This window comes from Pelagerythrobacter sp. Soil_C_18 (genome assembly GCF_057657235.1).
The window spans coordinates 338100-451637 of sequence record NZ_JBDGIU010000003.1; the positions used below are offsets into that span (position 1 = coordinate 338100).

The 113538-nt window shown below is 67.5% G+C and carries 103 protein-coding genes, 1 tRNA gene, 1 pseudogene and 1 riboswitch (1 of these 106 cut by a window edge); of the genes and pseudogenes, 64 read left to right on the plus strand and 41 right to left on the minus strand.

Annotated elements, in window-relative coordinates; all coding sequences use genetic code 11:
* The 4 genes from AC3A5N_RS09665 to AC3A5N_RS09680 form a co-directional block, all read left to right on the plus strand.
* Positions 1 to 963 carry the 3' portion of an acetyl-CoA C-acetyltransferase gene (locus AC3A5N_RS09665; RefSeq protein WP_487737102.1) on the plus strand. Its footprint begins 210 nt before the window's first position, so 963 of the gene's 1173 nt are visible here — the last part of the coding sequence; its start codon lies beyond the left edge, outside the window; its stop codon occupies positions 961 to 963.
* A gap of 93 nt (positions 964 to 1056) precedes the next feature.
* The gene (locus AC3A5N_RS09670) at positions 1057 to 1842 is read left to right on the plus strand and encodes an SDR family NAD(P)-dependent oxidoreductase (protein ID WP_487737103.1); all 786 of its coding nucleotides are present in this window, start codon (positions 1057 to 1059) and stop codon (positions 1840 to 1842) included.
* A gap of 103 nt (positions 1843 to 1945) precedes the next feature.
* Positions 1946 to 2815, plus strand: a complete 870-nt coding sequence (locus tag AC3A5N_RS09675; RefSeq protein ID WP_487737104.1) for a crotonase/enoyl-CoA hydratase family protein — start codon at positions 1946 to 1948, stop codon at positions 2813 to 2815.
* A gap of 63 nt (positions 2816 to 2878) precedes the next feature.
* Entirely contained in the window at positions 2879 to 3358 is a 480-nt protein-coding gene (locus AC3A5N_RS09680) for a MarR family winged helix-turn-helix transcriptional regulator (protein ID WP_487737105.1), read from the plus strand.
* 34 nt (positions 3359 to 3392) lie between these two features.
* Here the strand turns inward: AC3A5N_RS09680 and AC3A5N_RS09685 are convergent, their stop codons facing one another.
* The 7 genes from AC3A5N_RS09685 to AC3A5N_RS09715 all read right to left on the minus strand — a co-directional run bounded on the left by AC3A5N_RS09685 (position 3393) and on the right by AC3A5N_RS09715 (position 10607).
* Positions 3393 to 4400 (minus strand): type II secretion system F family protein, encoded by a 1008-nt coding sequence (locus AC3A5N_RS09685; RefSeq protein WP_487737106.1) that lies wholly within the window; start codon positions 4398 to 4400, stop codon positions 3393 to 3395.
* A 13-nt stretch (positions 4401 to 4413) separates the two neighbouring features.
* On the minus strand, positions 4414 to 5385 hold the full coding sequence (locus tag AC3A5N_RS09690) for a type II secretion system F family protein (protein WP_487737107.1): 972 nt from the start codon (positions 5383 to 5385) through the stop codon (positions 4414 to 4416).
* A 63-nt stretch (positions 5386 to 5448) separates the two neighbouring features.
* Positions 5449 to 6723: a CpaE/TadZ family protein gene (locus AC3A5N_RS09695; RefSeq protein ID WP_487737108.1), complete on the minus strand. Its 1275-nt coding sequence runs from the start codon at positions 6721 to 6723 to the stop codon at positions 5449 to 5451.
* Positions 6724 to 6725: 2 nt separating this feature from the next.
* Entirely contained in the window at positions 6726 to 7376 is a 651-nt protein-coding gene (locus AC3A5N_RS09700; protein WP_487737109.1) for a CpaD family pilus assembly protein, read from the minus strand.
* 14 nt (positions 7377 to 7390) lie between these two features.
* Entirely contained in the window at positions 7391 to 9013 is a 1623-nt protein-coding gene (locus tag AC3A5N_RS09705; protein ID WP_487737110.1) for a type II and III secretion system protein family protein, read from the minus strand.
* 1 nt (position 9014) lies between these two features.
* Positions 9015 to 10031: a Flp pilus assembly protein CpaB gene (gene cpaB / locus AC3A5N_RS09710; RefSeq protein ID WP_487737111.1), complete on the minus strand. Its 1017-nt coding sequence runs from the start codon at positions 10029 to 10031 to the stop codon at positions 9015 to 9017.
* Between the two features lie 84 nt (positions 10032 to 10115).
* Entirely contained in the window at positions 10116 to 10607 is a 492-nt protein-coding gene (locus AC3A5N_RS09715; RefSeq protein ID WP_487737112.1) for an A24 family peptidase, read from the minus strand.
* A 167-nt stretch (positions 10608 to 10774) separates the two neighbouring features.
* Here AC3A5N_RS09715 and AC3A5N_RS09720 point away from each other — a divergent pair, with 167 nt between their 5' ends.
* The 3 genes from AC3A5N_RS09720 to AC3A5N_RS09730 all read left to right on the plus strand — a co-directional run bounded on the left by AC3A5N_RS09720 (position 10775) and on the right by AC3A5N_RS09730 (position 13022).
* Positions 10775 to 11671 (plus strand): alpha/beta fold hydrolase, encoded by an 897-nt coding sequence (locus tag AC3A5N_RS09720; protein WP_487737209.1) that lies wholly within the window; start codon positions 10775 to 10777, stop codon positions 11669 to 11671.
* A gap of 7 nt (positions 11672 to 11678) precedes the next feature.
* Positions 11679 to 12776, plus strand: coding sequence for an NAD(P)/FAD-dependent oxidoreductase (locus AC3A5N_RS09725; protein WP_487737113.1), 1098 nt, complete (start codon positions 11679 to 11681; stop codon positions 12774 to 12776).
* 69 nt (positions 12777 to 12845) lie between these two features.
* On the plus strand, positions 12846 to 13022 hold the full coding sequence (locus tag AC3A5N_RS09730; protein WP_487737114.1) for a YegP family protein: 177 nt from the start codon (positions 12846 to 12848) through the stop codon (positions 13020 to 13022).
* A 15-nt stretch (positions 13023 to 13037) separates the two neighbouring features.
* Here the strand turns inward: AC3A5N_RS09730 and rnhA are convergent, their stop codons facing one another.
* From rnhA to ispH, 3 genes are read right to left on the minus strand one after another with little or no spacing between them, the layout of a single operon-like run.
* Complete coding sequence (gene rnhA / locus AC3A5N_RS09735; protein ID WP_487737115.1) at positions 13038 to 13487, minus strand: ribonuclease HI; 450 nt, start codon at positions 13485 to 13487, stop codon at positions 13038 to 13040.
* A 19-nt stretch (positions 13488 to 13506) separates the two neighbouring features.
* On the minus strand, positions 13507 to 14472 hold the full coding sequence (gene thrB, locus AC3A5N_RS09740) for a homoserine kinase (RefSeq protein WP_487737116.1): 966 nt from the start codon (positions 14470 to 14472) through the stop codon (positions 13507 to 13509).
* Positions 14473 to 14477: 5 nt separating this feature from the next.
* Positions 14478 to 15452 carry a 4-hydroxy-3-methylbut-2-enyl diphosphate reductase gene (gene ispH / locus AC3A5N_RS09745; protein ID WP_487737117.1) on the minus strand — a complete coding sequence of 325 codons (975 nt, stop codon included), beginning with the start codon at positions 15450 to 15452 and terminating at the stop codon, positions 14478 to 14480.
* Between the two features lie 70 nt (positions 15453 to 15522).
* On the opposite strand from ispH, the gene AC3A5N_RS09750 reads away from it, so the two are divergent.
* From AC3A5N_RS09750 to tatC, 9 genes are all read left to right on the plus strand, one after another.
* The gene (locus AC3A5N_RS09750) at positions 15523 to 16173 is read left to right on the plus strand and encodes a hypothetical protein (RefSeq protein WP_487737118.1); all 651 of its coding nucleotides are present in this window, start codon (positions 15523 to 15525) and stop codon (positions 16171 to 16173) included.
* Between the two features lie 69 nt (positions 16174 to 16242).
* Positions 16243 to 17988, plus strand: coding sequence for an arginine--tRNA ligase (argS, locus tag AC3A5N_RS09755; protein ID WP_487737119.1), 1746 nt, complete (start codon positions 16243 to 16245; stop codon positions 17986 to 17988).
* Positions 17989 to 17990: 2 nt separating this feature from the next.
* On the plus strand, positions 17991 to 18698 hold the full coding sequence (locus AC3A5N_RS09760; RefSeq protein ID WP_487737120.1) for an SPOR domain-containing protein: 708 nt from the start codon (positions 17991 to 17993) through the stop codon (positions 18696 to 18698).
* A 76-nt stretch (positions 18699 to 18774) separates the two neighbouring features.
* Positions 18775 to 19794: a beta-N-acetylhexosaminidase gene (gene nagZ, locus AC3A5N_RS09765; protein WP_487737121.1), complete on the plus strand. Its 1020-nt coding sequence runs from the start codon at positions 18775 to 18777 to the stop codon at positions 19792 to 19794.
* Positions 19791 to 20606 carry a segregation and condensation protein A gene (locus tag AC3A5N_RS09770; protein ID WP_487737122.1) on the plus strand — a complete coding sequence of 272 codons (816 nt, stop codon included), beginning with the start codon at positions 19791 to 19793 and terminating at the stop codon, positions 20604 to 20606. Before nagZ ends, AC3A5N_RS09770 begins: the two co-directional genes overlap by 4 nt.
* Positions 20603 to 21223 carry an SMC-Scp complex subunit ScpB gene (scpB, locus tag AC3A5N_RS09775; protein WP_487737123.1) on the plus strand — a complete coding sequence of 207 codons (621 nt, stop codon included), beginning with the start codon at positions 20603 to 20605 and terminating at the stop codon, positions 21221 to 21223. The genes AC3A5N_RS09770 and scpB overlap by 4 nt, the downstream gene beginning before the upstream one ends.
* A gap of 79 nt (positions 21224 to 21302) precedes the next feature.
* Positions 21303 to 21554 (plus strand): twin-arginine translocase TatA/TatE family subunit, encoded by a 252-nt coding sequence (gene tatA / locus AC3A5N_RS09780; RefSeq protein WP_487737124.1) that lies wholly within the window; start codon positions 21303 to 21305, stop codon positions 21552 to 21554.
* Between the two features lie 26 nt (positions 21555 to 21580).
* Complete coding sequence (gene tatB, locus AC3A5N_RS09785) at positions 21581 to 21943, plus strand: Sec-independent protein translocase protein TatB (protein ID WP_487737125.1); 363 nt, start codon at positions 21581 to 21583, stop codon at positions 21941 to 21943.
* 6 nt (positions 21944 to 21949) lie between these two features.
* Positions 21950 to 22750 carry a twin-arginine translocase subunit TatC gene (tatC, locus tag AC3A5N_RS09790; RefSeq protein WP_487737126.1) on the plus strand — a complete coding sequence of 267 codons (801 nt, stop codon included), beginning with the start codon at positions 21950 to 21952 and terminating at the stop codon, positions 22748 to 22750.
* Positions 22751 to 23009: 259 nt separating this feature from the next.
* Here the strand turns inward: tatC and AC3A5N_RS09795 are convergent, their stop codons facing one another.
* Both AC3A5N_RS09795 and AC3A5N_RS09800 read right to left on the minus strand, forming a co-directional pair.
* Positions 23010 to 23240, minus strand: coding sequence for a hypothetical protein (locus AC3A5N_RS09795; RefSeq protein WP_203109539.1), 231 nt, complete (start codon positions 23238 to 23240; stop codon positions 23010 to 23012).
* A 340-nt stretch (positions 23241 to 23580) separates the two neighbouring features.
* Positions 23581 to 25278, minus strand: a complete 1698-nt coding sequence (locus AC3A5N_RS09800; RefSeq protein ID WP_487737127.1) for an amidohydrolase — start codon at positions 25276 to 25278, stop codon at positions 23581 to 23583.
* 141 nt (positions 25279 to 25419) lie between these two features.
* On the opposite strand from AC3A5N_RS09800, the gene AC3A5N_RS09805 reads away from it, so the two are divergent.
* The 4 genes from AC3A5N_RS09805 (at position 25420) to AC3A5N_RS09820 (ending at position 33995) form a co-directional block, all read left to right on the plus strand.
* Positions 25420 to 26673: a threonine ammonia-lyase gene (locus tag AC3A5N_RS09805; protein WP_487737128.1), complete on the plus strand. Its 1254-nt coding sequence runs from the start codon at positions 25420 to 25422 to the stop codon at positions 26671 to 26673.
* Positions 26674 to 26825: 152 nt separating this feature from the next.
* Positions 26826 to 27668 carry an arginyltransferase gene (locus AC3A5N_RS09810; protein WP_487737129.1) on the plus strand — a complete coding sequence of 281 codons (843 nt, stop codon included), beginning with the start codon at positions 26826 to 26828 and terminating at the stop codon, positions 27666 to 27668.
* Positions 27669 to 27714: 46 nt separating this feature from the next.
* The gene (locus AC3A5N_RS09815) at positions 27715 to 29799 is read left to right on the plus strand and encodes an autotransporter assembly complex protein TamA (RefSeq protein WP_487737130.1); all 2085 of its coding nucleotides are present in this window, start codon (positions 27715 to 27717) and stop codon (positions 29797 to 29799) included.
* Positions 29799 to 33995, plus strand: a complete 4197-nt coding sequence (locus AC3A5N_RS09820) for a translocation/assembly module TamB domain-containing protein (protein ID WP_487737131.1) — start codon at positions 29799 to 29801, stop codon at positions 33993 to 33995. Before AC3A5N_RS09815 ends, AC3A5N_RS09820 begins: the two co-directional genes overlap by 1 nt.
* Here AC3A5N_RS09820 and AC3A5N_RS09825 read toward each other — a convergent pair.
* A complete protein-coding gene (locus tag AC3A5N_RS09825) occupies positions 33989 to 34597 on the minus strand; it encodes a lysozyme (protein WP_487737132.1) in 609 nt (202 codons plus the stop codon). The genes AC3A5N_RS09820 and AC3A5N_RS09825 overlap by 7 nt on opposite strands.
* Before the next feature lie 377 nt (positions 34598 to 34974).
* Between AC3A5N_RS09825 and AC3A5N_RS09830 the strand changes: the two genes are divergently transcribed.
* From AC3A5N_RS09830 to AC3A5N_RS09845, 4 genes are all read left to right on the plus strand, one after another.
* On the plus strand, positions 34975 to 35787 hold the full coding sequence (locus tag AC3A5N_RS09830; protein WP_487737133.1) for an AraC family transcriptional regulator: 813 nt from the start codon (positions 34975 to 34977) through the stop codon (positions 35785 to 35787).
* A gap of 69 nt (positions 35788 to 35856) precedes the next feature.
* Entirely contained in the window at positions 35857 to 37140 is a 1284-nt protein-coding gene (locus AC3A5N_RS09835) for an alpha/beta hydrolase family protein (protein WP_487737134.1), read from the plus strand.
* A gap of 84 nt (positions 37141 to 37224) precedes the next feature.
* A complete protein-coding gene (locus tag AC3A5N_RS09840; RefSeq protein ID WP_487737135.1) occupies positions 37225 to 38181 on the plus strand; it encodes an IS1595 family transposase in 957 nt (318 codons plus the stop codon).
* 189 nt (positions 38182 to 38370) lie between these two features.
* Complete coding sequence (locus tag AC3A5N_RS09845) at positions 38371 to 38592, plus strand: YegP family protein (protein ID WP_487737136.1); 222 nt, start codon at positions 38371 to 38373, stop codon at positions 38590 to 38592.
* Here AC3A5N_RS09845 and AC3A5N_RS09850 read toward each other — a convergent pair.
* On the minus strand, positions 38589 to 38726 hold the full coding sequence (locus AC3A5N_RS09850; protein WP_487737137.1) for a hypothetical protein: 138 nt from the start codon (positions 38724 to 38726) through the stop codon (positions 38589 to 38591). The two genes, AC3A5N_RS09845 and AC3A5N_RS09850, sit on opposite strands and share 4 nt — an antisense overlap.
* An 82-nt stretch (positions 38727 to 38808) precedes the next feature.
* Between AC3A5N_RS09850 and AC3A5N_RS09855 the strand changes: the two genes are divergently transcribed.
* The 3 genes from AC3A5N_RS09855 (at position 38809) to AC3A5N_RS09865 (ending at position 40335) form a co-directional block, all read left to right on the plus strand.
* Positions 38809 to 39252, plus strand: coding sequence for a hypothetical protein (locus AC3A5N_RS09855; protein WP_487737138.1), 444 nt, complete (start codon positions 38809 to 38811; stop codon positions 39250 to 39252).
* 206 nt (positions 39253 to 39458) lie between these two features.
* Complete coding sequence (locus tag AC3A5N_RS09860; protein WP_487737139.1) at positions 39459 to 39671, plus strand: helix-turn-helix transcriptional regulator; 213 nt, start codon at positions 39459 to 39461, stop codon at positions 39669 to 39671.
* Between the two features lie 4 nt (positions 39672 to 39675).
* Positions 39676 to 40335, plus strand: a complete 660-nt coding sequence (locus AC3A5N_RS09865; RefSeq protein ID WP_487737140.1) for a hypothetical protein — start codon at positions 39676 to 39678, stop codon at positions 40333 to 40335.
* 65 nt (positions 40336 to 40400) lie between these two features.
* Here the strand turns inward: AC3A5N_RS09865 and glnA are convergent, their stop codons facing one another.
* The 5 genes from glnA to AC3A5N_RS09890 form a co-directional block, all read right to left on the minus strand.
* Positions 40401 to 41810, minus strand: coding sequence for a type I glutamate--ammonia ligase (gene glnA / locus AC3A5N_RS09870; protein WP_487737141.1), 1410 nt, complete (start codon positions 41808 to 41810; stop codon positions 40401 to 40403).
* 152 nt (positions 41811 to 41962) lie between these two features.
* Positions 41963 to 42301 (minus strand): P-II family nitrogen regulator, encoded by a 339-nt coding sequence (locus AC3A5N_RS09875; protein ID WP_487737142.1) that lies wholly within the window; start codon positions 42299 to 42301, stop codon positions 41963 to 41965.
* A 181-nt stretch (positions 42302 to 42482) separates the two neighbouring features.
* Complete coding sequence (gene argC / locus AC3A5N_RS09880; RefSeq protein WP_487737143.1) at positions 42483 to 43418, minus strand: N-acetyl-gamma-glutamyl-phosphate reductase; 936 nt, start codon at positions 43416 to 43418, stop codon at positions 42483 to 42485.
* Entirely contained in the window at positions 43415 to 43756 is a 342-nt protein-coding gene (locus AC3A5N_RS09885) for a hypothetical protein (protein ID WP_487737144.1), read from the minus strand. Before AC3A5N_RS09885 ends, argC begins: the two co-directional genes overlap by 4 nt.
* 82 nt (positions 43757 to 43838) lie before the next feature.
* Complete coding sequence (locus AC3A5N_RS09890; protein ID WP_487737145.1) at positions 43839 to 45242, minus strand: leucyl aminopeptidase family protein; 1404 nt, start codon at positions 45240 to 45242, stop codon at positions 43839 to 43841.
* 37 nt (positions 45243 to 45279) lie between these two features.
* Between AC3A5N_RS09890 and AC3A5N_RS09895 the strand changes: the two genes are divergently transcribed.
* A complete protein-coding gene (locus AC3A5N_RS09895; protein WP_487737146.1) occupies positions 45280 to 46101 on the plus strand; it encodes a DUF4163 domain-containing protein in 822 nt (273 codons plus the stop codon).
* A 70-nt stretch (positions 46102 to 46171) separates the two neighbouring features.
* Complete coding sequence (gene map / locus AC3A5N_RS09900; RefSeq protein WP_487737147.1) at positions 46172 to 46999, plus strand: type I methionyl aminopeptidase; 828 nt, start codon at positions 46172 to 46174, stop codon at positions 46997 to 46999.
* A gap of 23 nt (positions 47000 to 47022) precedes the next feature.
* Here map and AC3A5N_RS09905 read toward each other — a convergent pair whose 3' ends face one another.
* Both AC3A5N_RS09905 and ccmA read right to left on the minus strand, forming a co-directional pair.
* Positions 47023 to 47676 (minus strand): heme exporter protein CcmB, encoded by a 654-nt coding sequence (locus tag AC3A5N_RS09905; protein ID WP_487737148.1) that lies wholly within the window; start codon positions 47674 to 47676, stop codon positions 47023 to 47025.
* The gene (gene ccmA, locus AC3A5N_RS09910; RefSeq protein ID WP_487737149.1) at positions 47673 to 48260 is read right to left on the minus strand and encodes a heme ABC exporter ATP-binding protein CcmA; all 588 of its coding nucleotides are present in this window, start codon (positions 48258 to 48260) and stop codon (positions 47673 to 47675) included. The genes AC3A5N_RS09905 and ccmA overlap by 4 nt, the downstream gene beginning before the upstream one ends.
* A gap of 23 nt (positions 48261 to 48283) precedes the next feature.
* On the opposite strand from ccmA, the gene AC3A5N_RS09915 reads away from it, so the two are divergent.
* Complete coding sequence (locus tag AC3A5N_RS09915; protein WP_487737210.1) at positions 48284 to 48610, plus strand: 4a-hydroxytetrahydrobiopterin dehydratase; 327 nt, start codon at positions 48284 to 48286, stop codon at positions 48608 to 48610.
* Positions 48611 to 48619: 9 nt separating this feature from the next.
* Here AC3A5N_RS09915 and AC3A5N_RS09920 read toward each other — a convergent pair whose 3' ends face one another.
* Together AC3A5N_RS09920 and AC3A5N_RS09925 are read right to left on the minus strand one after the other, a co-directional pair.
* Positions 48620 to 49426 (minus strand): SDR family oxidoreductase, encoded by an 807-nt coding sequence (locus AC3A5N_RS09920; protein WP_487737150.1) that lies wholly within the window; start codon positions 49424 to 49426, stop codon positions 48620 to 48622.
* Positions 49427 to 49497: 71 nt separating this feature from the next.
* Complete coding sequence (locus AC3A5N_RS09925; protein WP_487737151.1) at positions 49498 to 50115, minus strand: DNA-3-methyladenine glycosylase family protein; 618 nt, start codon at positions 50113 to 50115, stop codon at positions 49498 to 49500.
* 88 nt (positions 50116 to 50203) lie between these two features.
* On the opposite strand from AC3A5N_RS09925, the gene AC3A5N_RS09930 reads away from it, so the two are divergent.
* The 28 genes from AC3A5N_RS09930 to AC3A5N_RS10065 all read left to right on the plus strand — a co-directional run bounded on the left by AC3A5N_RS09930 (position 50204) and on the right by AC3A5N_RS10065 (position 80227).
* Positions 50204 to 50521, plus strand: coding sequence for a 2Fe-2S iron-sulfur cluster-binding protein (locus AC3A5N_RS09930; RefSeq protein ID WP_487737152.1), 318 nt, complete (start codon positions 50204 to 50206; stop codon positions 50519 to 50521).
* A gap of 62 nt (positions 50522 to 50583) precedes the next feature.
* The gene (locus tag AC3A5N_RS09935; RefSeq protein ID WP_487737153.1) at positions 50584 to 51585 is read left to right on the plus strand and encodes a cysteine synthase A; all 1002 of its coding nucleotides are present in this window, start codon (positions 50584 to 50586) and stop codon (positions 51583 to 51585) included.
* Positions 51586 to 51615: 30 nt separating this feature from the next.
* Positions 51616 to 51984: a hypothetical protein gene (locus tag AC3A5N_RS09940; protein ID WP_487737154.1), complete on the plus strand. Its 369-nt coding sequence runs from the start codon at positions 51616 to 51618 to the stop codon at positions 51982 to 51984.
* A complete protein-coding gene (locus AC3A5N_RS09945) occupies positions 51965 to 52744 on the plus strand; it encodes a Gldg family protein (RefSeq protein ID WP_487737155.1) in 780 nt (259 codons plus the stop codon). Before AC3A5N_RS09940 ends, AC3A5N_RS09945 begins: the two co-directional genes overlap by 20 nt.
* A gap of 334 nt (positions 52745 to 53078) precedes the next feature.
* Positions 53079 to 53582, plus strand: coding sequence for a division/cell wall cluster transcriptional repressor MraZ (locus AC3A5N_RS09950; RefSeq protein WP_487737156.1), 504 nt, complete (start codon positions 53079 to 53081; stop codon positions 53580 to 53582).
* Positions 53579 to 54523: a 16S rRNA (cytosine(1402)-N(4))-methyltransferase RsmH gene (rsmH, locus tag AC3A5N_RS09955; protein WP_487737157.1), complete on the plus strand. Its 945-nt coding sequence runs from the start codon at positions 53579 to 53581 to the stop codon at positions 54521 to 54523. Before AC3A5N_RS09950 ends, rsmH begins: the two co-directional genes overlap by 4 nt.
* Positions 54520 to 55032 carry a hypothetical protein gene (locus AC3A5N_RS09960; RefSeq protein WP_487737158.1) on the plus strand — a complete coding sequence of 171 codons (513 nt, stop codon included), beginning with the start codon at positions 54520 to 54522 and terminating at the stop codon, positions 55030 to 55032. Before rsmH ends, AC3A5N_RS09960 begins: the two co-directional genes overlap by 4 nt.
* Entirely contained in the window at positions 55029 to 56750 is a 1722-nt protein-coding gene (locus tag AC3A5N_RS09965) for a peptidoglycan D,D-transpeptidase FtsI family protein (protein ID WP_487737159.1), read from the plus strand. Before AC3A5N_RS09960 ends, AC3A5N_RS09965 begins: the two co-directional genes overlap by 4 nt.
* Positions 56747 to 58216 (plus strand): UDP-N-acetylmuramoyl-L-alanyl-D-glutamate--2,6-diaminopimelate ligase, encoded by a 1470-nt coding sequence (locus AC3A5N_RS09970; protein WP_487737160.1) that lies wholly within the window; start codon positions 56747 to 56749, stop codon positions 58214 to 58216. The genes AC3A5N_RS09965 and AC3A5N_RS09970 overlap by 4 nt, the downstream gene beginning before the upstream one ends.
* Positions 58213 to 59685, plus strand: coding sequence for a UDP-N-acetylmuramoyl-tripeptide--D-alanyl-D-alanine ligase (locus tag AC3A5N_RS09975; RefSeq protein ID WP_487737161.1), 1473 nt, complete (start codon positions 58213 to 58215; stop codon positions 59683 to 59685). The genes AC3A5N_RS09970 and AC3A5N_RS09975 overlap by 4 nt, the downstream gene beginning before the upstream one ends.
* A complete protein-coding gene (mraY, locus tag AC3A5N_RS09980) occupies positions 59686 to 60756 on the plus strand; it encodes a phospho-N-acetylmuramoyl-pentapeptide-transferase (RefSeq protein WP_487737162.1) in 1071 nt (356 codons plus the stop codon). It abuts the gene before it with no gap.
* Positions 60753 to 62111, plus strand: coding sequence for a UDP-N-acetylmuramoyl-L-alanine--D-glutamate ligase (gene murD, locus AC3A5N_RS09985; protein WP_487737163.1), 1359 nt, complete (start codon positions 60753 to 60755; stop codon positions 62109 to 62111). The genes mraY and murD overlap by 4 nt, the downstream gene beginning before the upstream one ends.
* Positions 62108 to 63334 (plus strand): FtsW/RodA/SpoVE family cell cycle protein, encoded by a 1227-nt coding sequence (locus AC3A5N_RS09990; protein ID WP_487737164.1) that lies wholly within the window; start codon positions 62108 to 62110, stop codon positions 63332 to 63334. Before murD ends, AC3A5N_RS09990 begins: the two co-directional genes overlap by 4 nt.
* Positions 63331 to 64512 carry an undecaprenyldiphospho-muramoylpentapeptide beta-N-acetylglucosaminyltransferase gene (gene murG, locus AC3A5N_RS09995; protein ID WP_487737165.1) on the plus strand — a complete coding sequence of 394 codons (1182 nt, stop codon included), beginning with the start codon at positions 63331 to 63333 and terminating at the stop codon, positions 64510 to 64512. Before AC3A5N_RS09990 ends, murG begins: the two co-directional genes overlap by 4 nt.
* Positions 64509 to 65930: a UDP-N-acetylmuramate--L-alanine ligase gene (murC, locus tag AC3A5N_RS10000; RefSeq protein WP_487737166.1), complete on the plus strand. Its 1422-nt coding sequence runs from the start codon at positions 64509 to 64511 to the stop codon at positions 65928 to 65930. Before murG ends, murC begins: the two co-directional genes overlap by 4 nt.
* Before the next feature lie 38 nt (positions 65931 to 65968).
* Positions 65969 to 66895, plus strand: coding sequence for a UDP-N-acetylmuramate dehydrogenase (gene murB, locus AC3A5N_RS10005; RefSeq protein WP_487737211.1), 927 nt, complete (start codon positions 65969 to 65971; stop codon positions 66893 to 66895).
* A 5-nt stretch (positions 66896 to 66900) separates the two neighbouring features.
* Positions 66901 to 67875 (plus strand): D-alanine--D-alanine ligase, encoded by a 975-nt coding sequence (locus tag AC3A5N_RS10010; protein WP_487737212.1) that lies wholly within the window; start codon positions 66901 to 66903, stop codon positions 67873 to 67875.
* Positions 67862 to 68770, plus strand: coding sequence for a cell division protein FtsQ/DivIB (locus tag AC3A5N_RS10015; RefSeq protein WP_487737167.1), 909 nt, complete (start codon positions 67862 to 67864; stop codon positions 68768 to 68770). The genes AC3A5N_RS10010 and AC3A5N_RS10015 overlap by 14 nt, the downstream gene beginning before the upstream one ends.
* A complete protein-coding gene (ftsA, locus tag AC3A5N_RS10020; protein WP_487737168.1) occupies positions 68770 to 70050 on the plus strand; it encodes a cell division protein FtsA in 1281 nt (426 codons plus the stop codon). Before AC3A5N_RS10015 ends, ftsA begins: the two co-directional genes overlap by 1 nt.
* Before the next feature lie 123 nt (positions 70051 to 70173).
* Positions 70174 to 71835 carry a cell division protein FtsZ gene (gene ftsZ, locus AC3A5N_RS10025; protein WP_487737169.1) on the plus strand — a complete coding sequence of 554 codons (1662 nt, stop codon included), beginning with the start codon at positions 70174 to 70176 and terminating at the stop codon, positions 71833 to 71835.
* A gap of 99 nt (positions 71836 to 71934) precedes the next feature.
* Positions 71935 to 73647, plus strand: coding sequence for a tetratricopeptide repeat protein (locus AC3A5N_RS10030; protein WP_487737170.1), 1713 nt, complete (start codon positions 71935 to 71937; stop codon positions 73645 to 73647).
* A gap of 158 nt (positions 73648 to 73805) precedes the next feature.
* On the plus strand, positions 73806 to 74288 hold the full coding sequence (locus AC3A5N_RS10035; RefSeq protein ID WP_487737171.1) for a type III secretion system chaperone family protein: 483 nt from the start codon (positions 73806 to 73808) through the stop codon (positions 74286 to 74288).
* Between the two features lie 136 nt (positions 74289 to 74424).
* Positions 74425 to 75168, plus strand: coding sequence for a Bax inhibitor-1/YccA family protein (locus tag AC3A5N_RS10040; protein WP_487737172.1), 744 nt, complete (start codon positions 74425 to 74427; stop codon positions 75166 to 75168).
* A gap of 142 nt (positions 75169 to 75310) precedes the next feature.
* Complete coding sequence (locus tag AC3A5N_RS10045; protein WP_487737173.1) at positions 75311 to 76630, plus strand: hypothetical protein; 1320 nt, start codon at positions 75311 to 75313, stop codon at positions 76628 to 76630.
* Positions 76631 to 76722: 92 nt separating this feature from the next.
* A tRNA-Ala gene (locus AC3A5N_RS10050) sits at positions 76723 to 76798 on the plus strand.
* Positions 76799 to 77038: 240 nt separating this feature from the next.
* A complete protein-coding gene (gene cgtA / locus AC3A5N_RS10055; protein WP_487737174.1) occupies positions 77039 to 78100 on the plus strand; it encodes an Obg family GTPase CgtA in 1062 nt (353 codons plus the stop codon).
* 85 nt (positions 78101 to 78185) lie between these two features.
* Positions 78186 to 79319 carry a glutamate 5-kinase gene (proB, locus tag AC3A5N_RS10060; protein ID WP_487737175.1) on the plus strand — a complete coding sequence of 378 codons (1134 nt, stop codon included), beginning with the start codon at positions 78186 to 78188 and terminating at the stop codon, positions 79317 to 79319.
* Positions 79316 to 80227: an NAD-dependent epimerase/dehydratase family protein gene (locus AC3A5N_RS10065; RefSeq protein ID WP_487737176.1), complete on the plus strand. Its 912-nt coding sequence runs from the start codon at positions 79316 to 79318 to the stop codon at positions 80225 to 80227. The genes proB and AC3A5N_RS10065 overlap by 4 nt, the downstream gene beginning before the upstream one ends.
* 6 nt (positions 80228 to 80233) lie before the next feature.
* Here AC3A5N_RS10065 and AC3A5N_RS10070 read toward each other — a convergent pair whose 3' ends face one another.
* The 9 genes from AC3A5N_RS10070 to AC3A5N_RS10110 all read right to left on the minus strand — a co-directional run bounded on the left by AC3A5N_RS10070 (position 80234) and on the right by AC3A5N_RS10110 (position 88617).
* Entirely contained in the window at positions 80234 to 81028 is a 795-nt protein-coding gene (locus AC3A5N_RS10070; RefSeq protein WP_487737177.1) for a phosphoadenylyl-sulfate reductase, read from the minus strand.
* The gene (locus tag AC3A5N_RS10075) at positions 81021 to 81515 is read right to left on the minus strand and encodes a DUF934 domain-containing protein (protein ID WP_487737178.1); all 495 of its coding nucleotides are present in this window, start codon (positions 81513 to 81515) and stop codon (positions 81021 to 81023) included. The genes AC3A5N_RS10070 and AC3A5N_RS10075 overlap by 8 nt, the downstream gene beginning before the upstream one ends.
* The gene (locus AC3A5N_RS10080; RefSeq protein ID WP_487737179.1) at positions 81508 to 83142 is read right to left on the minus strand and encodes a nitrite/sulfite reductase; all 1635 of its coding nucleotides are present in this window, start codon (positions 83140 to 83142) and stop codon (positions 81508 to 81510) included. Before AC3A5N_RS10080 ends, AC3A5N_RS10075 begins: the two co-directional genes overlap by 8 nt.
* Positions 83142 to 83438, minus strand: coding sequence for a DUF2849 domain-containing protein (locus AC3A5N_RS10085; RefSeq protein ID WP_487737180.1), 297 nt, complete (start codon positions 83436 to 83438; stop codon positions 83142 to 83144). The genes AC3A5N_RS10080 and AC3A5N_RS10085 overlap by 1 nt, the downstream gene beginning before the upstream one ends.
* Positions 83435 to 84193, minus strand: a complete 759-nt coding sequence (gene cobA, locus AC3A5N_RS10090; protein WP_487737181.1) for a uroporphyrinogen-III C-methyltransferase — start codon at positions 84191 to 84193, stop codon at positions 83435 to 83437. Before cobA ends, AC3A5N_RS10085 begins: the two co-directional genes overlap by 4 nt.
* A gap of 98 nt (positions 84194 to 84291) precedes the next feature.
* A complete protein-coding gene (locus tag AC3A5N_RS10095) occupies positions 84292 to 85341 on the minus strand; it encodes a mechanosensitive ion channel family protein (protein ID WP_487737182.1) in 1050 nt (349 codons plus the stop codon).
* Entirely contained in the window at positions 85338 to 86591 is a 1254-nt protein-coding gene (gene metC / locus AC3A5N_RS10100; protein WP_487737183.1) for a cystathionine beta-lyase, read from the minus strand. Before metC ends, AC3A5N_RS10095 begins: the two co-directional genes overlap by 4 nt.
* Positions 86543 to 87388: a sulfurtransferase gene (locus AC3A5N_RS10105; RefSeq protein ID WP_487737184.1), complete on the minus strand. Its 846-nt coding sequence runs from the start codon at positions 87386 to 87388 to the stop codon at positions 86543 to 86545. The genes metC and AC3A5N_RS10105 overlap by 49 nt, the downstream gene beginning before the upstream one ends.
* 41 nt (positions 87389 to 87429) lie before the next feature.
* The gene (locus AC3A5N_RS10110) at positions 87430 to 88617 is read right to left on the minus strand and encodes a hypothetical protein (protein WP_487737185.1); all 1188 of its coding nucleotides are present in this window, start codon (positions 88615 to 88617) and stop codon (positions 87430 to 87432) included.
* A 106-nt stretch (positions 88618 to 88723) separates the two neighbouring features.
* Here AC3A5N_RS10110 and queF point away from each other — a divergent pair, with 106 nt between their 5' ends.
* Positions 88724 to 89182 (plus strand): preQ(1) synthase, encoded by a 459-nt coding sequence (gene queF, locus AC3A5N_RS10115; protein ID WP_487737186.1) that lies wholly within the window; start codon positions 88724 to 88726, stop codon positions 89180 to 89182.
* Positions 89179 to 90561, plus strand: a complete 1383-nt coding sequence (gene fumC / locus AC3A5N_RS10120; RefSeq protein WP_487737187.1) for a class II fumarate hydratase — start codon at positions 89179 to 89181, stop codon at positions 90559 to 90561. Before queF ends, fumC begins: the two co-directional genes overlap by 4 nt.
* Positions 90562 to 90604: 43 nt before the next feature.
* Here the strand turns inward: fumC and nirD are convergent, their stop codons facing one another.
* The 7 genes from nirD to AC3A5N_RS10155 form a co-directional block, all read right to left on the minus strand.
* Positions 90605 to 90946: a nitrite reductase small subunit NirD gene (gene nirD, locus AC3A5N_RS10125; protein WP_487737188.1), complete on the minus strand. Its 342-nt coding sequence runs from the start codon at positions 90944 to 90946 to the stop codon at positions 90605 to 90607.
* Positions 90946 to 93453, minus strand: a complete 2508-nt coding sequence (gene nirB / locus AC3A5N_RS10130; protein WP_487737189.1) for a nitrite reductase large subunit NirB — start codon at positions 93451 to 93453, stop codon at positions 90946 to 90948. The genes nirD and nirB overlap by 1 nt, the downstream gene beginning before the upstream one ends.
* 28 nt (positions 93454 to 93481) lie before the next feature.
* Positions 93482 to 94318 (minus strand): formate/nitrite transporter family protein, encoded by an 837-nt coding sequence (locus AC3A5N_RS10135; RefSeq protein ID WP_487737190.1) that lies wholly within the window; start codon positions 94316 to 94318, stop codon positions 93482 to 93484.
* 17 nt (positions 94319 to 94335) lie between these two features.
* Positions 94336 to 95601: an alginate export family protein gene (locus tag AC3A5N_RS10140; RefSeq protein WP_487737191.1), complete on the minus strand. Its 1266-nt coding sequence runs from the start codon at positions 95599 to 95601 to the stop codon at positions 94336 to 94338.
* A 192-nt stretch (positions 95602 to 95793) separates the two neighbouring features.
* Positions 95794 to 97002, minus strand: coding sequence for an ABC transporter substrate-binding protein (locus tag AC3A5N_RS10145; protein WP_487737192.1), 1209 nt, complete (start codon positions 97000 to 97002; stop codon positions 95794 to 95796).
* On the minus strand, positions 96999 to 97580 hold the full coding sequence (locus tag AC3A5N_RS10150) for an ANTAR domain-containing response regulator (protein WP_487737193.1): 582 nt from the start codon (positions 97578 to 97580) through the stop codon (positions 96999 to 97001). The genes AC3A5N_RS10145 and AC3A5N_RS10150 overlap by 4 nt, the downstream gene beginning before the upstream one ends.
* Before the next feature lie 60 nt (positions 97581 to 97640).
* Positions 97641 to 100181, minus strand: coding sequence for a glycoside hydrolase family 3 protein (locus AC3A5N_RS10155; protein ID WP_487737194.1), 2541 nt, complete (start codon positions 100179 to 100181; stop codon positions 97641 to 97643).
* 266 nt (positions 100182 to 100447) lie between these two features.
* Between AC3A5N_RS10155 and AC3A5N_RS10160 the strand changes: the two genes are divergently transcribed.
* Entirely contained in the window at positions 100448 to 103453 is a 3006-nt protein-coding gene (locus AC3A5N_RS10160; protein WP_487737195.1) for a TonB-dependent receptor, read from the plus strand.
* A gap of 77 nt (positions 103454 to 103530) precedes the next feature.
* Here the strand turns inward: AC3A5N_RS10160 and AC3A5N_RS10165 are convergent, their stop codons facing one another.
* A complete protein-coding gene (locus AC3A5N_RS10165) occupies positions 103531 to 104553 on the minus strand; it encodes a LacI family DNA-binding transcriptional regulator (protein ID WP_487737196.1) in 1023 nt (340 codons plus the stop codon).
* 104 nt (positions 104554 to 104657) lie between these two features.
* Positions 104658 to 105332 carry a TetR/AcrR family transcriptional regulator gene (locus tag AC3A5N_RS10170; RefSeq protein WP_487737197.1) on the minus strand — a complete coding sequence of 225 codons (675 nt, stop codon included), beginning with the start codon at positions 105330 to 105332 and terminating at the stop codon, positions 104658 to 104660.
* A gap of 342 nt (positions 105333 to 105674) precedes the next feature.
* Positions 105675 to 105750: riboswitch (cyclic di-GMP riboswitch) on the plus strand.
* 694 nt (positions 105751 to 106444) lie between these two features.
* Between AC3A5N_RS10170 and AC3A5N_RS10175 the strand changes: the two genes are divergently transcribed.
* From AC3A5N_RS10175 to AC3A5N_RS10185, 3 genes and pseudogenes are all read left to right on the plus strand, one after another.
* Positions 106445 to 106978: a hypothetical protein gene (locus AC3A5N_RS10175; protein WP_487737198.1), complete on the plus strand. Its 534-nt coding sequence runs from the start codon at positions 106445 to 106447 to the stop codon at positions 106976 to 106978.
* A 148-nt stretch (positions 106979 to 107126) separates the two neighbouring features.
* Positions 107127 to 113312: a hypothetical protein gene (locus AC3A5N_RS10180; RefSeq protein ID WP_487737199.1), complete on the plus strand. Its 6186-nt coding sequence runs from the start codon at positions 107127 to 107129 to the stop codon at positions 113310 to 113312.
* Positions 113285 to 113538: pseudogene (locus tag AC3A5N_RS10185) on the plus strand (hypothetical protein); the annotation flags it as partial. The gene AC3A5N_RS10180 and the pseudogene AC3A5N_RS10185, both read left to right, overlap by 28 nt.

Consider the following 113538-nt stretch of genomic DNA (forward strand, 5'->3'; position numbering starts at 1 on the left):
GTGCTGGCATCGAAGATGCTGCCGCAATCCACGCCGGCGGTCACGATCGACCGGCAGTGTGGATCAAGCCAACAGGCGGTCCAGTTCGCCGCGCAGGCGGTGATGAGCGGCACGCAGGACGTGGTCATCGCGAGCGGTGTGGAAAGCATGAGCCGCGTGCCCATGGGCTCGAACCTGACGTTCCACATGAAGGAAGGGCTGGGCACCTACAAGTCGCCGGGGCTGGAGGAGAAGTACCCCGGCGTCCTGTGGTCGCAGTTCATGGGCGCGGAGATGATCGTCGAGAAGCACGGCTTCACGAAGGATGATCTCGACCGCTTCGCTCTCGCAAGCCACGAGAAGGCGATCGCTGCAACCCGGGCGGGCGCTTTCGAGGCCGAGGTCGTGCCGGTCGAGATCGAGACCCCAGACGGGCCGCAGATGCACACCGTTGACGAAGGGATCCGCTTCGACGCGACGCTGGAGAGCATCGCCGGCGTCAAGCTGCTCAGCGAGGGCGGCACGATCACGGCGGCCACGGCCAGCCAGATCTGCGACGGTTCCAGCGCGGTGCTGATCGTGTCAGAGAAAGTCCTGAAGGAACAGGGCCTGACCCCGCTCGCACGGATCGTGAACCTCACCGTCACGGCGGGTGACCCGGTCATCATGCTGGAAGAACCGCTGTTCGCAACTGACCGCGCGTTGCGGCGGGCGGGCATGAAAATCGACGCCATCGATCTTTATGAAGTGAACGAAGCCTTCGCTTCAGTGCCGCTCGCGTGGCTCAAGCATACGGGTGCGGATCCGGAGCGGCTCAACGCCAACGGCGGCGCGATCGCGCTCGGCCATCCGCTGGGCGCCTCGGGCACCAAGCTGATGGCGACTCTCGTCCACGCGCTGAGGGCGCGCGGCAAGAAGTATGGTCTGCAGACGATGTGCGAGGGCGGCGGCGTCGCCAACGTGACGATCGTGGAAGCGCTCTGAGAGCTGCGCGAGCCTCAGCGCAGACTAGGCCTCCCGCCAGATGAAACGAGGTCCCAGCTTAGGCTGGGCCTCACGCTAGAGAGGAAGACAAGAATGGAAATCGGCAGCAACACTCCCGCGGTCGTCACCGGCGGCGCCTCGGGCCTCGGCGAAGCGACGGCGCGAGCGCTCGCGGCGAAGGGCGCCAAGGTCGCGATCTTCGATCTGCAGGAGGAGAAGGGGAAGAAAGTCGCCGCGGAGATCGGCGGCGTGTTCTGCGAATGCAACGTGACCGACGAGGCTTCGGTCGACGCGGCCTTCGCCAAGGCCCGCGAAGCGCACGGGCAGGAGCGGATCCTGGTCAACTGCGCCGGCGTCGGCAACGCGATCAAGACTGCCAAGCGCGACAGGCAGACGGGCGAGATCAGTCACTTCCCGCTCGACGCGTTCAACTGGGTGATCCAGATCAACCTCGTCGGCACCTTCCGCTGCATCGCCAAGTCGGCGGCGGGCATGATGACGCTTGATCCGCTGTCGGAGGACGGCGACCGCGGTGCGATCGTTAACACGGCCAGCGTCGCAGGTGAGGACGGGCAGATCGGCCAGGCCGCGTATTCCGCGTCGAAGGGCGGCGTGATCGGCATGACGCTGCCGATCGCACGCGACCTCATGGGTGAGGGTATCCGGGTGAACACGATCCTGCCGGGCATCTTCAATACTCCGCTGATGAACGCCGCACCGCCGCAGGTGAAGGAGGCGCTGGCCGCCTCGGTTCCGTTCCCCAAGCGGCTCGGCAACCCCGAGGAATACGCCAAACTGGCGCTGTGCATGATCGAGACCGGTTACTTCAACGGCGAGGACGTGCGGCTCGACGGCGGGATCCGGATGGCGCCGCGGTGACGATGGTATGAGCCCCTGCGCAGGCAGGGGCCTCCCTCAGCTCGCGTGAGATCGGGGGAGGCCCAGCCTGCGCCTGGTTCGCGCAAGGTGCAGGGAGGAAGCAATGCCCGAGTTCACGCAGATCAAACTGGACATCGACGACGGCATTGCGACGGTCACGCTCCATCGGCCGGAGAAGATGAATGCCTTCACCCGCACGATGATGGCGGAAATCATCGCGGCGATGGATGCGATCGACGCCGATGACGCGGTACGCGCGGTGATCTTCACTGGGCACGGCGACCGCGCGTTCTGCGCCGGCGCCGATCTCACGCCGGAGGACGGTGCGAAGCCGTTCGCTAGCAACGAAGCGGTTGAGGACCTGTCGGACCCGCTCGTGCGCGACGGTGGCGGGCAAGTGACCCTGCGCCTGTTCAATTCGACCAAGCCACTGATCGCTGCGTGCAACGGCGCCGCCGTGGGCATCGGCGCGACTATGCAACTCGCGATGGACATTCGCCTGGCGGCGGAGACGGCACGGTACGGGTTCGTCTTCGCACGGCGCGGGATCGTGCCGGAGGCGTGCTCGAGCTGGTTCCTGCCGCGGCTCGTTGGCATCCAGCAGGCGCTCGAGTGGACCTACACCGGCCGGATCTTCGATGCGCAGGAAGCGCTCGCAGCGGGGCTGGTGCGCTCGGTCCATCCGGAGGACAAGCTGATGGGCGAGGCGAGGGCGCTAGCGCGCGAGATTGCGGAGCACACCTCGGCGGTGTCGATTGCGCTGACGCGGGCGATGATGTGGCGGCTGTCCGCCGCGGAGCACCCGATGATGGCGCACCGGATCGACAGCCGCGCGATCTACCGCATGGCGAGGACACCCGACGCCGCCGAAGGCGTGGCCAGCTTCCTCGACAAGCGGATGCCGGAGTTTCCGATGAAGCCTTCGCGCGACATGCCGGACTTCTACCCGTGGTGGGACGAGCCCGATTACTAATAACCGCAGGCAAGCACCCGGGCCCGGTTGTCAACGCAGGCGGTTGCACTAGAAACGAGTTCCATGACCGAACCCGACGATCGCCCCGGCCGGCTCCAGCTCGACCGTTTCCTGCCCTATCAGCTCTCCATCGCGTCGAACGCGGTCAGCAACCGCATTGCGGAGATCTACCGCGACCGGTTCGATCTTAAGATCCCCGAATGGCGGATCATGGCTGTGCTCGGGGACACGGGGCCGGCGACGCAGCGCGAGCTGACGGAGCGCACGCTCATGGACAAGGTCGCCGTCAACCGCGCGTGCCGCACGCTGGCTGAGCGCGGGTTCGTGGAACGCGAACCCAACGCCACCGACGGCCGCTCGCACCATCTCGAACTCACCGCACAGGGTCGCTCGATCTACGACCGGATCATGCCCCTGGCCCTGCAGATGGAGCAGCAGCTTTTCGCTTCGTTCTCAGCGGTCGAGTGCGAGACGTTCGTCCGGCTCCTCACTCGCGTGCGCGAACAGGCGGGCGCCCTCGATCCGGCGAGCGAAAACCTCTAACGCCCCTCTGCCGACCGGGTGTCGGGCGATCCGTTTACCGTCCGGGGTTGGTTGCGAAGGCATCGCTGATCGAGCAAGCCGCAGGGCCCAGGATCACGATGAACAGCACCGGCAGGATGAACAGGATCAGCGGCACGGTCATGATCGCGGGCAGGCGCGCGGCTTTCTCCTCCGCGCGCATCATGCGCTCGTTGCGGAATTCGGCCGAGAGCACGCGCAGCGCAGATGCGAGCGGAGTGCCGTATCGTTCGGTCTGCACCATCGTCGTCACCACGCCGCGCACCGATTCCAGGTCCACGCGATAGGCGAGATTGTCGAACGCCATCTTGCGTTCGGTGAGGAACGAAAGCTCGATCGCAGTCAGCGCGAACTCGTCGCCGAGCTCAGGGTAGGCGCGGCCCAGTTCCTTGGCGACCCGGTTGAAGGCGGCATCGACCGTCAGGCCCGCCTCCGCGCAGATCACCAGCAGATCGAGCGCGTCGGGGAGGCCTTTACGGATCGCGTCCGTCCGCTTGGTCGCCTTGTTCTTGAGGAAAATCTCCGGTGCCTTGTAGCCCGCGAACAGGAGCACGCCCATGGCGCCGGTGCGCTTCATCACGCCCCAGTCGGGGAAGTAGTCGATCACGTAGATCAGGGTGATGCCGAGCCCGCCGAGCAGCAGCGGCAGCAGGATGCGGCCCGCGATGACGTAGACCGCCAGTTCCTTGTTGCGGTAGCCGGCGTGGGCGAGCTGCTGCTGGATGACCTCGATCTGGCTTTGCTGGAGGACCTTCATCCCGGCCAGCGTATCCTTGAGTTTCTCGGTCCCCTCGGTCTTGTGGAGGAGGCTCTGGCGCTTGCGGGCATTGGCCTTGACGATGCCGGCCTTCAGCTCGTCGCGTCGGGCGTTAAGCGCCTTTACGCGGCGCGCCATCGGATCCTTGACCGTGAGAGCGGCGTAGATGGCTAACAGCACGGCGAGCGCGGCGATCCCGGCGAGGATCGAGCCGACGAGAATGACGTCGAAACCGAGGAGAGTTGGGCCGGCGGGCGTGTCGGGCATGTCCTGTCCTCGCTCAGATCTCGAAGCTGACCATCTTGGCCATGATGAAGCCGCCGATCGACATCCATACCAGTCCGCCGAGGCCGGTGACGATCAGCCGGTCGTCCTCGAAAAAGCCGCCGATGTAGCCGGGGTTGATCCACCAGATCATGGCGAAGACGATGAACGGCAGCGCGCCGACGATGTAGGCCGAGGCCTTGGATTCCGAGCTCATCGCGCGGATCTTCAGCTTCATCTGCGCGCGCTTGCGCAGCACGTCGGCAAGGTTGCCCAGCGTTTCGGCGAGGTTGCCGCCGGTTTCCCGCTGGATTGCCAGTGCGATGCAGAAGAAGTTGAACTCCGGAATGCCGAGCCGGTCGGCGGTGTCCTGCAGGGCCTCTTCCATCGAGCGTCCGATCTTGATCCGCTCGACCACGCCCTTGAATTCGATCCCGACGGGGCCGGGAACTTCCTGCGCCACCACCTGCAGCGTTTCCGTGACCGGCAGACCCGATCGCAGGCCGCGCACCAGCAGTTCGATCGCGTCGGGAAACCTCGCGTTGAAGGCGTTGGTCCGCTTCTTGATGAAGTGGCCCACGGCGATATGGGGAATCCCCGCGCCGAGAAGCAGGCCGATGCCGAGCGAAAGAACCGCCGCGCCCGAACGCAGGTACACGATCACCGCGATGGCGAGCGCGATGCCGAGCGACGCGTAGACGTACTGCGTGACGGTCCAGTTCTTGCCGGTCCGGTCGAGCCTGAGCGCGAGCGCTTCCGTTCGCGATTCCGACCCTGCAACCTTGTGCATCCTGGGCTTGCGCGCCGCGATGGCTTTCTTGAGCTGCGATTCAACCTTGGTGTCGGTGCTCTCGGAATGGCGGTAGCGTAGCGCCTCCATGCGCCGCTGCGCCTCCTTGGCGGCCGAAGGCCCGGCCAGCAGCATGTAGCCGATGACCATAAGGCTCATCAGCCCACAACCGACCAGCAGGAGCTGGATGATGTTCATGCTCGTGTCCTGCCCTTCCTGGCTCGCGTCGCGGCTGTGGCGCCGCGGCGAGGTCACGCACGGTCAATCTACCGCGGCCGCGACCTTCCTGTCCTTCTTCACCAGCAGCGATTTGAAATCGAAGCTGCCGAGCAGCGACTTCTTCTCCGACGCGCCGTCCTCCAGCCCTTCGTCGCTTGCGCCGAGCACGCGCTCGGCCACCTGCCGTATGGCTACGGCCGCCTTGCTGGCCGGGCTCGCGTCGACGAACGTCTGCCCCAGCTTGGCGGCATTGGCCGCCGTCTTGGCATCGTAAGGTACCGTGAAATCGATCTGGCGCTCGATCGACGCTTCGAAGTCGGCCTTGCTGATCTCGGCAATCGCCGTCTGTACCTTGTTCGCCACGACGATCGGCTGCGCATGCGCGGCGTTGGCTTTCAGCCACGAGAGAATGCGGATCGTGTCGCGCGCCGACGCGAGGGTCATCTCGGTGGCGAGCACCACGACGTTCACTTCCGCCAGCAGGTGCGGGAAGTTGATCAGCATGTTACGCGGCAGGTCGATCACCGTCATCTCGAACGCTTGGCGGAACTCCTCCTCCAGTTGCACGAAGGCGGATCCGTCGGTCATCAGCGGGGCACTGATCGGCGCTTCGGCCGAGAGGATCGCGAGATTGTCGTTCGCGCGGATCATCGCGCGCTCGATGAACAGGCCGTCGATGCGGCTCGGGTTGTCGATCGCGTCGGTCAGACCTCGGCCGGGCTCGAGGTCGAGCGCCAGCGCGCCAGTGCCGAAATGCACGTCGAGATCGAGCAGCGCGGTCGGCAGCTTGTGATCGGTGCTGAACAGCCAGGCGAGCGATGTCGCCAGCGTCGAAGCGCCCACCCCGCCGCGCGTGCCGACGACGGCGGTCGAGATGTGCCGCTTGGCCGCCTCGGGATCGCTCGCGCGGGGAGCAGCGAACACTGCCTGCGCATGATTGAACGCATCGCGCAGCTGTCCGGCAGACAGGGGCTTGAGCAGGTAGTCATGAATGCCGCTCGCCAGAAGATCGCGATAGAGCCGCACGTCGTTGACCTGGCCGATCGCGATGACGACCGTACCCGGTTCGCAGACCTCGGCCAGCGCGTTGATGTCGTTCAGCGGGTCGCCGCTTTCGGACAGATCGACCAGCAGGATGTTCGGGCTCGCGGTGACCGAGAGCGACTGCACGGCGTTGCGAAGGCCGCCCTTGGCGCATTTCTCCGGCTGCCAACCCATTTCGACGACCACCGGCCGGAGCACGTCCAGCGCAGCCTCGTCGCAGATGAAGGCAGCGAACGGGTCGCGGTTTCCGCCAGCTTTCCAAGGGGCGTTCATGCTCAGTTTCCTCCGGTACCGGTGCTCGACGCCGTCAGGCCGCCTTCGCCTGTCGGTGCCTGTTCGCGGTAGCTGTTGATGGCCTTGCTCGAGCTCATGACGACAGTCTCGCCGGTGCCCTTCTGACCGCTGATCAGGTCTTCGGGGTTGGCGATCATCGCGGCCATGTTGCTGTTCACGGCGCACCCGTAGTTGGGCGAGGTCGCGTTGGTGTAGTTCATGTCCGACTTGGCGGACCAGTCGGGGCAACCCGCGACATGGGCACTCGATCGGGTGATGACGATGCGGGCACGCCCTGGTTCGACATAGCCGGCGGTCACCGGTGCACCTTCGCTAAGCAGGATGCCGCGGCGTGCGGCCAGCTTGGCGACCGCTTCGCGGGTCGCGCCGCTGCCGACAGGATCGTCGATCGCGACACGATCGCCGTAGCGAAGGTCCATCACGTCGAACCATTCGGCAAGGCGCTGCTGTTCGGAAATCGGCAAGCCGCCAGCGTTCGCCTGAACGTCGAGCACGTAGTTGGTCCTTTCGACCACCGGCTGCTTCGTCGAATAGAGACTGCGGTTCTCGGGCATTCCGCCGCACGCCGCGAGTGACAGGCCGAGCGAGAGGGCGACCGCGCCCGCCAATTTGCGATTGATAGCCTTGGGCATCGTGATCACCTTTCTCACTTCAGGCTGAAGCCGGGGGCGGCGCTGTCTGCGCGGCGCTCCGGGCGACTGCCGGATTCCGGCAGCCGCTCCGGGCGACTGCCGGATTCCGGCAGCACGGCCTGCGGATCGATCCGCGAGATATCCGGCTCCGGCGCCTCGCGCTCGACCGCGCTTGGGGCCGGACGGGCCTCACCGCTTACGCCGGCGTTCTCCTGGTAGCCCAGCAACTGCTCGATTTCGTTCGAGGCGTGGAAGCCGTCGGTCGGCAGCTTGATGTCGTTCGCGTCGACCGGGTTCACCAGATAGGGCGTGACAACGATGACCAACTCGGTTTCGCCCTTGCGGAACTGGCGCGAGCGGAACAGGTTGCCGAGGATCGGCACGTCGCCGAGGCCGGGGGCCTTGTCGATCGAATTCTGCGCGCTGTTGCTCATCAGGCCGGCGATCATGAAGCTCTGGCCCGAGCCCAACTCAACGGTGGTCTCGGCACGCCGAATGGTGAGCGCGGGAATCTGGAAATTGTCCATCATCACTGCGCCCTGGCTCGACAGCTCGGAGACTTCGGGTCGCACACGGATCGAGATGCGCCCGTTCGCCAGCACGACCGGTGTATAGGCGAGGCTGACGCCGAACTTGCGGTATTCGATCGCCGTGGTGCCGAGACCTTGGCTGATCGGAATGGGAAACTCTCCGCCGGCGAGGAACTCTGCCGTCTCCCCCGAAAGCGCGGTGAGATTTGGCTGCGACAGCGTGGTTAGCAGGCCGTTCCGTTCGGCGAGATCGAGAGCGCCAGCAAGATCGAGGCCGAGGAAGCGGCCGAAGCCCGCGAGCGTCGTGCCGCCTTCCATGCCGGTCACGACGGACGAGCCCTCCGTGGCCTCCGTCACTCCCGTGAATACACCGCCCCCGGGCGCATACTGAGGGAAGGGTGAGCGGCCGGTCGTCACACCGAACTTGAAGCCGTTGGTGCCATCGAAGCTGGCCAGGTTGGCACCGATTGCGCGGACCAGCGAACGGCTTACCTCGGCAAAGCGAACCTGCAGGTTGACCTGCAGCGGCGTCGCCATCTTGAGGCGGCTGATCACGTTGGTTTCTTCGCCGACGAAAGCCTGGACGAGGCGCTCGGCCTCGGCAGCGTCTTCCGGCGCGGCGACAGTGCCCGTCAGCAGCACGGTGTTGGTGCCCATCGTCGCGACGGAAATCTCCGCCTCGGGCATGGCGAGCGCGAGCATCTGGGGAATGCTGTCGATGTTCGATCCGACGCGAACGTTGGCCGACCAGATGATGTCGCCCGCGGCGTTGCTGGCGTAGATCGTGGTCTCGCCGCCCGACTTGCCGAACACGAAGAGCTGGCGCTGCGACTTCACCTGAACGTCGGCGATCGCCTCGTTGGCGATGAAGACGTCGGCCATGGAGCCCGGCACGTTGATCAGTTCGCCGCGGCCGATCGAGAGCACGATGCTCTGTGCGGGCGTGGAAATGGTCTGCGCAGTGGCGACGTTCGCGGGCAGGCTCCCGATCGGGGCCAGCGCGACACCGGCAAACAGCGCGGTTGCGATAAGGCGGCGTTTCATCATCTTGCCCCTCGATTGCACGCCGCGGCTGCGGCAGGCGGAAAATGCGTGGATGCGGCGCATGTCAGTTCTTCCCGACCGGAACTTCGACCGTCGTCTTGCCGCGGGTGACGCGCACGCTCGGGCCACTGCGGACCGGGGCGGCTTCGCCCTCGGGGCCCGACCGGGGCATGTCCATCGAAGCGGGGCCGGACATCGTCGGGCGCGCCGCGGGCATCGAGGAACGCTGGAAGCGCGAGACGTCGCCGCCTGTCACGTAAGACGAGCTCTGGTCGATGGGGCGAGCCATCGCCTGGCGCAGCAGCTTTTCCTCTTCCTCGGGCGTCGCATCGTCGGGAATTTTGATCTCGCCGGCCGCGACCGCGCGCTCAAGCTCGGACTGGTTGTCGGCAATGGAGCGCAGCGAAAGGCTCAGCGTGCCGATGGTCTGCGCCACGGCGACCTTCTCGGCGATCTTGGGCGTAACCTCGATCGTCACCGTTCGGAATGCGCGAACCACCGTCTGGCCGTCAACGATCTCCTGCGTGGTCGACTGGTCGGTTGCGAGCACGCGCAGGTTGCGCAGGATCGTTTCCGATGCCTTGAGAGACTGGCCCTCGTCGCCCTTGACGGTCTGCGTCAACATGAGGTCGATGCGATCGCCCGGGAAGACAAAACCGGCCACACCGGTCTGCGCGGACACCGGCACGGTGACGGCGCGCATGCCGGGGCCAAGCGCGGCGGCGAGGAAGCCGCTGTCGCCCGGCTTCACCAGCGAGCCCTGGGTGACCGGTTCGCCAGCAGTGATCGGCAAGCGCACGACGGTGCCGAGCAGCTTGGAAATGTCGGCTTCGCCGTCCAGGAAGTAGGCATCCTGGACGAGATCCTCGGGCCACGTCTGGAAGGCGAGCGCGTCGGCGGTAATGATCGTGCCGGCCGGCAGGCCTCGCTGGGCGACCAGCACGCGCGGTCCCTGGGGCACCGGCGGTGCGGCTTCGGCCTGGGGCGCGGCGGCCCCGGCAAACATGCTGCGGGCCGCCAGCGCCGTGCCGATCGCAATGACCAGCGCGCCGAGCAGCAGAACCAGCTTCTTCCTGTCCATGGCTTTTGAAGCCCCCTCGTCATGCCCGGCAGATTGCGGGCGAGTCCAGATTTCGTCCTAGAATCGAACTGGTTAAAATGGAGTTCACCCCAAATTGGCAGCGGTTGCGGCTGCCGGGAGGTAGTGAATGCCCAAGACCCAGAGGCCGCCGGCGGAGATCGCCACGCCATAGGGGATTGCGAGCCGGTCACGCTGGCGCCGCAGGACATGCCAGGCGCCGAGCACGATGGTCAGGACCCCGCCTGCCAGCGCCATGACAATCAGCAGTTGCAGGAACAGGCCGGGCTCTATCCACAGGGCCAGAGCGGTCAGCAGCTTCACGTCGCCGCCGCCCATCATGCGCAGCGCGAAGAGGCCGGCGAGCACCGCGAAGGCGGCGAGCGCCACGCCGAGCTGGATCGCCACCCCCGGCCACAGTGAAATCCCGCTGGCCCACCAGAACAGCGGTGCGCCGAGCGCGATCGCACCGGTGAGCCAGTTGTCGATCTGTCGCCTGCGAAGATCGGTAAACGCTGCAATAACCAGGGCGATTGCCAAGGCTACGAGCAGCCCGTAGTGGAAATAGCCGTCCGGCATCGAAATCCCCCCATGGTCCCCCGTCAGGCGCCGGTGCTACAGAAGATGGCTTACCAAAGAGTAACCATCCGCAGGAGGGCGGCGTTAGCCAGGTGCAGGAAGCCGATGTGAACCGTGACGCGATCGACCGCCGCGCGATCCCACCGCACGCGGTCGAGAGCCGCTGGATGGCGCCCGACCAGTATGCGATCCGGCGCATCGATTGGCCAGACCACGCTGCCCGGCCGCGGGGCTCGATCTTGTTCCTTCCGGGGCGGGGCGACTGTTACGAGAAATATCTCGAGACTCTGGAGGAATGGCATCGCGCCGGCTGGTGTGTAACCGCATCGGACTGGCGCGGGCAGGCGGGCTCGGGCCGGCTGGGCACCGACGCCGTCACTGGCCATGTCGACGACTTCTCGCGCTGGGTGGACGATCTCGCCCATCTGTGGACACGGTGGAAGGCGGAGACGCCTGGCCCTCACGTGCTCATGGGTCATTCGATGGGTGGCCATCTGGTGCTGCGCACGGTGGCGGAACAGCGCGCCTATCCCGATGCGGTGGTCCTGTCGGCACCGATGCTGGGCTTCTTCGGCAGCGTTCTTCCGGTAAGCTGGATGCACCGGGTGGCTAAGGCGATGTTGCGCTTCGGCGATCCCGCGCGTCCGGCGTGGAAATGGAGTGAGAAGCCGGGCGAGGTTCCCGCGACCCGCGTGGCCCTGCTCACCCACGATGCGGAGCGTTATCAGGACGAGCTGTGGTGGCGGGAAGTGCGTCCCGAGCTGGTCATGGGGCCGGGAAGCTGGGGCTGGGTCGAGCGTGCCTACGAGTCGATGCGTCTGCTCTATGCGCCGGGCACGCTCGAGGCGATCCGCACGCCCGTGTTCCTGATCGGGACCACCAGCGACCGGCTAGTCGACATGATCGCGATCGAAGCAGCGGCGCGCCGCTTGCCGAATGGCGAACTGCTCGCGTTCGGCAAGGAGGCGCGGCACGAGATTCTACGCGAGGTCGACGCCGTACGCGACCGCGCGATGGAGGCGATTGCCGAATTCCTCGACCGCACCGCTCCGCCGAAAGCGTAGGTCCGGCTTGGCGGAACGGTTCGATATTGCGATCGTCGGTGCGGGCATGGCTGGGGCCAGTCTCGGCGCCGAACTCGCGCCGTATGCGCGCGTGCTCGTGCTCGAGGCGGAGGACCGGCCGGGATACCATGCGACCGGCCGCTCGGCCGCGTTCTGGGAGGAATGCTACGGCGGCCCGGAGGTGGTGCCGCTCACGCTCGCATCCGGCCTCTACCTGCGCGGCCACGGATTCCTGAGGCGTCGCGGCGCCGTCTACGTGGGGCGCGACAGCGATACGGCGGCGCTTGATGCCTTCGTTGCGCGCTTCAGCGCCCGTGGTGCGAACATCGAGCGGATCGGCCGTAAAGCGCTCGAGGAGCATATCCCCGGCCTCCGTCCGGGGTGGACCGGCGGTGTGTGGGAACCGGCCTGCTCCGATATCGATGTGGCGGGGCTGCACGCACATTATCTCGCTGCCTTTGCCCGGGCGGGTGGCACGCTCCGGACGAACGCCCGGGTCGAGCGCCTCGAACGTGCCGGCGGCGGATGGTCGATCGCCTCAGCGGGTGCGGAGTTCGAAGCTGCCGTTCTGGTGAACGCCGCGGGCGCCTGGGCAGACGGCGTTGCCCGAATGGCCGGAGTGCCGGCGGCCGGAATCTCCCCGATGCGGCGCACGGTGGTGCAACTTCGCGTGGATCCTCCACCACCTGACGATATGCCGCTGGTCCTCGACATCGAGGGCGGCTTCTACTTCCGGCCCGAGAATGGGCGGCTCTGGCTCAGTCCGCAGGACGAGACGCCGTCCGCACCCTGCGATGCGGCACCCGAAGAACTGGCTGTCGCCGAAGCGGTTGACCGCCTTCAGCAAGTCGTCGACTGGCGGGTCCAGGCCGTCGAGCGCAAGTGGGCGGGCTTGCGCAGCTTCGCGCCCGACCGGCGCCCGGTCTACGGACTCGATCCGGTGGACCCGGCGTTCTTCTGGTTCGCCGGGCAGGGCGGCTTCGGCATTCAGACCGCTCCCGCCGCTGCCCGCTTCGGCGCACAGCTGCTGCTCGGCGCGGCCCGGGACGAGATGACGGCGGGGTTGGACCCGGCGCTCTACTCTCCGGCTCGATTGGGCCGATAAAGCACTGGCCATCTGGCTATCATTTGTTAATCTGCCCGCGCTTCGCAATCGACAGGAGACGACGCACAGATGGCTCACCACTTCAAGATCAAGAAGAACAAGGCCGGCGAGTTCGTGGCTTACTTCATGTACAACTCGGAGGCGATCTTCTGGACGGAAGGTTACGCCAGCAAGGCGAGCGCGAAGAACGCGATCGAATCGATCCAGAAGAACGGGCCGGGCGCCGGCACCACCGACGAAAGCTGACGCAGAAGCTCGGGGTCAGCGGATCGCCTCGCGCGCGATCCGCTCGGCCTCGTCGCTTGCGAGTTGGTCGACGCGATCGTTCTCGGGGTGACCCGAGTGCCCCTTGACCCACTGCCACACGATCTCGTGGCGCGCAGCGGCATCGATCAGCTCGTGCCACAGGTCGGCGTTGCGGACGGGCTTCCTGCTGGCGTTCGTCCAGCCCCGTCGCTTCCAGCCTTCGACCCACTTGGTGATGCCGTCGAGCACGTACTTGCTGTCCGAATGGAGCGTTACCCGGCACGGTTCGGTCAGCGCTTGAAGTCCGCGGATCGCGGCGGTCAGTTCCATGCGGTTGTTGGTCGTGTCGCTCTCGGCGCCGGCCAGTTCCTTCTCGTGTCGTCCCATGCGCAGCAGCGCGGCCCAGCCGCCCGGGCCGGGATTGCCCTTGCACGCGCCGTCGGTAAAGATCTCGACCTGCTTCATTGCTGTCGTCCGTACCTCCTCAGCCGCGCGAGGCGAACGGGGCGTCGCCCGCTTCGGCGTAGAACTTCCAGCGCCGTGCGAAATCCATCGGGTCCTTGCGCGTCACCAGCGCGTCGGACGGCGTGTCGAGCCAGTCCTCGGCGCGGCTCGCCGTGAAGCGCAGGCAGGCGCCTTGGGCAAGCAGAGACATCTCCTGACGCTCGCGCGAGGCTAGCGGCCGAACGGCCTCGTAACCCTCGATCAGCGCCTTGCCGACCTCCGGCCGGTAGCTGGCTCCGCGCGCGTCGAAGCTCCAGGCGGCATGGGTCACCGCCAGATCGTAAGCCATCGCGCCGCTGCATGCGAAGTAGAAGTCGATCATTCCCGAGACCCGGTTGCCGAGCATCAGCACGTTGTCGGGAAAGAGATCCGCATGGATGATCGCGCGGTCGAGATCCACCGGCCAGTTCTCGGCTATCCGCCCGGCCATATCTATCGTCCCCGGCAACATCGGGTCGATCGATGCCAGCGCCTGTTCCCCGCAACGCTCGAGCGTGTGCCAGTTGAAGCTGGGGTCAAGCGGATCGGTCCGCTCGAGCGGGAAATCGCACGAGGCGAGATGGACCTGCGCGAGCGCCGAGCCGACCGCCCGCGCCTGAGAAGGTGTCGGCCGATCGACCGAGACGCCCGGGAGAAATTCGATCAGCGCCACCGCCTTGCCACCCAGCATCCGCCACGCCGCGCCGTCGCGGTCGTGTATCGTACGTGGCACAGGGCAGTCGGCGGCGGACAGATGATCGAGCAGGCCGAGGAAGAAGGGCAAGTCGTCCGGATCGATCCGCCGTTCGTACATCGTCAGGATGAACCGGCCACGATCGGTTTCGATCAGCCAATTGCTGTTCGACACGCCTTCGGCAATTCCCTTGGCCGAAACGAGCGTTCCAACGTCATAATGCGCGATCAGATCGGCGAGATCTTCGGCCCCGAGGTAGGTATAGACGGCCATTGTCGCTAGTCGACGAGCTGGCGCGGCAGCTTGAACACCATCTTCTCTTCGGTGGTAACGAGCGTGTGTTCCTCGACCGTGCGCCATTGCGAAAGCTGCTCAACCACCTCGCGCACCAGTTCCTCCGGGGCGGAGGCGCCGGCGGTAAGGCCGACCGTTTGAACGCCGTCGAGCCATTCAGGCCGGATGTCGCTCGCGCGCTGGATCAGCTTGGCATCTGTGCCGCAGCGCTCGGCGACTTCGACCAGCCGCAGCGAGTTCGAACTGTTCGGCGCGCCGATCACGAGGACGAGATCACTGTCGGGCGCGATCGCCTTGACCGCCGCCTGGCGGTTGGATGTCGCATAGCAGATGTCTTCCGCCTTCGGGCCCACGACGTGCGGATACTTGTCCCGAAGCGCTGCGACGATCGCCCGTGTGTCGTCGACGGAGAGCGTCGTCTGCGTCAGGAACGCGAGCGGCTGGTCTGTTGGAAATTCGAGCGCCTCGACATCGGCGACGGTCTCGACCAGCGTCATCGTGCCTTCGGGCACCTGGCCCATCGTGCCGATGACTTCCGGATGCCCCTTGTGGCCGATGAACACGATATGGCGACCGGCCTCGATCTGCCGTTCGGCCTGGCGGTGGACCTTGCTCACCAGCGGGCAGGTGGCATCGAGGTAGTCGAGCCCGCGCCGCCCCGCCTCGGCGGGGACCGACTTCGGCACGCCGTGCGCGCTGAACACCACCGGCGCGCCGTCGGGCACCGAATCGAGTTCCTCCACGAACACCGCGCCCTTGGCTTTGAGAGAATCGACCACGTAGCGGTTGTGGACGATCTCGTGACGCACATAGACGGGCGGCCCGTAACGTTCGAGCGCGCGCTCGACGATCTCGATCGCCCGGTCGACCCCGGCGCAGAACCCGCGCGGCGCGGCGATCAGCAGGGTCAATGCGGCGCGCTCCTCGGCGCGGTCGCGGGATTGCAATGGGGCATTCATATCCGCGCCTCTAGCGCTTTGCCGCGCGCCTCGCTAGGGCGGCGAGATTGGAATTCGAAGGAAGCCTTGCATGACACCGAGCCGCCGCCTCTTCGCCCCGATCGCCCTCGCAGCAGCGCTGGCGGGTTGTGCGGGCGAAGGCGATCTCGTCATCAATCAGGGCGTCGGCATCACCGCGGTGCGGACTGCGTGCCCTGCCGTGGGTGTGCCCGACTACACCGGCGACATCACGCTGTTCCGCACGCCCGGTCAGCCCACCGCCGACAATATCGACGTGACCGCGGCGATTACCAACGTGCGCAGCACCTGCAACGAAACCGGCGAGCGGATCTATTCCGAAGCGACGTTCGACGTGCTCGCGCGCCGCACCGACGCCAGCGAAGCGCGCCGGGTCGAGCTTCCCTACTTCTCCACCGTCCTGCGCGGCGGTTCGGCGGTGCAGTCGAAGCGCGTCGGCACCGTCGTGATCGATTTCGCCGCCGGGCAGGAGCGCGCGCAGGGTAGCGGCGTGGCGGGCGCGTTCATCGACCGGGGCGCCGCGACGCTGCCGGAGGACATTCGCGAACAGATCACGCGCCGCCGCGAACCGGGCGATCCGGACGCGGCACTCGATCCGCTGGCCAATCCCGAAGTCCGTGCGGCGCTCGACCGGGCGAATTTCGAGCTGCTGGTCGGTTTCCAGCTCACGCAGGAACAACTGACCTACAACGCCACCCGCTAAGGGGGGCAGCATGCGCTCGCCGGGGGCGGGCGCTTGCGCTTTGCGGCATTTCGTCTAACCGCGCGGACCATGTCCGAACGCAAGACCCTGCACGCCGCCTTTGCGGCGAAAGTCGATGCCGTGCTCGCCGCACTCGAAGCCGAAGGCGCGTTGCCCGCAGGCAGCTCGCGCGCCAACGTTGCGGTCGAGCCGCCGCGCGATCCGAGCCATGGCGACCTCGCCACCAATGCCGCGATGGTGCTGGCGAAGCATGCCGCCACCAACCCGCGCGCGCTGGCCGAGAAGGTGGTCGCCCATCTCGAGCGCGATCCGGACATCGAAAGCGCCGAAATCGCCGGCCCGGGTTTCATCAACCTGCGCCTGTCGGACGCGGCGTGGCGCGACGAGCTGGCCGCGATCGCTGAACTCGGCGCGGACTACGGCCGCTCGGCGCTCGGCACCGGCACGCGCGTCAACATCGAATACGTCTCGGCCAACCCGACTGGCCCGATGCACATGGGGCACTGCCGCGGGGCGGTCGTGGGCGACGCGCTGGCCGCGCTGCTCGAATTCGCCGGGCACGAGGTGGTCCGCGAATACTACGTCAACGACGCCGGCGGCCAGGTCGACGTGCTCGCCCGCTCGGCGCATCTGCGCTACCGCGAGGCGCTGGGCGAGGACATCGGCGCGATCCCGGAAGGGCTCTATCCCGGCGAATATTTGAAGCCGGTAGGCCAGGCGCTCGCGGCGGAACTCCGCGACAAATATCGTGATGCCCCTGAAAGCGAGTGGCTGCCCGAGTTCCGCGCCCGCGCGGTCGCTGCCATGATGGAACTGATCAAGGCCGACCTTGCGCTGCTCGGCATCCACCACGACGTGTTCGCCTCGGAAGCCGAGCTCCAGCGCGCCGGCAAGCCCGCGCAGGCGGAAGCATGGCTGCGCCAATATGATCTGGTCTACGACGGCATCCTCGAAGCGCCCAAGGGCAAGACGCCCGAGGATTGGGAGCCGGTCGAGCTGCCGCTGTTCCGCTCGACCCGCTTCGGCGACGATCAGGACCGCCCGATCCGCAAGAGCGACGGGAACTGGACCTACTTCGGCGCCGACCTCGCCTACCACATGCAGAAGGCCGAAGGCGCCGATGCGCTGATCGACATCTGGGGTGCGGATCACGCGGGCACGGTGAAGCGGATCAAGGCCGCCGTTGCCGCGCTCAGCGAGGGCGAGGGCAAGCCGATACCCTTCGACGTGAAGCTGGTGCAGATGGTCCAGCTCCTGCGCGGCGGCGAACCGGTGAAGATGTCGAAGCGCAGCGGCACGTTCGTCACGCTGGCGGACGTGGTGCAGGAAGTGGGCAGGGACGTGGTTCGCTTCACCATGCTTACCCGCAAGCCCGAAGCACAGATGGAATTCGACTTCGCCAAGGTGGTCGAGGCCTCGAAGGATAATCCGGTCTTCTACGTGCAGTACGCGCATGCCCGGATCAGCTCGACGCTGCGCAAGGGCGCTGCCGAAGGCGTGACGCCGTCGGATGCTGCGATCGCCCGTCTGGGCGCTGAGGAGCTCGCGCTGGTCAAGCAGGCCGCGCAGTTCCCGCGGATGGTCGAAGCGGCCGCACAGGCGCGCGAGCCGCACCGCGTCGCCTTCTTCCTCTACGATCTGGCGGCGGCGTTCCACGCCTACTGGAATCTTGGCAACGACACCCCGGCAAAGCGCTTCATCGTGGCACAAGATGCCGAGCTCAGCGGCGCGAGGCTTTTCCTCGCCGCGCAGATCGGGCAAGTGGTTCGCAATGGCCTCGCATTGCTGGGGGTGGAGGCCGTCGAGGAGATGTGACGATGACGGGGCGGGGTGGAAACATCGAAGACGGCGGGCCAGTGGCTGGCGAGTGGGAAGAAGATGGCGAGGCCATGGAAACCCACGAGCTCGAACTCGACGATGACGAACGGCTCCCCTGGCTCGAATCGGCCGACGACGAAGGCGACGAACAGGGCGTCGACGCCGGCCGGATCGTGGGCTTCGTGATCCTCGCGCTGCTCGTGCTCGCAGTCGTGCTCGGCGGCGGCTGGTATCTGCTGAAGGGGCGCGGCAATCCGGATCTCGTGGCGGACGGCAGCACGATCGAAGCGCCCGAGGAGCCTTACAAGGAACGGCCCGAGAATCCCGGCGGCCGCATCGCAGAGGGAACCGGCGATGTCGCACCGGCCGTCGGCCTGGGGCAGAGCCAGCAGGGGCGTCTCGCGCAGGAGCAGGAGGTGCGGCCACCGCGCGCCGCTTCCGAAACCGGGGCGAGCGAAACCGAAACCTCGACCGGCGTTGCGGTGCAGGTCGGCGCGTTCTCGACCCGCGAGACTGCGCAGCGCGGCTGGGCCACGTTGACCCGCCAGACCGAGGTTTTGAGCGGCGTCAAGCATCGCATTGTCGAGGGCAAGGCCGACATCGGCACCGTTTACCGCCTCCAGGCAGTCGCCGGCGACGTGGCTTCCGCGAAGCGGCTGTGCGACGCCTTGCAGGCCGATGGGGTCGCTTGCCAGGTCAAGCGCTGAGCCACCACACTCGCTATCCACACCGCAACCCGCTGCCGTGCTTGCGGCATGCGCGGATTGCTGCGATTCCTAACCCATGACGCCCGCAATTTTCGGACTGTCCGGGGCCAGGCTGACCGCGGAGGAGCGCGACTTCTTCCGCGAAGCCGATCCTGCGGGCTACATCCTGTTCGGCCGCAACTGCGAAACGCGCGAGCAATTGCGCGCGCTGACCGATTCCCTGCGCGACCTGCATGGGCGCGAGCGTCTGTTCGTCTGCATCGATCAGGAAGGCGGCCGGGTCGCTCGCCTGCGTCCGCCGCAATGGGCCGGTTATCCGGCCGGCGCGGCGTTCGATCGGCTCTACCAGATCGCGCCGGCAAGCGCGATCGAGGCGGCGCGCGCCAATGCGGAGGCCATGGCGATCGAGCTTTCGGCCATGGGCATCACCGTAGATTGTCACCCGCCGCTCGACGTGCGGCAGGAAGGGACGCACGACGTGATCGGCGATCGCGCGCTCGGCAATGAACCTCAGCAGGTCGCCGCGCTCGGCCGCGCGATTCTCGACGGGCTTGCGCGGGGCGGGGTCGCGGGCTGCATCAAGCATATGCCGGGGCACGGCCGTTCGAGCACCGACACCCACAAGGAAATGCCCACCGTCACCGCGAGCGAGGCGGAGCTGGAGACCGACCTCGCGCCGTTCCGCGCGCTGGCGGACACGCCGATCGGCATGACAGGACATTTGCTGTTCACCGCGTGGGACGCCGACAACCCGGCGACTCTTTCGCCGACGGTCGTGAACGAGGTGATCCGGGGGCGGATCGGCTTCGACGGCCTTCTGTTGACCGACGACATCGACATGGAGGCGCTCTCCGGCACGGTTCCCGAGAGGGCGGCGCGCGCCGTCGCCGCGGGCTGCGATCTCGTGCTCAACTGCTGGGCGAAGATGGACGACATGGCGGCGATTGCGGAGCACCTGCCCGCCTTGCCCGCACGGGGACTGAAACGCCTCGAACAGGCACTCAACGGCACACAAGTGCGCGGGACTGAGGGACAGGCGACCGATCTTCTGGCCAAGCGGGACGCCTTGCTCGCGCTGGCGGGACAAGCGGCGTGACCGAAGACGGCCTGCTCTTCGATATCGCCGCCGGCCCCGATGCCGACGACGATGAGAGCTGGGCCGGTACAGGGGCGGGCGAGACCGAGAACACCGCGCTCTATCTCGAGCTCGACGGGTGGGAAGGGCCGCTCGACCTGCTGCTCGACCTCGCGCGGCGGCAGAAAGTCGATCTGCGTTCGATCTCGATCCTCGCGCTGGTCGACCAGTACCTCGGCTATATCGAGCGGGCGGAGGCGCTGCGGCTGGAGCTGGCGGCCGACTACCTCGTGATGGCTGCCTGGCTTGCTTATCTGAAATCGGCCCTGCTGCTGCCGAGGGAGGAGCAGGAGAACCCGAGCCCCGAAGAACTCGCGCTGCGGCTGCAACTGCGGCTGCAGCGGCTGGGCGCGATGCGCGAGGCGGCGGCGCGGTTGATGGCGCGCGACCGGATCGGGCGCGACGTCTTCGTTCGCCCTGCGCCGGAGGGGCTGCGGATCGACCGCACGACCAAATGGACTTGCGACTGGTACGCGCTGGTCCAGGCCTACGGGCAGGTCAAGGCGCGCACGGCGCCGGCGATCCATATGGTTCGCGAACGGCCGGTCATGACGCTCGAATCGGCGCTCGACCGGGTATCGGCGATGCTCGGCGTCACGCTCGACTGGATGGAGCTGCGCGATTTCCTGCCGCCCCATGCCGAGCCGCGCCTGCGCCGCTCGGCGCTCGCATCGAGTTTCGTGGCGGCGCTCGAACTCGCCCGCCTGGGCAAGGCGGAGCTGGCGCAAGAGGAAGTGTTCGGTCCGCTCCGTCTGCGGCGAGTGACCGCATGACGGCGGCGGTCGACGAACTCCAGCGCGCGATCGAGGCGACGCTGTTCGCCGCCGAGGAGCCGATGACGGTCGAGGCGCTCGCAGGGCACCTCGGCGATGCCGATCCGGGCCATGTCCGCGAGGCGCTGCGCGACCTCGCCGCATTCTACGAACCGCGCGGGATTCGGCTGGTCGAGCGGGCGAAGCGCTGGCATTTCCAGACCGCGCCCGATCTCGCGCACCTGCTGCGGCGCGAGCGCGAGCAAGTCCGCCGCCTGAGCCGCGCCGCGACGGAAGTGCTTGCGATCGTCGCCTATCACGAGCCGGTCAGCCGCGCGGAGATCGAATCGATCCGCGGCGTGCAGACCTCCTCCGGCACGCTTGACGTGCTGATGGAGGCGGGCTGGGTGCGCGTGGCGGGGCGGCGCGAAGTTCCCGGGCGGCCGGTGATATATGCGACCACGCCCGAGTTCCTGCAGCACTTCGGCCTCGAATCGCGGCGCGACCTGCCGGGTATCGACGAATTGCGCGCCGCGGGCCTGCTCGATCCGGTCGAGGACGCCTACGAAGCGGCCGCAGCGGGCGGGGACGACACCTCCGAGACAGAAACGCAGGGGCAGACGCTGCCTACCAGTTGAATCTGTTGTCGACCGCTCCGCGCTGGCGCGAGGCGGTGGAAAGGCCTATATCGCCCCTCAAGCAAACGAAAGGTTCCCCATGTCGCTCGGCCCCTGGCAGCTCATCATCATCGCGCTCGTTATCCTCGTCCTCTTCGGGCGTGGGCGCATCTCGGAAATGATGGGGGATTTCGGCAAAGGCATTAAAAGCTTCAAGGAAGGCATGACCGAGGAGGACGGCAAGGCTTCGAAACCTTCGCCGCGAATCGAAGGTCCTGCGCACGAGGCGAAGCCGGCGTCCGAAGCGGCCAGCGACGTGAAGCCGGCGGAAAGCCGCGACAGCAACCGTTGAACCCGAATTTCCGCGCCGTCTGAGCCATGTTCGATATCGGCGCCACCGAACTGCTCGTCATCGTAATCGTGGCGGTCATTGTGATCGGCCCGAAGGACCTGCCGCTTGCCTTGCGCACGGCCGGCCGGTGGATGGGCAAGATTCGCCGTGTTTCCGGCCATTTTCGCACGGGGGTCGAGACCATGATCCGCGAGGCGGAAATGGAGGAAATGGAGAAGAAGTGGCGCGAGCAGAACGCGCAGATCATGGCCGAACATCCGGCGGACGCGGCCGAGTCGGCTGAACCGGCGACTGCGCCGACTGCCGAATCGCGAACCGAGCCGCAGGCGCCTCCGCCCGAAGCAGACGACCAGCCCAAGCTGCCCCTCGGCAAACCGGGGTCCGAATAGCGCGCCATGGCACTTCAATTGCGAGATCTCGATGAGACGCAGGCGCCGTTGCTCGATCATCTGATCGAACTGCGGGCGCGTCTGATGCGATGTGTCATCGCCTTGGCGATCGCCTTCGCCGTCTGTCTCTATTTTGCCGACGACATTTTCGGTTTTCTCGTGCGGCCGCTCACGCTCGCTTTCCCCCAGGGACAGGGGAAGCTGATTTACACGCAGCTCTACGAGGCGTTCTTCGTCGAACTGAAAGTGGCGCTCTTCGCAGCCTTCTTCATCAGCTTTCCGGTAATCGCGAACCAGCTTTGGGCCTTCGTCGCGCCGGGCCTCTACGCGCGCGAGAAGAAGGCCTTCCTGCCGTTCCTGATTGCCACACCCATTCTGTTTCTGTGCGGGGCCGCGCTCGCCTATTACGTCGTCATGCCGACGGCGTTTCGCTGGTTCCTCGGCTTCGAAGGGACGGTCGGCGGACTCGACATCGAGGCTCTGCCCGGCACCGGCAACTATCTCTCGCTGGTCATGCAGTTCATCCTGGCGTTCGGGATCAGCTTCCTCCTCCCGGTTCTGCTGCTGCTGCTGAATCGCGCAGGCATCGTCACGCGGGAGCAACTTGTTGCCGCACGGCGGTACGTCATCGTGGCGGTGGTCGCGGTTGCCGCGATCGTGACGCCGCCCGACCCGGGTTCGCAGTTGATCCTGGCCCTGCCCTTGCTGCTGCTGTTCGAGGGATCGCTCGTGTTGATGCGCTTCTCGGAGCGCAAGGCTGCCGCCGATGCGGAGGACGAGAAGGCGGACGAAGAGACCGAAGGCTAGCGCGGCAAACCCCATCGTCGCGCAGCTTGGGGCCAACGGACCCGACCTGCGCTACGCTCCTAGCCTGTCAGTCTTCCTGATCAATCAGGGGTGGGAGGGCGTTAGGTGTGCACCCTAAGCAGGCCGCGCGGAGCGCGCGGCCCGTCCTCTCACTCGTCCTTTCCCTGGTCCGAAAGCCGAGCGCGCCCGACACGTCTCTTCCGGACATAAAAAAACGGGGCCGTAAGGCCCCGTTTTCTATTTCGTTCTGGAACGTCGATCAGACGCTGACCGGATCGTCGTCACCACCGTCGACGGCAATCACGATGCCGGCGATAACCGCAGCAGCGGCGAGGATTGCGAGAACGACGCCCGAACCGCCGCCGTTCAGCTTGCTCTCACCTTCGACCGGAGCCGAGGCACGATCGGCGCTGACGGCCGACTGAGCGATCGCCGGCGACGCGGCCAGGGAAAGCGCTGCCGTTGCGGCAACAAGATTACGGAACTTCATCGATTCGTCTCCTCCGAATTCTCTTTAACGTTCAAACTCGCTGTCCCCCCTAAGGCAGACAGAAGATGCTGGCAACCCGTAACATTTAGATTTTCTCGTTACTTGTGGCCCAACTGTAACACCTCAGGCGCGGATAAACTCACCCGTTGCTGAAAGCCCAAGGCGGGTTCGCGGCGTCGAATCGGAAGGGCTCCACCCGATCGCCGAAACTCGGCGCACCGGCCGATCGTGGCGGCCCCGCCGCGACAAACCGACCAATGCGTTGTCTCGCCTAGGTTTCCAAGGTTGCAAAAACCTTAAAACACGGGCGATTTCGCCTGCTTTGCGCCGGTTCGGGGGATTATCGCGCCGATGTGTTGGCCGCCGCGCCTTCGGCTGCATTTTCGGCCATGTAATAGCGTTCGCCGCCTACCCAGGTCTCCAGGACGCGGGTGGCGCGCAGCTCGTCCGGCGTCGCGAGAAGCGGGTCGCGGTCGATCATCACGAAGTCCGCAAGCTCACCCTCGACCAGACGGCCGAATCGGCCTTCCGCGAAGGCAGCATAGGCGCCGTCGCTGGTGAAGGCCGCGAGAGCCCGTTCGCGCGAGACCGCCTCTTCCGGCCGCCAGCCGCCGAAGGGCTGGCCGTCCGCACCGCGGCGGGTGAAGGCGGCGGCGATCCCGGCGAAGGGATCGGGCGATTCCACCGGCGCGTCCGATCCGAACACCAGCGTAGCGCCGGCGTCGGCAATGCTCTTCCAGGCATAGGCGCCCTCGAGTCGCGCGGGATCAAGGCGTGCTTCGGCCATCAGCCGGTCGGACGTCTGGTGCACCGGCTGCATCGAGGCGACGATGCCGCGGCCGCCGAACTTCGCGATGTCTGCGGGATCGACGATCTGGGCATGTTCGATCCGCCAGCGCCGGTCGCCCTCGTACGTGCCGGCGAGCTCGTGAATGGCCGAAAGGACTTCGCCGTTTGCGGCATCGCCGATCGCGTGGACCGCGATCTGGAACTTGTCGAGCGCGGCGCGGCTCATGAGATTGCGGAGCTGCGAACCGGTGAGCAGCGGCAGCCCGGTGTTGTCGGGATCGTCCGCATAGGGGCGCTTGAGCCACGCCCCGCGCGAGCCGAGCGCGCCGTCGAGATAGATCTTGACCCCATTGAGCCGCAGCTTGTCGTCGTAGAGCCAGGGGGAGGGGCGGGGGCCGGCGATCAGTTCCATCGCCCCGGTCCCGGCCGCATAAGCCATGATGCGGACCTTGAGCCAGCCGCCGTCGCCCGCTCGGCGGTAGGACTGCCAGTCCTCGATCGTCGTGCCCATGTCGGCCGCCGCGGTCACGCCGTTGCGCAGGAGGATCTCCTGCGCCTTCTGCAGCGCCAGATCGCGGTCGGCCGGGCGCGGCGCGGGGACCTTGGCGGCGATCAGGCCGGTGGCGGCGTCGACGAAGACGCCGGCCGGCTCGCGCGTTCCCGCGATCCGCTCGATCCGCCCGCCCGCGGGGTCCGCGGTGGCTTCCGTTACGCCCGCGATCCGCATGGCGGCCGAGTTCGCCCAGCCGGCGTGGCCGTCGACTCGCTCGAGCCAGACCGGGCGATCCGCCACTACGCCATCGAGCTCGGCTGCGGTGGGGAACCGGTCGAGGCCCCACTTCACCTGATTCCAACCGCGCCCGATGATCCACCGCCGGCCCGGATTCGCAGCGGCATATTCGGCAATCCTGGCCTGCGCCTCTTCCAGCGAGTTCGTATCCGACAGATCCAGCGTGATCGCCGCGAAGCCGAGGCCCATGACGTGGAGATGCGAATCGATCATGCCGGGAATGACGAAGCGGCCCTCGCCGTCGACCTGGAAGTCGACGTCGCGCGGGCGCTTGTCGCGGCGGTCGAGCACTTCCTTGATGCGCCCGTCGTCGCCGATCACCAGGCCGGTGAAGTTGTCGATCTCGCCGTCCTCGTCGATCGTGATCCCCTGGATATTGTCGATCAGCGTGTCGGCCGCGGCCGCGGCGCTCCAGCAGCCGGCGGCAAGGGCAAGGGCGGAGGTGGCAAGACGGATCATGCAGGCATTCCTCTGTCGCGGGCGGGCCGTGAGACCCGAATGGGCGGGCACCTAGGGCAAGTCGGCGCCAAAGCAAATGCCCGCGCGCGCGCAACAAAGCCGTGTTTCCTGCCGCCGGGTTTTGCCCTAGGGCGCTTGGCCATGAACCAGACCCAAACCGTCTCCGCTGCGGAATCTGCGGCGCAGAGCCTGACCATCGACGATGTCCGCGCGGCCGCAGAGCGGATCAAGGGCGCAGTGGTTCGCACGCCGACCATGTATAGCCGCACGCTTTCGGAGATCGCCGGGGCCGAGATCTGGCTCAAGTTCGAGAACCTGCAGTTCACCGCCGCCTACAAGGAACGCGGTGCGCTCAACGCCTTGCTGCTGCTGTCGCAGGAACAGCGGGAGCGCGGGGTCATCGCCGCTTCGGCCGGAAACCACTCGCAGGGGCTCAGCTACCACGGCACGCGTCTCGGCGTGCCGGTCACGATCGTCATGCCGCGGCCCACGCCGACGGTGAAGGTCATGCAGACCGAGAGCGTCGGCGGCAACGTCGTGCTCGAAGGCGAGACCTTCGACGAGGCCTATGCCTATGCGCGCAAGCTGGAGCAGGAGCTCGGCCTCACTTTCGTCCACCCGTTCGACGATCCGAACGTGGCGGCAGGGGCGGGCACGACTGCGCTGGAAATGCTGGAAGACGCGCCCGAGCTCGATTGCCTCGTCACCCCGATCGGCGGCGGGGGCCTGATTTCAGGCATGGCGACGGTGGCCCGCGCGCTGCGCCCCGACATGCAGGTGATCGGCGTCCAGGCGGCGCTGTTCCCCTCGATGTACGCCAAGATCAAGGGCGAGGATCCGATCTGCGGCGGCGACACGCTGGCCGAAGGGATCGCTGTCAAGGCCCCCGGCGTCTTCACCTCGCAGGTGATCGCCGAACGGGTCGACGACATCCTGCTGGTGAGCGAGGAAGCGTTGGAGAAGGCGGTCTCCTACCTGCTACAGATCGAGAAGACCGTGGTGGAAGGCGCTGGCTCGGCGGGTCTTGCCGCCATGCTCGAACACCGCGAGCGCTTCGCCGGGCGCAAGGTCGGCCTGGTGCTATGCGGCGGCAATATCGATACGCGCCTGCTCGCCAACGTGCTGCTGCGCGATCTCGCCCGCTCGGGCCGGCTCTCGCGGCTGCGCATCACGTTGCAGGACCGCCCCGGCGCACTCTACCGCGTGATGCGCGAGTTCGAGGCGCACAACGTCAACATCATCGAGATCTACCACCAGCGGATCTTCACCAGCCTGCCGGCCAAGGGCCTGATCACGGACATCGAATGCGAGGCGCGCGACCGCGAGCAGATCGATGCGCTGATCGAGGCGCTGCGGGCCAACGGCTATTCGGTAAGCCAGGTGGAACTCGCCTGACAGGGGACCCCGGCGGCTCCCATTGTGCAAAACGACCCGTTCCGGCCGTGATACATGGTTAAGGGACTTTTACCGCGCAGCACTTGTCGGCATAGTCGGGATCGAATTGCAGCCCCGTTCGATTCTGCTGTCAGAGAGGTAGATCCCACGCCGTGACGGCCCCCGTTCGCTTTCCCCGGTTTTTCGTGACCAGCCCCGCGCCGTGCCCCTACCTGCCCGGCCGCAGCGAACGGAAGGTGTTCACCGAGCTCAAGGGCGCGAACGCCGACCAGCTCAACGAAGCGCTCGGCCGGATCGGCTTCCGCCGCAGCCAGACGGTCGCCTACCGCCCGAGCTGCCTCAATTGCCAGGCTTGCGTGTCGGTGCGGGTCGTGGCGGGGGAGTTCGAACCATCCTCGACCCAGCGGCGCATCATGCGGCGCAACGAGGATCTGGTCACCACCGAATGCCGCCCCTGGGCGACGGACGAGCAGTTCACCCTGCTGCAGCGCTATCTCGGCGTGCGGCACCCCGGCGGCGGCATGGCGTCGATGGACGAATTCGACTTCGCGGATATGGTGGAACACACTCCCGTAACGAGCTATGTGGTTGAATATCGGGAGCCCTCCGACGATCAAAGGCCGGGTCGCCTTGTCGGAGCGTGCCTGACCGATCGGCAGGGGGACGGCCTGTCGATGATCTACAGTTTCTACGACCCGGAGCACGAGGCGCGGTCTGGACTTGGAACCTACATCATCCTCGACCACATCCGGCGCGCTGCCGCCGACGGGTTGCCCTACGTCTATCTCGGCTATTGGGTCGATGGTTCGCAGCGCATGCAGTACAAGATCCGCTTCCGTCCGATGGAGCGGCTGGGGCACGACGGCTGGCGCCGCTTCGAAGCCGAGCAGCAGGATGCGCTCATCGCCGCGTCCGTCGCTCGCAAGCCCGACCCCGATATCGACGGCCGGCCGGCCAAAGACGGGACCGCGCACCAGTATCGTCTGCCGAAATAACCTCGCAGCGGCGCTCGCCCTCGCTCTGGCGGTTTCACCTCAGGCCTTGCTGGCGCAGGACCCCGGCGCAAGCCTCGAAGACCTGATCCCCGATTCGGCGGTCGAGAATCCCGAAGGTTGGGCCGAGCAGGGCGTCGAGCCCGAAGCGCGCGAGCTCGCCGAGCAAGCGCCGGATCTGGCACCCGATTCGCCGCTCGACGAAGACGTCGCCATCACCGTTCCCTGGCCCGACCAGATGGACATCCCCGAACCCGAACGGCTGCCACGCGACGAAAGCATCCAGTTCGCCGACCTCGATGATGAGGACGATGAGCTCGGCGCCGCGCCCGCTGCCGAAGTGATCACGCTCGGGCCGGAGCTCTCGCTCGGCTTCCCGGCGGACGAGGAAAGCTTCCCGATGCGCGGCGAGTTCGCCAAGCGCTTCGAATCGCTATCCACGATCGAGGAGCTGCAGGACGGCGATACTGACGACAATATCGCGCAGCTTGCCGCGCGTGCGCGTGAGGACGAGGCGTTGCTGGCCGAGCTGCTGCGCGTCTACGGCTACTACGACGCGCAGGTGATCCGCACTGTCGGCGGTATCCGTCCGGGGCGCGAGGAGGCCGCGCAGGGGCCGAACGTGCGCTTCGATATCGTACCCGGGCCGCAATATAGCTTCGGAGCGATCGATCTCGGCCAACTCGATCAGGCGATCGATTACGAAAGCCTCCGCGCCGCGTTCGAGATTCAGCCGGGCGACCCACTGTTGAGCGACAAGATCGTCGAGGAGCAGTTCGACCTCGACCGGGCGCTCGGCGAGACCGGCTATCCTTTCGCCGCGATCGATGCGCCCGAACTGCTCGTCGACCACGCGCGGACAGAGGGCGATCTGACGCTGCCCGTCCGGCCCAACGGGAAGTACGTGTTCGGAGAAGTCGTCAGCAGCATGCCCGACTTCCTCTCGAGCGAGCATCTGGCGACGATCGCGCGATTCGATCCGGGCGATACCTACAAGCGAAGCCTGGAGGTGGACCTGAGGCAAGCGATCCTGGCGACGGGCCTTGTCTCCTCGGTCACGATCAAGAAGCGCGAGGTCGCACCGCCTTCCGGCAATCAGCTTGGCGAAGTCGCGCTCGACGTGGACATGACCGAGGCCGAGTTGCGCACGATCGCCGGCGCGATCGGCTACGGTTCGGAAGAAGGCTACCGGATCGAGGCGAGCTGGGAGCACCGCAACTTCTTCCCGCCAGAGGGCGCGGTTCGCGTGCGCGGGATCGTCGGCACGCAGGAACAGCTTGCCGGACTCACTTTCCGCCGCAACAACTTCGGCGGGCGCGACCGCATCCTCAACCTCGACGCCTACGCAAGCACGATCGACAGCCCGGCATTCGACGCGCGCACAGTCGCCTTCGTTGCGACCTACTCGCGTTCGTCGACGCTGCTGTTCCAGAAGCCGATTAGCTGGAGTGTCGGGTTCGAAGCGATCGCTACCGGCGAGCGTCCGCCAGTGACTGACGATGCACCGCCGGAGCCGCGCCAGACCTACTTCGTCGGCGCACTTCCTATGTCGATACTTTACGACACGACCGACGACCTGCTCGACCCGACCAAGGGTTTCCGGCTTGGCGGGCGGATTTCGCCCGAAATCTCGCGTACTCAGGGGACCGAGAGCTTCTATGTCCGGACCCAGCTCGATGCGAGCTATTACCAGCAGGTCAGCGACACGGTCGTGCTCGCGGGCCGCGCGCGGTTCGGATCGATCCCGGGCACCGCAATCGAGAACATCGCGCCTTCGCGGCGGTTCTATGCCGGCGGCGGCGGCTCGGTGCGCGGCTACGGCTATCGCGAGATCGGTCCGCGTGACGAAGACGGCGATCCGACCGGCGGCCGCTCGCTGGCCGAACTGGCGTTCGAGGCCCGGATCAAGACCGGCTTCTTCGACGGCGCGCTTTCGGTCGTGCCGTTCATCGATGCCGGCACGGTGAGCACGAGCACGACGCCGGATTTCGAAACCTTCCGGGTCGGTGCGGGCGTCGGCGTGCGGTATCAGACCGGCTTCGGCCCGATCCGCATCGACGTCGGCGCTCCGCTCAATCCTGGGCCCGACGACAGCCCGGTCGCGGTTTACGTCTCGCTGGGGCAGGCCTTCTGATGGCGGAAGACGAGAACGTCGCGCCTGCCGAGGACGTCGCGCCGCCGCGCCGCCAACGCTCGCGGGTCGTCCGCCTGAGTCGATGGACCGCGGGGATCATCGCGGGTCTCGTGGCGATCGTGCTGCTCGCCATCGTGGTGCTCAACAGCCCGATCGGGAAGCGTTTCATCGTGGACCGCATTGCGGAGGTTGCGCCGGCCTCTGGCCTGCGGATCTCGATCGGTCGGATCGAAGGCGACATCTACCGCCGCGCGACCCTGCACGACGTCACCCTGTCTGACCCCCAGGGCCCGTTCCTCACCGTGCCGGTGGCGGAGCTCGACTGGCGGCCGCTCAACTGGCTGTGGAGCGGGCTCGACGTGCGCAATCTCGCGGCCCGGCGCGGCACTCTGCTGCGCACGCCCGAGCTGCTTCCCGGCGATCCCGACGCGCCGATCCTGCCCAACTTCGACATTCGCGTGGACCGGCTGGAACTCGACGACTTCCGCGTCGCGCGCGGGGTGGTCGACGATCGCGAGCACCGCGTCGATCTCACCGCCAAGGCCGATATCCGCGATGGGCGCGTGTTCCTCAACGCCGACGGCAGGCTGGGAGAGCATGATCGGCTGCACCTGCTGGTCGATGCCGAGCCCGACGGCGACCGGTTCGACATGGATCTCGACTACCTCGCGCCCCAAGGCGGTGTGATCGCTGGTCTGATCGGCGCCGACGCCGGGTACCGCGCGCTGATCAAGGGCGACGGCACCTGGAGCGACTGGCGCGGGGCGCTGCTCGTCCAGCGCGAAGACGAGCGCTTCGCCGCCTTCCGCCTCACCAACCGCGACGGCCGCTACGGCATCGTCGGGCAGGCGACGCCTGCGCCGGCACTAACCGGACAGGCCGCGGAGCTGCTCGAGGGTCCGATTTCGCTCGCCGCGTTCGGCACGCTGAAGGACAGCGTGCTCGCGGGCGACCTCGCCGTCCGCTCGCGCACGATCAAGGGCGAGGCCGAGGGGACGGTCGATCTCGCGAACAATGTGTTCGACGACCTGGTGCTGGACCTCCAGCTCACCGAGGCCGGGTTCGGACCCGACATGCGGGTCGAAGGCGCGCGCGTGCTCGCGACCCTCGACGGCGCTTTCCGCGACCTGACGATCGGCCACCGGCTGGTGGTCGACCGCTTCGCCAGCGGGACGACCGAAGTGCGCGGCCTGGTTCAGGAGGGCACGGCGACCTACGACGGCGCCCGCTGGGTCTTCCCGCTCGACGCGCGGGTGCAGCAAGTCGTTGCCGGCAACGATCTGATCGACCCCCGGCTGGTGCGTGGGCGGCTAGCCGGCACCGTCGCCTACAGCGGCACGCGCATCGTGTCCGACGATCTGCGGCTCGTCTTCCCCGACGCCAGCGCGCGTTTCTCGCTGCGGGGCGAGACGCGGACCGGCGCCTATGCCATCGCCGGGCCGATTGAGCTGCGCGGGCTTCGGCTCGAGAATATCGGCACCGTCAACGGCACGGCCAAGATTCTGTTCAAGACCGCGAGCGGCGTGCCCTGGACGCTGAATGCCAATTTCGCGGGTCGCATCCCCGATGTGGAGAACGCCACCCTCGCGAACCTGGCCGGTCCGTCGATCCGCTTCCGCGGCGGCGTTGGGCTGAGCGGGGCCGGGCCGATCGTCTTCCGCGACGTCTCGCTCGATGCGGCCAAGCTCCAGCTCGCGCTCGACGGGCAGGTGCGCGAGGGCGGCACGACACTCGCCGGGCGGGGGTCCCATACCGAGTACGGGCCGTTCACGGTCGAGGCCGCGCTGGATGGCGAGGGGCCGACGGCGGAGCTGGTCTTCGCCAGTCCGTTCCCCGCCGCGGGGCTGGAGGACGTGCGCGTCGCCATCGCGCCGATCGAGAACGGCTTCCAGATCGACACCGAAGGCGGCTCCATGCTTGGTCCGTTCGACGGGACGCTGGAGCTGTTCATGCCAGCCGGCGGCCCGACCCGGATCGCGATCGACCGCCTCGACGTGTGGCAGACCAGCGTGCGCGGCGACCTGTTGCTCGGCGACGGCGGGGTCACCGGGGACCTCGCGCTCTCGGGCGGCGGGCTCGACGGGACGGTCGCGCTCGCTCCGCGTGGCGGCGGGCAGGGGTTCGACGTCAACCTCGCCGCCAACAACGCGCGCTTCGGCGGCGAGACGACGATCGCGATCGGGCGGGCGCAGATCGAAGGCAGCGGCCTGCTGGTCGAGGGCAACAGCACGATCGAGGGCAGGGTTTCGGCGCAGGGCGTGCAGTATGGCACGCTCTTCCTCGGCCGACTGGCTGCGACCGCGCGGCTGCGCAACGGGGAGGGCGACATTAGCGCCGCGTTCTCCGGCCGCCGCGGCAGCCGCTTCAACATGCAGGTCGAAGCACAAGTCGCCGCGAACCGCATCGCCGTGGCCGCGCGCGGCGACTTCGCCGGACGGCGCATCCGCATGCCGCGCCGCGCCGTGCTGCTCGCGCAGGAAGGCGGCGGCTGGGCCCTGCAGCCCACGCAGCTCAGCTACGGCCGCGGCATCGCCATTGCCCAGGGCCGCTTCGGCGGCGACGAACCGACGGCGATGCAAGTGCAACTGGCGCGCATGCCGCTCTCGCTGGTCGACGTGGTCGTGGCGGACATGGGCCTCGGCGGCACGGTCTCCGGCATCGTCGATTTCAGCGCCAGCGCCGGCGGGCTGCCGGTCGGCAGCGTGCGGGTGCAGGTCGACGGGCTGACCCGTTCCGGCCTCGTGCTCTCCTCCCGCCCGATCGATCTCTCGCTTGTCGCAAGGCTGAGCGAGGATCGGCTCGAGACGCGCGCCGTGATCGACGAGGGCGAGGAACGGCGCGGGCGCCTGCAGGGCCGCATCTCGGGCCTGCCGCAATCGGGCGCCCTGTTCGACCGGCTCCGCGCCGGCAGCCTGTTCGCGCAGCTCCGCTACGCCGGGCCGGCCGACGCGCTCTGGCGTCTCGCCGCGATCGACGCGTTCGACCTTACCGGCCCGCTCTCGCTCGCCGCCAACGTCACCGGCACGCTGGCCGAACCGCGCGTGCGCGGCTCGATGGCGAGCGACGACTTGCGGGTGCGCAGCGGCCTTTCCGGCACCGACATCACCGGCGTCACTGCGCGCGGGGACTTCGAAGGCTCGCGCCTGCGCCTCACGCGGTTCAGCGGCTCCACGCCCAACGGCGGCACCGTTTCCGGCAGCGGTACGGTGACCTTGCGCGATCTCGGCGTCCGCGGCCCGCAGATGGACATTCGGGCAGCGGCAAGGAACGCGCGCCTGCTCAACGCCAACGGCCTTTCGGCGACCGTCACGGGGCCGCTGCGGATCGTCTCCGACGGGCTCGGCGGCACGATCGCAGGGCGCCTGCTGGTCAACCGGGCGAGCTGGAGCCTCGGCACGGCAGCCACCGCCCAGGACCTGCCGCGGATCGAAACGCGCGAGATCAACACGCCGGCCGACATCGCACCGCTTCCGACTGCCAGCGCGCCCTGGCGCTACCTGATCGACGCCCGCGCGCCGAGCCGGGTCGACGTCGACGGCATGGGGCTCGACAGCGAGTGGAGCGCCAACGTGCGCGTGCGCGGCACGACCGACGACCCGCGCATCGGCGGCGAGGCCCGGGTAGTTCGCGGCGAGTACAACTTCGCCGGCACCAGCTTCGAGCTGACGCGCGGCCGCATCGAGTTCGACGAGAGCGGCCCGATCGACCCGCGGCTCGACATTCGCGCCGAGACCGAGCGTGACGGCCTCAACGTCATCGTCCAGGTGCAGGGCAATGCCATGGAGCCGGAGATCAGCTTCACCTCCTCGCCCGCGCTGCCCGAGGAGGAGATCCTCGCGCGGCTGCTGTTCGGCGGCTCGATCACCGAGCTTTCCGCGACCGATGCGCTCCAGCTCGGCGCGGCGGTCGCCTCGCTGCGCGGTGGCGGCGGGCTCGACCCGATCAACCAGCTCCGCACCGCGATCGGGCTCGACCGGCTGCGCATCGTTGGGCCCGATCCGGCGCTGGATCGCGGCACTGCGGTAGCCGTGGGCAAGAACTTCGGACGCCGCTTCTACGCCGAGATCATCACCGACGGGCAGGGCTACAGCGCGACCGAAGTCGAGTTCCGCGTGACCTCGTGGCTCTCGCTGCTCGCGAGTATCTCGACCATCGGCCGCGAAAGCGTCCGGGCGGAAATCAGCCGCGACTACTGAGCGTTCGGCGCTCGCCGGCCGTAGAGCTCCGCTTCGGCGGCGCGGCGCCGGGTCAGTCCCCTGAGCACGCGGCCGCCGGCGCGGTTCCAGCGGGCGAACTCGCGCGCGGCGCCGGTATGGTCACCCGCGACGTGTTTCCGCGTCAGCGTCGCCCGCGCGATCGCGCCGGTGTTGTAGTGGAACGAGACCAGCGCATCGAACTGCTCCTGCGTCGTCGGAGCGTCGCCGATCGCCGCGGCGACTCCGGCGGCGTAGCGCTCCAGATCGCGCTCGAGCCGTGCGTCGCACTGCGCCTGCGTCCACACCGTTCCGGGACCGATCTCCGGCCCGGTCGCTCCCCAACCGATCGTCCACGGCGCCCCGCCGCTGGCCGGGTCGGGATAGGCCTCGACCAGTCCGTCCGCCCGCAGCCGCTCGCACCCTTCGAACCGCTTGATCAGGGCCACGCCCGGCGGACCGACGGAGCGGGAGTGCGGCGGCTCAGGCGTGCCGTCGGAGCCGAGCGCCCGGTCTATCGCGCGGTCGAGCCGCTCAACCTCCACCTGGCGAAAACCACGCCCGAGCATCTGCCGGACTGCGTCGAAAATCGTCTTGCGCTGCATGGAAGCACCTCGTCGAAAGCGAATCGAGGTGAAGCAATTAGGCAGGATCGGGGCGTGTAGGAAAATGGTTTTTTGCGGGGCGGGGCGGGTGTTGACGCTCCCGGCAGGTTTACGCAAGTGTAACCTTGCGGTTTCCTCTATTCCTGTCAGGTACTTGCGAAAAAGAACTGCAGGTCGTGTGTGCACTTCACTTTCTTTAAAGTCACACAACCGAGACGTTCGCGACACCTCTCGCCAGATACGGTGCAAGAGCAAGTAACGAATCGAGCAACGGACATCGGCACTGTGTGGCATATTCAGGTCGTGTAGGAAATGGCTGCGGCCCTGATTTGCAGGATCGCGTAGCCGCGGGCTATCTGGGCGCGACCGGAGACGACATGGAATCAGCCCGATGCCACGACCACGCTGCCTTCGTGCGGCCGCGCTTCCTCGACGGTGTCGAGCTCGTCACCGTGTCTTACCGCGACCGCGCCTTCCCGGTGCATACGCATGACGGCTATGTCGTCGGAACCGTGACCGAGGGGGCGGAGGCCCTTAACGTGCGTGGACGGACGCACACCGTCTCGCCCGGCCAGGTCCTGCTGCTTCACCCGCACGAGCCGCATTCCAACCGAAGTCTCGGGCGCGAGGCGTTGCGCTACCGCGTGTTCTATCTCCCCGTTGCCGCCATCGCGGCTTACGTCGGCGAGAGCGGGGAGGCGCCGCTGACGTTCGCCTCTCCGGTGTTGTCGGACCACGTGTTGGCCGGCGCGATCGCCGGCCTCCACGCCCGCTTGAGCAGGGTGCCGGACGATCGGCTCGCGCAGCAAAGCGCGCTGGCCGCGCTGGTGGATGCGCTGATCGGCCGCACCGAGGTCGAGGCCGCGCCGCCGCCGCGCGGTGGAGATGCTGCCGGTGAAGTGCGCGACTGGATCGACGACCATTTCGCGGAAGATTTCGGGTTGTCCGACCTGGCGGCACGCGCGGGTCTCAGCGTGTTCCGGTTTGCCCACGTGTTCAAGGCCTGCACCGGCCTCAGCCCGATGGCCTACCGCAATCAGTGCCGGGTGAACGCGGCGCGGCGCCTGCTGCTTGCCGGGCAGCCCATTGCCGACGTCGCGTTGCAGGTCGGTTTCGCGGACCAGAGCCACCTGACGCGGCGGTTCCAGCGGATCGTGGGCGTGTCGCCGCAGCGCTATCGCCAGCAATAACGTTCAATCCTTCGCCTGCCGCGTGCCCTAGGGCCGAACGAGCTGGGTGCAGTGTGATAGGAGAAGAACATGTCGGGTCGAATTGCGTGGCTTCGGAACGCGGCGCTGGCGCTGGTTGCCGTGGGAGCGGCGGCAACGGCGAAGGCGGAGTGCGGGGCGGGCGCCTATGGTACAGGCGAGGATGCGTTCGTGGTGCTGGGGGCGCCGGGTGCGACACCTGCCGCGGGCCAGCGCTACCTGTTCCCCGACGGCCGCCGCGGCAGTACGGCAGATGCGGGAGCGCCGGTCACATGCCGTGATGGCGTCGCCACCGTTGCCGCGGCCGATGGGGTGGCGCAGCAATGGCCGCGGATCGCGCTGCGCGAAACCGACGCGATTTTTGACAGCGCCGCGACCCCGCTCGCCGGTCAGCTGGTCGAGCCCGCCGGACCATCCGATCCCACGCGGCCGCTGGTGGTGATGGTGCACGGTTCCGAAAGCACCGCCGCGATCGGCAGCGTCTACGGCTACATGCTCGCGGCGCAGGGCGTCTCGGTGTTCGTCTACGACAAGCGCGGGACCGGCGCATCGGGCGGCACCTACACGCAGAACTTCGAGCTGTTGGCGGAGGATGCCGCCGCCGCGCTGGAGCAGGCGCGAGTTCTGGCCGCCGGACGCTTCGGGCGAGCCGGGTTCTTCGGCGGCAGCCAGGGCGGCTGGGTTGCGCCACTCGCCGCTACGCGCGCTCCGGCCGATTTCGTGGCCATCGGCTTCGGCCTGGTCGTCTCGCCGATCGAGGAGGACCGGGCGCAATTGCTGGAGGAGGCGCGCCGCATGGGCTTTGCCGCGGAAGAGATGGCGCAGGTCGAGCGGCTCTCCGACGCCACCGCCGAGCTGGTGCGCACGCACTTCGCGCGCGGGTTTGAGGCGCTCGAAGCGGCGCGGCGCGAGATCGGTGACGCCCCGTGGGCTGCGACCATCGCCGGCGAATACAGCGGCGACATGCTTCGGATGAGCGATGCGGACCTGCGCCGCATCGGCCGTGCGCGGTTCGACAATCTGGAACTCATCTGGGACTACGACGCCAAGGCCGCGCTGGCGAAGCTGGACGTTCCGCTTCTCTGGGTCCTCGCCGAGGACGACCGCGAGGCTCCGATCGAGCGGACGCGCGCGGTGCTGGCGGAGCTGGCCGGGGCGGGGCAGCCGATCGACGTCTATCTCTTCCCCGACACCGACCACGGCATGATGGAATATCGCGAGAATGCCGACGGCTCGCGCACCGGAACCCGCATCACGGACGGCTATCTCCGCCTCCTGGCCGACTGGATCAAGCGCGACGTCCGGGGCCCCTATGGTCGCGGTGTGAAGCTATGACCCGCGGCTCGGCAAGACCGCATCTGTAAAGAGTTCTGGACATTATATACTTGACAAAGCACCCCTCATAGCTAGGGTGTGCCTATGGAAAACATCTACGATCCCCGCTTCCAGAACGAAGACGCAGCCCGCGAGCACCTTGAAGCGCTCCACTGGCCGAACGGTCCTGTCTGCCCTCACTGTGAAAGCAAGGATACGAAGCGGCTCCCTCCGCAGCGTGGCCGCAAGACAAAGGCCCATCCCGAAGGCGCGCTTCGCAAGGGCGTCGTTCAGTGCAACGACTGCCGCAAGCAGTTCACCGTCACGGTCGGGACCGTATTCGAAAGCTCTAAGGTTCCTCTCCACAAGTGGCTGCTTGCCACGCACCTCATGTGCGCCAGCAAGAAGGGCATCAGCGCCCACCAGCTTCACCGTATGCTTGGCGTCACCTACAAGACCGCATGGTTCATGGCGCACCGCATCCGTGAAGCGATGGTCCCTACCGACGACACCCCGATGGGCGGTCCCGGCGGAACGGTCGAAGTGGACGAGACCTACATTGGCCGCGACAAGACCAAGGCCCTCTCGCGCACTCCCATTCAGCACATGAACCGCGTTGTCTCGCTTGTGGATCGCGTGACGGGCCGCTCCACCAGTGTTGTGTTCACCGAGTCATTCGGCCCCGCGAACGTGTCCAAGCTCCTGTTCACCCGCGTCGATCGTCAGAGCCGCCTCGTGACCGACGAAGCCAAGGCCTACATCGCGCCGGGTCGCCACTTTGCGGCCCACGAGACGGTCAATCACCGCATCAAAGAGTATGCTCGCGGCGACGTGACGACGAACACGGTCGAGGGCTTCTTTGGCATCTTTAAGCGCGGTATGCGCGGCATCTACCAGCACTGCGGACAGCAGCACCTGCACCGCTATCTTGCCGAGTTCGACTTCCGCTACAGCAACCGTTCGGGGCTCGGCACGAACGACGCGGAGCGCGCCGATCTGGCCCTCAAAGGCATCACTGGCAAGCGCCTCACCTATCGGCGGACTGACCCAATCGCCGCCTAAGCGATTGAAGCTGCTCCGCCACATTGGCGAGAGGCGCAAGCGCTGGACGCAGGGAAAATAGCACCCTCGCAAGTAGCCGCACGGACAGCGGACTCCGCAATCTCGCGTGAGGATGCTACCACCTCAAAAGAAAAGCGGGACGCGCCCATCGCGTAAACGAATGACCAGCACTGCTCAGAGGGGGTATCCATGGCCAACCGTCCTTATCCATCATTCCTGATTTATGTCGACGACGCAGGTGAATACCGCTGGCGCTACCAAGCCAACAATCACAAGATCATTGCTGATAGCGGTGAAGGCTACACAACCTACGCCAACTGCAAGCATGGTATTGAGCTAGTCCAGCAAAGCGCAGGAAAGGCGATTTGGCGGACGGACGCGGCCGCAGAAAACCAGAAACAGACCGGCTAACGCTTTCGTCGCTTACCGATCTTCTGTTCATCTTGCGGCTTGTGCGGCGTTGCCAGCATCCGCTTTAGCGCGGCTTGTCGGCGGCGTTCGGTTTCCTCTTCGGAATAGGTTTCGCCAGTGTCTGACTTACCCACGGAAATCTCCTTTAAGCTCTCCATACCAGCACAACCCGCTGTGATCCAATCGAACCCCCGCGAGCTTGCCCAAACAAGCACTATGGGCCTCATATTCATGATGTGGGGCAGCGTCGAATTAGCCATGGAAATGAGGATAAAGGAGGCGCTTAACCTCACTACAGCGCAAGCATGCATTGTTTGCGGACCACTGGGGGGAGGCGCGAAATTTAACCTGCTCGCATCGCTCCTGGCCGAGTCCGAAGAACACAGCGCCTTCGTTTCCGCCGTTCGAGATTTTCAATCAAGAACCGGACGCAACGCGCTCGCGCACGGATTCGTCACTTTTGCTGAACGCGATCAACCTTGGGTGGTTGTCTCGCGGGAGGTGAAAAACAAACTCACCATCAAACACCGAACACTGGTGGCCTACTACGATGATGAGTTTTTGCCCTCCTTCGACCGGGTGATGGCCACGAGCGGCTTCACCGATCAGCAAATTCATGATTACGGACTAGAGATTGCACGTCTGCAACTAGACGGGTGATCTCCGGCTCACCGCCATCCTGAATGGCCGACCAATTGCGGTCCATCCAGTCACGAACCAAAACCACACCATGAGAAAGAGCGCCGGCCTGTCGCGAATCATGTTCCATGTTTGTTCTGCTTTGTCAAGTATACAATGTCCAGAGTTCTTGACTGACAAGAGGTCTTTACAGTAAAGAGTTCTTGTCAGGCAGAGGAGTCGCGTGGGTGCGCAATCGTTTGAAAGAACACCGCGAAGCGCAGGGCTGGAGCCAGGGCGAGCTCGCCCGCCGGCTCGGCGTCTCGCGGCAGACGATCAACGCGGTCGAGACCGACAAGTACGACCCCTCGCTGCCGCTGGCGCTGCGCATGGCGAAGCTGTTCGGCGTGGCGGTGCCCGATCTGTTCATCGACGACTGGTCTCCGGAGGAGGAGGAGTAACGACATGACCGTGGGCGCAAACGAAGCCATCACCTGGCGCAAGATCGCCTTGCAGGCGCTCGTCGGCGCCGTGGTCGGCGGGGGCGGCGCGATCGCCGTGCTCTCGCTGCTGGAGCCGGGCGAGGCGCCGGGGTGGGCGCCGTCACAACTGATCCTCGGCGGGATCGGCCTGATCTACGGGATCATGGGCCTGTTCGTCGGCATCGGCACGCTCGCCCCGCGCCTGATCGGACAGCGGCTGCTCAACGTGGCCGATGCGGAGGACATCGAGGACGACCGCGCCAATATGGCGGGCAGCGCGATCTGCTCGCTCGCGATCGGCGCCGCGCTGGTTCTGCTCGCCTATGGCGCGACCGGCGATCCCGTCGCGCCGATCTCGTCCGCGAGCGCCTTCTGGATCCTTGCCGCAGTCATCGCCGTCGTGGCGGTCGCTTCGGTGCTGATGTGGCGGAGCTTTGACGAGTTGTGGCGCCAGCTCAGCGTGGAGGCGAGCGCGCTTCTCGGCAACTTCCTGCTGGTCGTCTGCGTGCTCTGGGGCGGTGCCGCCGCCGCCGGCATGGTCGCCGCGCCGCAGCCGCTCGACCTCCTCTCGCTCGCCTTCGGCGGCCTGCTGCTCGCCACGTTCGTGGTGATCGGGCGCAGGGGCATGATGACGCCCAACTGACGCCGAAACGAAAAGGGGCGCCCGGATTGCTCCGGACGCCCCCTTCGTAACCGCGGTCCCGCGGATCAGGCGCTGTAGTACAGTTCGAATTCGACCGGCGACGGTGTGGTCTCCACGCGCAGGACTTCTTCCCACTTTACTTCGATGTAGGCGTCGATCTGGTCCTTGGTGAACACGTCGCCCTTGAGCAGGAAGTCGTGGTCCGCCGCGAGCGATTCGAGCGCCTCGCGCAGGCTGCCGCAGACGGTCGGCACGTCGGCCAGTTCGGCCGGCGGCAGGTCGTAGAGGTTCTTGTCCATCGCCTCGCCCGGATGGATCTTGTTCTGGATCCCGTCGAGCCCGGCCATCAGCAGCGCGGCGTAGGCGAGGTAGGGGTTGGCCATCGGATCGGGGAAGCGGAATTCCACGCGCTTCGCCTTGTCGCCCGCGCCGTAGGGGATGCGGCAGCTGGCCGAGCGGTTGCGCGCCGAATAGGCGAGCAGGACCGGTGCCTCGAACCCGGGCACCAGCCGCTTGTAGCTGTTGGTGCTCGGATTGGTGAAGGCGTTCAGCGCCTTGGCGTGCTTGATGACGCCGCCGATGTAGTACAGGCAGTTGTCCGACAGGCCGGCATAGCCGTTGCCCGCGAAGGTCGGCTTGCCTTCGTTCCAGATCGACATGTGCGTGTGCATGCCGCTGCCGTTGTCCGCCTTGATCGGCTTGGGCATGAAGGTCGCCGTCTTGCCGTAGGCATGCGCGACCTGGTGCACGACGTACTTGTAGATCTGCATGTTGTCGGCGGTCTCGACCAAGGTCGAGAAGAGCAGGCCGAGCTCGTGCTGCGCGGCGGCGACCTCGTGGTGGTGCTTGTCGCACTTGAGGCCCATCTCGAGCATGGTCGAAACCATCTCGGCGCGGATGTCGACGGCGCTGTCGACGGGGGCCACGGGGAAGTATCCGCCCTTGGCGCGGGGACGGTGCGCGAGGTTGCCCGCCTCGTATTCTCGGCCGGAGTTGGTCGGCAGCTCGATGTCGTCGATCGTATAGCCCGAGCCGGCATAGCCGTCCTCGAAGCGGACGTCGTCGAACATGAAGAACTCGGCTTCGGGGCCGACGTAGATCGTGTCGCCGATGCCGGTCGACTTGAGGTAGTTCTCCGCGCGCTTGGCGGTCGTGCGCGGATCGCGGGCATACCAGTCGCCGGTCGAGGGCTCGACGATGTCGCAGAACAGGATCATCATCGGCGTCGCGCTGAACGGATCGATGTAGGTCCGCTCCAGATCCGGCTTGAGGATCATGTCGCTCTCGTTGATCACCTTCCACCCGGCGATCGAGGAGCCGTCGAACATCAGGCCGTCCTCGAGCTCGTCCTCGCCCAGCATCGCGGCGGTCATCGTCAGGTGGTGCCACTTGCCCTTAGGGTCGGTGAAGCGCAGGTCGACCCACTCGATCTCCTGCTCCTCGATCTGCTTGAGGACATCATTGGCCTTGGACATGTGGTATCTTCCTTATCTTCTCCCCTCCCGCTTGCGGGAGGGGCCGGGGGTGGGCCGGTCGCAGCGGTCCGGGCTTCCCACCCCGCTGCGACTAGGGCCTGCTGCGCAGACCCAAGTCTCGCTCCCCTCCCGCGAGCGGGAGGGGAATAACTCTAGATCGCATCCTCGTCCCGCTCGCCGGTGCGGATGCGGAGCGCCGATTCGATATTGGTGACGAAGATCTTGCCGTCGCCGATCCGGCCGGTCTGCGCGGCGGCGGCGATCGCCTCCACCACGCGCTCGGCGATCTGGTCGCCGACGACGACTTCGAGCTTCACCTTGGGCAGGAAGTCGACGACGTATTCGGCGCCGCGATAGAGCTCGGTATGCCCCTTCTGGCGGCCGAAACCCTTCGCCTCGGTCACGGTGATGCCGGACACGCCGATTTCGTGCAGCGCCTCCTTCACTTCGTCGAGCTTGAAGGGTTTGATGATCGCTTCGATCTTCTTCATGTCATCCCGATCCTACGCAATGTGCCGACGCGCGCGGTTCTTCGTCCGCTCGGCCGGCTCATCGCTTACCCCAGATGCCAAATCAAGAAGCGTGCCAGAATGCGCGTGGAGGGGCGCCGGTCACCCCGGCGGCGATTTCGCCGGCCGCGTGCCCAATCGGAATCCAGTGGCTGCCTGAATTTTAGGCAGAGAGGCGCAGGCCGGCGGTTTCGTCGAGGCCGGTCATGAGGTTGAGCGCCTGCACCGCTGCGCCGCTCGCGCCCTTGCCGAGATTGTCGAGCACGGCCGCGAGCCGCACGTGCGAAGGCTCGTCTCCGAACACGAACAGCTCCAGCCCGTCCCACGGCGCAGCGTCGCGCGAGAGCAGTGTCTCGCTGTCCTCGAACGGATAGCCGGCCACGCTCACGACCGGCGAGCCGGCATAGAACTCCGCCAGCGCCGCCTGCAGCGCCTGCGGCGTAGCACTGCGGCCCATAGCCGGCAGGTTGAGCGGCACTTCGACCAGCATGCCGCGGTACGCGGGCACCACGGCCGGCGCGAAGACCGGAGCGTGCGCGAGGCCGGCGTGCCGCTGCATCTCGGGCAGGTGCTTGTGTCCGCCGGCGAGGCCGTAGGCGCGGAAGGCGATGTCCGGCTCGCGCGCGAAGCGGTCGATCAGCGCGTTGCCGCCGCCCGAGAAGCCGGAGACCGCGTTGACGGTGTAAGGCCAGTCGGCCGGGATCAGCCCGGCGCGCACGAGCGGTGCGACGAGCGCGAGGAAGCCGGTCGGATAACAGCCGGGATTGCTGACCCGCCGGGCACCGGCCACTGCCTCGCGGCCGACCAGTTCGGGAAAGCCGTAAGTCCAGCCCTCGGCCGTGCGGTGGGCGCTGGAAGCATCGATGACGCGGGTGCCGGAGGCCGCGTCGATCATCGCCACCGCCTCGCGCGCGGCATCATCGGGCAGGCAGAGGACCGCCACGTCGCACTCGTTCAGCGCCTCGCGCCGCGCGGCAGGGTCCTTGCGCCGCGCGTCGTCGAGCGTCAGCAGCGCGAACTCGGCGCGGTCCTGCAGGCGGCCGACGATCTCGAGCCCGGTCGTGCCGGCGGCGCCGTCGATGAAGACGGTCGTGGTCATGGCGCGAGCAGGGCGGTGCGCAGGTAGCCGCTCGGTCCCTCGGGGCCGCAGGTGGCCCAGCACCAGTCGCCCGCATAGTCGAGCGCTTCTATCGCGGTGCCGGCATCGAGCCGGACGACGACCTCCGAGTCGTCGCGCGGGATCATGTGCAGGGCGGCGCCCTCGGGCCCGATCTCGCGCGGCTGGGGCACGACATAGTGCGCGGCCAGATAGCGCCCGGCGAGCGCGATATGCGCCAGATCGCCGCGCAGCGGCAGCGTGCCGGGCGCGGGGCGCACGACGGACCCTTCCAGGCCGATCGGCCCGTCGGGCAGATGGTATTCGGTCGCCGCGCTCACGTGTTGTCTTCGGCCCTCGGTAATTGGCTGGCCGCGCGCTTAAACGCTGCCGCCGCCCCCGGCAAGCGCCCCGCGCCGCTCGTCAACGATTGCCATAGCGCTTGCGCAACATATGGAACGCCGCGCGCAGGCCGTAGGCCTCGCCGCCTTTCGGCCGGCCCGGCTTCGCCGCAGGCCGCCAGGCGAATGTGTCGAAGTGCGCCCAGTCGATGGGCGTTCCGTCTTCGTTGGCGCCGACGAACTTGTCGAGGAACAACCCGGCCACGCTCGCGCCGGCGAAGGCGTTGGCGTGGGCGTTGTTCGTGTCGGCAACGTCCGACTTGAGCCATTCGATATACGCCTCGGGCAGCGGCAGCCGCCACGGCTCGTCGTCGTGCGCCTTGCCCGCGGCGATCAGGGCAGCGGCGGTCTCGTCGCGCCGGGTCATCAGCGCCGGGTAGTCGGGCCCGAGCGCCACGCGCGCCGCGCCGGTGAGCGTGGCGAAGTCGATCACCAGGTCCGGTCCGTGCTCGCTCGCCAGCGTCAGCGCATCGCCCAGGATCAGCCGCCCTTCGGCGTCGGTGTTCCCGATTTCGACCGTCAGCCCCTTGCGGCTGCGGAGCACGTCGCCCGGGCGGAAGGAGTTGGCCGAGATCGCATTCTCCACCGCCGGCACGATCAGGTGCAGCCGCACCGGCAGGCCCGCGCCCATGACGAGCCCCGCGAGCGCGATCGCATGCGCGGCGCCGCCCATGTCCTTCTTCATCAGCAGCATGCCGGCCGCCGATTTCACGTCGAGCCCGCCAGAGTCGAAGCATACGCCCTTGCCGACGAGAGCGAGCACCGGGTCGCCTTCCTTGCCCCAGGTCAGGTGCATCAGGCGGGGTGCGTGATGCCGTGCGGCGGCGCGGCCGACGGCGTGGACCATCGGAAAACCCTGCTCCAGCGCATCGCCCTTGGTGACCGAGAGCTTTGCGCCGTGGGTCTTGGCGAGTGTTTCGCATTCCGCCTCGAGCGAGGCGGGCCCCATGTCCTCGGCCGGCGTATTGACCAGATCGCGCACCAGACACACCGCGCGGGCTTCGGCGAGCGCGGGTTCGATCGCCTTGGCCTCACCGGTCAGCAGTACGCGCGGGCCGGTCGCTTCGTCGTCCTTGCGGTAGCGGTCGAAGCGGTACTGCGCGAGCTGCCAGCCGTGGAGCGCGGGGCCGGGCTCTCCGCCCGCGCGCCGGTAGGTTCCGGCAGGCAGCGACTCCGCCAGCTTGGCCATGCACCAGCTCGACAGGTTCGCGGGATCGGCCACGCCGCCGACCGCGAACCAGGCGTCGCCGTCGGGCACGACGCCGACCTCGTATCCGCCGCCGGTGAACTTCTGCGCCGCCAGCGCCGCGCGCTGCCCGGCCGAGAGCTTCTTCACCCAATCCTCGAAGCCATCGCGGGCGACGAGATGGATGGAAATCGCGTCCTGCCCGCGATCGGCTTGAACAAGGTCGGTGTCATGGCTCATAACCGTCCCCCTAGCGCCATTTCCGGGAGAAAATCCAATGTCGTTTCGCACCCTCGCCGCCGCCGCTCCGCTCGCCCTCGTGCTCGCGGCGTGCTCTCCCTCCGCCGAGGGGAGCGACGGGCAGGACGCGGCCTCGGCCGACGGCGCCACTGCGTCCGCGACGGCCGAAGCCGCGGGCGCGGCCAAGTCGGTGAAGGAGGAGAACGACCTCTACAGCTTCTCCTACGCCTACCCGGCGCAGGCCGGCGGAATTCCCGAACTGGCCGCCCACCTCGACGCGGATGCCGAGAAGGCGAAGGCGACCCTGATCTCCGAATCGGAAGACGATCAGAAGCAGGCCGAAGCGAACGACTACCCATACCGCGCGCACAGCTTCTCCAAGGAGTGGAAGATCGTCGCCGATCTGCCGCGTTATCTCAGCCTCTCGGGCGAGTTCGCGACCTACTCGGGCGGGGCGCACGGGATGTACGGCCTCGAGTCGCTGGTGTGGGACAAGCAGGCGAAGGCCGGCATGGACGGCGTCGCGCTGTTCCAGTCGGCCGAGGCGCTGGACGGAGCGCTGGGGCAGAAGCTGTGCGACGCCCTCGACGCGGAGCGCGCAAAGCGCCGCGGCGAGGCGGTCCCGGCCAATGCCGGGGATGACGACACCGGCTTCAACTCGTGCCAGCACGTGAAGGACGCGACCGTGCTCGTCGGCTCCTCCGCCGGCGGCAAGTTCGACCGGATCGGCATCTGGTTCGGCCCTTACGTCGCCGGGCCCTACGCCGAGGGAAGCTACGAGCTCAACTTCCCGGTCGATGCCGCCGTGATCGAAGCCGTGAAGCCCGAATACCGCGAGGCGTTCGGCGCGAAGGAGTAAGCGCCCTAGGGCACGGCGAAACGGGAATGCGCCCTCGCAATCGGCGCATTCCCGCATTACATCGGCGGGCATGACCGAATACCAGGTGATCGACAGCCGCGAGACCGTCATCCGCGACGGCACCATCAAGCTCCACGGGCCCGAAGGGTTCGAGGGAATGCGCCGTGCGGGACAGCTCGCCGCAAGCATTCTCGATGCGATCGTGCCGCTGATGCAGCCGGGCGTGACGACGGCCGAGATCGACGACAAGGTGCGCGAGCTGACGCTGGCGGGCGGAGCGGTTCCGGCAACGCTCGGCTACCGCGGCTACACCCATTCGTGTTGCATCTCGATCAACCACGTCGTGTGCCACGGCATCCCGAGTGACAAGGCGCTGAAGGATGGCGACATCGTCAACGTCGACGTCACTCCGCTGCTCGACGGCTGGCACGGCGACACCAGCCGCATGTACCTGATCGACGACGTGCCGCTGAAGGCGCGGCGGCTGGTCGACGTGACCTACGAATGCCTGATGATCGGGATCGAGAAGGCCCAGCCCGGCGCCCGGCTCGGCGACGTCGGCGCCGCGATCGAGGAGCATGCGCGGCAATTCCGCTACGGCGTGGTGCGCGAGTTCTGCGGCCACGGCGTGGGCCGCCTGTTCCACGATGCGCCGGAAGTGGTCCATGCCGCCACGGCTGGCACGGGGCCGGAGCTGCGACCCGGCATGTTCTTCACCATCGAGCCGATGATCAATCTCGGCCGCCCGTGGGTGAAGCTGCTCAAGGACGGCTGGACCGCCGTGACGCGCGACAAAAGCCTCTCTGCCCAGTTCGAGCACTCGATCGGCATCACCGAGGACGGGAACGAGATCTTCACCGTCAGCCCTACCGGTCTGCACAAGCCGCCTTACGAATAATCAATCCTGCCCGCTGGGGTGGATCAGCTCTCCCGGGCGGCTCGAATCGCTGCGCCGGCGGCAAACGGCGTGACAGCCACGAGCAGCAGGCTGATCGCCGCGGCGAAGGCGAGTCCACCTCCGTCGGGCCGCGCGAGGGCGCCTGCGCCGAAGATCAGAATCGGGACACTGAGCGGGATCAGGAGCAGGCCGGCGAGCGCCGCGCCGCTGCGCAGGCTCGCGGTCAGGGCGGCAATCAGCACGCCGATGGCGGCCAGGCCCGGCGTGCCCGCCAGCAGGCCGAGCAGAACGGTACGCAGGGTCTCCTGCTCCAGTCCCAGTAGCGCGGCGGCGGGCAGGGCCGCGAGCAGGAGCAGCGGCGCGAAGCTGAGCCAATGCGCGAGCATCCGCACAGCGATCGCCAGTTCCTCCGCCACGCCCCGCACGGCAAGCTGATCGAACACGCCTTCCTCCAGGTCGGGTGCGACGAGCCGGTCGAGCGGGAGGATCGCCGCGAGCAGCGCCGCGACCCAGATCACTCCGCCGCCGGTTCGCGCCAGCAGCGGTGCGTCCGGACCGACCGCGAAGGGATAGATCATCGCCACCGCAAGGAAGAACAGCAGCGGCAGCAAGGCGCCACCGCGCCGTCCGCCGGGCATCAGCAGCATGCAGTCGCGCAGGAGCAGCCGGCCGATCACGCGGTGAAATCCGCGACCTCGAGCCGCGTGGCCTGCGCGAGCCGGATCGGCTGGTGCGAGGCGACGATGCAGGTGCCGCCCGCCGCGCGATGCTCCCCGATGAGCGTTTCGACGAGCTCGGTTCCGGCCGTGTCCAGACCGTTGAGCGGCTCGTCGAGCAGCCAGACCGGCGCCCGCTGGCCGAGCAGGCGGGCGAGCGCGGCGCGCTTGCGCTGGCCGGTCGAGAGATAGCGCACCGGCACGTCCGCCAGTTCGGCAAGGCCGAGCCGCTCGCGGTGCGCCTCCATCAGCGCGGCGCCGCTGCCGTCGAGCTCGCTCCAGAAGGCGAGTGCGCGGTCGAGCTGAACCTGGGGGTCGAGCGCGTGACGCTCGTCGAGCAAGGCGGTCGAGGCACGGCACTCGACCGTTCCGTGGAACGGCCGCAGCAGGCCGGCGAGAATGCGGATCAGGCTCGTCTTGCCGATCCCGTTTGGCCCGGCGACGTGGCACGCCTCTCCCGGAGACAACGACAGAGACAGACCGCGGAACAGCAGTCGCTCGCCGCGGCGGCAGGCCAGGTCCCGGGCGGCGAGCATCGCTTGCATGACCGCGCCCGATAGGCGAAAGGCTGCCTGCTCACAAGCCGACCGCAAGCGGGGAAGATCAGATGGCCGTCGCCAAACTCACCGAGGAAGAACGCACGATCGCCCTCGGCGATCTGCAAGGCTGGTCGCTCGCCAGCGAACGCGATGCGATCGAGCGCACGTTCACCTTCGCCGATTTCGTCGAGGCCTTCGGCTTCATGACCCGGGTGGCGCTGCTGGCCGAGAAGGCCGATCACCATCCCGAGTGGTCGAACGTCTACAACCGGGTCGAAATCGCGCTGACCACCCACGACGCGGATGGGCTGTCGCAGCGCGACATCGACATGGCCAAGGCGATCGACGCGCTCTAGTTCTGGCCCTCAGCGGCCGAGGGGGCGGGCCTGCCGGCGCGCCATCTTGCGCACGCGGCCGGGCATCCAGCGCGAGGCGAAGGCGAGCCGCCGGGCGGTCTGCCCGACCAGCGTGTGCAGCCTGTCGCCGTGCACCGCGTCCCACGCCGCCTGGGCGACGTCGCCGACCGGCGTGATCTCCAGCCCCGCCGCCTTCACGCGGTCGCGGATTGCCTCGTTGCTGGCGGCGTTGGGCGTATGTTCGAGCAGCGGCGTGTCGATGAAGGCCGGACAGAGCGAGCGCACCCTGATCCCGAACTCCGACCATTCAGCGTCGAGCGCCTCGGTCACGCCGCGCACGCCGAACTTGGTCGCCGAATAGACCGACGCGCCGCTCGTGCCGTAAATGCCCGCGGCGCTCGCGGTGTTGAGCAGGCAGCTTCCCGGCGCCGTCTTCTGCAGGTGCGGCAGCGCGGCCTGCGCGCCGTAGAGCACGCCCTTGAGGTTGATGTCGACGCAGCGGTCGATCTCCTCGACCGTGTTCTCGCTGAGCGAGCCGCCGAGCGGAACGCCGGCGTTGTTGGCGACCACGTCGATCCGTCCGCCCGCCGCCTTGGAGAACGCCTCCAGGGCAATGTCCCAGGCGGCGCGGTCGCGCACGTCGAACTTGTGCGCATAGGTGAAGCCGTTGCCGATCCCGGCCAGCGTCTCCTGCATGCCGGCGTTGTCGATGTCGCCCACCCCGACGAACCAGCCGCGCTGGCCGAAGAGCTGCGCGATCGCGCGGCCTATGCCGGAGCCGCCGCCGGTTATGAAGATCGCCTTCCGCTCGCTCATTTCGTTATTCTCCCTCCCATCTCCGGGGCGGAGGGATAGACGCGGCGGACAGGCTTGTCAGCCGCGTTTCGTCAGAGCGCAGGGTTGTTGTAGCTGTGCCAGGTGAGGAGCGAGACAGCGCCGCGATAGGGCCGCCAGGCTTCGGCCAGGGTGCGGGTTTCCTTTTCGGACGGGCGCGCCTCGAGGCCGAGGATCTTGCCGATCCCGACCTGCACGGCGAGGTCGCCCGCCGGCCAGATGTCGGGCCGTCCCTCGGCGAAGAGCAGGTAGATCTCGGCCGACCAGCGGCCGATGCCCTTGATGCGGGTAAGCTCGGCGATGGCTTCCTCGTCGTCGGCGGACAGGGATTCGAAATCGAGTTCCCCACTGACCACGAGCTCGCACAGCGAGCGGACATAGCCCTGCTTCTGGCGCGAGAGGCCGCAGGCGCGCAGGGTGTCGAAGTCGCGCGCCAGCAGCTCGGTCGGCGCGACCTCCTCGCCGAGCTCCGCTTCCAGCTTGCGCCAGACGGAGGCGGCGGCGGCGACGCTGACCTGCTGGCCGACGATCGTACGCAGCAGCGTGAGGTATCCCGTCGGCCGGATACGCGGCTCGGGGTAGCCGACGCGCGACAGCGCCTCCGCCAGCTTGGGTTCGCGCGCGGCCACTTCGTCCAGCCCCTCGCGCAACTGCTCGCTCGTCAATCCCATCGTCCGCCGCTTGCCTTCATCCGTTCGATTGCCTAGCAGCCCGCGCAAAGCGGCCTGTGTTGGCCGGGCCATAGGGGAAGAGCACGCAATGCCCAAGCTGATCGTCGTCAATCGCGCCGGCGAGGAATCCGCCATCGACGTGGCCGATGGCCTGACGGTGATGGAAGCCATTCGCGACAACGGCTTCGACGAGCTGCTCGCCCTGTGCGGCGGTTGCTGCTCATGCGCGACCTGCCACGTGCACGTGGACCCGGCGTTCAAGGACGTCCTGCCCGCGATCAGCGAGGACGAGGACGACCTGCTCGAAAGCAGCGACCACCGGAACGAAAACTCGCGCCTCGGCTGCCAGATACCCTTCACCGGCGACCTCGACGGCCTGAAAGTCACGATCGCGCAGGAAGACTGAGTTCGGAGGCGCAAACTGCAATTGCATTGCGCAGGCGCGCCGGGAAACCTAGCTCTACGCCGATGACTGCACCTGCGCCTACTCCCGATACCCTCGATCTCATCGGCAACACGCCGCTCGTCCTGCTCAAAGGGCCGAGCGAGGCGGCCGATTGCGAGATCTGGGGCAAATGCGAATTCGCCAACCCCGGTGCCAGCGTAAAGGACCGCGCGGCGCTCGGCATCATCCGCGATGCCGAGGCACGCGGCGAGCTGAAGCCGGGCGGCTGCGTGGTCGAGGGGACGGCGGGCAACACCGGCATCGGCATCGCGCTCGTCGCCAATGCGCTCGGCTACCGGACGATCATCGTCATGCCCGACAACCAGAGCCGCGAGAAGATGGCGACCCTGCGCGCCCTCGGCGCCGAGCTCGTGCTTGTCCCGCCGACCAAGTATTCCGACTGCAATCACTTCGTGCACACCAGCCGGCGTCTGGCGGAGGAGACCGAAGGCGCCGTCTGGGCGAACCAGTTCGACAACGTCGCCAACCGCAAGGCGCATATCGAAGGCACTGCGGCCGAGCTGTGGCAACAGCTCGACGGCCGGATCGACGGTTTCACCTGCGCCGCGGGCACCGGCGGGACGATCGCGGGCGTGGGCATGGGCCTCAAGGAATACGACGAGAAGGTGACCATCGCGCTCACCGATCCGCACGGCGCGGCGCTGTTCAACTTCTACGCTCACGGCGAGCTGAAGGCCGAAGGCAGCTCGGTCGCGGAGGGGATCGGGCAGGGGCGGATCACCGCCAACCTCGAAGGCGCGCCGATCGACACCCAGTTCCGCGTTTCGGACGAGGAAGGGCTCGCATGGGTTGCCCGGCTCCTGCGCGAGGAAGGGCTGTGCCTCGGCCTGTCTTCGGGCATCAACGTCGCCGGCGCGGTCGCGCTCGGCCGCCAGCTCGGCAAGGGATCGCGGGTTGCGACGGTGCTGTGCGACACCGGCTTCCGCTATCTTTCCACGCTCTACAACCGCGAATGGCTCGAAGCGAAGGGCCTGCCGGTGTTCGACTGGCTCGAACGCGATTGACTGGCCTGCGCGATGGCGTAGCCTGACCGTATGCGCAGGATCAGCGACATTCTCGGTGCGAGGCGTCGGCACGGACCCGAGGAAACCGCGGTGGGCATCGCGGGCACGCGTTCGGAATCGCTGCGCCGGTTGCAGGTCGGGCTCTCGGGCCTCGCCGCGATCGTGCTGATGCTGGCGCTCGCCAACGTGATCATGGACCGCGCCAACCGTACTGAGGCCGCCAGCGTGCCCGATGCCGCGGCGACCGTTCTGCCTCCGCCGGTGCATAGCCAGCAAAACGATCCCCTTGCCGATGCAGGGGTGGTTCCCGACGTTCCGGCCCGTCCGGCGCCGACGCCGACATCCACGCAAGTTCCGGTGATAGTGCTCGATCCGGACGATGCGACTGACCCGGAATAAGCTGACGATCCTCGCTGCTGCGGGGGTGATTGCCATTGCACTCGCGGGCTGGGGCCTCGCTGGGGCAGGGCGCTCCAAGCCCGTGCTGGGGCTCTTCACGACGCTGCCGGTCTACTGGGCGGAAGCCGCCGACATGTCCGAGATGCTCAACCGGCAGGCCCAACCCGGCTGGGTCCGCGGCGCGCTGGAGGACCGCTTCGAACTCCTTCCCCTCGATACGCTCGCGGCCCCGGAAAGCGGCACGGCACGCGATCTCGACGACATCGACGTCCTGCTCCTCGCCCAACCCCGCGCGCTGTCGCCGCAGGAGAACGTCGTGCTCGACGACTGGGTCCGCGCGGGCGGACATGTGCTGGTCTTCGCCGATCCAATGCTGACGGCGGAGTCGCGTTTCGCGATCGGCGACCGGCGCCGGCCCCAGGACGTTGCGCTGCTTTCGCCAATCCTCGGCCGCTGGGGCCTGGAGATGCATTTCGATGCCGAGCAGACCGGCGGCGAACGGATGATCGCCACCGACACGGCGCCGCTTCCGGTCAATCTCGCGGGAACCCTCCATCCGGCCGAGGGCTATCCGACCAGCACCGAGAATTGCTGGATCGCCTACGACCGGATCTTCGCGCAATGCGCCATCGAAGCGGGCATGGCCACCGTGATCGCCGACGCCGCGGTGTTCGAGGAAGCCGAAGGTGCGCAGCGCGCGGCGCGGGCCGAGGCGCTCGAATGGCTCACGACCAGCGCCTTCGGCAGCGCTCGGCGCTGAGCTTCTTGATGATCGGGGATTTCACGGGACAGCGCGGGGATTCCGCGCAGACGAGGCGGGGATCTATGGGGAATCCGCCTTCTGTGATGGTTTGTGAGCGGGACGCGGTGCAGAATTTCTCCTTATTGAGTAACAGTTTAGGGACTCATCCCCGATAATCCCCTAAATTTCCCTTTCTTCCCGCATTCTGCCGGTTTAGAAATGTCCTCCATCGGACAGGTCGTCTCACGCTGCGTCCCGATTCGCGGGGTGAGCCGCCAGCGTTTGCGCGCTGGCGGAGGCGGGGGAGGCATGTCCGGACGAGCAAACCCTTTGGGTTATGGGGGCGGACCCGGTGCCGGAGGCGCAGAAGTTCACAGGATTTAGCGGTCAGGCCTTGTCGCTGGCAGGCGACAAGGGCCGCTATGTCTTGCCGTCCGCCTTCCGCAACCTCGTCAAGGAATCCAGCGACGGCCGCATCCTCTGCATCGACAAGCACCCGAAGCTCGACTGCCTCGTCGGCTTCGGCCTCTCGCGCCACGACGAGCTCGAAGCGCAGCTCGACCGGGAAGAGGACATGGCCTGGAAACGCGGGCTCGATTTCGACCGCGACACCCGCGCCGCGCAGCTCTTCGGCTACATGCGCGTCCCGTTCGACGACAGCGGGCGCTTCATCATGCCATCGCACCTCGTGCGCCTTGGCAAGGTCGAGGACCAGCTCTACTTCCACGGGCTCGGCCGCTTTTTCACGATCTGGAACCCCGCCGAACTGGCGCGGATGAACGACGACTGGGCGAGCGCCAAGGGCGCCTGCGCGGATCTCGTGGCCGAGCACGAAGCCAAGGCGGCACGCAAATGAGCGGCGCCGCGATCCCGCATGTCCCGGTGCTTCTCGACGAAGTGCTTGCCGCGCTCGCTGCGCGCTCGGGCGACGTCATCGTCGATGCCACCTTCGGTGCCGGCGGTTACACGCGCGCCCTGCTCGACGCGGGCGCGACCGTCCATGCGTTCGACCGCGATCCCGACGCGATCGCCGCCGGTCGCACGTGGCCGGAAACGTCCGAGCAGCCCCCGCGCCTCGTACTCCACCCGCGCCGCTTCTCCGAAATGGTCGAGGCGTTGGGTGAGGCCGGCGTGGCGCAAGTCGATGGCGTGGCGATGGATATCGGCGTGTCCTCGATGCAGCTCGACCAGGCGGAGCGCGGCTTCGCCTTCTCCGCCGACGGGCCGCTCGACATGACGATGAGCCGGTCCGGCCCCAATGCCGCCGATTTCGTCAACAACGCCGACGAAGCGGAGATCGCCGACGTGCTCTATCGCTACGGCGAGGAGCGCCAGTCGCGCCGCGTCGCGCGCGCGATCGTCGCAGCCCGGCCGCTCGCGACAACCGGCGATCTGGCGCGCGTGGTGCGCAAGGCACTCGGCTACCGCGCGGGGGCGCCCAAGGATCCGGCGACGCGCAGCTTTCAGGCGATCCGCATTCACGTCAACGCCGAGCTGGACGAACTCATGACGGGCCTGGCCGCGGCGGAGAGGCTGCTGCGCGAAGGCGGCCGGCTGGCGGTCGTCAGCTTCCACAGCCTGGAGGACCGGATCGTGAAGCGCTTCTTGCGCGAGGCATCGGCCGTCACCGCGGGGTCGCGCCATCTGCCGCAGGCGGAGGCAGCGCCCGCAGTCTTCGCCAAGGTATCGCGGGCCGTGCGCCCGGGCGAAGCCGAGGTCGCGCGCAACCCGCGTGCACGCTCGGCCGTATTGCGCCACGCGGTCCGCACCGCCGCGCCAGCGCGGGAGGCGGCATGATGACCGTCGGCAGCCGCATGCGCCAGATCGGCTGGGCCGTCGTGCTCAGCATTTGCCTCGCCGGCTTCGTCGTGCTGACCTTCCGGGTCAACGCGGTGAAGAGCGAGGTGCGCCTGGCCGAACGTCAGATCATCGCCCTTGAGCGCGAGAACCTGCTGCTCGAAACCGAGTTCGAGACCCGCGCCAACCAGCAGCAGCTCGCCAACTGGAACCGGGTCGAATTCGGCTATCAGGCGCCGCGCGCCGATCAGTTCCTCGACAACGAGCGCGAGCTTGCCGCCCTCGGCCTGCCGCGCGCGATCGGCGGGCCCGAGCCGATCCGCGTCGCCCGCGCGCCCGCGGCCGAGACCGCGAGCTTCCCCAAGATGGTCTCTCCCGTCACCGGCCAGCCAGCCGGCGTGGAGGACGATCGCCCCGAGGGCGAGACAGTCGCCAGCACGCGCTCGCTTGCCGACCGGTTGTCCGGCAAGGTCGCGTTCGAGACGGCGTTCGCAGAGTTCTCCGAATGAATGCGCTGACCGTCAGCACGGCGATCTCGGTCGGGCGGGTTCATTTCATCACCAACCGCCAGCGCTCGCTCACCGTCGCGCGCTGGCGGGCGTTGTGGCTGGCGCTGCTGTTCGTCGCGATCGGCGTCGTCGCGCTCGTGCGGATCGCGTTCCTGGGCCTCAGCGACCGCGCGACCACGGTGGCCTCGCTGGAGGAGGCGCTGCTGCCGCCGCGCGGGGAGATCACCGACCGCAACGGCGTGCCGCTGGCGCGGGCCTTCCCCGCCTACGCGCTGTGGTACAATCCCGATGCGCTGGGCGCGGACGGAGAGCCGCTGGTCAAGGACCCGAAGCAGGTCGCGGCGGAACTCGCAGTGATCTTCCCGGACCTCGACGCGGAGGAGGTCGCCGAGCAGCTCGCATCGGGCAAGCCCGGCTATATCCGGCGTCGCGTCCTGCCCGAGGATGCCAACCGGGTGCAGGCGATCGGCGAGCTCGCGCTGGAAATGCCGCAGGAGACCGACCGCTATTACCCGCAGGGGCACATGGCCGCCCACGTGCTCGGCTATGTCGATGCGATGGGTAACGGGCAGGTCGGGATGGAGCAGGTCCTCGACAAGCGCCTGACCGATCCTGCGCGCCGCGGCGAGCCGGCCGCGCTGTCGATCGACGTGCGGGTGCAGGGCGCCCTCGAAGACGAGCTGCGCCGCGGCATGCTCGCGGTCAACGCGCTCGGCGCTGCCGGCATCGTGCTCGACGTCGATACCGGGGAAGTCCTCGCGCTCGCCTCGCTGCCCGAGTTCAACCCGAACAAGATCGACGTTCAGGGCGAATCGTACATGTTCAACCGGGTGACCAACCAGGTCTATGAACTCGGGTCGACCTTCAAGCCGCTCACCGTCGCCGCGGCGATCGACGCGGGGGTGGTGCGCGACTTCGGCTATCGCTACGACGCGGGCCCCGTGCCCATCGCCGGTTACACGATCAAGGACAGTCACCCGCTCGGCCCGACGCTCAACGTGCCCGAGGCGCTGATCCATTCGTCGAACACCGTGACGGCGCGGATCGCGGATGAACTCGGCCCGGAACGCCTGCGCCAGACGATGATCGACCTGGGCATGAACGAGCGGCCCTATATCGAGCTGCCGGCGCGCGGCATGCCGATCTGGCCGAATGAGGATTGGTCGCGCATCCGCACCATGACGGTCGGCTTCGGGCACGGCATCGCCGTTACCCCGCTGCATCTCGCGAGTGCCTATGCCGCCATGGTCAACGGCGGGATCTGGCGGCCGACGACGATGCACAAGCTCGAGCCGAGCGAAGCACCCCGGGGACGCCGGGTGTTCAAGGCCTCGACCAGCGCGCGCATGCGCCAGCTCCTGCGGATGATCGCCGCCTACGGCACCGGCCGGAATGCCAACGCGGCCGGCTACCGTGTCGGCGGCAAGACCGGCTCGGCCGAGAAGCCGGGCGCGGGCGGCTATCAGCGCAGCGCGCTGATCTCGACGTTCGCGGCCGCCTTCCCGATGGACCGCCCACGCTATGTGGTCGTCGCCATGCTCGACGAGCCCAAGGGCACCACGGCCAGCTCGTTCCAGCGCACCGCCGCCTGGAACGCGGCGCCGATCGTCGGCAATCTCATTCCGCGCATCGGGCCGCTGCTCGGCGTGCGGCCGGACGACGCGCGCGACGTCGACATCAGCGATCTGCGGCCGCTGATCGGCGGAGTGGACAAGTGAGGCTGGCGCGGCTCGTCAGCGCTGCCGGAATGGTACCTGGCAGCGACACCGATCTCCAGGTCACGGGCTTCGCGATCGACCACCGCAAGGTCGCACCCGGCACCGTGTTCGGCGCCTTTCGCGGCAGCGCCTTCAACGGCGAGGACTTCATTCCGGCTGCGATCGCGGCGGGCGCCGTAGCGGTGGTCGCGCGGCCGGACGTGCGGGTGGAGGGCGCTGTCCACATCGCCGATGCCGAACCGCGCCGCGCCTTCGCCAGCCTGGCCGCGAAGTTCTTCGCGCCCGTACCGCAGACCATCGTCGCGGTAACGGGCACCAACGGCAAGACCTCGACCGTCGAGATGACCCGGCAGCTCTGGCGCATGGCGGGCGAACGCGCCGCGTCGATCGGCACGCTCGGCGTCACCACCTCGGACGAGAGCGTTTCCACCGGCCTCACCACGCCCGACATCGTCACCTTCCTTTCGAACATGAGCGGCCTGGCGCGCGAAGGGGTGACGCATGTCGCCTACGAAGCCTCCAGCCATGGGCTGTCGCAGTTCCGCAACGAAGGGCTGCCGGTCTCGGCCGCAGCCTTCACCAACTTCAGCCGCGACCACCTCGACTATCATGCGAGCATGGAGGACTACTTCGCGGCCAAGATGCGGCTGATCGACGAAGTGGTGTCGGACGATGCCGCCGTTGTCGTCTGGACGGGCAAGGGCGAATGGGCCGACCGCGCGATCGAGCATGCGCGCAAGCGCTCGCTGCGGGTCCTGACAGTGGGCGAGCGGGGCGACCATATCCGCCTGATCGCCCATGCGCCCACCCAGCTGGGGCAGGAGCTGACGGTCGAGCACGCCGGCGAGCGGCGGACGATCCGCCTGCCGTTGATTGGCGCCTATCAGGTCGCCAACGCCCTGGTCGCGGCAGGCCTGGTGATCGCCACCGGCGGCCGCCCCGCGGCGACGCTCGAGGGCGTGGCGCGCCTGCAGCCGGTACGCGGACGGCTGGAACGCGCGGTGATCGCGCCGTCGGGAGCGCCGGTCTACGTCGACTACGCCCATACGCCGGACGCGCTGGAGGCGGCGATTGCTGCGCTCCGCCCGCACGTTGCCGGGCGACTGATTACGGTGTTCGGCGCGGGGGGCGACCGCGATGCCGGCAAACGCGCCGAGATGGGCCGCGTCGCCAGCGAGCATTCGGACGCGGTTATCGTGACCGACGACAATCCGCGAAGTGAGGATCCGGCGGCGATCCGTAGCGCGATCATGTCGGGCGCGCCCGGCGCCACCGAGATCGGCGACCGGCGCGAGGCAATCTGCGCTGCCATCGAAATGACCGAGGCGGATGATATCGTGCTCATCGCCGGCAAGGGACACGAGCAGGGCCAGATCATAGGTTCGGGGGAGACGATGCGGGTGTTGCCATTCGATGATGTGACCGTCGCGCGCGAATGCGCCGCGGCGCAAGGGGAACGGGCATGAGCGCGCACCGCGCCTTGCGGGCCTGGCCGGTCCGCCCGCGCGACAGCTTCGGCCTGGCGCTGTGGGACTCGGCTGCACTCGCCGAGGCTATGAGCGGCACCGCCAGCGGCGCGTTCCAGGTTGCCGGCGTCGAGATCGACTCGCGCGACGTGCGTCCGGGCGACCTGTTCTTCGCGCTGAAGGGCGAAGCCACCGACGGGCATCGTTTCCTCGACAAGGCGTTCGCCAACGGCGCAGCGGCCGCTGTCGTCGACCGTCCGATCGACTGGCCGCACATCCTGGTGCGTGACACCAATGCGGCGCTGACGGCGCTCGCCGCCGCCTCGCGCGCCCGCTCGGCCGCAGTGCGCATCGGTGTCACCGGGTCGGTCGGCAAGACCGGGGTCAAGGAAGCGATCTTCGCCGCGCTCGACCGCGCCAGCCGCGGCCAGGCCCATCGTTCGGTCCGCAGCTACAACAACCATGTCGGCGTGCCGCTAAGCCTTGCGCGCATGCCGGCGCGCAGCCGCTACGGCGTGTTCGAGATGGGCATGAACCACGCGGGCGAGATCGCCGCGCTGACCGCGCAGGTCCGCCCACAGGTTGCGGTGATCACGACGATCGCGCCGGCGCATATCGAGAACCTCGGCAGCGAAGAGGCGATCGCCGACGCGAAAGCGGAGATCTTCACGGCGCTCGAACCGGGCGGCACGGCCGTGATCCCGGCGGATTCGCCCCACTTCGAGCGGCTGCGCGATCAGGCACTCGCCGCCGGGGCCAGGATCATCTCGTTCGGACGTGCACCCCATGCCGATCTGCGCCTGCTCGACGCGATCCCGGCCGCAAACGGGGGCGCGCTGGTGACCGCCGACCTCGGCGATACGCGGCTGTGCTATTCGGTTGCCGAGCCGGGCGAGCACTGGATCGCCAACTCGCTCGCGGTCATGGCGGCGGTGCGCGCTGCGGGCGGCGATCTCGGATCGGCCGGGCTCGCGCTGGCCGAGATGGGCGGCCTCAAGGGTCGCGGCGCACGCCACCGCATCGCTGCGATCGGCGGCCGCGCACTGCTGATCGACGAGAGCTACAACGCCAATCCCACCTCGGTGCGCGCGACCCTGCGCCAGCTCGGCCAGACGCCCGCCTCGCGCCGGATCGCCGTGCTCGGCAGCATGAAGGAGCTCGGCGACTTCTCCGCCGCTTACCACGCGCAGCTTGCGGAACCGCTTGCCGAAGCGAAAGTCGACCACGCGGTGCTGGTAGGCGACGAAATGCGCGCGCTTGCACGGGACTTGGGGAAAGGCGCAGGCGGTGCGCTTGCGGGCGGGCTGACGTTCGCGCATTGCGATGGGCCTGCCGAAGCGATCGCGGCGCTCGAGGAATTCGGTATCGCCGCTGGCGATGCGATCCTCGTCAAGGGTTCCAACTCGGTTGGTCTCGGCAGGCTAGTGACTCATTTCGCCGCCAGGGATCACGGCGGCCGGGACGGCTGAATGCTATACCTCTTCGCCGAGTGGCTGGGTTTCGAAGGCGCCCTCAACCTCGTCCGTTATCAGACGTTCCGCGCCGGCGCGACACTGATGACGGCGCTGCTGATCGGCCTGCTCATCGGGCCGCGCTTCATCAACATGCTGCGCGTGCGCCAGGGGAAGGGCCAGCCGATCCGCGAGGATGGGCCGCAGACGCATCTCGCCAAGCGCGGTACGCCCACGATGGGCGGGCTGATGATCCTCGTCTCGCTCGTGATCTCGATGCTGCTGTGGATGGATCTCAAGAACCCGTTCGTCTGGGCCTGCCTCGCGGTGACCGTCGGGTTCGGCGTGATCGGCTTCCTCGACGATTACGACAAGATCTCCAAGTCGAGTCATCACGGCGTATCGGGCAAGGTCCGGCTGCTGCTCGAGTTCATCGTCGCAGGCGTGGCCTCGTGGATCGTGGTGAGCCAGATCAACACGTTCCTCTACGTGCCGTTCTTCAACGATCTCGGGTTTGAGCTCGGCTGGTTCTACTACGTCTTCGCGGCGGTCGTGATCGTCGGCGCGGGCAATGCGGTGAACCTCACCGACGGGCTCGACGGCTTGGCGATCATGCCGGTGATCATCGCCGCCGGCACGTTCGCGCTGATCGTCTACCTCGTCGGCCGCGTCGACTATTCGCAGTATCTCGGCATTCCGCACGTGCCGGGGGCGGGTGAGCTGGCGATCTTCTGCGCCGCGATCATGGGGGCGGGGCTCGCCTTCCTGTGGTTCAATGCCCCGCCTGCTGCTGTGTTCATGGGCGACACCGGCAGCCTTGCGCTGGGCGGCGCGCTGGGCGCGATCGCGGTTGCGGCGCATCACGAGATCGTGCTCGCCATCGTCGGCGGCCTGTTCGTGGTCGAGGCGCTTTCTGTGATCATTCAGGTTTTCTGGTTCAAGCGTACGGGCAGACGGATTTTCCGCATGGCCCCGATTCATCACCATTTCGAACAGCTCGGCTGGAGCGAGAGCAAAGTCGTGATCCGCTTCTGGATCATCGCCATCGTGCTCGCGCTGATGGGCCTGGCGACGCTGAAGCTGCGATGATCGTTTCGGGCGCCTTCTGCGGTAAACGCTACGCGGTCCTCGGCCTCGCCCGGTCGGGCCTGGCCGCGGTCGACACCCTGCTTGCCAGCGGGGCGGAGGTCGTCGCGTGGGACCGGCAGGACGTGGCGCGCGACAAGGTCGGCAGCCGGGCCCGGCTCGCCGATCCGCTGGAGATCGACCTTACCGGCGTCGACGGCGTGGTCGTCTCGCCCGGCGTGCCGCTCAATACCCACCCGATCGCCGAACGGGCGGCGCGCTTCGGCGTGCCGGTGATCGGCGATATCGAGCTCTTCGCGCTCGCCCGGGGAGCGCTTCCCTCCCACAAGGTGGTGGGCATCACGGGCACCAACGGCAAGTCGACAACGACCGCGCTCGTCCATCACATCCTCGAAAGCGCCGGCGTGCCTGCGCGCATGGGCGGCAACATCGGTCTCCCGATCCTCGCGCAGGAGCCGCTGCCCGAAGGCGGCGTCTATGTGCTGGAGCTGTCGAGCTATCAGATCGATCTCACCCGCTCGCTCGCTTGCGATGCCGCGGCGCTGGGCAATGTCACGCCGGACCATCTCGATCGCTACGGCGATTTCCCGGCTTACGCGGCGTCCAAGGCGCGCCTCTTCGCGATGCAGGCGGCTGACCAGTTCGCCGTGTTCGGCTGCGCGGACGATCCGACCAAGGCGATTTTCGCCGCCGAGCAGGCCCGACGGGCGGCGGGCCGTGTGGTCTGCGCGGATCGGGCCGCACTCGCCGGGGATCAGGCGGGTTGGCCGGCGCTACAGGGACCACACAACCTCGAGAATGCGGCGATCGCCGCCGCGCTGTGCGAGGAGCTGGGCGTGCCGCGCGCGGCGGTCCTCGCCGCCATGGCGAGCTTCCGCGGCTTGCCGCACCGAATGGAAGTCGTCGCCAACCATCGCGGCGTCCTGTTCGTCAACGACAGCAAGGCGACCAATCCCGCCTCGGCCGCGCCCGCGCTCGCCGCCTATCCGCCCAGTCCGCGTCCGCGCATTCACTGGATTGTCGGCGGTCTGCCCAAGGAAGACGGGCTCGGCGAATGCGAGGCGTTCATCGGCAACGTCGCGGCTGCGTACACGATCGGCGAGGCCGGCCCGCGCTTCGCGGAGCTGCTGGGAGGCCGGGTGCGGGTCGAGAAGGCGGAACTGATGTGCCAGGCGCTCCGCCTCGCCATGGCCGCGGCGGGGCCGGGCGATGTCGTCCTGCTATCGCCCGCTTGCGCAAGTTTCGATCAGTTCCGCGATTACGAGAAGCGCGGCGAATACTTCCGCGAACTCGTCGCCATGCTGATCGGCGAGCCGAGCCCGCCCATCGACTGCTTCGCCGGGAAGTCGGCGGCATGACCACGAGCCCGCCCTATATCCCCCGCACCGGTGAGCGTGCCCCGCGGCCCGACCGTTACCGCAGCACGCGGCGCGCGGAGCTGAAGATCTGGTGGCGCGAGATCGACCGCGTGCTGCTGTTCCTGATCCTCGCGTTGATGGCGGTGGGCACGGCCGCCGTCGCGGCGGCATCGCCTGCGAGCGCGAACCGTCTCTCGACCGCCAAGGAGACGCTGCCGGACCTCTATTTCTATTGGGCGCACCTGCGCTGGCAGATGGTCGGCCTCGCGGTGATGTTAGGCGCGGCGATGCTCTCACGCGAGAACGCGCGCCGTGCAGGCATCATGCTGTTCGCCGTGATGTTCGCGCTGCTGATGCTCGTGCCGATCGTCGGCAACGAGGTGAACGGCGCAAAGCGCTGGATCGACCTCGGCTTCTCGTTCCAGCCGTCCGAGTTTCTCAAGCCTGCTTTCGCCATAGCGCTCGCCTGGGTGATCTCCTGGCGCGCCCGCGATCCGAACCTGCCGGTGATCCCCATCGCCACCGGCATAATGGGCGCGGTCGGTATGCTGCTGATGCTCCAGCCCAATCTCGGCGACACAGTGCTCTTCGCCGGCGTTTGGTTCGCGCTGGTGATCCTGTCGGGCGTGTCGACGCAGCGCCTCGGCCTGGTGCTCGGCGCGGGCGTCGTTGTCTCCTGTATGACCTACCTGTTCTACGAGAACGGCCGGAACCGCATCAACGACTTCTTCGCGGGCGGCACGGCCTACGATCAAGTCGACCTGGCCGAACGCACGTTGCTCGCGGGCGGATGGACGGGAAGCGGACTGTGGCTCGGGGTGCGCAAGATGAGCCTGCCCGAAGCTCACACCGACTACATCTTCTCCGTCATCGGGGAGGAATTCGGCCTGCTCGTCTGCGGGCTTATCGTGCTGCTCTACCTCGCGATCATCGTACGCGTGCTCGTGCGCCTGGTGGACGAGGAGGACCTGTTCACCCTGCTTGCCGGATCGGGGCTCGCGGTGCTGATCGGCGGCCAGGCGTTCATCAATATCCTCGTGAATCTCCAGCTCGCGCCTTCGAAGGGGATGACGCTGCCGTTGGTGTCCTACGGCGGCTCCTCGACCATCGCGGTGTGCCTCACGGTCGGGCTCCTGCTCGCGATCACGCGGCGCAACCCGTTCCTCAGGCGCAACTCGCCAGGTCTCTGGCACCGGTTGTTCGGGCGGGAGGCGCAGGCATGACCGGCGCGAACCGCCACTACGTTCTCGCCGCGGGCGGCACCGGCGGGCACCTGATCCCCGCCTTCGCGCTCGCGACCGAGCTCGAGCGGCGCGGGCACCACGTCGCGCTGGTCACCGACGAGCGGGGCGCCGCGATCCCGGGCAAACCGTCGTTCTTGCCCGCGCATGTCCTGCCCGCCGGGCGCTTCGGAAAGAACCCGCTCGCCTGGGTGAAGGGGGCGAGTGCGGTGCTGGAAGGGCGCAAGATGGCGCTCCGCCTGTTCGAGACCTTCGAGCCGAGTGCCGTGGTCGGGTTCGGCGGCTATCCTGCCCTGCCGGCGCTGCTCGCCTCGACCTCTGCGGGCATACCGAGCCTGGTGCATGAGCAGAACGCCGTCCTGGGCCGGGTCAACCGCATGCTTAGCGGGCGCGTGCAGGCGATCGCGACCGCTTATCCCGATATCGCCCGGCTGAAGCCGAAGCATGTGGAGAAAGTCCATCTCGTCGGCAACCCGGTCCGCGCTGAAGTGCTGCAACTGCGGAAGGAGCCGTTTCCGCCCTTGAGCGAAGATGGCCTGCTCCGCGTGCTGGTAACTGGCGGCAGCCAGGGCGCTCGCGTGCTGTCGGAGATCGTGCCCGACGGGCTCGCCATGTTGCCCCCGGCGCTGCGCCAGCGGCTCCAGATCACCCAGCAATGCCGCGCCGAGGACATCGACGCGGTGCGCGAGCGCTACCGCAGCCACGACATTCCCGCCGAGCTCGGCACCTATTTCGAGGACATGGCCACGCGTCTCGCCGATGCGCACCTGTTCATCGGCCGGGCGGGCGCTTCGACCATCGGAGAGCTGACCGCCGTCGGGCGCCCTGCGATCCTGATCCCGCTGCCGATCGCGACCGACGACCACCAGGCCGCCAACACCCGCGAGCTGACCAAGGCGGGCGGTGCGCGGATGATCCGGCAGGAACGGTTCACGCCCAAGGAACTGGCCAAGCAGATCCAGGCTCTCGCCCAGCACCCGCAGTCGCTCGCGAACGCAGCGCACGCCGCATGGAATTGCGGCCGGCCCGACGCGGTGAAGGATCTTGCCGATCTCGTCGAGAGCTTCGGCGGGGCCGAGATGATGGACGTAATCCGCGTGGGCGCAGACAAGCCGCGGGGGGCGACGCAAGGGGTAACAGCCGGGCAGGGCGCGGCATGAAAGGCGTCGCGACCGATATCGGAACGATCCACTTCGTCGGCATCGGCGGGATTGGCATGTCCGGCATTGCCGAAGTCATGCACAACCTCGGCTATAGCGTGCAGGGCTCGGACATCGCCGAAAGCACGAGCGTCGAGCGGCTGCGCGCGCGCGGGATCGATGTGGCGATCGGCCACGCGGCGGAGAACGTCGAAGGTGTCGCGGTTGTCGTCACCTCCACGGCGGTGCGGCGCACCAACCCGGAAGTGGTCGCCGCCCTCGAGCATCGCATTCCCGTCGTCCGGCGTGCGGAGATGCTCGCCGAGCTGATGCGGCTCAAGAACACCGTCGCGGTGGCGGGCACGCACGGCAAGACGACCACGACCAGCATGATCGCCGCGTTGCTCGATGCAGGCGGGGTCGATCCGACGGTCATCAACGGCGGGATCATCGAGCAGTACGGCTCGAACGCGCGCCTGGGCGACAGCGACTGGATGGTGGTCGAGGCGGACGAGAGCGACGGCAGCTTCCTGCGGCTCGACGGGACGATCGCGGTCGTCACGAATATCGATCCCGAACACCTCGACCATTACGGCGATTTCGACGGGGTGAAGGACGCCTTCATCGAGTTCATCCACAACGTGCCCTTCTACGGCGCGGCAATCCTGTGCATCGACCACCCGGAAGTGCAGGCGGTGACTGGTAAAGTGCGCGACCGGCGCGTGGTGACTTACGGCTTCTCGCTCCAGGCGGACGTCTGTGCGGTCAACGTCCGGCCGGTGCCCGGTGGAAACGAGTTCGACGTGGTCGTGCGCCAGCGCAATGATGGGGACCGCAGGATCGAATGCGTCCGCCTGCCGATGCCCGGGCGCCACAATGTCCAGAACGCGCTCGCTGCCATCGCAGTGGCCATCGAGATGGGCTGTTCGGATGAGACGATCTGCAACGGCTTCGACCAGTTCAGCGGCGTGCGGCGGCGCTTTACCAAAGTGGGCGAAGTGGCGGGTGCAATCGTCATTGACGACTACGCGCACCACCCGGTGGAGATCCGGGCCGTGCTCGCGGCCGCGCGCGAGAGTGTGTCCGGCAAGCCGGAGGGGCGGGTGATCGCGGTCATGCAGCCGCATCGCTATTCGCGTCTCGGCGATCTGATGGACGACTTCCAGAACTGCTTCAACGAAGCCGACCAGGTCTACGTCACGCCGGTCTATGCCGCGGGCGAGGAGCCGGTGGCGGGTGTCGATTCCACCACGCTGGTCGCCGGTCTGAAATCCCGCGGCCATCGTGCGGCAACGACCGTCGCCGATCAGGCCGAACTGGCGCGCGTTCTGGCGGGCGAAGTCCGCGAAGGCGATCTCGTCGTCTGCCTTGGCGCCGGCGACATCACCAAGTGGGCCGCCGGCCTCGCCGACGCGGTCGGCCGGGAGCGGGCGGCATGACGATGGACCAGTTCGACTGGCCCGAGCTCGACGACGGCATGGCGCCGGACTGTGCGGTGGAAGGCGCCGTGGCAGGACCGGTCTCCGCCGAAGGCATTCGCGGCACGCTGACACCGCGTGCGCCGCTCGCCAAGCTCGTCTGGTTCAAGACGGGCGGGCCGGCCGACTGGCTGTTCGAACCCGCCGATCTCGACGACTTGCGCGAATTCCTGCTCCGGCTCGACGGCCATCTACCGATCATGGCGCTCGGCCTCGGCTCCAACATGATCGTGCGTGACGGCGGGGTGCCGGGCGTGGTCGTGCGGCTGGGGAAGACTTTTGCCAAGATCGCGGTAAAGGGCGATCACGTGCTCGAATGCGGCGGCGGGGCCAGCGGGATTCTCGTGTCCTCCACGGCGCGCGACGCTGGCATTGCCGGGCTCGAGTTTCTGCGTGGCATCCCGGGCACGGTTGGCGGCTTCGTCCGCATGAACGGCGGCGCTTACGGGCGCGAAGTGGCGGACGTTCTGATCGACTGCGATGTGGTGATGCCAGGCGGCGAACTGGTCCGCCTGCCCGCCGCGGACCTACGCTATACCTACCGGCACTCAGCGCTACCCGAAGGCGCCGTCGTTGTCGCCGCGCGCCTCCGGGGCAATCGGGGCGATCCCGCCGAGGTCGGCGCGGAGATGGACCGCATCGCCAGAGCGCGCGAGGAATCGCAGCCGCTGCGCACCAAGACCGGCGGCTCGACGTTCAAGAACCCCGAAGGGGACAAGGCCTGGCGCCTGGTCGATGCCGCGGGTTGCCGCGGCCTCAGGATGGGCGGGGCGCAGGTGAGCGAGAAGCACGCCAATTTCCTGATCAACACCGGCGACGCCACGAGCGCAGACATCGAAGGGCTGGGCGAAGAAGTGCGGCGGCGCGTCTACGCGGATTCGGGCGTGATGCTCGAATGGGAGATCCAGCGGGTGGGCCGGCCGTGAGCGACATGCAGAAGTACCACATCGTCGTCCTGATGGGCGGTTGGGCCCACGAGCGCCCGGTCTCGCTGATGAGCGGGGAGGGCGTCGCCAAGGCGCTGGAAGCGCGCGGGCATCGCGTGACCCGGATCGACATGGACCGCCAGGTCGCCGCCCGCATTGCTGAAGCGGCGCCCGATGTCGTCTTCAACGCACTGCACGGCGTGCCGGGCGAAGACGGCACCGTACAGGGCATGCTCGACCTGATGGGCGTGCCCTATACCCATTCGGGCCTCGCTACCTCGGTCATCGCGATCGACAAGGAGCTGACCAAGCAGGCGCTTGTGCCGCACGGCATCCCGATGCCGGGCGGGCGCATCGTCGCAAGCGAGAGCCTCTACGAACGCGACCCGCTGCCGCGGCCCTACGTGCTGAAGCCGGTCAACGAGGGCAGCTCCGTCGGCGTCGCCATCGTCACCGAGGGCGGGAACTACGGCAATCCCATCGCCCGCGCGGCGAAGGGCCCCTGGCAGGAGTTCGACCACCTGCTGGCCGAGCCGTATATCCGCGGCCGCGAGCTGACCGTCGCGGTGGTCGACGAGGCGGACGGCCCGCGCGCGCTGACCGTGACCGAACTCGTGCCCAAGTCGGGCTTCTACGACTTCGATGCGAAATACACGGACGGGCTGACCCAACATATCTGCCCCGCACAGGTCCCGGAGCACATCGCGCGTCTGTGCATGGACCTCGCCGTGCGCGCGCACCGCGTGCTCGGGTGCAAGGGCTGCAGCCGCACCGATTTTCGCTGGGACGACGAGCAGGGCGAGGACGGGCTGTTCGTGCTCGAAACCAATACCCAGCCGGGCATGACACCGCTCAGCCTGGTGCCCGAGCAGGCGCGGCACTGCGGAATGAGCTACGAGGATCTCGTCGAGGCAATCGTCGCCAATGCGATTGCAGGGGGCGGGCACGACGCGGGGGGAGAGGGCGATGGCGACGGTTAGCCGCAAGGCGACGAAGGACGTGCGGCGCTCTGCCGCGGCCAAGGGGCGCGCGCAGACTGCCCGGCGGGCGCGGGCGAAGACCGGTTCGCTGCTCGACAAGCTGATGGCCGTGCTGCCCTTCACCGAGGAGCAGCTTCACCGCATCTTTCTGGCGCTCATCTTCGGCGGCGCGATCGCGCTTGCGCTGTTCGTCGCCAATCTCGCCGGCGTGCCCGCCATGGCCCAGCAGCAAGTGGCGCTGCTCGCATCCGACGCCGGGTTCGAGGTCCGCCGGGTCAAGGTGACCGGCGTCGACCGGATGAACGAGCTCAAGGTCTACGAACGCGCGCTGGCGCAGCGCGACATGCCCATGCCGCTGGTCGATCTGGAGGCGCTGCGCGCCGAGCTGCTCGAACTGCCGTGGGTGGAGGATGCGCGCGTATCGCGCCAGTTGCCCGACAGTCTCGTGATCGATGTGGTGGAGCGCACGCCGCATGCGGTGCTGCGCAAGCCGGGCCGCCTGATGCTGATCGATCCGACCGGGGCGGAGCTCGAGCCGATCTCGCCCGCCAATGCCAAGGGCATGCTGGTCATTGCCGGCCCCGGGGCAAGGAACCAGGTCCAGACCCTGTCCGACCTGCTGGCCGCTGCGCCCGCGCTGGAGCCGCAAGTGAAGGAAGCCGAATGGGTCGGCAACCGGCGCTGGAATCTTACGTTCGACACTGGGCAGATCCTCGCGCTGCCGCAGGGCGAGGATCAGTCTGCCGGCGCGCTGGTCGCCTTCGCGCGGCTCGACGGGGTCAACCGCCTGCTCGGCGGCAAAGTCGCGACGTTCGACATGCGCGCGCCCGATCGCATCTACATGCGCATTCCGGGCCGCGCGGCGCAGACGCTCGAAGCGAAGGGGGGCGAGTGATGGGCATGCCGCGCATCGGCAAGGTCTTCGGGGCGGTCAACGTCGGCTCGTTCCGCATTTCGGCGATGATCATGGGCCTGTCGGAAACCGGCGAGATGATCGTGCTCGGCTCCGGCCACCGCGCGAGCCAGGGTATCAAGCGCGGCTACGTCACCGACATGGCAGCGGCGACATATGCCATCCGCGACGCGGTCGAGCGCGCCGAGAAGAACGCCGGGGCGAGCATCTCGAGCGTCTGGATCGGCTGTGCCGGGGCGGGGCTTGGGAGCCAGGTCGCGAAAGTCGAGATCGACATCGGCGGCCGGCGGATCGAGGAAGAGGATATCGAGCACCTGCTCGTCGCCGCGCGCGAGAGCATCCAGCCCGACGGGCGCATGGTGCTCCATGCGCAGCCGGCGCACTACACGCTCGACGGCGCGCACGGCGTCGCCAATCCCAAGGGGCTTCATGCCGAACGGCTCGGGGTCGATATCCACGTGATGCTCGCCGACGGGGCGCCGGTGCGGAATCTGATTGAAGCGGTCCAGAACGCGCACCTCGACGTGGAGGCGGTGGTCGCGGCGCCGATCGCGGCCGGGTATTCGTGCCTCACGCCCGAAGAGCGCGAGCTCGGCACCGCGCTGATCGAGATCGGCGGCGAAGTGACGAACGTCTCGCTCTACGCCGGCGGTATGCTGCTCGGCCTCAAGGCGATCCCGTTCGGCAGCGCGGATATCACCGACGCGATCGCCTCGAGCTTCGGCGTCCGCCGCTTCCAGGCCGAGCGGCTCAAGTGCGTGGCCGGTTCGGCGATCGCCAGCCCGACCGACCACCGCGAGATGATCCCGGTGAACGGGCCGGGCGATGGTGCGGACGATCCCGCGGCCGCCGGCGGCAGTGAGGCGAACCGGATCCCGCGCGCCGAACTCGTGTCCGTGGTCACCGAACAGCTCGCCCGGCTCACCGACGAGGTCGGCAAGGCGCTCAAGGCGATGGGCTTTTCCGGATCGCGCGGAAGCCAGGTCGTGCTTACCGGCGGCGGCGCCGAGCTCGCCGGAATCGCGGAATTCGCGCAGAGCGCGCTTGGCCGTCCGGTGCGTATCGGCAAGCCGCCGGCGCTGCGCGGCTTGCCGGAGGCACACTCCACCGCAGGCTTCGCGACGCTCGCGGGGCTGTGCCTCTATGCCGCGGACGACCCGATCGACATTCGCTCGGTCGGTCCGAGCTATCAGCCGACCATGCGCTATACCGGTCTGGGGCTCGTCAACCGCGTGGCCCGTGCCGTGCGGGACTATTTTTGATATGAACGCCGGGCGGTTAACCACTGTGGATAAGCGATTGCGCCCTATGCAACAGGGATTCGCTTTGTGCCAAACTGTGTGGCCAGAAACCTTCGCGCATACTACCCCTTGGAGCGACACCCCATGAGCATCAATATCGGCCCCGCAGCATCCGAAGACCTGCGCCCCCGCATTGCGGTGATCGGCGTGGGTGGCGCGGGCGGAAACGCCATCGCCAACATGATGGCCGCGCAGATCGAGGGGGTCGAGTTCATCGTCGCCAACACGGATGCGCAGGTGCTCAGCAATTCGCCCGCACCCACGCGTATCCAGCTCGGGCCGGAAATCACCGGCGGCCTCGGCGCCGGCGCCCGGCCCGAAGTGGGCAAGGCCGCGGCCGAAGAAACCGTGAGCGAGATCGAGCACGCGCTCGACGGCGCGAACATGTGCTTCATCGCCGCGGGCATGGGCGGCGGCACGGGCACGGGCGCGGCGCCGGTCATCGCAGAGCTCGCGCGCCGCAAGGGCGTGCTGACGGTGGGCGTGGTGACCAAGCCGTTCCTGTTCGAAGGCACCCGCCGCATGCGCGCAGCCGAGGCGGGAATCGTCGAGCTGCAGAAGCATGTCGATACGCTGATCGTCATTCCCAACCAGAACCTGTTCCTGATCGCCAAGGCGGAAACGACCTTCAAGGAAGCCTTCCAGCTTGCCGACGAAGTGCTGCAGCAGGGCGTCCGCTCGATCACCGACCTCATGGTCATGCCCGGCCTCATCAACCTCGACTTCGCCGATATCGAATCGGTGATGCAGGAAGCCGGCAAGGCGATGATGGGCACGGGCGAGGGCGAGGGCGAGAACCGCGCGCTCGAAGCGGCCGAGCGCGCGATCGCCAATCCGCTGCTCGAAGGCGTTTCGATGCAGGGCGCCAAGGGCGTGATCATCTCGATCATCGGCGGCGAGGACATGAAGCTGCTCGAGGTCGACGAGGCCGCCAATCACATCCGCGAACTGGTGGACGAGGACGCGAACATCATCTGGGGCTCGGCCTTCAACGCCGATCTCGAAGGCAAGATTCGCGTGTCGGTGGTAGCCACCGGGATCGATGCCAACGCGGAAGCCAGCACGGAAAGCCGTCCGATGCCGCTCGCTGCCAGCCGCGCGCCGAAGCGTCCGGTGCTCGAACTGCCGAGCGAGAGCGAATACGAGGAAGAGAAGGCCCCTGCGCCGAGCCGCGAGCCGGTTTCCTATGCCCCGGCCGATCATGAGGACGAGGATCAGGCCGACGCCGAGGGCGTGGTCGATCCGCTGGCCGGCCTGCGAAGCGAGATCGCCGAATCGCGCGGCAACGGTGCGACCGGCGAAGGCCTGGCCGAACCCGCCGACGATTCCGACCATGCGGTCGTGGGTGCCGATCGCGGCTTCGCCCAGCCGGAGCCGGCGCAGGGCGATCAGCGTCCGCGCAAGGAGCCGCTCGACCTGACTTCCGAAGCGCCGGCAAGCAACGGGCGCGACTCGGCGCGGCAGGATGAGCTCCTGCTCGACGCGGATCGTCTCGCAGAGGAGAACCGCCCGGTTCAGCCGCGCGTGGACGTGGGTCCCGGCATCGGTCGCCGCCGCGGGCTCGTGAGCGGTGACGAGGGCGGTTCCAGCGGCGGTTCGACCCTGTTCGAACGCATGGCCAATCTTTCGCGCGGCTCGGCCGACAAGGAGGCGAAGAATCAGGCGCGCGACGAGAACCGGGACGACGAGGATGACGGCAGCTCGCTCAACATCCCGCGCTTCCTCGGCCGCCAGAACAACCAGTAAGCAGGCGCCCGGGCTTCGTTTCGCAACGGTTCAACTGCCGTGTGCGATAGCCACCCTATGAAGGTGAGCCGTGGGCGACTATGGCCGGTCGCCATCGCTATGCGAAGAAATCTCGGCCATATCCTGTCTGGAGCGACCGCGATCGCGGTTTTCGCCGGAGCGGCGCCAGCCGCTGCGCAGGACGACGGGCCGGTGTCGCGCGCGGTCGTCCAGCCGCTGCCGCCACCGAGCGTCAGCGATCTGGGCGATGCGCTCCGCCGTCTCGCCCGCAACGCGCGCGACGTCGACGCGCTGATCGACGCGGGCAACGCGTCGCTCGACCTCAACGATATCGACGCTGCCATCGGGTTCTTCGGCCGCGCGCAGGAACTTTCGCCCCAGAACGCGCGGGTCAAATTGGGGCTTGCCGGTGCCTTCGTCCGCTCCGGACGGCCGATCGAGGCGCTTCGCCTGTTCGCGGAGGCCGAACGTGCCGGCGTCTCGACGACCACTCTCGCGAGCGCGCGGGGACTTGCCTACGACCTCGTCGGCGACAATGCCGCGGCGCAGGTACAGTACCGCCAAGCGCTCGCGACCGAGCAGGACGACGAGACCGTCCGCCGCCTCGCCATCAGCCAGGCCATCGCAGGCGACAGCAGGGGTTTCGAGGCGACGCTGTACCCGCAGCTCGCGCGTGAGGACTATGCCGGATTCCGCACGCGCGCTTTCGGGCTCGCAATTCTCGGCGAGGAGGAGGAAGCGGTCGCGATCGCCGAGACGGTCATGCCGCGCGATCTTTCGGCGCGGATCGCGCCCTATCTGCGCTACATGCGGCGCCTGACCAAGGCGCAGCAGGCGGCTGCTGCCAACCTCGGCGTCTTTCCGCGGGCCGCGCAGATCGGCCGCGACGATCCCCGCATAGCGCAGTATTCCGGCGGTGCGCCGGCCACGGCCGGTGCGGACACCCGGCTCGCGCCCACGGGAGAGCCGCTCGGATCTCGCGCTGCGGCGGAACAACCTGCGCAGCAGGTGACGAGCGCGGCCGACACGCCGACGCGCGCGGCGCCGCAGACCATGGTTTCGCGGCCGGTCGTGCAGGAAGTGCCCGAGCCCGAGCCGCAGCCCGCCCGGACGGCAAGTGCCGCCCCGGCCGAGCTGCCGCCCGCCCAGCCGGAGCAGGTGGCGCAAGCTCCGCAGCAGATGGTTCAGCAAGTAGCTCAGGCGCCGCAGCAGACGGTTCAGCAGGTGGCCCCGGCTCCGCAGCAGGTGGCGCAGGCGCCGCAGCAGGTCGTGCCGGCGTCGGCGCAGGTCGCCTTGGCGGCTACGCCCGTGCCCGCGCCCGGTTTCGATCTCTCGACCGTCGCGGCGAGCACGCCTGTGGCGGCGAGCAGCGCTCCAGCCGCGAACAATCCTCCTCCGGCCAGCGTCGCGGACGCCTTCGCCGGATTCAAGCTCGGCCCCGAGCCCTCCTTCGCGCGATCGACCGGCGCGGTCGACATCACCTTGATCGAACCCCCGCGCGAGGTGGCGGAGAAGCCGCCTGCCAAGCCTAAGCCGCCGGCGCATCCGCGGCGCTTCTGGGTCCAGGTCGCGACCGGGCGCGATCTTTCCGCATTCAGGTACGACTGGCGGCGAATCAGCCGGAAGGCGCCCGAAATCCTCGGCGATTTCAAACCGATGACGACTCCCTGGGTCGAGGCGAACCGCCTGCTGGCGGGCCCATTCGAGAGCGAGAAGACAGCCGAGGAAGCGGTCGCGAAGCTGCGCGAGGCCGGGCTCGACAGCTTTACCTTCACCAGCGAGGAAGGGCAGGAGATCGTCCCCCTCGGCTAGGCCGCGTCCACGGCTTTTGCACAAGCTTTGAACAGTCTTGTGCGGTTCTCCCCAGCAGCAAGCGTGGTGGCGATTGCCACGCCGCCCCCTCTCGCTGCATCGAGCGGCTCGTTACTCCTAACCGGGACTTAACCTCTATGAGAACGGGCGCGAAGGGCATGTTGGACGACGACGCGGCACCCGTGGACATGCTCGCGGCGTTGTTCGAGGCGCGCGGGTGGCCGTGCAGGTCATTGTCGGAAGAGGAAATTCTCGGCGAGATCCAGGGGAGCTGGGGCAAGTACCAGTTGCGCGGGATCTGGCGGCACGAGGACCGGGTGCTGCAACTGCTCAGCCTGCCGGACATCCGCGTCCCGCGCGAGAAGATGCGCGACGCCTACGAGCTGCTGGCGCTGGTCAACGAACAGCTCTGGCTCGGCCACTTCGACATCTGGTCGCAGGGCGACATGCTGGTCTACCGCAATGGCGTCATGCTCGGTGCAGACGGGCTGCTGGGCCTGGATCAGGCGCAGGCGCTGGTGGAAACCGCGATCGACGAGTGCGACCGGTTCTACCCCGCGTTTCAGTTCGTTCTGTGGAGCGACAAGGCGCCGCGCGACGCCCTTGCCAGTGCGCTGATCGACGCCGCCGGAGAGGCCTGAGCGCCCTCGGCGGAGGTTGACCCGCGGGTCGTGTTCGATTTCCGCGCATCGACCTTGAAAATCCTCCTCAAACCGCAGATATTGATCGCGTAAGCCGGCGGCTATTCCGCGGCCGGCAGTGGAGAGTTGAAAGACAATGGCTGATTGGAACGAACCCCGCCGGTCTCAGACGGGATTCGGTGCATCGCCCGGCTATCGCGGCCAGGTCGCCACCGGCGAGACCTTCGACGCGGGCCTCAGGCAGCATATGCTGTCGATCTACAACTACATGACCTCGGCCGTACTGCTCACGGGCATCGTGGCGGCGCTGACGGCCCGATCGGGCCTTGCTGCGCAGATGGTTGGCAGCCCGCTCATGTGGCTGGTGATCCTGTCGCCGCTGGCCATCGTGTTCGCGATGAGCTTCGGCGCCAACCGCTTCAGCAAGACCACCCTCCAGGCGATGTTCTGGGGCTTTGCGATCCTGATGGGGCTGTCGCTGTCGACGATCTTTCTCGTCTACACCGGCGCCTCGATCGCGGCGACGTTCTTCGCCACGGCGGCCGCCTTCGCGGGTCTGAGCCTGTTCGGCTACACCACCAAGAAGGACCTCAGCGGCTTCGGCAGCTTCCTGATCATGGGTGTGATCGGACTGCTGGTCGCGATGGTGATCAACATGTTCCTCCAGTCGCCCGGGCTGATGTACGCGATCAGCTTCATCGGCGTGCTGATCTTCGCGGGCCTGACCGCCTACGACACGCAGCGGCTGAAGCAGCAGTACTTCCAGCTTCGCGGCACGGACTTTGCCGGCAAGGCGATCGTGCTCGGGGCGCTGAGCCTCTATCTGGATTTCATCAACATGTTCCAGTTCCTGCTCGCCTTCATGGGCAATCGCGAATAATCGCACACAGGACTCGTTTCATCGTGCCCGGGGCGTTCCATGCGCCTCGGGCATTTTCTTTGCATCTGTCAGCGTTTAGGGTCAGTGCTTAAGGCTAGCGCAATCCGCGATGGGGGATCGTGGCGCGGGCAATGGAGGGTACGTGGTGATGTTCGCACTGACCAAGGGTCGGATTCAGCTGCTGGCGATTGCCGGGGGCATGGCAATGTTGGCGGGCTGCGCGACGCCGCCTCCACCGCCGCCGCCCCCACCGCCGCCTCCGCCGCCGGTCAAGGTTATTCCTCCGCGCCCGACGCCGCCGGATAACGCGACGACCTCGATGTTCATTCCGCCGGTCGGGCCCGACGGCATTCGGCGCACCGTCAACTACGGCATCTCCACGGCGCAGACGACCTGGAACGTGCGGTCCGCGCTCAACGTGGCGGCGCTTAACTGCATGGACGCCGAACACGCGGACATTCTGCCCGCGTACAAGACCTTGCTCGAGCGGCACGAGCGCAAGCTCGACAAGACCAACGACGCGCTGCTCAAGGAATACCGCGAGAACTACGGTTCCGAGGGGCGCGAGGCCTACGACCGCTACATGACGCAGGTCTACAACTACTTCGCGCTGCCCCCGGCGCTGGACGACTTCTGCGACGCCTCGCAGAAGGTCGCGCGCGACTCGCTGCTGGTGGAATCGGACGATCTCGACAACTTCGCGCTCCGCAGTCTGCCGGTGATCGAGGCGGTGTTCGAGAGCTTCTTCAGCGCCTTCGAGCGCTACCGCACGGCAGTGCTTTCGTGGGACGCCGAATACGGTCCGCCGCAGCCCGCCAATGCATTCGCAGGGACGGCGGCCACCACGCTCGCAGCGGCGGACGTGCTTCCGGGCAACGACCAGAGCGTGGAGGCGATCGCGTCGTTCGATCCGTCACCCAGTTCTGCGGTGGCTCCGGCCAGCCCGCTCACCGGCTTGAGTGGTCCGGCGATAACTGCATCGGAGGCTCTTACGAGCGGTGATCAGATGGTCCAGGCGCCTCCTTCGATCGATCTCTCGACCAGTGCGGCAGTGCCGCCTGCCAGCACGCTCACCGATGTAAGCAGCGCGGCCGTCGCGACCCCGGATGCGCTTCCGGGCACAGGCGAGACGGTGCAGGCGATCGCCTCGTCCGATCCGGGCGCGAGTGTCGCGAGCCAGCCGGCTGCGGATGGGATGCTGGTCCTGCCGCCGATGGATACGGCGCCGGCGCCGGGCCAGGCGATTACGCTTCCTGGCAACCAGCAGCAGCCGGTCCGCATGGTCTCTCAGCCGGTCGTTCAGGGCGAGAGTACGGCGCAGCCGGGCTTCGGGCCGACGCTCCAGCCGGCTCCCGAAGATGCCGACGCGAGTGCCCCCGTGGCGGCGCAGCAGCCCACCATCGTCTTGACTCCCGAACCTACCCCGGAAGGGGTGGACGAAAGTGGAACCGGCGGGGAGTGAAGCGCTGCGATTTTGCCCTTTGCAGTGCGCGGCGCATTCGCTAAGGGGCGCCCTCGCCAAGCGGGCGTGCCGCTTTGCGACAGACCTGGAACGGGGCCGTAGCTCAGTTGGGAGAGCGCGTCGTTCGCAATGACGAGGTCAGCGGTTCGATCCCGCTCGGCTCCACCAGGTTTTGATTTCATCAGAACCTGGTTTTTTATTCCGCACGCGCATCCGCGCGCGCGATATCCTCGCGCCTGCGGCGCTGCGGGCGGGCGGTCGCCCTTGCGGTCCCTACGGGACCGGACTAGCGCGAATGAACTATTGTTGACGCTTGTCGCGGCAGCCAAAGGCCAACCGGCCGTCGCGCCGAATGGCGCGGTAGCCAAGGCCGCGGGTGCGGCCGCCGGCGCTTGAGGCCAAATAAACATGCACTTTCTCGATCAAGCCAAGATATTCCTGAAGTCCGGCGCGGGCGGGCCCGGGGCGGTCAGCTTCCGGCGCGAGAAATATATCGAGTACGGTGGACCCGACGGCGGTAATGGCGGCCGTGGCGGCGACATCGTGTTCGAGTCGGTGGCCGGTCTCAACACGCTGATCGACTTCCGCTACACCCAGCACTTCAAGGCGCAGCGCGGCGCGCACGGCATGGGCAAGGACCGCACCGGCGCGTCCGCCCCCGATCTCGTGATCGAAGTGCCCGTGGGCACGCAGATACTCTCCGAAGACAAGGAAGAAGTGCTCGCAGACTTCACCGAAGTCGGCCAGCGTCTCGTCTTCCTCGAAGGCGGGATGGGCGGGCGCGGAAACGCCAGCTACAAGACCAGCACCAACCGCGCACCTCGGCAGCACCAGCCGGGCGAGCCGGGGCACGAGATGTGGGTCTGGCTGCGGTTGAAGCTGCTCGCCGACGTCGGGCTGCTCGGCCTGCCCAATGCGGGCAAGAGCACTTTCATCAACCAGGTCACCAACGCCGGGGCGAAAGTGGGCGAGTACGCGTTTACCACCCTGATTCCCAAGCTCGGCGTGGTGCGGCACAAGGGGCGCGAGTTCGTGCTCGCCGACATCCCGGGCCTGATCGCAGGCGCGGCAGAGGGCGCGGGCATCGGCGACCGGTTCCTCGGCCATATCGAACGCTGCAGGGTGCTAATCCACCTGATCGACATTGCGGGCAACGATCCGGCCGAGGCGATGCGCGTGGTCCAGGCCGAACTCGCTACCTACGGGGAAGGGCTCTCGGAGAAGCCGCAACTCATTGCGCTCAACAAGGTCGACCTTGCCGATCCTGAACTCGTTGCGGGGTTCACCGACGAACTGCGTGCCGCGGGTGCCGACGAAGTGTTTGGCGTTTCCGGCGCGACGAGGGAGGGCGTGGAGGCGCTGCTCGACGCAATCCTCGGCTACCTCCCGGACCGCACTGCCACCGAGACCAGAGGCAGCGAGGTGGAAGACGCACCTGACGAGAGCAGCGATTGGTCGCCGTTGGGCTGACCTTTCGCCGAGGCGCCGCAGAAGTGGGCTGGACCCCCGTCGGCGCGGGGATGACGGAGGAAAAAGCCTCGGCTAAGCGCCTTGCATGTCCACCTTCGCGCTTCCCCACCTGACGGATGCGGCCACGTGCCCGCGGATCGTGCTCAAGATCGGCTCTTCGCTGCTGGTGGATGGCGAGGGGCAGCCGCGGCGCACCTGGCTCGACTCGATCGCCGGTGAGATCGCGGCTCTGCGGCGCGGCGGGCAGGAAGTGGTCGTGGTCAGCTCCGGCGCCATCGCGCTCGGTGCGGCGCGGCTGGGGCTGGAGAAGGGCGGTCGCGGCAATCTCGCCGATGCGCAGGCGGCTGCCTCTGTCGGCCAGATCGCGCTCGCTTCGCTGTGGTCGGACAAGCTTGGCGCGCAGGGCCTGACTGCGGCACAACTGCTGCTCACGCTCGACGATCTCGAGGATCGCCGGCGCTATCTCAACGCCTCCTCCACTCTCGCCCGCCTGCTCGAGAACGGCGCGGTGCCGGTGGTCAACGAGAACGACAGCGTGGCGACGCAGGAAATCCGCTTCGGCGACAACGACCGCCTCGCAGCCCGTGTGGCGCAGGCGGCGCGGGCGGATGCGATTCTGCTGCTCTCCGACGTGGACGGTCTCTACGATCGCAATCCGCGCGATGCCGGCGCCCGGCTGGTGCCGGTGGTCGAGGGGGTGGACGATGCGGTGCGCGCCATGGCGGACGGCGGTTCGTCCTCCGGCCTCGGTTCGGGCGGCATGGTGTCCAAGCTTCAGGCCGCGGAAATCGCCGGGCGTGCCGGTATCGCGCTGGCGATCCTCAACGGCACGCATACCGCGCCCATCGCGCGCGCCCTGGAGGCCGGAACGGGCACGCTGTTCCTGCCGCCGCGCCGCGACCGCGGGCGCAAGGCCTGGCTGGGCGGACGGCTGAGCCTGAAGGGTGCGCTTACGGTGGACGCGGGCTGCGCCGCGGCACTCGCGCAAGGCGGGAGCCTGCTCGCGGCGGGTGTGACCGAGGTGGAGGGCACGTTCGAGCGCGGCGACGCCGTGGCGGTCCGTGATCCGCAAGGCCGCGCGATCGCGCACGGTCTCGTGGAATACGGTGCCGCCGAATGCGCCGCGCTCAAGGGCCGGCGCAGCGGTGAGCACGCGGCGGTGCTCGGCTATGCGCCGCGCGCGGCCGTGGTCCACCGCGACCACATGGTGCTGTTGTGACGCTCGCGCTGACCGGAGGCACGGGCTTCGTCGGTCAGGCGATGCTCGATGCGATCGAGCGCCACGGGCTCTCGGCGCGCGCGCTGGCGCGTGCCGTGCCTAAGGACGAGCGCAAGGGCGTCCAATGGGTCGGCGGCAGCCTGGCTGACCGGGCGGCGCTCGCGCGGCTGGTGGAAGGCGCGGAGGCGGTGGTCCATATCGCCGGGCTCACCAGCACGCTGGAGCCGGCTGCGTTCGAGACCGCCAACGTCGCGGGAACGCTAGCGCTGATCGAGGTCGCCAAGGCGGCAGGTGTGCCGCGCTTCATCTTCGTCTCGTCGCTCGCCGCGCGGCGGCCCGACCTTTCGGTCTACGGCGCGTCGAAGGCGCGGGCGGAGAAGATCGTCGCCGCCAGCGGGCTCGACTGGACGGTCGTCCGCCCGCCCGCGGTCTACGGGCCGCGCGACCGGGACATGTTCGAGTTGTTCCGCGCCGCGCGCCGCGGGATCGTCCCCATGCCTCCGCCGGGCCACGCCTCGATGATCCACGTCGACGATCTCGCCGAGCTGCTCCTGGCCCTGATCCCGGGCGGCGAGGGCGTCACCGGCGCGGTGTACGAGCCCGACGACGGGCGCGAGGGCGGCTGGCCGCATCGCGAGCTCGCGCGCACCATCGGCTGGGCCGTGGGACGGCGGCCCTGGGTGCCGCATCTCTCGCGCGGGACGCTGGAACTCGCCTCGCGCCTCGATTGCGCCGTGCGGCGCAACCGCGCCCGGCTCACGCCCGACCGGGTGAGTTACATGTGCTATCCGGACTGGGTGGTGGATCCTGCGCGCAAGGTGCCGGAGAGCCTGTGGGCGCCGCGCATTCCCACGCGTGAGGGCCTCAAGGCCACCGCGGACTGGTATCGGGAAAAGGGCTGGCTCTGACGCCGGTCAGAACGCCGGATCGAATCCCGGGGGCAGTTCGCCTTCGCTGGTAAGCGGAGTGTGGATGCCGCACTCGGTCTTGTCCCAGCCCTTCCAGCGGCCCGAACGCGGGTCTTCTCCCGGGGCGACCTTGTGGGTGCAGGGGCTGCAGCCGATCGAGGGATAGCCCTGCTCGACCAGCGGGTGCGGGGGCAGTTCGTGCTCGGCGATGTAATTGGCGAGATCTTCGGCGGTCCAGTCGATCAGCGGATTGATCTTGAGCCTGCCCTGCGCGTCCGACGTATCGACCTCGAACCGCGGCAGGTTCGCGCGGGTTGCCGACTGGAACGCCTTGCGCCCCGTCAGCGTCGCGTCGAACCCGCTCAGCGCGGCGGCGAGCGGGAGGACCTTGCGGATTTCGCAGCAGCCGTCGGGGTCGTAGGACCAGCGCAGGCCGGTCTCGTCGCGCTTGGCGAGGAGTTGGGGATCGGGATGCAGGTTGACGAGCCCGGTCAGCCCGAGCCGCCCGACGAGCGTGTCGCGGTAGGCGAGCGTTTCGGGGAAATGCTTGCCGGTTTCGAGGAACAGGACCGGCAGGGCTGGGTCGATCTGCGCCACGAGGTGAAGCAGCACGGCGCTTTCCGCACCGAAGCTGGAGACGATGGCCAATTCGCCAACCAGCCCGTCCGTGATCACGGCGCGCAGCATCTCCACCGTGTCCGCACCGCGGAACATGCGGTTGAGCCGGATCGCGTCGGCGTCCGTAAAGCGCGGGCCGGTGTCGATCCGGTCTTTGATGCGGATCGGGTCGGCCTCAGCCATGGCGCAGCTGCCAGATCGGAACCGCGGCGTCGGCCGCGTGCTGATAGACGTGCGGATAGCGATTGAGCACGGCTTCCACCTCGGCCCGGTCCAAAGGCACGTGGGGCGCGAAGCTGTCGAATCCGCAGCGGCGCATGAAGTAGATCAGGTCCACCAGCACTTCGCCGGTCGCCTTGATCTCTCCTTCGTAGCCCATCTCGCGCAGAACGCGCGCGCTGGAAAAGCCGCGCCCATCGCGGAACTTGGGAAAGTCGATCTCGACCAGCCGCACCCGGTCGAGCACCGGAGCGAGGCGGCGTACGTCGTCGCCGGCTTCGATGAGCACCGAACTCGCGTTCGACTGATCGAGGAACGTATCGAGCGTCACCACCGGTTCGTCCGGCGCGGGATCGTCGCGAAAGCGCAGCCAATCGCGCTCGCCGCCCGGGGTGGGCTCCAGGGTGCCGGGCCCGCCGCCGGGGCCGCCGGCGCGTGGATCGTCAACCATAGATCGCCTCCTTGAATCCATCCATTCCGACGCGGCGGTAGGTATCGAGGAACCGCTCGCCCGGCTCGCGGATCTCGCGGTAGCGCTCGACCGCGCGCTCGACCGCGTCGACGATCCCGGCCTCGTCGAAGCCGGGGCCGGTGATCTTGGCCTGGCTCGTCTCCTCGTCGCCCGAGCCGCCGAGCAGGAGCTGATAGTTCTCGGTGCCCTTCCGATCGACGCCGAGAATGCCGATGTGACCGGCGTGGTGGTGCCCGCAGGCGTTGATGCAGCCGCTGATCTTGATCTTGAGCTCGCCGAGATCCTTCTGGCGCTCGGCGTCCGCGAAGCGCTCGGCGATCTTCTGCGCCACCGGGATCGAACGGGCGTTGGCCAGCGAGCAGTAGTCGAGCCCCGGGCAGGCGATGATGTCGGTCACCAGATCGAGGTTCGCCTCACCCAGACCGGCTTCGTGCAGCGCGGTCCAGATGGCATGGAGATCCTGCTTGCGGACATGCGGCAGGACGAGGTTCTGCGCATGCGTCGCCCGTAGCTCGTCGAAGCTGTAGCGTTCGGCGAGATCGGCCACGAGCTCCATCTGCTCGGCGGAAATATCGCCGGGGATCTGACCGATCGGCTTGAGGCTGATGTTGACGATCGCATAGCCCGGCGCCTTGTGCGCGGCGACCTGATGGTCGGCCCACAGCGCGAAGTCCGGGTCCGAGCGGTCGATCTCTTCGCTGAGATCCGTCTCGAACGGCGGGGGCGCGAAGTAGGCGGCGATGCGGTCGTACTCGGCCTGCGGGAAATCCTCGCCGAGAGCGAGGAAATGCTGAAACTCTTCCTCGACCTGACGGCGGAACTCATCCTCGCCCAGCTCGTGGACGAGGATCTTCATCCGCTGCTTGTGAATGTTGTCGCGCCGCGCGTTGCGGTTCCACACCCGCAGGATCGCCTGGAGGTAGGAGAGGATCTGATCCGTCGGCAGGAACTCGCGGATCCTGTAGGCAATGAACGGCGTGCGGCCCATGCCGCCCCCGGCGAAGACCTCGAACCCGATCTCGCCCGCTTCGTTCTGCACGATCCGCAGCGCGCAATCGTGCCAGCGCAGGGCGGCGCGGTCCGCCTCCGCTGCGATCACGGCGATCTTGAACTTGCGCGGCAGGTAGCTGAATTCCGGCATGAACGTCGTCATCTGCCGGATCATCTCGGCCCACGGGCGGGGATCGATGATCTCGTCGGCCGCGGCGCCGGCATACTGGTCGGCGGAGATGTTGCGGATGCTCTCGCCGCTGGTCTGGATGGCGTGCATCTCGACCGTCGCCAGCTCGGCGAGAATATCGGGCGCGTCCTCCAGCTTGATCCAGTTGTACTGGATGTTCTGCCGGGTGGTGAAATGGCCGTAGCCCCGGTCGTAGGTCCGCGCGATATGCGCGAGCTTGCGCATCTGCCGCGAGTTCAGCGTGCCATAGGGGATCGCCACGCGCAGCATGTAGGCGTGGAGCTGGAGGTAGAGACCGTTCTTCAGCCGCAGCGGCTTGAACTGGTCGTCCGTCATCTTGCCTTCCAGGCGGCGGCGCGTCTGGTCGCGGAAATCCTCCACGCGCGCATCGACCATCGCCTGGTCGTATTGGTCGTACTTGTACATCAGATCACCCAGTTGCCCGCGTTGGGGTCGGCCGGTTTGAGAGTGAGGTCGGGGCGCACGGTCGGGCCGAGCGCCCGGATGCGGTCCTTGATATGGGCGGGACGCACGCCATCGGCGGTCTTCTCGCCGTCGATGGCGTAGGCGCCGTTGACGCGGCACTCGGCTTCCTCGCGCGCGATGATCGCCTCGGCCCTGTCGCCGGCGTCCACCGCATCTTCGACGTGGAGCGACCAGCCCTGGCCGTCCCACCAGATGACGTGTCCGGTCTTGAGGTCGTTGCCGGTAAGAATCTTCATGCCTGCGCCTCCAGCGCGATTTGGGCGAGAGCCGCGTTCTCGCGCGCGGCAACCTCTCCGATGACGATGAGCGCCGGGCTCTTGACCCGTTCGCGCTCGACGAGTTCGGGCAGGCCGGCGAGCGGGCCGCGCAGCACGCGCATGTCCGCGCGGCAGGCGTTTTCGATCACCGCCAGCGGCATGTCCGGCGCGAGGCCGTCGGCCATGAGCTTTTCGGCGATCTGCGGCGCGGTCTTCACGCCCATGTAGATCACCAGCGTGCGGCCCTTGCCGGCGAGGCCGGCCCAATCCTGATCGGACAGTCCCTTGCACTGGCCGGCGACGAAGCTGACCACGCTGGCCGCGTCGCGGTGGGTGAGGGCGATCTGCGCGGCGGCCGCCGCGCCGTTCGCGGCGCTGATGCCAGGCACGACCTCGACCGGCACGCCGGCGGCGCGGCAGGCCTCCGCCTCCTCACCGCCGCGGCCGAAGATGAACGGATCGCCGCCCTTCAGCCGCACGACATCGCGCCCGGCGAGCGCCTCGCGCACCAGCAGGGCGCAGATGTCTTTCTGCGGCAGAGTGTGGCGCGCGCGGCTCTTCGCCACCGAGATCAGCTCGGCATCGCGTGGCACCAGTGTCAGCACGGCCGGATCGATCAGCCCGTCATGCACGACCAGCGCCGCGCGCTCGAGCAGACGAGCGGCGCGGAGTGTCAGCAGGTCAGGATCGCCCGGCCCTGCGCCGACCAGATAGACAGTTCCGACATTTTCCATGAGCGCAAGATGCGCGGGGGCAGGCGCACGCGCCAACGAGAATGGATGTCACATCGGTAAGGATTGGTTTTGATAGCGCCGGTAGGCGCGACGCAAGCCTAGCTTTCGCTCTTCGCCGTCCGCTGCGAGATCGCCGCGATGAGCTGTTCGAACTGCTCGCTGCTTTTCAGGCTGATGTCGCGCTGCGGGAACGGGATTTCGACGCCGTGCTGCTGGAACGCGCGCCACACGTTCTTGAAGACGTCCGAACGCACGTTGTTCACCCCCTCTTCCGGGTCGCTGATCCAGAACCGGACCTCGAAGTTGATCGAATTGTCGCCAAATCCCATCAGGCGCACCGCGGGCGCCGGGTTTTCGAGCACGCGCGGGGTGCCGACTGCCGCCTCCAGCAGCAGTTTCTCCACCAGGTCGAGATCGCTGCCGTAGGCGACACCGACCGGCGCCTTCACCCGCACGTCGCGCGAGCTGTACGACCAGTTCTCCACCTGATTTATCATCAGGTTCTCGTTCGGAATCAGGTATTCCTTGCGATCGCGGGTGATGATCGAGATCGCGCGAATGCCGATCCTGCGGATCTGACCGAAGCTCTCGTTGCCCGACGTGTCGCTGACCGCGATCACGTCCCCCGGTTTGATCGAGCGGTCGGTAAGCAGGATGATCCCCGCAATCAGGTTGCCGAAAGTCTTCTGCAGGCCGAAGCCGATCGCGAGGCCGAACGCGCCCGAGAACACCGCCAGAGCGGTGAGGTCTATGCCGAGAATGTCGATGCCGATCAGGATCATCACCGCCCAGATCACGATCGACACGATCTTCTCGGCGAGCAGGCGCTGGGTCGCATCGAGGCGTGTCATCCGGTGGATCGCATTGCGTGCGATCCACACGCCGATGCGAGCCATCAGATAGACCGCCAGGATCACCAGCAGCACGACGAGGACGCTCCACAGCGATATGCGCGTGTCGCCAATGGTGACGCCCATCGCATCGAGCCATTCGATGGCCTCGCCGATCGTCAGGCTCTGCTCCGCCACGGCATCCTTCAGCGATTCGGCGCCGACGACCGCGTCGACTTCCGAGGGCACCGTGGTGGGGGAGGTGGCGGGAACGGGCGTGGCCGTCGGGGCGGCAGGTGCGGCGGTCGGGGTGCTCATTCTTGCTCCATGGCGGCGAACCCGCGTTCGAGATCGCGGATCAGGTCGTCGGCGTCTTCGAGGCCGATCGACAGACGTATGCCCCAGCGATCGCTCGCTGCGCCGTCGGCCGGCGGCCAGGGTGTGGCGGTGCGGATCGCGGACGGGTCGATGGGCAGGGCGAGGCTCTCGTAGCCGCCCCAGCTGAAGCCGATGCCGAACAGGGTGAGGGCGTCGACGAAGCGCGCGGTCGCGGCTGCGTCGCGGCCTTTCAGGACGAAGCTGAACAGCCCGCATCCGCCGGTAAAGTCGCGGCGCCACAGGTCGTGCCCGCGCGCGCCCGGCAGCATCGGGCAGAGGACCTGCGCGACTTCCTCGCGCCCAGCCAGCCAGCGGGCGATCGCGAGCGCGCTCCCGGCCGATTTCTCCAGCCGCACGCCCATCGTGCGCAAGCCCCGCAGCGCGAGCGAGGCATCGTCGGGCGAGACCACGTGGCCGAGCGCCTGGGCGGTCTGGCGCAGGGGCCCGTACCAGCGCTCGCCAGCGCTCGCGGCGCCCATCATCAGGTCGGAATGGCCGCCGACGTGCTTGGTCAGGCTCATGATCGCGATGTCGCAGCCGCGTTCGAGCGCGGGGAAACCCAGCGCGGAGGCCCAGGTGTTGTCGATCAGGCTGACCGCGCCTTTTTCGCGGGCGACGGCGGCGAGGGAGGGCACGTCGCACACCTCCATCGTCAGACTGCCGGGGCTTTCCAGCAGAACCGCGCGGGTGCGCTCGCAGAACCGGCCGGCAAAGCCCCCGACGTCGAGCGGGTCGAAGAAGCGGCTCTCGACGCCGAAGCGCTTGAGCAACCCGTTCGCCATGACCCGGCTCGGCTCGTAGGCATTGTCGGCCACCAGCAGCACGTCGCCGGGCCGCAGCACGGCCATCAGCGCCCCGGCGATCGCGGCCACGCCGCTCGGATAGAGCACGGTGCCCGCCGCGCCGGGTTCCAGCTGGGTCAGCGCATCGGCCAGCGCCCACTGCGTCGGCGCGCCGCGGCGGCCGTAGAAGAACCGGCCGTCCGCGTTGTGCTTGCCGCCTTCCCTGAGCGCGGCGGCGTCGGGATAGAGGTGGGTGCTCGCGCGCCAGACCGGGGGATTGACCACGGGGCCGGTCCATTCCTCGCGCCGGCCGGCGCCGACGAGGCGCGTGTTGGCGCCGTGGCTCTCGTCCGCGGCGCTCACCGGGCGGGCCCCATTTCCCTGGGCGCGGTCGGATCGGCGCCCCATTCGCTCCAGCTCCCGTCGTAGAGCGCCGTATCCTCCTCCTTGCCGAGCAGGGCCATGGCGAACAGCAGGACCGACGCCGTCACCCCGCTACCGCAGCTCGTGACCACGGGCCGGGCGAGGTCGATCCCCGCTTCCGCGAAAGCGGCGCGCAGCTCATCCTTACGCTTGAAGCTGCCGTCCCCGTTCAGCACCATGCGAAAATCGAGATTGCGTGCGCCGGGGATATGGCCGCCGGGCAGGTTGTGGACGGTGTCCACGGTTTCGCCGGTGAAGCGGCCGGCGTCGCGCGCGTCGACCACCTGCTCGGCCCCGCTATCGATGTTGGCGAGCACCGCAGCCTTGTCCCGCGCGCGGCGCAGGTCGGCGGTGTAGGTGCCCGGCGCGACCGGGACCGGGCGGCTGGCGCCGGCTTCGAGCGGGCGGCCCTCGGCGCGCCACTTGCCCAGCCGGCCGTCGAGCAGCGCGACGTCCTGCCACCCGAACATGCGGAAGATGAACCAGGCGCGGGCGGCGGTGCGCGGCACGCTGTCGTCGTAGAGTACGACGCGGCTGCCCGGCTTCACTCCCAGTGCGGCGAGGCGCAGGGCGAACTGCTCCGCCGTCGGCAGCGCGGCCACGATCGGCGAGGCGTCGTCGTTCAGCGTTGCGAGGTCGAGAAACCGCGCCCCGGGAATATGACCCTCGGCGAATTCGGCCGCCGCATCGCGCCCGGCGCTCGGCAAGTGCTTGCTGGCGTCGAGCACGGTCACGGTGCCGAGATTGTCCGCCAGCCAGGAGGTCGAGACGAGCATGTCCATGCCGCAGGGGGTAGCGGCGGCGGTACGCTGCGTCGAGGGGGTCAGTCGAGCGGACGCAGCCCGATCGCGTTGTAGCTTTGCGGCATCTCGTCGAGCCGGAAGGGCCGCAGCCGGCCGCCCTCGCGGTCGGGGAGCTGGCCGATCAGGAAGGTGCGCGCGATCGGCTGCTTGCCCTTGGCCGTGAGGCGAACGCGCAGCAGCGGGACGTAGACCGCGGCGCGGCCCTGCGGGATCGCGCGGACCTGGCCCAGCGGCAGCCGCACCTCGCCGGCGATCTCCGTGGTATCCCCCGGCTCGAGCGCGTCGAGCGTGCTCAGCGGCGCGAGCGCGGTGCTGGGGCCGGCGACTTGTTCGTCGATCGGCACGGCCCCATGCGCGGTAACGAGATCGGCCTCGACCGAAACGCCCTCCCACCGGTCCGCACTTTGATTCTCCAACGTGAGGCGGAACGCGAAGGTCGCGTTCATCATGCTCCTGCTGAGCCGGACTGGCAGCGCATGGAGCGTGACGGGGGTGCTCGGCGTCTTTCCAGGCAACGGCGATGGAGCGGGCGCGGGACGTGCGGCAGGTCCTTCACCTGCGGCCGGCGCCGGCGTGTTCGGCTGGGGCGGCTGGGTCTCGCGGCGCACGAGTGGCGGCTCGATGACCGGAACGGGCGCCAGCGCTTCCCTGCGCCGGAGATACCAGAACACCCCGCCGGCGACGCCCAGCGCCGCGATCAGCGCGGCGAGCCAGATCATGATCGAGCTGCCGCTTTCCGGCGGTTCGGCAGCGGCGGCCGGAGGAACGGAAGCCGCGGGCGGAACGGAGGGCGCGAACGTGGTCGGCTGGGGGGAGGGCTCGCCTGCTTCCGGTGTGGGCGATGGCGAGGGGGTAGCGGCCGGTGCAAGTTCCGGTTCCGGTTCCGGTTCCGGCTGCGGCTGCGACCGCGGCGTGGCAGCCGGCGCAGACCGTGCCGGTGTCGGACGCGAGGCTGGCAGGGTCAGCGTCGGCGTCGGGGCGGGCGTTGGCGTGCTTACAGCGGGCGTGGGCGTATCGGTCGGGATCACCCGCGGGGCCGTCCGCACCGCCGCTTCCGGATCGACCGGACCCTGGACTTCCGGCGTCGGCGTTGCGTCCGGATCGGGCGGCAACCGGAAGTCGCGCGCCGACCCCGTTTGCTGCGCGAGCGACGGTGTTGCGAGTGCCAGGGCCAGAACGACGGCCGAAACTGATGTGCGAATGTCCATAAATCCCGAAGGCGTCCCGAATCCCGGGTGGCGCTGAATAGGCTGTGAATCGCAAACGGCAAACCTGCGGGTTGTGCGCGCGATGCGATGAGGGCACATGCGCGGCATGAGCGACACACCTAGCACGCTGCAGCTCGGCCAGGCCAGCAGCCTGCCCGCCTCGCCCGAAGAGGCGCGGCTCGACTATGTCCCCAACCCGCGCACGGGCACGCTGTACCTGGTGCGTTTCGCGGCGCCGGAATTCACCTCGCTGTGCCCGGTGACCGGCCAGCCGGACTTCGCGCACCTCGTGATCGACTATGCCCCCGGCGAGACGATCGTCGAGTCGAAGAGCCTCAAGCTGTTCCTCGGCAGCTTCCGCAACCATTGCGGCTTTCACGAGGACGTGACGGTCGGCATCGGGCAGCGCCTCGCGGCCGAGATGAAGCCGCGCTGGCTGCGCATCGGCGGCTACTGGTATCCGCGCGGGGGCATTCCGATCGACGTTTTCTGGCAGAGCGGCGCGCCGCCCGAGGGACTGTGGGTTCCCGATCAGGGCGTGGCCAGCTATCGTGGGCGCGGATGAGCGAGACGCGAACCGAAACCGACACCATGGGCCCGGTCGAAGTGCCGGCCAATGCCCTCTGGGGCGCGCAGACGCAGCGCTCCCTGCAGAACTTCCGCATCGGCGGCGAGCGCCTCCCGCTCCCGCTGATCCGCGCGCTGGGCACCGTCAAGCGCGCCGCGGCGGAGGCGAACCGCGATCTTGGCATTCTCGAGCCGAAGCTCGCCGACGCGATCGTTGCGGCGGCGCAGGAAGTGATCGACGGCAAGCTCGACGACCAGTTTCCGCTGGTCGTGTGGCAGACCGGATCGGGCACCCAGTCGAACATGAACGCCAACGAGGTGATCGCCAACCGCGCGATCCAGATGCTCGGCGGCGAGGTCGGGTCGAAGGCGCCCGTCCATCCGAACGATCACGTCAACAAGAGCCAGTCCTCCAACGATACCTTCCCCAGCGCAATCCATATCGCCGCGGCGGGAGAGGTCGTGCGCAGCCTGCTGCCCGCGCTTAGGGCGATGCAGGCCGATCTCGACACCCAGGCGAAGGATTGGGCCGATATCGTCAAGATCGGCCGCACGCACACACAGGACGCGACTCCGCTGACGCTGGGGCAGGAGTTTTCGGGTTACGCGGCGCAAGTCGCGAACGGGATCGCGCGGATAGAGGCGACCTTGCCCGGTCTTTACGAGCTGGCGCAGGGTGGCACGGCGGTCGGCACCGGGCTCAACGCGCCGGAGGGTTTTGCGCAGAAGGTTGCGGAGCGGATCGCGGCGATCACCGGCCTGCCGTTCGTCAGCGCGCCCAACAAGTTCGAAGCGCTTGCCGCGCAGGACGCGCTGCTGTTCGCGCATGGGGCGCTGAACACTCTGGCGGCGAGCCTCTACAAGATAGCGAGCGACATTCGCCTGCTCGGCTCGGGCCCCCGCTCGGGCCTCGGTGAGCTCGCGCTGCCGGAGAACGAGCCGGGCAGTTCGATCATGCCGGGCAAGGTCAATCCGACTCAGTGCGAGGCGATGACCCAGGTCTGCATCGAGGTGTTCGGCAATCAGGCCGCCCTGACCTTCGCCGGAAGCCAGGGGCAGTTCGAACTCAACACCTACCGCCCGATGATGGCGTGGAATTTCCTGCGCTCGGTGCGTCTGCTCGCCGATGCGGTGGAGAGCTTCACCGAGCACCTGCTGAAAGGGCTGGAGCCGCGGCGGGAGAACATCGCCCGCGGGGTCGAGAACTCGCTGATGCTGGTCACCGCGCTCGCGCCCGCGATCGGCTACGACAAGGCGGCCGCGATCGCCAAGACGGCCCATCGGGAAGGCCTGACCCTCCGTGAAGCCGCCCTGCGGAGCGGCCACGTGACCGCCGAAGATTTCGACCGGCTGGTGCGGCCGGAGGACATGGTCTGAGCCTTTCCGGCTGACATCTCTCTTGATCGCGCGGAGCGCTGCGTCACGCGGCCTTCTGCCCGACCACGCTTTCGCGCAGGAGATAGATCCGGCCGCAGTCGATCTTCAGCGGTATGGTAGGAACGCAGCCCTCGTCGCCGCCAAGGGCCTTGCCGCTTTTCAACGAGATGCGCCAGTTGTGCAGCGGGCAAGTGACGCTGTCGCCGTGGACGATGCCCTGGCTGAGCGGGCCTTGCCTGTGCGGGCACTTGTTGACCAAGGCGTAGAACTCGCCCCTCATCGTGTGGAAGACGGCGATCTCCTCGCCGCCGATTACCGGCAGCGTGGCCGCCATGCCCGCTTCGATCTGCGTGATCGGGCCGAGGTCGAGCCATGTCGCCTCCATTATGCGTACTCCATTCCGGCGGGAACGACGGTGGCGAGGTGACTGTGGAGGTCGCGCCGTTCACCAGCCGCGCGTTTGGCCCAGGGATCGTCCTGCATGAACTGCTGCGAATGGCGGAACCGGGCAGCCAGTCGTCGCACGGCGTCCGGGTCATCGAACATCTGCGCCTTGATCCACTCAAGGCCTTTGCGCTCAAGCCATGGCGCCGTACGTTCGAGGTAGTGCGCATCCTCGCGGTAGAGCTGGATGAAGGCGGCGCAGGTCTCCAGCGCCTCTTCCTCGGTGGCGACTTTGCACAGCAGGTCGGTGGCGCGGACCTTGATCCCGCCGTTGCCGCCGATGTGCAGCTCGTAGCCGCTGTCGACGCAGACCACGCCGAAATCCTTGATCGTCGCCTCGGCGCAGTTCCGCGGGCAGCCGCTGACCGCCATCTTGAACTTGTGCGGCATCCAGCTGCCCCAGCTCATCTGCTCCAGCTTGACGCCGAGGCCGGTCGAATCCTGCGTGCCGAAGCGGCACCATTCCAGGCCGACGCAGGTCTTCACCGTGCGCAGGCTCTTGCCGTAGGCGTGGCCGGAGACCATTCCGGCGGCGCCCAGATCGGCCCAGACCGCAGGAAGGTCCTCCTTCTTGATCCCGAAGATATCGAGCCGCTGGCCGCCGGTGACCTTGACCATCCGCGCGCCGAACTTCTCGACCACGTCGGCGATCGCCCGCAGCTCCTGCGGGGTGGTAAGTCCGCCCCACATCCGCGGGACGACCGAATAGGTCCCGTCCTTCTGAATGTTGGCATGGAGCCGTTCGTTTACGAAGCGGCTCTTCTGGTCGTCCTCGTACTCGCCGGGCCAGGCGCACAGCAGGTAGTAGTTGAGCGCGGGACGGCAGGAGGCGCAGCCGTCGGGCGTGGTCCAGTGCAGTTCCTGCATGACCTGCGGGATTGCCTTCAGTTCCTTCTCCAGGATCAGGCGGCGGACGTCGTCGTGACCGAAGCTGGTGCACTTGCACATCGTCGAGGCGCCGGCCTGGACCTCGTCGCCGAGTGTCAGCGCCAGCAGGCTCTCGACCAGCCCGGTGCACGAGCCGCAGCTGGCCGAGGCCTTGCAGCCCGAACGCACCGCATCGAGGCTGGCCGCGCCGCCGAGAATGCACTGGACGACCTTGCCCTTGGTCACGCCGTTGCAGCCGCAGATTTCTGCGTCGTCCGAGAGAGCGGCAACGGCGGCGTTAGGGTCCGCGAGGGCGCCTCCGCCGAGCGCGAAGGCCTGGCCGAAGATCAGCCCTTCGCGCAAGTCGGATACGTCCTCCTCCTTCCTGAGAAGGTCGAAGTACCAGTTGCCGTCGCCGGTATCGCCGTAGAGCACCGCGCCGACGATGCGGTTGTCCCTCAGGACCAGGCGCTTGTACACGCCGCGCGCGGCGTCACGCATGACGATGTCCTCGCCCTCGTCGCCGCCCGAGAAGTCGCCGGCGGAGAACACGTCGATGCCGGAGACCTTGAGCTTGGTCGAAGTGACCGAGCCCGCATAGCCGCTCGGCTGCTCGGTCAGGTGATCGGCCAGCGCGCGGCACATCTCCCACAACGGCGCGACCAAGCCGTAGCACTGCCCGCGGTGCTGGACGCATTCGCCGACCGCGAGCACGTCGGGGTCGGAGGTGACCATGTGGTCGTCGACGAGGATGCCGCGCTCGCATTCGAGGCCGCCGGTCTTGGCCAGCATCGTCGCCGGCCGGATGCCGACCGCCATGATCACGATGTCGGCCGGAATCTCGCGCCCGTCCTTCAGGCGCACGGCGCCGACGTGGCCGTCCTTCGCGACGATTTCCTCGGTGTCCGCGCCGGTCAGGATCGTCTGCCCACGCCGCTCCAGCTCCTGCTTCAGCAACCAGCCGGCCGCCTCGTCGAGCTGGCGCTCCATCAGCGTCGGCATCAGGTGGATGACGGTGACATTCATGCCGCGCAGCGAAAGGCCGTGCGCCGCCTCCAGCCCCAGAAGGCCGCCGCCGATCACCACCGCCCGCCCTTGTTCTTCATTTGGGCCGCCCTGGGCGGCAGCGGCGAGCATCTTGTCGACGTCGTCGAGATCGCGGAAAGTCACCACGCCCGGCAGGTCGCGGCCCGGCACCGGGATGATGAACGGATCGGAGCCGGTCGCGATCAGCAGCTTGTCGTAAGGCTCCACCCGGCCCGAACGGCTGACCACTGTCTTGCGCTCGCGGTCGATGTGGTCGACCGGATCGCCGGAGACCAGCTCGATGCCGTTCTTGGCATACCATTCGGCGGTGTTGAGCACGATCTCGTCGAAGGTCTTCTCGCCGGCAAGCACCGGCGAGAGCATGATGCGGTTGTAGTTCACGCGCGGCTCGGCGCCGAAGATCACCACCTCGAACCGCTCGCGGTCGCGTTCGAGGATCTCTTCGACGGCCCGGCACCCGGCCATGCCGTTGCCGATCACAACCAGCTTCTCCCGCGCCGGCCTGGCAGAATCGAATGTCGTGGGGGCGTTCATCCGTTTGGTTTCCTTTCGGACAGGCGCGTCACGCGGCGCGGGCCAGGACCACCGGAGCTTTCGCGCGGCTGGGGCTCGTGCGGATGTGGGTGGCGTAGAGGGTCAGGCCGGTGAAGGTCAGCCCGCCGACGAGGTTGCCCAGCACGGTCGGGATCTCGTTCCACCAGAGGTAATCGAGAACCGAGAACTCGCCGCCCATCATCAGCGCAACCGGGAACAGGAACATGTTCACGATCGAATGTTCGAAGACCATGTAGAAGAACAGCATGACCGGCATCCACATGGCGATCGCCTTGCCGCTGACGTTGGTCGAAACCATTGCGCCGACCACGCCAGACGAGACCATCCAGTTGCACAGCATGCCGCGCACGAAGATCGTCATCCATCCGGCCGCGCCGTACTCGGCATAGCCGAGCGTCCGGTCGACGCCGATCCCGGCCAGCTTCTGGCCGACCTCGCTCGGCTCGGCCTGGAAGCCGTAGGTGAAATAGATGGCCATCAGGACCGCGGTCGTAAGAGCGCCCGCGAAGTTGCCGGTGAAGACCAGCCCCCAGTTGCGCAGCACCCCGCGCCAGGTGCAGCCCGGCCGCTTGTCGAACACGGCCAGGGGCGCGAGGACGAACACCCCCGTGAGGAGGTCGAAACCGAACAGGTAGAGAATGATGAACCCTACAGGGAACAGAACGGCACCTAGCAGGGGTTCACCGGTCTGGACCGTGACCGAGATCGCGAATGCAGCGCCCAGCGCGAGCGTGGCCCCCGCCATGAAGGCGCGGATCAGCGTATCCTTGGTCGACATGAAGATCTTGGATTCGCCGGCGTCGACCATCTTGGTGACGAATTCACTGGGCGCGAGATAGGACATCTTGGAAAACTCCCCGGTTAGAAGCTGATTTCGGCCTGGAGCCAGAATTTCTCGGTGTCGGAGGCGAACTCGTCCGCCTGGTAGTTCGCGTATTTCGCCAGCAGCCCGACCCGGCCGAGTTCGAATCCGACCGAGGCATCCCATTCGTTTCCGTAATCGAGCCCGCCGAAGTCGCTTTTGAACTGGTGGTAAGTGAGGCCTGCCTTGAGGCCGGGTAGAAAGGGCACGCCGAATGAGCGGCCGATCGCGGCGTAACTGTCGCGCAGCCCGTCCGCCGGCGTGGTCCCGAACTGGTCGGCCCAGCCGTTGAAGGCATGCAGTGTCGCAAGCGGCGTCTGGAACGCGGCGACGCCACCGTCGCTGCCGAGCCTTTCGTGCCCTGCGGTCAGCGTGAAACCCAGCAGCCGGAGGCCGAGCTCGGCGTGCCAGTATTCGGCATCGTAAGCGACCGGGTTGGCGCCGTACTCGCTTTGCCGCGCGTAGCTGAGCCGAGCGTCGGCGGATACGCCGACCTCGGCTCGCGCCGAGACGCCGTAGGTCTGGCTCGAGAAGACGATCCGGGTATCGTAATCGATCAGGTATGCGAAGGCCTCGGCGTCGACCACCGGCAGATCGATCCCGCCGCTGAGCAGCACGAAATCGCCGTCGAAATGTTCGTTGGGGCTGTCGGCGCCGAATACCGTTCGCTGGGACACCGCGTAAGTCGCGTCGAGCAGCACCGGGCCGACCTTAGCCTGGCCGCGCACCGCGTCGAAAGTCTGTTCGTTCTGCCGCCAGCCGGAATTGCCGACGAAGCGCGCGTTGCCGAGGATGATACGCTGGCGCCCGACCGTGATGCCGGTGCCATCCTGAAGGTAGCTCACCTGCAGCCGGTTGAGCTCCAGGCTCTCCGGATCGGCGACGACCGGGAAGGGTTCGATACCGTTGCCGGGCAGCGTATCGTTGTAGTTGCCGTTTAGCGCCAGCGTCCCTTCGCCCTCCGCAAGGATCGAGAAGCCGTCGATCTTCAGTTCGGCGCCGGCGCGCGCCCGAAAGGTAAGCGTTTCGGCATCGTCCGGCATGCCGGCCTGGTCGACGCCTTCGTGGCGCAGCCGTGCGGTGAGGATGGGATCGAGAGTCGCGCTCCCGATCGCGACCGGATCGCCCGGTGCAGCGGTCGCGACATTCGGCCAGGCTGCAGTCGCGAACGCGGCGAGCGCACCGATCCGCATCCGCCGCGAACCGCGTGTCGTCTGAAAGCCTGCGCCGTGATCGCCCACTCGAACCTCGCCGAACCAGCGCACAACGCAAAAAAGCCGCCTCGACAGGATCCCCGGAGGGAGCCAGATCGGGCGGCGACGTTGCCACGCAATGTAAGAACCGGAACGGAGGTGCTGCTCGTCCCCAGCGTTGGGGCGGCGTCCGTTCCGCGGCGATTGTTATCGAATCAGCGGGCGTTCGCAAGTATTTTTTGCGGTGCAGCAAAAACTCGGTTGCTAGGGGAGCCGGGCGAGGTATTCCTCCACCTTCTCCGGATCGAAGCTGTCGCCATCGAAGAAAGTGTTTGGTGACAAAGTGATAGAGCCCTGCTGCGTTCCCACCGAGGTGAGTTGCGCAAGGCTTCCCTCGACTTTCGAACTGGCGCCGGGCAGCGGATCGTCAGTGTCGTACATTGCACTGCGGTAGACATCGGGCCGAAAGACCGCAGCGGCCGCTGCGGCCTCTTCGGGCGAGAAGGGCGAGCGGTCCCAGCGGGTCATCTGGCTGTACAGCCACAGCGCCTGGCTTACCCAGGGGAAGTTGGCCGCCTCGCTGTACTGGAACATGAAATCGGGGAAGTGCACCGCGTCACCGCCCGATTGCAGAACCAGGCGATCCGAGATCGCGCGCCGGATCAGGGCAGGATCGCCGCCGATATATTCGGGCCGGGCGAGAATCGCGGCGTTCGCGTCCCAGTTCTCAGGGTCGACGAAGTGGCGGCCGGCCTTTCGCATGGCGCGGATCAGCGCCTCGAACGCGGGGCGCCGGGCGTCCAGCACCGGCCGGCGCACCGCCAGCACCTTCTCCACGCCGCGCCGCCAGATCTGCGCGGTGGCGAGCACGATCCGGGCGACGTTGCGCTCGACTGCGAGGCTGTTCCAGGGTTCGCCCACGCAGGCGCCGTCGATCTCGCCGTTCGCGTACGCGTCCGCAACGAAGGGAGGGGCAACGGTTACGATCTCGACGTCTTCGTCGGGCCGGATTCCGCAGGCCGCGAGCCAGTAGCGCAGCATATAGTTGTGGCTGGAATAGCGGTGGACCACACCGAAGCGGAGCTTTGCCCCCGCGCGCTTGCGCTCCGCCACCTCGCGAGCCAACGCGGCGCCGAGCAGGCGGGGATCCTCGAACGTGCCCCACTGTGCGATCCTGCCGGCCAGAACGGTCGACATGGTGATCCCATTGCCATTGAGCCCGAGCACGAACGGCACGGCCAGCGGCTGCGCGGGACGTCCTCGGCCGAGGGTAGCAGCGATCGCCAGCGGCGCGATCAGGTGCGCCATGTCCGTATGGCCGTAGAGCAGCCGATCGAGCACGGTTGCCCAACTGACGTCGCGCTGAAAGCTCAGCGCCAGCCCTTCCTCTTCGGCGAAACCATGCTCGTGCGCGAGGATCGGCAGGCAGGCGTCCGCCAGCGGGAGGAAGCCGATGGTGAGTTGCTCGGTCACGTTCCGTCTCCCAGAAGGTCATGCGCCGTCACGACCGCTTCCGCTATCTCGGCGATCCGCCGGCTCGAGCTCATCGCCTTGCGGCGCAGTTCCGCATAGGCCTCGGGCTCGCTGAGCTTCTTGCCGTCCATCAGGATGCGCTTGGCGCGATCGATGGTTTCGCGCTCCGCAAGCTTGCCCTCGGCAGCCGCCAGATCGGCCTGGAGCCGGGCGAAGGCATTGAAGCGTTTGATGGCCAGATCGAGCAACGGCCTGATCCGGTGGACGGCGAGGCCGTCGACGACATAGGCGGAAACACCGGCATCGATCGACGCGGCGATCGCTTCGTCGTCCGCTTCGTCGACGAACATCGCGATGGGCCGGGCGAGCGCACGGCTGACGGCGAAGTATTCCTCGAGCACGTCGCGCGAGGGATTGCCCAGATCGATCAGCACGACGTCTGGCGCGAACGCTTCGAGCCGCGAAATGAGACCCGGCCGCTCCGTCAGTATGAATATCTCGCTATCGGGTAACTGCGCCAGCCCCTCTTCGATGATCGACGCCCTCGTGGTGCTTTCGTCGATGATCGCAATGCGCATGGCGCCGTATTGCGATGCATGGTGGCGCGAATGCAAGTGCGCTGTTGCTCCTGACTCCGCTCAGCCGCCGCGGCATTGGGCGATGACATCGGCTTCGGCTGCGCTGCCGAGTGCGGCGCGTGAGAGGCTGAAGCCAAGGTCGCCGTCGGTCGTCAGGCGGAATGGGGCGGTGATGCGCGTCATGTCCGCGCCCGATGCGGCGAAGCATTTGAGCGGCACGCCCAGCACGCGCCATTGGCCGGGTTCGGACGCCGCCAGCTCGGGAATGGCGAGCGGGCGCCCGCATTCGGATGCGCCGCAGCGGACGGAGATCGACACCGGTGCTGTCGGCGGTGTGTCGATCCGTAGGGTCGCGAGCATCAGCACGTCGCCGTTGGTCTCGCGCGACAGATCGACTGGATCGTGGCCGCTGATCTCGACAGCGGCACCGCCTTCACCTCCCTCGATGGCAAACTGCCGCGCCCCTTCCTGAACCTCATGATTGGTGGCGGTCACGGTTGCGCGCCCTGACAGGCCGGTGGCGGGCACCGTCGTCACGCGCAGCGCATCGCTGCCGTCGGGCTGTGATACGATCAGCGACCACGGCGCGGCTGCTACGCCGTGATCGAAATAGACGCCTTGTCCGAGGCCGTCGTCGGCGACCTGGCTATCCTCCGGCAGCGGCTTCCATGACTGCGGACCGTCCGCGTAAGTCAGGCCATAGCCGAAAGGAAACAGCGTCGGCCCGCCGTGCCGTGCCGTTGCGGGCCAGGCCGTCGGCAGGCGACCCTGAAAATCATAAGCAGGGGCGCCGTCCTGGCCGGCGAACAGCATGTCCGCGACACCGGCACCTTCGGAGCCGGGCAGCCAGGCGGTCACGAAAGCGTCGGCCTGGTTCAGTGCTTCGTTCACGTAGAGCGGCCGCCCCGTAATCATGACGGCGACCACGGGGATGCCCGCTTCCTTGAGCTTGCGCATGGTGTCGATGGGGCGGCGCAACTCGGGGCGGAGCTGAAGCGACGGGATGTCGCCCTGGAACTCCGCATAAGGTGTCTCGCCGAAGACCACGATTGCCGCGTCCGGCCGTTGATCGAAGGCGCCGTCGGGCGCCAGTTCGGTACTGCCGCTCGCCGCGGTGACGGCCTGCTCAATGCCGCGCCACAGCGACGTGGCGCCGGGGAAATCGCCGTTGTCGAGGCCCGTTCCCTGCCAGCTCAGCGTCCAGCCGCCTGACTGGCGCGCGATGTCGTCGGCGCCGTCGCCGGCAACGAGAATGCGGGCGTTCGGCTTCAGGGGGAGGACGCCGGTGTTCTTGAGCAGGACCAGCGACTTGCGCACCGCCTCGCGGGCGACCGCCCGATGTGCGGGCGCACCAAGAAGGTCATACTCGCCGGAAAGCGCGCGCGCCGACGGCTTGCCGGCTTCGAACAGGCCGAGCCGCTGCTTTACCCGCAACACGCGCGCCACCGCATCGTCGAGGCGTGCCATGCTGATCGCGCCGGCCTTCACCTGGGCCAGAGTGCTGGCGTAGAGGTCGCGCCAGCTATCGGGCGCCATGAGCATGTCGAGCCCCGCCTCGATGGCGGCCGGGCAGCTCGCGTTGCTGCACCCGGCGATCTGCCCGTGCGCGTTCCAGTCGGTTATCACGAGGCCGCCGAAGTCCAGGCGGCCCTTCAAGATGTCCGTCACCAGCCCCTTGTTTCCGGAAATCTTCACGCCCTGCCAGCTCGAGAAGCTTGTCATGACCGTTGCGACGCCGCTCTCCATCGCGGGGATGTACGGCGCTCCATGGACGAGGCGAAGCTCGAGCTCCGAAATGACCGCGTCCCCTTGATCCTTGCCGTCGACCGTCGCGCCGTCGGCAAGGAAATGCTTGGTGCTGGCCGCGACGTGCGGCCCTGCGAGTATCGGTGCGGTCGAGGGCGGTCCCTGCAGACCGCGGACCATCCTGCCCACGTAGGAGGCGACTAGTGCCGGGTCGGACGAATACCCTTCGTAGGCGCGCCCCCAGCGGTAATCCTGCGGGACCGTCACGGTGGGCGCGAAGGTCCATTCCTGGCCGGTCACGCGGATCTCGATTGCCGTCACCTCGCCGATGCGTTCGATGAGATCGGGATCGCGCGCGGCGCCGAGCCCCACATTGTGGGGAAAGAGCGTCGCACCGACGATATTGCTGTGCCCGTGAACCGCGTCCGTGCCCCACATGATCGGGATGGCCGATTGGACAGGCGCACATTCCATCGATGCCGCGTAGAAAGCGTCGGCAAGGGCGAGCCATTCGTGCGCCGGCGCGAGATCATTGCCGCCGGGCCCCGAGTTTCCGCCGTTGAGCACCGATCCCAGGTGGTACTTGCACACATCCTCAGGCGTCACGCTGCCGATGTCGGCCTGAATGATCTGCCCGACCTTCTGCTCGACCGACATCTGCGAGAGCAATTCCTGGATACGCGCCTCGCCTTCGGCGGTGACGATTCGCGGATAGGCGACTTCGGGCCAGCGCTCCGGATGCACCTGTCCGTTCGCTGCCGACGTGCCCTGTTCCTGTGCTGCGCTCCCCGTGGAGAGGGGGGGCGAGATGATCGCCACACAGGCGAGCGCGTAAGAGGCTATTTTCGATCGCATAGAATGTCCCGTCCCGCAGTTCTGCTTTTCAATCTTTCCCGCCGGATCTGGCCTGACAACCTTGACATGAAACAAGCGAAACCAGTGGCACAATCCGGCAAATCCAGAGTCCGTTTGACAACGTTGACAGAGATATGCAAGAAAAAGCCTACAGGGGCCGCGGAAGCCGAATCGACTCTTCAAGGGTCGCCTCGGAGGTGCGCGGATCCGCAAAGTCGAGAACGATGATTTCCGCGCGCAAAGACGCGGATTGGGAGGGTTGGAATATGATCAGCGGAACAATGTGCACTCGCAGGACCCTGCTGGGCGCAGCTTCGGTGCTCGCAGTGGCGTGTGCGGGAACGCCCGCCCTTGCGCAGACGGAAGGTCCGGCAGAGGAGGGCACGGAAGCCCAAGCCGTTGCGGACAATGACGAGATCGTCGTGACGGGCTTTCGCGCCGCGCTGGAGAACGCGCTCAACGCAAAGCGCGAATCCAACCTCATCATCGAGTCGGTCACGGCCGAGGACATCGGGAAATTCCCCGACCAGAATGTGGCCGAATCGCTCCAGCGCCTGCCGGGCATCCAGATCGACCGCGAGAACGGGCAGGGCTCGAAGGTCAGGATACGCGGCCTCGAGCAGAACGTGACGCTGCTCAATGGCGAGCTCTTCGTGAGCGGCCTCGAGGTCTACAAGGTCGGCGAGGGAAACTACAACCGCAACGACAGCCTCGAAGGCGTGCCGTCCGAGCTGATCGGCGGAATCGAAGTGTACAAGTCGCCGAACGCCTCTCTGCTCGAAGGCGGTCTAGGCGGCATCGTCAACCTCAAGACGCGCAACCCTCTCTCCCTGCGGGACGGGTTGACGGTCGCCGGGAACGTCAAGATGAGCAAGGGCAGCGAGATCGGCGGCTGGGAGCCGGCCGGTGCCGCGGTCGTGGGCTACAATTTCAACGATCGCCTGGGCGTCATCGCGTCATTCAGCTATGAAAAGACCAACAATCACGTCAACGTGCTCGGCGGCGACAATCGCGGCAACTGGGCCTTCGGCGAGGGGCGCCGCGACACCGCGACCGTGCCCACGAACTACTATGCCCCCGAATATCGCTACATCACCGATCGCGACCAGTATCGCCGGCGGTGGGGCGCATCGCTCGGCGTCAATTTCAGACCCACCGACGAGCTGGAGGTCAGCGCGCAATACTTCCACTCCGACCTGAAGATCGACACGCGCGAGGCATCGGTCAAATTCCCGTTCGGGCAGGGAGAGTCACAGGGCCTGGTTGGGGACTACAACATCAACGACGACGGCATCCTGCTCGAAGGGACGGTGCGCGCGCAGTCTGCGGAGGCGATTTCCTTTGTCGACGTATCGAACATCAAATCGGACAATCTCCAGTTCAAGGTCGACTGGGACAACCAGACCGACTTCCGCGCATCGGTCACGGCGGCCTACTCATCCTCCAAGATGGATCGAGAAGTGGCGAACAACGACGTGCGCTACACCGCCTATGGCGTCCGGGGGCCCGGCACTTCGGGGCCGCAGCCGGGCTTCACGCCCAATTCTGCAGCGCCGCCGACGTTCGATTTCACCTATCGCAACGGAGATTTTCCGAGCTTCGGCATCGCCGATGGCAGTCCGCAGGACCTGTTCAACAACCCTGCCTACGGCTTCTTCAAGTCGCATTGGGCTTTCGGCGACCGTTCGGACATCAAGGGCAACTCGATTCGTGCCGACTTCGCCTATGACGTCGACGACAACGACACGAACACGATCACGCTGAGCGCGGGATTCCGCTACGGGCAGCGCACGGTGGACTTCACCTCCGGCCGCTATCTTGCCGATTACAGCGGCAAGGGCGAAATGGACGCCACCGCGATCCCTGAGGACGAGCGCGTCGATGGCTATTCCTACAACTGGACCCCGTATGGGTACTTCCAGGATGGCGCGATCGGCTACAAGATCTGCGACCTTCCCGAAGCGAACAAGCCGGCGGCCTTTGCCGGATGCACACGCTTCGGAAACTCGCCCGCGCTGATCACCCCCTATGCGACCCTCGAGAGCAATCCGGAGCGGGTGGAGACGATCACCGACTTTGCCGGTGGCGGCCATGTCGCGGGCGATACGGTAATGGTTGCCGACCGTTCGCAGATGACGAACGCGCTCCAGTGGATTCAGTCGCTTTATCCGGACACGCCGTTCAGCTTCTTTGCTGATCCGCTGCAGACCTATCGGGTGAAGGAGGAAACGAAGTCGGGCTACGTCATGGCTGACATGGGCGGGCTCGACGACCCTTACCACGTCAACGTCGGGCTGCGGGTCGTCAACACCAGGCTGGCGGTCGACCAGAACCAGCCCGAGGGCGTCGATCCCAGCTATTGGGGAACCGACAACTGGAACGGCGTGCTGCGCGATTTCACCACCAACAGGGTGGTCCGCAGCTACACCGACTTCCTGCCCAGTGCGAACGCGGTGTTCGATGTGGGCGAGGGCAGCAAGGTCCGCTTCTCTGCGGCGAGGGTCGTCGCACGCCAGCCGCTCGTTTCGCTGGGACAGGGCTTCGCAACCCAGTTCACCCGTGATCCGGCGGACGATCTGTTCAAGTTCACCAACGGCAGCCGCGGCAATGCTGAGCTGGAGCCTTTCCGTGCCTACCAGTTCGATCTCGGGTTCGAGCACTATTTCGGAGATCAGGGTCTGCTGGCGGCGGGGCTGTTCTGGAAGGAAGTCGACAGCTTCATCGTCAACGAAACCATCGCCGTTTTCGTGAACGATCAGGCGGGCGGCCGGCTGGGGCCGGTTTCGCAGCCCGCCAACGGTTCGGGCGGACGCGTGAAGGGGTTCGAGCTGGCGGCGCAATATGCCTTCGACTTCGGCCTGGGCTTCACTGCGAACTACACCTTTTCGGACACGACCACGGACTTCAGCACCGACTTTACCGATAACCTGCCCTTGCCGGGGGTGTCGAAGCATTCGGCCAACGGGCAGGTGTACTTCGAGAGATACGGCTTCGCCGCGCGGGCGTCCTATAGCTGGCGCTCGAAACAGTACCTCGGCAACTTCGGCTTTGCCGACGGATCGGTCACGCGTACGCTCGGCATCTACCAGAAGCCTTACGGGCAGCTCGACGGGCAGATCAGTTACAAGATCACCGACAACTTCGAGGTGTTTGCAGAGGCGATTAACATCACCAAGGCGGACACGCGCGTCTATCTGCAGTTCCCGGATCTACCTTTCCGCTACGAGTCAGGATCGAGACGGTTCTACGGCGGGGTGAAATTCAGCTTCTGATCTAGTTTGGGACGAGGCAGCGGCTCTTCCAGCGAAGGGCCGCTGCTCCTTGTCAGGTACATGTGTGCCGGGCGCGCCTAGCTTGGCGGCGGCGCGGCGGTCAGCCGCTCGACGAGCTGGTGCCCGTGGATGACCATTTCGCCCGGAGGATCACCCGCCAGTTCACGCAGCAACATGTCGGTTGCCGTCTTGGCCATCTCCACGACCGGTTGCCGCACTGTGGTCAGGCGCGGCCATACGATCCGCGCGATTTCGGAATCGTCGAAGCCGACGATGGACAGATCGGCGGGGACGTTGAAGCCGAGCTCGCGCGCCGCAGACATGGCGCCTACCGCCATATCGTCGTTCTGCGCCAGTATCGCGGTCGGGCGGACCTTGCGCGACAGCAGCCGCCTCGTCGCCTCGTAGCCCGACTCAAAGCTGAAATCGCCGGTTTCGATCAGTTCGGGATGCGGAGGGAGGCCGTTCGCCTCGAACGCCTGGCGATAGCCGCTCAGCCGCTGGCCGCTGGCGGCGTGCGCCGGGTCGCCCATGATGATCGCAATGACGCGGTGCCCGAGGCCGACGACATGCTCGGCGATCTCGCGCGCCGCGGCCACATCGTCCATTGCGGTCCACTGGCCGACGTCCAGCTGCGACTGGGGAGCGATGCGGGCAAAGGGAATACGCGCGTCGAGCAGGCCCGTGAGAATCTCGGGATGATCGGAGGCGGGGGGCGCCAGGATGACTCCATCGAGCCCGGCCGACCGCACGAGACTCACCACCTCCTGCGGGTGATCGGTCACCGACTCCACCGGCAGCACGACCAGGCGATAACGTTCGCCGTGCAAGCGTTCGAGCGCGCCGCGCTGCAGTTCGACGACATAGCTCGGGCTGGGCTTTTCGTAGATCAGCCCAACGAGGTAGGACTGCCTCCGAACCAGGCCCTGCGCCAGAACATTGGGATGGTAGCTGAGCTCCTTGGCCGCGCTGAGCACCTTCTTGCGCAGCGCCGGCGTAATGTGCGGCTCATTGTTGAAGACGCGCGACACGCTCTTGGGCGACACCTGTGCCAGCTTGGCGACATCGATGATTGTCGAACGTTTTGTCCCGCGAGCCATGCAGGAATGGCTGGCGAAACTGTCCTACGTTGTCAATCTGCTAGATCGCGATCGTATCGTGCACGGCGACGTGCCAGCATCCTGGGGAGAGTGGGCGCGTCGCGTCAGGTGCCGTCGCTGTCGCGTGTCGGCGCCAAAATGGCGGCTGCCGAACCGTCCAGAAGTGGGAGAATGCCGTTTCGGACGAAGCGGGTAAGCTCCGCGTCGTTCTCGACATCCAGCGCGAAGCGACCTTCCGCGAGGATCAGAGCGAAGCCGTAGGTGAGCGCGATGTAGCCGACTGCCACGCCGTACTTCTCATAGTCGGGAGCAGAGGACGCCTGCTCGATGCGGTCGCCGTAGATGAACTGGACGATCTCCCGGAAGGAATGGTTTCCCGCCTCCCTGCGGGGATCGCGGCCGTTGTGCGCGCGCTGGCTTATCATGAGACGCATGAGTTGCCGGTTCTTCAGGCAAAAACGGATGAAATCGGTCGCGGAGTCGATGAGGAGGTCGGGCTTCGTGCCGGGGCGGGACCAGGCCGCCGCGGCGCGGTCGACTGCCTCGTTGAGCGATGACGCCGCGATGCTCAGCAGGAGATCGTTCAGGCTGTCGAAGTGGTTGTAGAAATTTGCGGGCGCCACACCGACTTCCTTGGTGAGCCGTCGGACCGTGATGTCTTCCAGCGACTCGGCGGCAAGAATTCGTTCCGCGGCCTTTCGGAGATCGTCCGCAACGTGTCCCTTGTGGTAGGCGCGCGGCGGAGAGGTCGGCTGCGGGGGATCTGTCGATTTGGTCATTCCGCAAGTTCCCGGATGACGATGTGTTTGTCGTTGCCCAATGTTAGCTGGAGAATACGAACCGTCAAAAAATTACGTGCGAGCGCCTGTTGCGGAGTCCTGAAATTGAACAAGGCTGCGCTAATGAGCGATGTAAGTAAGAAGATCCGGGCTTACGGGTGAGCCGGCCGCGATGGACCTGGCGGGCAGCGTCAGGTCACGAAGCGTCTTGAAATTGACGCTTCCATATGTACACCGTTCATATTGCCGCTACCGGCGGATGTTTCGCGGGCGCCAGGTCCGCGAAGGGGACATCTTCGGGGCGGCATAGCGGGTGACGGACACCGTGTGTGCCCGGCGCTTCGCTGAACAGGGCAAACTGCCGGTGACGGCAGGACGCAAAGCTTCCGGGCTCTCACGAGCTAGCGGGGCCGCCGGCGGAGGGCGTGATGTACAGGGGGCATCGCACGTTTGGAATGGTTACCGGCAAATGTGCCGGACGGCGCGCCGTGGCCCGCCGGAACCCCGAATTTCCTGCTCCCCACACCCGCATCTCGGCCCGCGCCTCACGCGAGCCCAGCCCGCCTGCGCGCCGGGAGAGTGCGCGGCGATCACCCCCAGATCCTCACCTCCAGACACCGCCCTGCGGGCCCTGCCGGAGATCCCCGGGCGAGCGCCTGCCGCACGCGTGCCGCCCTGAAAGGGCGTGGTCAAGACATCAGGTTAATAGAGCGTTAGTATTTACATTGATGAAAGCAGAAGAATTCCCACGCATCCAAACATCAATGTAAACAATTGCTAATTCTGCTGTTTGATTGAAGTTTTCTCTGGACAAGAGATGTAGACACTGTTCATATCGCATTTGGTGATTCAGCACAGGGGCAGTGCGCATCAGGCAAAAACAGGGTCGAAATCGCATATTGTATCTTAAATGATGCGGATTTCCGCAGATGATACTTCCTGCACCGCCGAGCTATTCGGCGGCGAAGGATGTCGTTCGCCCTCCTGCCTTGCGCCGCCGAGTTTTGAGAGGAGACGCAGTGATGGGTTTTTCGGCAGAAGCATTGAAGCGGCGCGGTAAAGCGTCCCGTATGGCCGGGCGGCGTGCCCAGCTATTCTCCTCGAAAGCGCCGATGCTGCGCGGAATCGCGATCGCCGCGGTGCTGCTGGGCGGCACGCAGTCGGCGGCCCAGTCGCAGCAGGCCGCGCCTGCGCCGGCGGCGCAGAACGTCGACGCCTTCCGCCAGCAGGCGGAGCAGCTCGGCATCCAGCGCTGCGCCAACCTCTTCTCCGCCGCGGGTGCGGTGACGACGGCCGGCTCGACCTACGCCGTGCAGGTGAATGCCAATGGCGACAATCCCGATGCGCACGCAGTGCAGGGCGTCGCCGGTATTTCCTATGACACGCCCGAACTGCGCGGATCGGCCGCCGGCGTGGTGATGGCCGCGCCGGTCGGGCAGGGCTGCGAAGGGCAGCTCGTGCGCGTCGCGCCGTTCCAGCAGCCCTGCGCCGAAGTGCTCAGCCTGCTTCCGAGCGGCAGCACGCCGGCGGGCAATCTCGTGGACGTCCCGCTCTACAACCTTGGCGGAAATCAGGGGCAGGCGATGTTGGTGAGCAGCGGAAATTCCTGTGTCGTGGTGACGGTCGCCCCCTTGTCGGGCGCCTAGCAGCAGGCCGGGTCCGGCCCGCGATGAAGCGGGCCGGCATCAGTGAATGTGAGTGCCGATGGGCCGGCGCACCCGCGTCTGGCCGAGGGGTTTCGTGTGTCCCGTTTCCGGTAGCCGGCGCGGGGGATCTTCTACGAGGGAGTTTGTCATGCTTGGTCTCGATGCAGTCTCGAAGCGGCAACGTGGCGCGCGGTTCGCCGAAAACTGGATCGCGGGCGCAGGAGGCAGTGCCTCCCAGCGGCGCCGGCTGATGTCGGTGCTGCGCATGGCGCACCGCGTGCTTGGCGTGAACCGCAAGGGACTCGGCATTGGCGCTCTCGGCTTTGGCGGCAATGCCCGATGCACGCTCATGTCCTCGACCAGCGCAGCGGGAGTGATCGGCGGCGTTGCGTTAGCCGCCTCGCTCGGCCTGTCCACGCCGGCGCAGGCGCAGGGTTATCCCGCCGGTGGCGGCACGGCGACTGGCACGCGAAGCATTGCCATCGGCGTGGCTTCCGAGGCGCTTGAGCTCAATGGAATCGCCCTCGGCTCGAGCAGCACGAGTACGGCCCAAAATGCGGTCGCGATTGGCGCGAGCTCTCAGAGCACGGGCACGAACAACGTTGCTTTAGGCCCCAACGCACAAGCCACTGCCGCGAGTGGCGCAACCGCGGTGGGCGTTTCGTCCCGGGCCACCGGCACGAACGGGTCGGCCTTTGGCATCGGAGCAAACGCGGCGGGGGCGTCCTCCACGGCGCTCGGTCAGGGTGCGGCGGCTACGGCCGATCTCACGACTGCCGTTGGCGTGGGGTCCGATGCGCGCGCTGAGGGTGCGTCGGCTTTCGGTAGGCAGTCGCTTGCATCCGGCCAGAATTCCGCGGCATTGGGCGCCGGTGCGCAAGCCACAGGCACTAGCACCGTGGCCGTGGGACACGGCGCAGGTGGCGCGTCGACCATTGGCAATGCCAACTCAATTGCCGTGGGTGTTGCGGCTGGCGCGGTTGTCAGCGGTGCCCAGAATATCGGCATCGGCGGCGGCATCGCGTCCGTCATGCGAGGGGCCGGTTCGGGCGTCACGGGTGCGCGCAACGTCGCTTTGGGCACGGGTGACGGCACGGTCATGTATGATGGCACGCTCCAGGCTGCCGCGGGGACTCTGGTGACGGGCAGCGACAACGTCGCGATCGGCACCAATGCGGGCATCGGCGTAACCAGCGACGCGACGACTTCGATCGGACTGAACGCGATGGCGACCGGCCCCAATGCCGTCGCCGTGGGCACAGGCGCACAGGCTTCGTTCGAACAGGCCACTGCAATCGGCTTTGGCGCCAACGCAGGGGCCGCTAACACCATCGCCCTCGGCCAAGGCGCGACTGCCACAGGGGGTGCATCGCTGGCGGTCGGCTACAACAGTGCCGCTTCCGACATCAACTCCATCGCGATCGGCAATTCGGCAAATGTTTCCGCTGCGAGCGCGACCGCGCTTGGGATCTTTGCCAACGCTTCCGGAGTTGCCTCGACCGCGCTCGGCCGCAGCGCCATCGCGAGCGATCTGAATGCCGTGGCGCTCGGCCGGAACGCCGCCGCCTCGGCCGTCAACTCGATTGCTGCGGGTACGGGCGCGGTGGCCGATTCCGAAGACGCGGTCGCAATCGGCACCGGCTCGACCGCGACCGCCGGCAAAGCCGTCGCCATCGGTGCCGGCAACACCGCCAGCGGCAACGGCGCGGTGGCGATCGGCGATCCGAACACCGCGACCGGCGACGGCGCGGTGGCGCAGGGCATGGACAACACCGCGACCGGCAACGGCTCGGTCGCCATGGGCAACACCAATATGGTCGGCGGCGGCGGCCAGGGCGTGAGCGTTGCCGGCACGGCGGCGCAGGGCGCGGTCGGCGTCGGCTATCAGAATACCGTGGTGGGCCAGGGCGCCGTGGCGCTTGGCAGCACCAGCAGCGCGCTGGCGGCAGGCGCCCTGGCGTTCGGCGACACCGCGGTCGCGAACACCAACCAGAGCATTGCCATCGGCTCCAACTCCACCGCGACCGGGGGAAGCGCCATCGCCATTGGCCGAATCAGCGTGGCGGACGGCATCAATGCCACCACGTTTGGCGTCGGCGCCACTGCAACGGGCGACAACACGCTCGCGATGGGAACGGGGGCCAATGCTGCGGTAGGGACCGCCACGGCGATCGGGTTTGGCGCGGTTGCCAACAACGCCGGCGACGTGGCGCTGGGCTCGGGTTCGGTGACCGGGGCAGCAGTCCCGACCGGCAGCACCGTCATTCGCGGTAACACCTACAACTTCGCCGGTACGACGCCGACCAGCGTGGTTTCGATCGGCGCTGCCGGTTCCGAGCGCCAGCTCCAGAACCTCGCGGCGGGGCGGATCAGCGCGACCTCGACTGACGCGATCAACGGCTCGCAGCTCTTCGCGACCAACCAGGCGCTCAACAATCTCGCGACCAGCATCTCGGGCGCGACGCCGCACTATTTCAGCGTCAATGACGGCGGCTTCCAAGGCGGCAACTACAACAACGACGGCGCAACCGGCGGCCGGGCGATCGCGGTCGGCTACAACGCCACGTCAGGCGGGCTGGATTCAATCTCCCAAGGCACCAACGCCGGAGCGGCCGAGCAGAACGGCATCGCCATCGGCTTTGACGCTGAAGCGTCGGCCATAAACGCCATCAACATCGGCGCGCGCACGCTCGCGACGGCAGGCGCCACCGGCGAAAGCGCGATCGCGTTGGGCACCGACGTGACCTCCTCGCAGACAGACACCATCGCGATCGGCCGACTGAGCGTGGCGAGTCAGGCGGAGGCGATTGCCGTGGGGCATGAAGCTGAAGCGACCGGCATCAGCTCAACAGCCTTAGGCGAAGGTGCCGTGGCGAGTGCCGGCGCGAGCACCGCCGTAGGCTCCGGCGCGCAGGCGTCCGGCATCAATGCACTGGCGGCGGGCTTCGGAACGCAGGCATCGGGCAACAACGCCGCTGCGCTGGGGGTGGACACGGTCGCCTCGGCGGACGGCGCGATCGTGGTCGGCACCAGCTCGACCGCTTCGGGAGTCAATTCCGCCGTCCTCGGCACGGGCGCGGTTGCGAACAACCTTAATAGCATCGCGGTCGGCACGGTGGCACAGGCGAGCGGCGTCGGCTCCACGGCCATCGGCAGCGAGGCGAACGCGTCCGGCGCATCCTCCATCGCCATGGGCGACCGCGCGGTCGTCACTGGGGGCAGCGCCATCGCGCTAGGCACCACCGCCGAGGCGAGCGCGCAATGGGCGATGGCCATGGGCGTCGCCTCGTCGGCCGCGGGGCAGAGCGCCACTGCCCTGGGCGCGTTCGCGAATGCCACCGCCGAGGGCGCGGTGGCGGTCGGCAACGGCTCGGGCTCCGGCTCGACGATCGCCAATGTCAGCTCCGTCGCCATGGGCACCGGAGCCGGCCAGTTCGTCAGCGGCGCCCAGAACGTCGCGATCGGTGGCGGGCTCACCAACACCCAGAAGGGCGCGGGCGCGGGCGTGACCGGCACGCGGAACATCGCGCTGGGCACCGGCGACGGCACCGTCGCCTACGACGGCACCCAGGCGGCCTCCGCCGGCAACAACGTGTCCGGCAGCGACAATATCGCACTCGGCACGAACGCCGGTATCGGCGTGGCCGCGAGCGGAACGACCTCGATCGGCCTCAACGCGATGGCTGACGCGGATGACGCGGTGGCGATCGGCACCAACTCGGTCGCGACCGGCGGCAAGGCGGTTTCGATCGGCGCCGACAACGTCGCTTACGGCGACGGCGCGGTCGCGATCGGCGATCCGAGCTATGCCAGCGGCACCGGCGCCTTTGTCGGCGGTGCGGACAACATCGCCAATGCCGACGGCACGGCGACGGCGACCGCGGCCAACATGGCGAGCGGTGCGGTCGCGATCGGCAACAGCAACGTGGCGGTCGGCCAGGGCTCGGTCGCGCTGGGCAACGACAGCAGCGCGCTGGCGGCAGGCTCGCTCGCCTTCGGCGATACGGCCATTGCCAACAACGCGGGCGACGTGGCGCTGGGCTCCGGCTCGGTGACTTCGGCGGCGGTTCCGACCGCGAGCACGACCATTCGCGGCACGACCTACAATTTCGCCGGCGCCACGCCGACCAGCGTCGTGTCGATCGGCGCGGTCGGCTCCGAGCGCCAGCTCCAGAACGTTGCGGCGGGGCGGATCAGCAGCGTCTCGACCGACGCCATCAACGGCTCGCAGCTCTTCGCGGTGCAGCAGTCGCTGCAAACGGCGGTGGCGGGCGCGGCGCCGCACTATCTCAGCATCAACGATGGCGGCGCGCTAAAGCCCAACTACAATAACGACGGCGCCACCGGCATGGATTCGATGGCCATCGGACCGTGGGCTACGGCCACTGCCAGATTGGCGACCGCGGTTGGGCGAGTCGCCAGCGCGACGGCAGAGGGTGCCGCCGCTTTCGGCCCGTCCAGTACGGCAGCGGGCATCAACTCTCTCGCAGCAGGCCCTGCGGCGGACGCGCTTGGGGATTCCTCCACCGCGGTGGGCTATATTGCGAACGCCTCGGCACGAGCTGCCACGGGCGTGGGATACGGGGCGCAGGCTGGAGCGGAAACCGCCACAGCAGTGGGGGCTCTGGCGAATGCGAGCGGGCTGGCCGCCGTTGCCGTCGGTAACGCTGCTCGATCCACCGGAAACACTGCAGTTGCTGTTGGCGGGCAGGCACTAGCAGCCGGCGACAGCACGGTTGCTGTCGGCCAAGGCGCTGGCGCGGGTTCGACCGTTGCTAATACCGGTTCGGTCGCGATGGGCGTTGCAGCCGGCACGCTCGTAAGTGGCGCCCAGAACAGCGCTATCGGCGGCGGCATAGCCAGCGGCATGCGCGGCGCCGGTTCCGGCGTCACGGGCACGCGCAACATCGCCATGGGCACCGGCGACGGGACCGTCACTTATGACGGCACCCTCGGCGCTTCTGCGGGTAACCTGGTAACGGGTGACGACAATATCGCGCTCGGCACCAATGCGGGCATCGGCGTTGCCAGCAACGCGACCACATCGATCGGCTACAACGCCAATGCCACGGCCGACAACGCCTTTGCGGCCGGAACGGACGCGCAGGCGACGGCGCTGGATGCGCTAGCGATCGGCACGCAGTCGCAGGCTCTGGGCGAGCGCAGCATCGCGCTCGGCTATGACGCGATCGCGACGGGATCGGTGGCGATGGGCGCATCATCGCGGGCCGGCAACGGCGGCGCGGCGTTCGGCGACGGGGCCATTGCGACCTACAATGGCGGGGTGAACGATCCGGCGATCGTCGCGGGTGCGGCCCTGGGCGAGAACGCGGTGGCCGATGTCAGCGGCGCTACGGCGCTGGGCACGGGAGCCAGCGCCGTCAACGCGGGCGATGTGGCGCTGGGCTCCGGCTCGGTGACTTCGGCCGCCGTTCCGACCGCGAGCACGACCATTCGCGGCACCACCTACAATTTCGCGGGCGCCTCTCCGACCAGCGTCGTATCGGTCGGCGCCGTCGGCGCGGAACGCCAGATCCAGAACGTCGCTGCTGGCCAGATCAGCGCCACTTCGACGGATGCGGTCAATGGATCGCAGTTGTTCGCAGTGCAGGATTCACTGCAGTCCGCGGTCGCCGGCGCGGCGGCGCATTATTACAGCGTCAATGACGGCGGGACGGCCGGCGCGAACTACAACAATGATGGTGCGACCGGTTTGGCAGCACTGGCCGCCGGCGTGGGTACCTCGGCCGCGGGTAACCGCGCTACGTCCGTCGGCTACGAAGCAAGCGCTAGCGGCCTAGACTCCGTTTCGATAGGCTCTCTTGCTGACGCGAGCGGCGGACAGGGCGTGGCAATAGGACGCGGTGCCACTGCCAGCGGGTTGGAAGGCCTGGCTCTCGGCTATGCAAGTATAGCCACGGGTACCAATGCGACCGCAGTTGGTAACCAGATCCAGGCACATGCAGACGGCAGTATCGCCATCGGCAGCAACACCGGGGTTGCCGTTGATGCGGCATCCATCAACGGCGTCGCTATCGGCTGGGGGGCTCAGGTCGTGAATGCGCCCTCAGCCGTCGCTCTCGGCGACGGGGCCTCTGCTGGCGCGTCCGGCGCATCGGCCATTGGTTTTGGTGCCAGTGCCACCGGCATCAACGCGAGCGCGCTTGGCCGACTTGCAATAGCGGACGCGCAAAATGCCACGGCGGTCGGTGTCGGCACCAACGCAACCCAACAAGGCTCCCTCGCCATGGGAGCCGGCAGCCAAGCAACCGGCGTGAACGCAGCGGCAATCGGCCGAAGCGCACTATCGGGGGGGGAAACAGTACGGCAGTAGGTTCTTCCGCCAATGCCAGTGCTGATAACTCGATTGCGGTCGGGACCCTCGCCACGGCCGACGCCGCCGAAGCAGTCGCCATCGGCAACAACGCGCTCGCGACCGGCGGCAAGGCGGTCTCGATCGGGTCGGGCAACACCGCCTATGGCGACGGCGCGGTCGCGATCGGCGATCCGAGCTATGCCAGCGGCCGCGGTGCGTTCACCGGCGGCGCGGACAACATCGC

Excerpts from the sequence above, each read along its gene's own strand:
- AC3A5N_RS09705 (WP_487737110.1), bottom strand. The coding sequence starts at position 9,013 with ATGCGCCGCATCCACGCATTTTCCGCCTGCCGCAGCCGCGGCGTGCAA.
- AC3A5N_RS09990 (WP_487737164.1), top strand. The coding sequence starts at position 62,108 with ATGACCACGAGCCCGCCCTATATCCCCCGCACCGGTGAGCGTGCCCCG.
- AC3A5N_RS09830 (WP_487737133.1), top strand. The coding sequence starts at position 34,975 with ATGGAATCAGCCCGATGCCACGACCACGCTGCCTTCGTGCGGCCGCGC.
- AC3A5N_RS10085 (WP_487737180.1), bottom strand. The coding sequence starts at position 83,438 with ATGAAGATTCTTACCGGCAACGACCTCAAGACCGGACACGTCATCTGG.
- AC3A5N_RS09750 (WP_487737118.1), top strand. The coding sequence starts at position 15,523 with ATGACACCGAGCCGCCGCCTCTTCGCCCCGATCGCCCTCGCAGCAGCG.
- AC3A5N_RS09855 (WP_487737138.1), top strand. The coding sequence starts at position 38,809 with ATGGGCCTCATATTCATGATGTGGGGCAGCGTCGAATTAGCCATGGAA.
- AC3A5N_RS09760 (WP_487737120.1), top strand. The coding sequence starts at position 17,991 with ATGACGGGGCGGGGTGGAAACATCGAAGACGGCGGGCCAGTGGCTGGC.
- AC3A5N_RS09945 (WP_487737155.1), top strand. The coding sequence starts at position 51,965 with ATGCGACTGACCCGGAATAAGCTGACGATCCTCGCTGCTGCGGGGGTG.
- AC3A5N_RS09930 (WP_487737152.1), top strand. The coding sequence starts at position 50,204 with ATGCCCAAGCTGATCGTCGTCAATCGCGCCGGCGAGGAATCCGCCATC.
- AC3A5N_RS09920 (WP_487737150.1), bottom strand. The coding sequence starts at position 49,426 with ATGAGCGAGCGGAAGGCGATCTTCATAACCGGCGGCGGCTCCGGCATA.
- AC3A5N_RS09875 (WP_487737142.1), bottom strand. The coding sequence starts at position 42,301 with ATGAAGAAGATCGAAGCGATCATCAAACCCTTCAAGCTCGACGAAGTG.
- fumC (WP_487737187.1), top strand. The coding sequence starts at position 89,179 with ATGAGCGAGACGCGAACCGAAACCGACACCATGGGCCCGGTCGAAGTG.
- AC3A5N_RS09835 (WP_487737134.1), top strand. The coding sequence starts at position 35,857 with ATGTCGGGTCGAATTGCGTGGCTTCGGAACGCGGCGCTGGCGCTGGTT.
- AC3A5N_RS09845 (WP_487737136.1), top strand. The coding sequence starts at position 38,371 with ATGGCCAACCGTCCTTATCCATCATTCCTGATTTATGTCGACGACGCA.
- AC3A5N_RS09960 (WP_487737158.1), top strand. The coding sequence starts at position 54,520 with ATGATGACCGTCGGCAGCCGCATGCGCCAGATCGGCTGGGCCGTCGTG.
- murC (WP_487737166.1), top strand. The coding sequence starts at position 64,509 with ATGAAAGGCGTCGCGACCGATATCGGAACGATCCACTTCGTCGGCATC.
- AC3A5N_RS09800 (WP_487737127.1), bottom strand. The coding sequence starts at position 25,278 with ATGATCCGTCTTGCCACCTCCGCCCTTGCCCTTGCCGCCGGCTGCTGG.
- murG (WP_487737165.1), top strand. The coding sequence starts at position 63,331 with ATGACCGGCGCGAACCGCCACTACGTTCTCGCCGCGGGCGGCACCGGC.
- AC3A5N_RS10135 (WP_487737190.1), bottom strand. The coding sequence starts at position 94,318 with ATGTCCTATCTCGCGCCCAGTGAATTCGTCACCAAGATGGTCGACGCC.
- AC3A5N_RS10040 (WP_487737172.1), top strand. The coding sequence starts at position 74,425 with ATGGCTGATTGGAACGAACCCCGCCGGTCTCAGACGGGATTCGGTGCA.
- AC3A5N_RS10180 (WP_487737199.1), top strand. The coding sequence starts at position 107,127 with ATGCTTGGTCTCGATGCAGTCTCGAAGCGGCAACGTGGCGCGCGGTTC.
- AC3A5N_RS09805 (WP_487737128.1), top strand. The coding sequence starts at position 25,420 with ATGAACCAGACCCAAACCGTCTCCGCTGCGGAATCTGCGGCGCAGAGC.
- AC3A5N_RS09940 (WP_487737154.1), top strand. The coding sequence starts at position 51,616 with ATGCGCAGGATCAGCGACATTCTCGGTGCGAGGCGTCGGCACGGACCC.
- queF (WP_487737186.1), top strand. The coding sequence starts at position 88,724 with ATGAGCGACACACCTAGCACGCTGCAGCTCGGCCAGGCCAGCAGCCTG.
- AC3A5N_RS10030 (WP_487737170.1), top strand. The coding sequence starts at position 71,935 with ATGCGAAGAAATCTCGGCCATATCCTGTCTGGAGCGACCGCGATCGCG.
- AC3A5N_RS10150 (WP_487737193.1), bottom strand. The coding sequence starts at position 97,580 with ATGCGCATTGCGATCATCGACGAAAGCACCACGAGGGCGTCGATCATC.
- glnA (WP_487737141.1), bottom strand. The coding sequence starts at position 41,810 with ATGTCCAAGGCCAATGATGTCCTCAAGCAGATCGAGGAGCAGGAGATC.
- proB (WP_487737175.1), top strand. The coding sequence starts at position 78,186 with ATGTCCACCTTCGCGCTTCCCCACCTGACGGATGCGGCCACGTGCCCG.
- AC3A5N_RS09700 (WP_487737109.1), bottom strand. The coding sequence starts at position 7,376 with ATGCCCAAGGCTATCAATCGCAAATTGGCGGGCGCGGTCGCCCTCTCG.
- cobA (WP_487737181.1), bottom strand. The coding sequence starts at position 84,193 with ATGGAAAATGTCGGAACTGTCTATCTGGTCGGCGCAGGGCCGGGCGAT.
- tatA (WP_487737124.1), top strand. The coding sequence starts at position 21,303 with ATGTCGCTCGGCCCCTGGCAGCTCATCATCATCGCGCTCGTTATCCTC.
- AC3A5N_RS09730 (WP_487737114.1), top strand. The coding sequence starts at position 12,846 with ATGGCTCACCACTTCAAGATCAAGAAGAACAAGGCCGGCGAGTTCGTG.
- AC3A5N_RS09690 (WP_487737107.1), bottom strand. The coding sequence starts at position 5,385 with ATGAACATCATCCAGCTCCTGCTGGTCGGTTGTGGGCTGATGAGCCTT.
- AC3A5N_RS10070 (WP_487737177.1), bottom strand. The coding sequence starts at position 81,028 with ATGGCTGAGGCCGACCCGATCCGCATCAAAGACCGGATCGACACCGGC.
- AC3A5N_RS09795 (WP_203109539.1), bottom strand. The coding sequence starts at position 23,240 with ATGAAGTTCCGTAATCTTGTTGCCGCAACGGCAGCGCTTTCCCTGGCC.
- AC3A5N_RS09685 (WP_487737106.1), bottom strand. The coding sequence starts at position 4,400 with ATGCCCGACACGCCCGCCGGCCCAACTCTCCTCGGTTTCGACGTCATT.
- AC3A5N_RS09680 (WP_487737105.1), top strand. The coding sequence starts at position 2,879 with ATGACCGAACCCGACGATCGCCCCGGCCGGCTCCAGCTCGACCGTTTC.
- AC3A5N_RS10035 (WP_487737171.1), top strand. The coding sequence starts at position 73,806 with ATGTTGGACGACGACGCGGCACCCGTGGACATGCTCGCGGCGTTGTTC.
- AC3A5N_RS09935 (WP_487737153.1), top strand. The coding sequence starts at position 50,584 with ATGACTGCACCTGCGCCTACTCCCGATACCCTCGATCTCATCGGCAAC.
- AC3A5N_RS09720 (WP_487737209.1), top strand. The coding sequence starts at position 10,775 with ATGGCGCCCGACCAGTATGCGATCCGGCGCATCGATTGGCCAGACCAC.
- cgtA (WP_487737174.1), top strand. The coding sequence starts at position 77,039 with ATGCACTTTCTCGATCAAGCCAAGATATTCCTGAAGTCCGGCGCGGGC.
- AC3A5N_RS09825 (WP_487737132.1), bottom strand. The coding sequence starts at position 34,597 with ATGCAGCGCAAGACGATTTTCGACGCAGTCCGGCAGATGCTCGGGCGT.
- tatB (WP_487737125.1), top strand. The coding sequence starts at position 21,581 with ATGTTCGATATCGGCGCCACCGAACTGCTCGTCATCGTAATCGTGGCG.
- nirB (WP_487737189.1), bottom strand. The coding sequence starts at position 93,453 with ATGAACGCCCCCACGACATTCGATTCTGCCAGGCCGGCGCGGGAGAAG.
- AC3A5N_RS09820 (WP_487737131.1), top strand. The coding sequence starts at position 29,799 with ATGGCGGAAGACGAGAACGTCGCGCCTGCCGAGGACGTCGCGCCGCCG.
- AC3A5N_RS10160 (WP_487737195.1), top strand. The coding sequence starts at position 100,448 with ATGATCAGCGGAACAATGTGCACTCGCAGGACCCTGCTGGGCGCAGCT.
- AC3A5N_RS09965 (WP_487737159.1), top strand. The coding sequence starts at position 55,029 with ATGAATGCGCTGACCGTCAGCACGGCGATCTCGGTCGGGCGGGTTCAT.
- AC3A5N_RS10095 (WP_487737182.1), bottom strand. The coding sequence starts at position 85,341 with ATGAGCACCCCGACCGCCGCACCTGCCGCCCCGACGGCCACGCCCGTT.
- AC3A5N_RS10010 (WP_487737212.1), top strand. The coding sequence starts at position 66,901 with ATGCAGAAGTACCACATCGTCGTCCTGATGGGCGGTTGGGCCCACGAG.
- tatC (WP_487737126.1), top strand. The coding sequence starts at position 21,950 with ATGGCACTTCAATTGCGAGATCTCGATGAGACGCAGGCGCCGTTGCTC.
- ftsA (WP_487737168.1), top strand. The coding sequence starts at position 68,770 with ATGGGCATGCCGCGCATCGGCAAGGTCTTCGGGGCGGTCAACGTCGGC.
- AC3A5N_RS10155 (WP_487737194.1), bottom strand. The coding sequence starts at position 100,181 with ATGCGATCGAAAATAGCCTCTTACGCGCTCGCCTGTGTGGCGATCATC.
- AC3A5N_RS09890 (WP_487737145.1), bottom strand. The coding sequence starts at position 45,242 with ATGAGCCATGACACCGACCTTGTTCAAGCCGATCGCGGGCAGGACGCG.
- argS (WP_487737119.1), top strand. The coding sequence starts at position 16,243 with ATGTCCGAACGCAAGACCCTGCACGCCGCCTTTGCGGCGAAAGTCGAT.
- AC3A5N_RS09675 (WP_487737104.1), top strand. The coding sequence starts at position 1,946 with ATGCCCGAGTTCACGCAGATCAAACTGGACATCGACGACGGCATTGCG.
- rsmH (WP_487737157.1), top strand. The coding sequence starts at position 53,579 with ATGAGCGGCGCCGCGATCCCGCATGTCCCGGTGCTTCTCGACGAAGTG.
- AC3A5N_RS10105 (WP_487737184.1), bottom strand. The coding sequence starts at position 87,388 with ATGGACATGCTCGTCTCGACCTCCTGGCTGGCGGACAATCTCGGCACC.
- ftsZ (WP_487737169.1), top strand. The coding sequence starts at position 70,174 with ATGAGCATCAATATCGGCCCCGCAGCATCCGAAGACCTGCGCCCCCGC.
- cpaB (WP_487737111.1), bottom strand. The coding sequence starts at position 10,031 with ATGGACAGGAAGAAGCTGGTTCTGCTGCTCGGCGCGCTGGTCATTGCG.
- AC3A5N_RS10110 (WP_487737185.1), bottom strand. The coding sequence starts at position 88,617 with ATGGACATTCGCACATCAGTTTCGGCCGTCGTTCTGGCCCTGGCACTC.
- AC3A5N_RS09865 (WP_487737140.1), top strand. The coding sequence starts at position 39,676 with ATGACCGTGGGCGCAAACGAAGCCATCACCTGGCGCAAGATCGCCTTG.
- AC3A5N_RS10075 (WP_487737178.1), bottom strand. The coding sequence starts at position 81,515 with ATGGTTGACGATCCACGCGCCGGCGGCCCCGGCGGCGGGCCCGGCACC.
- AC3A5N_RS09895 (WP_487737146.1), top strand. The coding sequence starts at position 45,280 with ATGTCGTTTCGCACCCTCGCCGCCGCCGCTCCGCTCGCCCTCGTGCTC.
- AC3A5N_RS09975 (WP_487737161.1), top strand. The coding sequence starts at position 58,213 with ATGAGCGCGCACCGCGCCTTGCGGGCCTGGCCGGTCCGCCCGCGCGAC.
- AC3A5N_RS09925 (WP_487737151.1), bottom strand. The coding sequence starts at position 50,115 with ATGGGATTGACGAGCGAGCAGTTGCGCGAGGGGCTGGACGAAGTGGCC.
- thrB (WP_487737116.1), bottom strand. The coding sequence starts at position 14,472 with ATGGCCGTCTATACCTACCTCGGGGCCGAAGATCTCGCCGATCTGATC.
- AC3A5N_RS10170 (WP_487737197.1), bottom strand. The coding sequence starts at position 105,332 with ATGACCAAATCGACAGATCCCCCGCAGCCGACCTCTCCGCCGCGCGCC.
- rnhA (WP_487737115.1), bottom strand. The coding sequence starts at position 13,487 with ATGAAGCAGGTCGAGATCTTTACCGACGGCGCGTGCAAGGGCAATCCC.
- ccmA (WP_487737149.1), bottom strand. The coding sequence starts at position 48,260 with ATGCAAGCGATGCTCGCCGCCCGGGACCTGGCCTGCCGCCGCGGCGAG.
- nagZ (WP_487737121.1), top strand. The coding sequence starts at position 18,775 with ATGACGCCCGCAATTTTCGGACTGTCCGGGGCCAGGCTGACCGCGGAG.
- argC (WP_487737143.1), bottom strand. The coding sequence starts at position 43,418 with ATGACCACGACCGTCTTCATCGACGGCGCCGCCGGCACGACCGGGCTC.
- AC3A5N_RS09715 (WP_487737112.1), bottom strand. The coding sequence starts at position 10,607 with ATGCCGGACGGCTATTTCCACTACGGGCTGCTCGTAGCCTTGGCAATC.
- AC3A5N_RS10015 (WP_487737167.1), top strand. The coding sequence starts at position 67,862 with ATGGCGACGGTTAGCCGCAAGGCGACGAAGGACGTGCGGCGCTCTGCC.
- murB (WP_487737211.1), top strand. The coding sequence starts at position 65,969 with ATGGCGCCGGACTGTGCGGTGGAAGGCGCCGTGGCAGGACCGGTCTCC.
- AC3A5N_RS10080 (WP_487737179.1), bottom strand. The coding sequence starts at position 83,142 with ATGTACAAGTACGACCAATACGACCAGGCGATGGTCGATGCGCGCGTG.
- nirD (WP_487737188.1), bottom strand. The coding sequence starts at position 90,946 with ATGGAGGCGACATGGCTCGACCTCGGCCCGATCACGCAGATCGAAGCG.
- murD (WP_487737163.1), top strand. The coding sequence starts at position 60,753 with ATGATCGTTTCGGGCGCCTTCTGCGGTAAACGCTACGCGGTCCTCGGC.
- scpB (WP_487737123.1), top strand. The coding sequence starts at position 20,603 with ATGACGGCGGCGGTCGACGAACTCCAGCGCGCGATCGAGGCGACGCTG.
- AC3A5N_RS10165 (WP_487737196.1), bottom strand. The coding sequence starts at position 104,553 with ATGGCTCGCGGGACAAAACGTTCGACAATCATCGATGTCGCCAAGCTG.
- AC3A5N_RS10175 (WP_487737198.1), top strand. The coding sequence starts at position 106,445 with ATGCTGCGCGGAATCGCGATCGCCGCGGTGCTGCTGGGCGGCACGCAG.
- AC3A5N_RS09695 (WP_487737108.1), bottom strand. The coding sequence starts at position 6,723 with ATGAACGCCCCTTGGAAAGCTGGCGGAAACCGCGACCCGTTCGCTGCC.
- AC3A5N_RS09840 (WP_487737135.1), top strand. The coding sequence starts at position 37,225 with ATGGAAAACATCTACGATCCCCGCTTCCAGAACGAAGACGCAGCCCGC.
- mraY (WP_487737162.1), top strand. The coding sequence starts at position 59,686 with ATGCTATACCTCTTCGCCGAGTGGCTGGGTTTCGAAGGCGCCCTCAAC.
- metC (WP_487737183.1), bottom strand. The coding sequence starts at position 86,591 with ATGGGGCGCCGATCCGACCGCGCCCAGGGAAATGGGGCCCGCCCGGTG.
- ispH (WP_487737117.1), bottom strand. The coding sequence starts at position 15,452 with ATGAATGCCCCATTGCAATCCCGCGACCGCGCCGAGGAGCGCGCCGCA.
- map (WP_487737147.1), top strand. The coding sequence starts at position 46,172 with ATGACCGAATACCAGGTGATCGACAGCCGCGAGACCGTCATCCGCGAC.
- AC3A5N_RS09670 (WP_487737103.1), top strand. The coding sequence starts at position 1,057 with ATGGAAATCGGCAGCAACACTCCCGCGGTCGTCACCGGCGGCGCCTCG.